Raw genomic sequence first — 113222 nt, 5'->3', positions numbered from 1 at the left:
CACTGGCACTGGTGCTCCGGCGAGCATTGACGGAACTGCGCAGGAAACCCTGCAGGTAGTCCGTGTCGAGCTGCTCGCTGGCCGAGACCGGTTCCGGCCCGTCGTACGCGACGAGTCCGGCGCGGGCGAGGTCCGCGACGCTGGTGGTGGCGCCGTCCAGGGAGCCCGGTCCGCCGCCCGGCGCGAGCTCGGGCAGCAGTGCGGCGAGTCGGCGGATGTGCTCCTCCAACTCTTTGCGCAGGGCGGCGTATTCAGCGGGATAGTCCCGGTTTCGCGTCCGCAGATGGCTGCCGGGCGTCAGGTCGACGGTGTCGTCGAGGAGCTCGATCAGCGGCACGTCGGCGACCTGGTCGGGGCGTGGTTCCAGGCTCCCGTCGGGACTGTTGCCGGTCAGGTCGATCATGCGCACGGTGTGGTTCGTATCCGCGGTTCCCGTGCCCTCGGGGCGCTGAAGACACCACAGGTGAACGGGCAGGGCGTGCGAGGTCGCCGTCCCTGCTGGCAGGGCGACCACTTGGCGCACGATGCCCCGGCGAACGAGTTCCGCCCGGATACGGCGGCCTGCCTTGCGATACGCGACCGAGGCTGGCATGACCATGAGGACCTGGCCGCCGGGCGCGGTGTGCGCAAAGGCGTGCTGGAGCCACGCCAGTTCCCCTTCGGCCTTGGACGGGGTACCGAGTTCCCAGCGGGAGTCGAGCAGCAGTTCCTCCCGCCCCCACTCGGTCACACCGGCCGGCGGGTCGCAGACGACCAGGTTCGCCTTGAGGTCCGGCCATTCGTCCGCGCGGAGGGAATCACCTGCCACGATACGCACACTCGATCGCCCCAGAAGGTCGGCGCGGAGTTGCGCGAAACGAGCGCTGTCAGCATCTGCCTCCTGACCGCAGCAACGCGTTCCCGCATGGGCCGCAACGGACAGGAGTAGCACTCCGATCCCGCATGCGGGATCGAAAACCGTGGCATTGCTCGGTAGTTCAGGAGCGAAGTGACGCACGGCACGCACCACGCGTTCGGAAGTCACCTGGTCCGATCCCGCACGCCGGGCGGAATCCATGAAACGTTCCGTCAGCCCGTTCAGGAGGTCGACAGACCCTTCGGTCCGGGCGAGCCTCCGCACACGGGTGGCGATGCCGTCCGGCAGCCCCAGCTCATGCTCTCCGGCCAGCATCCCGGCCACCCCGGCAAGTCCCGTGACTGTCTGCTCCCCGTACACCGCCCGCATGGCCTGCCACAGTTCGACCTCGGGTGACACCTCCTGGCCTTTGCGCTGCTTGTCCAGCCACGCCTGGACCTCCGCAAGCGCGTAGAGCGGACTGGTCGCGGCGCCCCCCGCCGGCGCCGGGAAGTCGTCATAGCGCCGACGCCAGTTAGAAACAGCGGCCCGGGTGACCCCCGCCAACCGAGCGATCTCGGAACCGGTGATAAGAGGGCCAGCCGATGAAGCGGCATTGTCCGTCATACCCCCAGCGTACACGGACCGAAATTCGCACTCCAGGGAGAAGTTTATTGACATCGTACACAGTTTCACCGGGGCCCTTTGTGTGTACTTAGTCGCTCTGAGCCCAGTGCGGCACTTCTGCCCCCCCCGGCCAGCAGGGTCCCTCCTGATAGAGGACGAACGGCCCTCGTCCTCACCAGCCTCTTCGCTGTGGTCTGCCTCCATCTGTTCCGGCTCTCACCGACTCAGCCCGCTCTGCGGTCCTTGGCCTCTTCCCTTCCGCGAGGAACTCGGGATAACCGGTCTCCTCACCATCGTCCAGCACTTGGCCGACAGCTTTCTCGCACTGGAGCAGATGAGCGGCACTGCCTTCCCTGCAGCGTCACCCCCTGGCCGAACGCGCAGCAGTTGGATCCCCGAATGCCTCAAGGACAAGCGCTTCGGCCTCTCCTTCGCCCTCCGGCAGAAGGAACTGAACATGCTCCGCGGTACGGTCTCAACATCTTTCGGCAGGCACGTACCGTCATCTACCTGCTCCTCAGCGACGCCCCGGTTCCTCTGCTCGGTATCTGTGACTACTCGCGCATCGTGCGTAGCCTGGGCCGACACCGCGACGACCTTCCGCTCTCCCGGTCGCGGTATACCGAAGCCGAGGCCAATGGCGCCGGCACAGTGGACAAGAAGGACACCGGGTCTGGCGAGGTTAAGACCCATGCCGCGGTCGACCTGTCGAGTACCAGGGAACGTCCCAAGCGGGAGCCTATGACCTGTCGAGGCCCCCCGTCTTGGCGGCCACCGGTCAGCAAGCTGGGACGCTCCCGCGCCCGATGCTGACCGTTTGCTGACCTGAGTGGAGTCATCAAGCCTCTGACCTGCAAGACGCCCAAATGCTAGATCTTGGACTTGAACATGCTTCGCAGCATCGGGGCACTCCCACAATTAGGCTCCCTGCCTGCGTTATTGCAGGTCAAGGGCTGTTTCGACACCCTATAACGCGTGGTACGTCCGGGCGGTTTCCCCCCAGAACGACCGCGTTCAGCGTACGCAACGGTCCCCGCCGACGCCCGTGACGATGGCCACAGCGGGTGCCGGCCGCCCGGTACCGAAGTGACGCTCACCGCCTGGTCTCGTACCGGTTCAGGACGACGCCACCGGGAAACGTCCGCGTCTCCACGAGGTTCAGGTTCACCCAGCTGTCCACCGCGGTGAAGAACGGCGTGCCCCTGCCCACCAGGACCGGATGGGCGGCGATGGCGTACTCGTCGATCAGGCCGGCGCGCATGGCCGCTCCGGCGAGCGTCGCGCCACCGATCTGCATCGGGTCGCCGTCCTCGGCCTTGAGCCGGGTGATCTCGGCGATCGCGTCGCCGGTGACCAGGCGGGTGTTCCAGTCGACCCTGTCGACCGTCGAGGAGAACACCACCTTCGGCGCGTCCCGCCAGTTCCGCGCGAACTCGATCTCCTGCGGGGTGGCGTCGGGCTGCTGGTCGCCGGTCGGCCAGTAGGAGCTCATCGTCTGCCACAGCTTGCGTCCGTACAGCGACAGGCCGCAGGCCTTCTCCTGGTCGAGCCACCACCGGAACAGCTCGCGGCTCGGCGGGCCGCTCCAGCCGATGTCGTCGCCGGGCGCGGCGATGTAGCCGTCCAGGGTCACGTTCATGCCGTAGATCAGTTTCCGCACGGCCCTGCCTTCCGTTTCACGGGTCTCTCGCCCTTTGGACCAGCGTGCCGCAGGAAACTCATCGGTGCGCGGTCCGGGCTCGCCGGTGGTCCGGGTCCTCGGACTCGGGCGCGGTCCTCGCGCGTTGCCCTCGTTCTCAAGGGATTTCAGGGTCATGCCAAGATTGCGACGACGGTCCCCGGACCGCCTCCGCCCCCGGCACTGCCGGCCCGGTGCAGGGGTGTCCGGAGCCCCGCCCACTCGTCCTGACCGGCTCGCCGTCTCTGCCCAAGCCGTCTCTGCCCAAGAGGAGCACGCAGCATGGCCGTCCACATCACGCCATACCTCCATGCGTCTGCGCTGCCCGGGAAGGGGCAGCCGGCGGGTTCCCAGGCGCCGATCCACGCCTCGATCCACATCGGGGACGGACCGAAACAGGCGACAAACGTACTCGCCTACGTGGAACGCGAACTGCCGGCCGGCGGCATACCCGCCTACCTGGCCGCGCGGAAGTCCGGAGCCCGTGCCTTCTCGCTGTGGGACACCCCGTTGCGTGACCGGCAAGTGGCCCGCGTGGTCACGCAGTCGGCGCAGGGCGGCCGTGCCACGTACCTGGTGCTCGACCCGCAGGGACAGATCATCGGCACGATCACGCGCCGCAAGGCGTTCAGAGGGGGATTGCGAACCCGCTGGACGGTCTCGCAGCCCGGAGGGCCAGAGGCGGTGGGCTACAAGGGGCGCCTGTTCTGGTGGGCCGTCACCTGGCTGCTGTCCCCCCTGATTCCACCCCTCTTCATCGGCGCACTGCTCCAGAACGGCGACCTGCCCCGGGCCCCGCGACGGGTGAAGTGGCGTGCGGCCGGCCGCATGGTCATGGAACACAAACCCTCCGCCTCGGAGGCCGTACTGCTCCACGAACCCGGGCAGGACCCTCGGGTTGGCGCCGCTCTCGCCGCGCTGCTGGAGTCCTTCAGGGGCTGGTACAACACGTCTTGGGACGAACACCGAGAGTAGGACCGTTCGTTTCCGGGGCAGTCGGAGGGTGTCGAATCCGTCCTCGCCGAGGGGCGGACCGGCCCGATGCCGGGCACGTGCCGACCTGCGCGGTCAGGGGCCGGTGGAGCGGGCGGGTGACGGCAGGCGTCTGCGGAGGCTGTCCTCGAAGTCCTCGGCGCGCGCGAGCTGGACCCGGAGTCTCTCGACCTGTTCGGCCGCGGCCTGCTGGTAGGTGCGGACGCGGTCCAGCAGGGACTCCCGCTCCTCGGCGCCGAGCGTGTCGTCGGCGTCGAGCCGGTCGGTGGCATCCAGCAGGTCGCGCATCTGGTCCAGGGTGAAGCCGAGGGGCTTCATGCGGCGGACGACCATGAGCCGGGCGACGTCGTTCTCGGTGTAGAGGCGGAAGCCGCCCCGGGAGCGGGCGGAGGGGACGACCAGGCCGGTCTCCTCGTAGTACCGGAGGGTGCGCAGGGACAGCTCCGTGCTCGCGGCGACCTCGCCGATCCGCATGTGCCTGTCGTCCATGCCCGTGATCCTCCGGCCCGACTCGTCGGCGGCGTTCTCGGCCGGTGGGCACCGCCCCGTCCCTACCCTAACGTTAGGGTAGGGTTCCTGGTGGTGAGGCTGGCGTGCCGCTGCCTCACCATTGCCGTGTCGGGGCCACTGGTGCCCCCGGCGAAGACCCGATTCTTGCAGGTGAGAAGCGTGCGCGAGCCCATGACGCCCGGCGCCGCCGTCTGTCCGCCATGAGGCTTCGCCTCCGGACGTGAGGCACGGCCGCGCCCGTGGGTCGGCCCGCCCAGGCGGCGTCGAGGCGGTCGCCGTCGTGGTGGGCGACGGCGGTCACCCGTCCGTCTTCGGCTTCCGGTCCCATAGGCACGGGGCCGCTCGCGGGGTGCCGGCCCGGCCCCTCCGCGTCCTCCCGCACGCCTCGGCCCGCCGCAGGGGTGTGCCCGAGCACGACAGGTTCCGTCTCCCTTGTCTTCCGCTGCCACTGCCGTATCCCCGGCCGCGCGTCTGCGCGGTCTGAAGCCCGACTGGATCTCCGACCCGAAGGCCTGGCGCACCGAGGTCCTCGCGGGCCTGGTCGTCGCGCTCGCCCTGATCCCCGAGGCGATCTCGTTCTCGATCATCGCCGGGTCGACCCGGCGATCGGCCTGTTCGCCTCGTTCACCATGGCCGTGGTGATCTCGATCGTCGGCGGCCGCCGGGCGATGATCTCCGCCGCCACGGGCGCCATCGCCCTCGTCGTCGCCCCGCTCAACCGGGAACACGGCTTCGGGTACCTGATCGCCGCCGTCATCCTGGCCGGCGTCTTCCAGGTCGTCCTCGGGGCCCTCGGGGTGGCGAAGCTCATGCGGTTCATCCCCCGCTCGGTCATGGTCGGATTCGTCAACTCCCTGGCCGTTCTGATCTTCATGGCCCAGGTCCCCGAGCTGCGTGGCGTGCCGTGGGCCGTGTATCCGCTGGTGGTCGGCGGCCTGGCCCTGATGGTCCTTTTTCCGAGGATCACCACGGTGATCCCCGCGCCGCTCGTCTCGATCGTCGTCCTCACCGTCGTCACCATCGGCGCGGCCATCGCGGTACCGACCGTCGGGGACAAGGGCGATCTGCCGTCCTCCCTGCCCGTTCCGGGCCTGCCCGACGTGCCATTCACCCTCGACACCCTGACCACCATCGCCCCGTACGCCTTCGCCATGGCGCTGGTCGGCCTGATGGAGTCGCTGATGACCGCCAAGCTCGTCGACGACATCACCGACACCCGCTCCGACAAGACCCGCGAGTCGGTCGGACAGGGCATCGCGAACATCGTCACCGGCTTCTTCGGCGGCATGGGCGGCTGCGCGATGATCGGCCAGACCATGATCAACGTGAAGGTCTCGGGAGCCCGGACCCGCCTGTCCACCTTCCTGGCGGGCGCGTTCCTGATGGTGCTCTGCATCGCCTTCGGCCCGGTCGTGTCCGACATCCCCATGGCCGCCCTCGTCGCGGTCATGATCACGGTGTCCTTCGCGACCTTCGACTGGCACTCCGTCGCCCCGAAGACGCTGAAGCGGATGCCCGCCGGGAAGACCGGCGTCATGCTGATCACCGTCGCCTGCGTGGTCGCCACCCACAACCTCGCCACCGGCGTCGTCGCCGGCTCCGTCACCGCCGTGATCGTCTCCGCCCGGCGGGTCGCCCGCCTCGCGGACGTCACCGCCGTCCTCGACCCCGACGGCACCACCGTCATCTACCGGTCACCGGCGAGATGTTCTTCGCCTCCCCCACAACATCGTCGGCCGGTTCGACTACGCGGGCGACCCCGACACGGTCATCATCGACCTGAGCGAGGCTCACATCTGGGACGCCTCGTCCGTCGCCGCCCTCGACGCCGTGGAGACCAAGTACGCCCGGCGCGGCAAGTCCGTCGCGATCACCGACCTCAACACCCCCAGCGCCCGGTTGCACGACAAGCTCAGCGGCGAACTTGCGGCCGGCCACTGACAACACCGCGCTCACCGCAGAGGACCCCCGCCACAGGCCGGGGGTCCTCTGCCGTGGGACCGGAAACGCGTGCCGCCCGCCCACGGCGCTCTCTCCTCCGACGTGCATCTTGGGCGATCGCACCGGACCCACCTCGGTAACGATTGAACAACTTGCGAAAACTCCATGTTGCTGGGGATTCATTTTCAGCGGTAGACCTTGCTCCTGCTTCGCCGATGGTCCATTAATTTGCGCAACATTACGGGCAGTCGGATCACTGACGACAGATCAGGGAGCTCCACGATGACGAGGAAGACCCGCAGCGCGACCGCTGCCGCGATCGGCGTGTGCATCGCACTCGCCGCTGCCGGCTGCGCCGGTGGTGGCGACGGAGACGGCGGCGCGTCCGGCGGCCGGGGCACGGTGACGCTCTGGACGAACGCGATGGAGGGGCGCGGTGTGGAGTTCTGGAGGGAGGCCGCGAAGGCGTACCACGCCCTGCACCCGGACCTCACGATCAAGGTCCAGTCGGTCCAGAACGAGGACCTCGACGGCAAACTGCAGAACGCGCTCAACTCCAACTCCGCGCCCGACATCTTCCTCCAGCGCGGTGGCGGCAAGATGCAGGCCATGGTCGACGCCGGCCAGATACGGGCGCTGGAGCTGACCGACACCGACAGGGCGAACGTGGGCGAAGCAGCCCTCGAGGGCGTCTCGATCGACGGCAAGGTCTACGCGATGCCGCTCGACACGCAGCCCGAGGGCATCTACTACAGCAAGACCCTGTTCAAGAAGGCCGGCATCACCGCGCCGCCGACGACGACGGAGGAACTCAAGGACGCCGTCGCGAAGCTGAAGGCGATCAAGGTCGCGCCGATCGCGGTCGGTGCCAAGGACGCCTGGCCGGCCGCGCACTGGTACTACAACCTCGCCCTGCGCGAGTGCAGTCAGGAAACGATGCAGGAGGCCGCCAAGTCGCTCACGTTCGACGACCCCTGCTGGACCGAGGCCGGCGAGGACCTCGCCGATCTCCTGGAGACCGACCCCTTCCAGAAGGGCTTCCTGACGGCGTCGTCGCAGCAGGGCGCCGGGTCCTCGGCGGGCATGATGGCCAATCACAAGGCGGCCATGGAACTCATGGGCAACTGGAACCCCGGTGTGATCGCCGACCTGACCCCGGACAAGAAGCCGCTCCCCGACCTGGGCTGGTTCCCCTTCCCCGCGGTGCCCGACGGCAAGGGCGACCCGACCGCCATCATGGGCGGCGCCGGCGGATACTCGCTCTCCAGGAACGCGCCGAAGGAGGCCCTGGACTTCCTCCGGTTCGTCGTGACCAAGGAGCAGCAGGAGGCGTACGCCGAGGCCTTCGACACCATCCCGGTGAACAAGCGGGCCCAGGGGGTCGTCACCGAGCCGTACAACATCTCGGCCCTGGAAGCCTTCAACAAGGCCGCCTACTCGATGCAGTTCCTCGACACCGTGTACGGCCAGAACGTCGGCAACGCCATGAACGTCGCCGTGGTCAACCTGCTCGCCGGAAAGGGCTCCGCCGCCGACATCGTCAAGGACGTCAGGGCCGCGGCCGAGAAGGGCTGAGGCAGCAGACATGAACGACACCCCGCCCCCGGCACCGCCGCGAGCGGCCACGCGCCGCCGCGGCCGTGCCAGGCTGCGACTGGAGATCGCGGTCCTGTCCGCACCGGCGATCATCACGTTCCTGGCGTTCGTGGTCTTCCCGGTCGCGCTCGCCGCCTACTACGGCTTCTACCAGTGGAAGGGCTACGGAGAGCCCACCGACTGGGTCGGCCTGAACAACTACGAGCTGATCCTCACCGACCCCGCGTTCCACGGCGTCCTGTGGCACAACGGCCTGATCCTGGTGCTCTCACTGGTCGTCCAGGGCCCTCTGGCGATCGTCCTCGCGCTCCTGCTCAACCAGAGGATCCGCGGCCGCTCGGCCATCCGCGTCCTGGTCTTCGTGCCGTACATCATCTCCGAGATCATCGTCGGCACCGGCTGGAGCCTGATGCTCCAGAGCGACGGGGCCGTCAACGACCTGCTGCGCCGGATCGGCCTGGGCTCCCTGCAAGCCGACTGGATCGCCGACCCGGACCTGGCCATATGGACGCTGATGGCCATCATCACGTGGAAGTACCTCGGCTTCGCGGTGATCCTGATGCTCGCCGGCCTGCAGTCGATCCCCGAGGAGATCTTCGAGGCCGCGCAGATCGACGGCGCCTCCTACTGGCAGGTCCAGCGCCGCATCACGCTGCCGCTGCTGGGGCCGACGATCCGCATCTGGGCCTTCCTGTCGATCATCGGCTCTCTGCAGTTGTTCGACCTCGTGTACATCATCTGGGGCCAGTACGTCTCGGGCACCGCGGGCACGTCGACCATGGCGATCTACATGCTCGCCCAGGGCCGCAACGCGGGCAATTACGGCTACGGCAGCGCCGTCGCGGTCGTGATGTTCGTGATCTCGCTCGTCGTCGCGCTGATCTACCAGCGCTTCGTCCTGCGCCGCGACCTCCGGGGCGCCGTCACCGAAAGGACCGTGTGATGACGGCGACGACCACCGCCTCCCGGCCGCCGCACGCGCCGGGGCCGAAGGCACGCGCCGGCCGCCGGTACAGGAGGGAAGGGGGCAGCCCTGTCAGCTACTTCGTCGCGCTGCTCTTCGTCGGTGTCTGTGTCGCGCCGGTGCTGTACATCGTGCTGGGCGGATTCCGCACCAACTCACAGATCACCACGGACCCGGCCGGGCTGCCGAGCCCTTGGGTGACCGGCAACTACACCGGCGTCCTGAAGTCGACGGAGTTCTGGGGCGAGTTCGCCAACTCCCTGATCGTCGCGACCGCCAGCACCGTCGGCATCGTCGCCCTCGGTCTGATGGTGAGCTTCGTGATCGCACGCTACGACTTCAGGTTCAAGGGCGCGATGTACTCGCTGTTCGCCGCGGGCCTGATGTTCCCGATGGTCATCGCGATCACGCCGCTGTACCTCGTCGTCAAGGACCTCGGCCTCGTCGACAACCTGCTCGGCGTGATCGTCCCGCAGATCGCCTTCGGTCTGCCGACGACCGTCATCATCCTCGTGCCGTTCCTCAGAGCCATCCCGGACGAGATCGAGGAGGCCGCCGCGATCGACGGCATGAGCCGGCTCGGGTTCTTCTTCCGCATGGTGGTCCCGCTGTCGCTGCCCGGTGTGGTCACCGTCGGCATCCTCGGATTCGTCGGCAGCTGGAACAACTACCTCCTGCCCCTGTACGTTCTCAACTCGCACGCGAACTACACCCTGCCGCTCGGCGTCCAGGCGTTCTCCTCCCAGTACTCCACGGACACGGCGAAGGTGCTCGCGTTCACCTCGCTCGCCATGCTGCCCGCGCTGGTCTTCTTCTCGGTCTTCGAGAAACGCATCGTGGGCGGCCTCACCGGCGCGGTGAAGGGGTGAGCCCCGTCCCCGAGGACGCCCGTGCATCGCCGGACCCGGTCGCCGAGCGCCACGAGGTGACCTGCACCCTGCGGGACGGCACGCGGCTTCGGACCGTCCTGCTGCTTCCGCACGGCACCGGGCCGTGGCCCGCCCTGCTGACCCGCCACCCCTACGACGTGACGCGGGAGGAGCGCGACGGGACGGTCGACGTCGGGCGCCTGGTCGCCGCCGGTTACCTCGTCGCACTCCAGGACGTACGGGGCCGCTTCGGCTCGGAGGGCGTGTTCGACCCCTGCGCGCAGGAGGTGGCCGACGGCGCCGACGCCGTGGCCTGGCTCGCGGCACGCCCCGAATGCAACGGCGCCGTCGGCATGTGGGGCGCGTCCTACGCCTCGGACACCCAGTTCGGCGCCCTGCTGGGAGGCACCCCGGCGCTGCGGGCGATCGCTCCCGCCATGACGCCGGCGATGTCGGCGCTCGACGGCTTCCGGTTCCGCGGTGGGGTGCCGGAGACCGGAAGCACCCTCACGTGGACGCACTACGCGATCGCCCCGGACATGATCACGCGTGTCGCCGACACGCTCGAGCAGGAGGCCGAGCGGGAACGGTGGGAGGCGACCGAGCGCGCGATCACGACCGGCGACGCGTTCCGGGCCGGGGCCCCGCATCCCGGACGGGACGCGGAGGCGATCGTCGAGTGGGGTCTGGAGCGGTTGCGGGAGCCGCTCGGCTCGGAGCTTCACCGCGCGGGAAAGATCGTCGACCGGATCGACGCGGTCGACGTCCCGGTCTTCCTGATCGGCGGGTGGTACGACGTCTTCCTCGGATCGACCCTGGAGATCCACCGGCGGCTGCTGCGCCGCGCGAAGGACGTCGGCGGGCCGGTTCCCCGTCTGCTGGTGGGCCCCTGGACGCATGACGACCTGTCGGGCCGGGCAGCCGGTGTGGATTTCGGGCCGGGCGCGTCCGCCGACGACATCGGCGGACGCGGGGATCTGACGGCGCAGCACGTGCGGTGGTTCGACGCGGTCCTGGGCACGGGCGCGGCGGATCCGCCGCCGGTGTGCGTGTTCTTGATGGGCTCGAACCGCTGGCTCGAACTGGACGAGTTCCCGCCGCGCGACGCGCGGACGCTCGAACTCCACCTCAATGCCGAGGGAACTCTCTCGGCCGACCCGGGCGCGAGCGGTGCACGGCGGCTGACGAGTGACCCGGCGTCCCCGGTGCCGACGTGCGGCGGTGCGGTCCTGCTCTTCGGGCCGTTCGAGGCGGGGCCCGCCGACCAGGCGGTGATCGAGGCGCGGCAGGACGTGGCCTCGTGGCGCACCGACCCGCTCGTCGCGGAACTCACCGTGCTGGGCGCGGTCCGTGCCGTCGTCCACCTCGTGGCCACGGGAACGGACGCGGACGTGGTCGTGCGGCTGTGCGACGAGCATCCGGACGGCAGCAGCCGCGTCGTCACCGACGGCGTGCAGCGGGGGTCGGCGCGGTCCGTCGACCCGGTCACGGGCCTGGGCGCCCGGCGGCCGCTCGAGCCGGGCCGGGATCAGGAGTTCGTCGTGGACCTCTGGTCGACGGCGCACACGTTTCTGCCGGGCCACCGGGTGCGCGTCGACATCGCTCCGAGTTCGTCTCCCCGCTGGGAAGTCGGACGCAACGCCTTCGAGCCGCACGGTGCGACCGCGCGGCCGGCCGTGGCCGAGTACACGATCCTTCAGGGCGCCGCCCGTCCGAGCCGCCTGGTCCTCCAGGTGGTGACGACCGCTCCGCGATGAGACCGGGCGACCCGCCCGCCGGCGTCACCGGCCGCGCGTCGCGGTCGCCGGGGCGGGTCCGGTGGAGGCGCGGAGGACCAGTTCGGTGGCCAGTTCCGTGCGGGCGGGGGGACGGAGGCCGCCGCCCTCGCCCCGGGAGATCTCGATCAGGAGCTTGACCGCCGCGGCACCCAGCTCGGTGCTGGGCTGTCTGACGGTCGTCAGCCCGGGAGTGATGTACTGCGCCTCGGGCAGGTCGTCGAAGCCGATGACACTGATCTCCTCGGGAACTCGCAGGCCCCGTGCGCCGATCGCGTCGTAGACGCCGAGTGCCATGGAGTCCGCGCAGGCGAAGATGCCCGTGATCCCCGGGTCGCCGTCGAGCAGGGTGTGGGTGGCGGTCGCCGCCTTGGCGCGGTTCCATCCGCCGTGGGCCACCGACACCGAGGCGCTGCCGGCGGTCGCCGTGTCGGCCGCCGCCCGGAAGCCGTCGACGCGGGCCCTGCTGAAGAGATGCCGTGCGTGGCCGGCGACCACCCCCATCCGCAGATGGCCGCGGGACAGCAGGTGCTCGGCGGCCATGCGGCCGCCTTCCCAGTTCGCCACGCCGACACTTGCCACGCCCGACGGCGCTGTGCTGATCGGGTCGATCAGCACCACGGGGACGCCCGCGGCGAAAAGCGCGCCGAATTCCGCCGAGGCGGGATCGACCAGCGCGCCGATCACCCCGAGGGTGCGTCGTCTCAGCACCCTCGACACCCAGTCGCTGTGCGGGTCGGCGAGGGTCATGACGACGTCGAGCCCCGCTCCCGCCGCTTCTCGCCCCACCCCCGCCGTCAGCAGGTTCGCCCACGAACCCTCGAAATGGGTCACCACCAGGTCGAGCACGTTCGACCAGCCGTTCTCGTCCCGCGCGCGGTCGCCCTTGGAGCCGGCCCGGCGGGTGTAGCCGACGGCCCGCACGGCTTGCATGACCCGTGCGCGCGTCTCCGCCGAGACATCGGTTCCGCCTCGCAGCACTTTGGACACGGTGGGCACGCTCGTACCGGCGGTCTCGGCCACCAGCGACAGGGTCGGGCGCGATCCGGCTGGTCGGGGTGGCATGGGGGACAGATTAGCCGAGCCGGCGAGGAGGTCTTCCGGGAGCCGGGGAGGCACCGCGACCGGGGTCGGAGCCGGCTGCGGGCGGGTGCCCTCGGGGCGCACCGCCCGCCCGCGCTCCGGGGCGTCATACGGGCGGTGCCGGGACCGGGCCGTACGCGAACCAGTCGAAGGCGACCGTCCCCTCGGTGGCGTACATGCCGATGACCCGGCCGGTGAAGCCGCCGGCGACCTCGGTGGACAGGTAACGCCCGTCCAGTTCGGCGAGCGGCCGGGCGGCCGGGGCGTCGGGGCCACCGGGATCGCCGAGCCAGAAGGCGATGGTGTCCGGGCCCGTGGTCCGGCCGTGGGTGAGTTCGGCCGACGCGGGCACGAGGCCGGACGTCCGGATCGTCACGGCGAGGGTCAGCGGCCCGGCCGGGACCGTCCGGCGGGCCACGGTCTGGCGCAACGGCCCGATCCGGGCGACGACGGCGACCTCCCCGTCGCCCGCCTCCACCTCGTAGTGGTGGGCCTCGTCCAGGCGCACGCAGAGACCACCGCGTCCCGTGCCCGGATCGATCAGGGCGGTGACGCGGCAGTCGTGGTGCTGCTGGCGGCGGCCGACGAAGGTGTACCCCGGGCGGTCGAGTGTGGGGCCGGTGGCGTCGAGGACCAGCCATCCGGGGCGCTCGGTGAGCGACCAGGAGCCGTCCGGCCGGGCGAACGGCGAGATCCAGTGCGGCGCGAGGGCGGGCCCGTCGAAGTCGTCGCGGGCGGGCGGCGGCGCGACGGGGTGCCAGGCACCGTCCGGGGCCGGATGGCTCTCGGGAACGGGCGCGACGACGGGCCAGCCGTCCGCGGCCCACTCCACGGGGGTCAGGAACGTCTCGCGGCCGAGCACGTGCACGTCGGGTGTGAAGCCGCGGGGGCGGACGCCGAGCAGCACCATCCACCAGCTGCCGTCGGGAGCCTCCACCAGGTCGGCGTGACCGGTGTTCTGGATGGGGCGGGCGGTGCCGCTGTGGGACAGCAGCGGGTTGGCGGGTGCGCCCTCCCAGGGGCCGCGCGGTGAGCGGCCGCGGGCCACGGACACGCTGTGGCCGCGTTCCGTGCCGCCTTCGGCGATCAGCAGGTACCACCACTCGCCGATGCGGTAGAGGTGCGGCGCCTCGGGGTACTTGAGGCCGCTGCCCGACCAGGTGGCGAAGGGCCCTTCCAGCACCTCGCCGCCGACCGGGTCGATCCTGGCCGTGTTGATGCCGCCCTCGGGGCCGGAGAAGGCGCACCAGCAGGTGCCGTCCTCCTCCCACGCCAGGTCGGGGTCGATCCCGGGCAGGTCGATCCACACCGGGTCGCTCCACGGCCCCTCGGGCCGCTCGGCCGTGACGACGAAGTTGCCGCCGCCGTCGACATTGGTGTTGACGACCCAGTAACGGCCGTCGTGGTGGCGGATCGTGGGGGCGTAGAGACCTCCTGACGCCTTGGCGCCGGGGAGGGGGAGCGGGAGTTGCCCGGGCCGGTCGAGCACGTTGCCGATCTGCTCCCAGTGCACGAGGTCCTTGCTGTGGAAGAGCGGGAGCCCGGGGAAGTACTCGAAGCTGGAGCACACCAGGTAGTAGTCGTCCCCGACCCGGCACACGCTCGGATCGGGGTGGAACCCGCTGATCACGGGGTTGTCGTAGAGGTGGGCGGACATGTCTTTCCCCTCGGGCGGGGTGGAGCCAGGAAGGTCCTGGCTCCACCCGTGGTGCCGGTGCTCGGGCACCCTTTCGTGTGTGACGGGCCTCGTCAGGCGCGGGCCCAGCGCTGGTTGCTGCCGCCCGAGCAGGAGTAGAGCTGGATCTGCGTGCCGTTGGCCGTGCCGGCTCCGACGGCGTCGAGGCAGAGGCCGGACTGGACGCCGACGATGGAACCGTCGGAGTTGAGGCGCCACTTCTGGTTGTTGCCGCCCCAGCAGCTGTAGATCTGGACCTTGGCGCCGTTGCCGGTGCCGGCCGCGTCCAGGCACTTGTTGCCGTAGACCCTGAGCTCACCGGCGTCGGTGGCCGTCCACTGCTGGTTGGTGCCGCCGGTGCAGTCCCACAGCTGGACCTGGGTGCCGTCCGTGGTACTGGAGTTGGGCACGTCCAGGCAGCGGCCCGAGGCGACGCCCTTGATCGCTTGACCGCCACCCGAGGGCGGCGGTGTGGTGGTGCCACCGTTGAGGGCGTTGAGGACGGCGGTGTAGGCGGCCTTCTTGCTGCCGTCGTTGTTGAACAGCAGCGGCGTGTCCGACGAGCGCCAGGAGTCCATGTCGCGCACGCCCCAGACGGTGATGCCGAGGCAACGCGGCACGGCCAGGCAGTCGTTGGTCACGGCGGCGTAGGTCGAGGCCGAGGCGCCCTGGATGTCGAGTTCGGTGACGGCCACGTCGACGCCGAGGGCGGCGAAGTTCTGGAGCGTGGTGCGGAAGTTGGCGTTGTACGGGCTGCCGCTGTTGAAGTGCGCCTGGAAGCCGACGCAGTCGATCGGCACGCCGCGCTGCTTGAAGTCCTTCACCATGGCGTACATGGCCTGGGTCTTGGCCCAGGTCCAGTTCTCCACGTTGTAGTCGTTGTAGCAGAGCTTGGCGGCCGGGTCCGCGGCGCGCGCGGTGCGGAAGGCGACCTCGATCCAGTCGTTGCCGGTGCGCTGCAGGTTGGAGTCGCGCCGGGCTCCGGTGCTGCCGTCGGCGAAGGCCTCGTTCACGACGTCCCACTGGGCGATCTTGCCCTTGTAGTGGGCCATCACGCCGTTGATGTGGTCGATCATCGCCTGGCGCAGCGCGCTGCCGCTGAGGTTCTGCATCCAGCTGGGCTGCTGGGAGTGCCAGGCCAGGGTGTGGCCGCGCACCTGCTTGCCGTTCTGCACCGCCCAGTTGAAGACGCGGTCGGCGGCCGTGAAGTTGAACTGGCCCCGCTGCGGTTCGGTGGCGTCGATCTTCATCTCGTTCTCGGCCGTGACCGAGTTGAACTCGCGGTTCGCGATCGTCGTGTACGCCGAGTCGCCCAGCTTGCCGGAGGCGATGGCGGTACCGAAGTAGCGGCCGCTCTGCGCCGCCGCCGCGCCGAGCGTGCTCTCGGCGGCGTGTGCGGTGGGCGGCGCGACCAGTGCGCCGGCCGCGCCGAGGGCGACGGCGACCAGCGTCGGCAGCAGGACGCGGATCCTGCGCCGGACATCGGTTCTGAGCAGGGCATGAGAGCCCATGGCTGTTGCCTCCAAGTCGGGGATGGGCCGGGTGGCTGCGCGGCTGCGCGGCTCCGCAGTGCGGCACTGTCCGTCCAGGACCAGTGCGTTCGACATTTCGGCCTGCGGTCGGTTTTCCAGACAGGATGATTGGGCGTTGATGATGACCCGTCAACCCTCTCGACAAGAAAAGTTTCCGACTCCCCTTCGCAACTTTCGAACCCCTGGGCGGAGAGGGAGGACCCGCTGGTCCGGCGCCCCACATCACGGAGCACCTGGGAACTTCTCGCTGGCCGCAAGGACTTGCCCCTCCGGGAGCGAGGAAGGGTTTTACGGAGGAATCGACGACAGACCTTGACCGGCGGGCCGCGCTTCCCTAGCTTGTGCCGTCACGGAACCAGGATCCATTCGAAACATTCGGACCTCGGTCCGCGCGGCCGCGGCGCGGGACGCGCGCTTCCAGTGGGCGGCGCCCACCGCATGGGTGCCGGAGTCGAGCGGCTGCTGCAGGAATCTCCGGGGCGGCCTGAAGGGCCGGCGGGCGCACACGAACGCGCCTTCCCCGCATTTCCCATCGATTTACTAGGGAAGTATTGACGGGCCGACCCGCGGGTGCGCAGGATGGTGCGCATGGCTCACACGCGATGCTCGAACCGGGGCTCGTCCGACTGGAGTTGACGGCTGTCGCCCGGGAGGCCGTCGTCCGGGCAGCCGTCGTCCGGGAGGCCGCCGTGTCGGTGACGGCGGGGCGGGCGTGGGTGGCCGTGTCGCGTGGTTGCGCCGTCTGCCGGGGCACGTGAGTGCCGGCACCGCTCCTTTCCGTCGACCCCGAGGGGACCCCACCATGGGCGTTGCCGCCGCGCCGTCCGGCCCTGCACCGTCCGGCCCCGCGCCGTCCGCTCCCGCGCCGGAATCCGACCTGGCTGCGCCCTGCCGTGCGCACTGGCTGCGCGTCGCCCGCGAGACGGCCGACGACCTGGCCACGGACGCGGTGGCCAGGGAGCAGGCGGGCAAGGTGCCGTTCGGCGAGGTGTCCCGGCTGCGCGAGGCGGGACTGCCGGCGCTCCTCGTGCCGGCCGAGCTCGGGGGAGGCGGCGCGGACTGGCCCACGGCCTACGCCGTCGTCCGGAAGATCGCCGCGGCCGACAGCGCGATCGGTCAACTGCTCGGCTGTCACTACTTCCTGCTGTGGAGCGTCCGGTTCCTGACCGAGCCCGCCCACGCCGCGCGGATCGAGGAGCGGTCCGCGGCGGAGCAGTGGCTGTGGGGCGGCGGGTACGCCCGCCGGCCGCTGACGCTGACCAGGACGGCCGGCGGTCACGCGCTCCACGGTCGGCAGAGCTACGCCACCGGAGTCCTGGTCGCCGACCGGCTCGCCGTGCGGGCCGTACGGGCCGAAACCGGCGAGCCCCACGCGGTCGTCGTCGACCCCGCCCAGGACGACGTGGGGATCGACGGCGACGCCGACGCGTTCGGCCAGCGGCTCGCGGCCGGCGGCAGCGTGGAGTTCGACGGCGTACCGGTGACCGCCGAGGACGTACTCGGCTCCCTGTCCGTGGACGAGGCCGTCCTTGCGCCACTGGCCGCCCTCGCCTCGCCGGTCGGGCGCCTCCTGTCCGTGCAACTCCGCCTCGGCATGGCCGAGGGGGTGCTGGCCGAGGCGCGCGAGTACCGCAGGGCCGACCGGTCCTCCTGGTGCCCGGACCGGCCTGCCGACTCCCGCGACGACCCGCGGACGCTGGCGGCCTACGGAGAACTCACCGTCCTCACCCGGGCCGCCTCGGCGCTCGCCGGTCAAGCGCTGGACGCCGTGCGGGACGGGCTGGCGCGAGGCGACGACCTCACGCACGACGAGTGCGCGGAGATCTCGGTCCTCGTGGCCATGGCCGAAGCCGCCGCTTCCCGGGCCGCGCAGGAGTCGACGGCCCGCGTCCTCGACATCGTCGGCCCCTGCTCCGCGTCCTCGCGGCTCGGATTCGACCGCTTCTGGCGCAACGCCCGGACCCACACGCTGTACGAGCCCGCCGCTCCCCGGCTCCGTGACGTCGGGGACTACTTCCTCAACGGCGCGCACCCGCCGTTCGTCCTGCCCGTCTGACCCTGCGGCGCGCCGTTCGGCGGGCCGGCGCCGCCCTCCCCGGGACCGCCGGGGCCGCACGGCGCTCGCCGCCCACCCGCCCAGGGCACCGGCCGAAGCCGTGCGGGATAATGCCCCCATGCGGATCTCAGCCAGAGCGGACTACGCGGTACGCGCCGCACTGCAGCTTGCCGCGTCACGGGACGACGGGCCGATGAAGGCCGAGGTCATCGCCGACGCCCAGGACATTCCGCACAAGTTCCTCGAAAGCATCCTGAACGACATGCGCCGGGGCGGTCTCGTCCTCAGCCAGCGCGGCAGCAACGGCGGCTACCGGCTGGCCAAGCCCGCCGAGTCCATCAGCATCGCCGACGTCATCCGCACCGTGGACGGGCCTCTGGTCTCGGTACGGGGAGTCCGCCCGCCGGAGCTGTCCTACACCGGCCCCGCCGAGTCGCTGCTCCCCCTGTGGATCGCCTTGCGGTCCAACGTGCGCGAGATCCTCGAAGGCGTGTCGCTCGCCGACGTCGCATCGGCCCAACTGCCCACCGGTGTATCGGCGTTGACCGACACCCCCGACGCCTGGACGAACCCCTGACCGCAGGGGTACCACCCCTGTGATCCCAGGAAGCGAGATCACGCGGTCCGGCATGTGAACAACCCCTTGGGGTGAGCGCCACCTTCTGCCACGATCCCTACCAACCAGGTGGGAAAACTAGGGAACAGGGAGCGGAGGGGTGGCCGTGCGAACGCTCAAGTCCGGCGCCCGGTTGCTGCCCCTGCTCACCTCGCGTCGTCACATCGACCTCGGCCGCACGTCCAGTGCCATCTGTCGTCCCCTCTGACACCACAGCTCTGACACCACAGCGCCCTCGCCGACGCCGGCGCCTGGCCGACACCACGGATCGCGCCGGCGCAACAGAGCCCGACTCCCGGCGACGCAACGCCGTTTCACCGCCCCGACCGCTACGTCCCGCCCCGCCTCCGCCGGCGGCCGGACGCTCTCGGCCGGTCACCTCCCCGGCCGTCCTCCGACCGCCCATGCCCTGAAAGGACACCTCCGTGTCTGCCGCACGACCCCTCAGAGCCCTGCGCGCCCTCGCCCTCACCGCCGCGCTCCCCCTCGTACTCACCGCCTGCGGCTACGGTTCCGAAGCCGCCGACGACGACAAGCGGACGGAGGCCGCGGCGCAGGGCGAGAAGCTCTCCGCCGACGAAGTGAGGATCGGCTACTTCCCCAACCTCACGCACGCCACCGCTCTGGTGGGCGTCCAGGAAGGGCTGTTCCAGAAGGAACTCGGCGGCACCAGGATCAAGGCCTCGACGTTCAACGCCGGCCCCTCCGAGATCGAGGCGCTGAACGCCGGCTCCATCGGCATCGGCTGGATCGGCCCCTCCCCCGCCATCAACGGCTACACCAAGTCCGGCGGCAAGAACCTGCGCATCATCGGCGGTTCCGCCTCCGGCGGCGTGAAGCTCGTCGTCAACCCGAAGAAGATCAAGTCCCTGAACGACGTCAAGGGCAAGAGAATCGCCACACCGCAGCTCGGCAACACCCAGGACGTCGCGTTCCTCAACTGGATCGCGGAGAAGGGCTGGAAGGTCGACGCGCAGAGCGGCAAGGGCGACGTCTCGGTCGTCCGCACGGACAACAAGATCACCCCGGATGCCTACAAGTCCGGTTCCATCGACGGCGCCTGGGTCCCGGAGCCGACCGCGTCCAAGCTGGTCGCCGACGGCGCCGAGGTCCTCCTCGACGAGGCCGACCTGTGGCCCGACAAGAAGTTCGTGATCACGAACATCATCGTGTCGCAGAAGTTCCTCGACGCCCACCCGGACGTGGTCGAGGCCGTGCTGCGCGGTTCGGTGAAGACCAACGAGTGGATCAACGCCAACCCGGAGAAGGCGAAGGCCTCCGCCAACGCGGCACTGGAGGCGGAGTCGGGCAAGGCTCTGCCCGCCGAGATCATCGACCCGGCCTGGAAGTCCATCACCTTCCTCGACGACCCGCTCGCCTCCACCCTCAACACCGAGGCGGAGCACGCGGTGAAGGCCGGTCTGCTGGAGAAGCCGGACCTGAAGGGGATCTACGACCTGGCGCCGCTCAACAAGGTCCTCAAGAGCGCGGGCAAGGAAGGGGTCGACGACGCCGGTCTGGGCGCCGAGTAGCCGAACAGCCGCACCCGCCGCACCCTCCGACTACTCAGCACCGAGCACCCAGGAGGTGACGACCATGGCCACCACGGTCACCAAGGACGCCCCGGCCACCCCGGTGGTGCCGCGCGCCGTCCGCGTCGAGCACGTCTCGAAGTCCTTCCCCGCGCCGGGCACGCCCGGCGGGCAGCAGCTCGTGCTGGACGACATCACGCTCGATGTCGCACCGGGCGAGTTCGTCACCCTCCTGGGTGCCTCCGGCTGCGGCAAGTCCACCCTGCTCAACCTGATCGCGGGACTCGACCGGCCCTCCCTCGGCTCGATCGGCACGGACGGCCGGCCCGCCCTGATGTTCCAGGAACACGCCCTGTTCCCCTGGCTGACCGCGGGCAAGAACGTCGAACTCGCCCTGAGGCTGCGCGGGGTCGCGGGTCCGGAACGCCGCCAGGAGGCCGAGCGGCTGCTGGAACTCGTACGGCTGCGGGGGGCGTACCGCAAGCGGGTGCACGAACTGTCGGGCGGGATGCGGCAGCGCGTCGCACTGGCCCGTGCGCTCGCACAGGACAGCCGGCTGCTGCTGATGGACGAGCCGTTCGCCGCGCTGGACGCCATCACCCGCGACGTGCTGCACGACGAACTGACCCGCGTCTGGCGCGAGACAGGCTTGTCGGTGCTGTTCGTCACGCACAACGTGCGGGAGGCGGTGAAGCTGGCGCAGCGAGTGGTGCTGCTGTCCTCGCGGCCGGGGCGGATCGCCCGGGAATGGACCGTCGGCATCCCGCAGCCGCGCCGCATCGAGGACAGCGCGGTCGCCGAGCTGTCCGTCGAGATCACCGAAGAACTGCGTAGGGAGATCCGCCGCCATGGCCGACACTGACACCGGCGTGGACGCCGAGACGCACGCCCCTGGACCGGCCGGGGAGTCCCGGGATCCGCGGGACCCGCAGGACCCGCGGGACCCGCAGGACCTGGCGGGGCTGGAGGCCGGGCTCGACGCGCTGGACTCGGTGCAGGCCGGCCGTACGCCGCTGCGCGAGACCCTGACGCGCAAGGTCCTGCCGCCGGTCACCGCCGTCGCGCTGGTGCTGGCGGTCTGGCAACTGCTGGTGTGGGCCGAGGTCGCCCCCGCCTACAAGCTGCCCTCACCGTCCGCGGTGTGGGACGAGGTGACCGTCGCCTGGCGGCAGGGCACGCTGCTCGACTACGTCTGGACCTCCGTCTCGCGCGGCCTGCTCGGATTCCTGATGGCACTCGCCATCGGCACGCCGATCGGCCTGCTGGTCGCCCGGGTGCGGTTCGTCCGGGCGGCCGTCGGTCCCGTCCTGTCCGGTCTGCAGTCGCTGCCGTCGGTGGCCTGGGTACCGCCGGCCGTGCTGTGGCTGGGCCTCGACAACTCCATGATGTACGCCGTGATCCTGCTCGGCGCGGTCCCTTCCGTCGCCAACGGCCTCGTCGCGGGCATCGACCAGATATCCCCGCTGTACCTGCGCGCCGGACGCACCCTGGGCGCGACCGGCCCGCGCTTCGCCCGGCACATCGTGATGCCGGCCGCGCTGCCCGGCTATCTCGCCGGGCTGAAGCAGGGCTGGGCGTTCTCCTGGCGGTCGCTGATGGCCGCCGAGATCATCGCGTCGTCGCCCGATCTGGGCGTCGGGCTCGGCCAGTTGCTGGAGAACGGGCGCAACAACGCCAGCATCTCGCAGGTGTTCCTCGCCATCTTCCTGATCCTCCTCGTCGGCATCGCCATCGACCTGCTGATCTTCAGCCCGTTGGAGCGGCGGGTGCTGCGCGGGCGCGGCCTGCTGGTCACCGGCTGACCGCACCGTGCCCGTCACTCCGGGGCGGCTCGGCCCCGGGTGGTTCGGCCCCGGTTGATCCCGGCGGGCCGGGCGTCCGTCGTACGAGGACTGCGACGTCGTCGGAGCCCGGGCCTGCCGAGTGGCGGACCGGGTCGCGAGGGGGCGCGGGGGCGAAGCGGCGGACGGGACGTCCGGCAGTGGCTGCCGTCTGGGAGAATGGTGGGCCGAGCAGCGTCCTCCGGCGTGCTCGGTCCGACAGAGGAGAGCGCAGCGTGTCCCGATCCCCGGCCCCGTCCTCCGCGGCACGGGGCGAGCAAGGCGAGCAAGGCGAGCAAGGCGAGCCGCAGGACGGCCTTCGGGCCGACTGCGGGAACTGCTTCGGGCTGTGCTGCGTCGCGCTGCCCTTCGCCCGGTCCGCCGACTTCGCCGTCAACAAGGCGGCGGGCACGCCGTGCGCCAACCTCCGGGCGGACTTCCGGTGCGGGATCCACGCGGACCTGCGCGAGAAGGGCTTCTCCGGCTGCACCGTCTTCGACTGCTTCGGCGCCGGCCAGAAGGTCTCCCAGGTGACCTTCGGCGGCACCGACTGGCGCCGGGCCCCGGAGAGCGCCGGCGCCATGTTCGAGGTGTTCCCCGTCATGCGGCAGCTGCACGAGCTGCTGTACTACGTCACCGAGGCCCTCGGCCTCCCGGCGGCCCGCCCGGTCCACAAGGACCTGCGGCGGGCCCGGCAGCGCCTCGACGGACTCACCCTGGGCAGCGCCGAGTCGATCGTCGCCCTGGACGTGCCGGCGCTGCGCGGCGAGGTGAACGAACTCCTGCTGCGCGCCAGTGAGCTGGTGCGGGCCCAGGTGCCCGGCCGCCGCAGGAACCACCGGGGCGCCGACCTGATGGGCGCCCGTCTCGCCGGCGCGGACCTGCGGGGCGCGAGCCTGCGCGGCGCGCTGCTGGTCGCCGCCGACCTGAGCGGGGCCGACCTGCGCTCGGCCGACCTGATCGGCGCCGACCTGCGGGACGCGGACCTGCGCGGGGCCGACCTCACGGACAGCATCTTCCTCACCCGGGCCCAGCTCGACGCGGCCTGCGGCGACGCGGCCACCAGGCTGCCGACGGGACTGGACCGCCCCGCACACTGGTGACCGCGCGGCGCGCCGCCTACGCCACCAGTTCCGGCTCCTCGCCCTCCCCGGCCGCGAACTGCGTGCGGTGCAGCTCGGCATAGCGGCCGTCGGCCGCCAACAGCTCGTCGTGCGTGCCCCGTTCGACGATCCGGCCCGCCTCGACCACCAGGATCAGGTCGGCCGCGCGCACGGTCGACAGGCGGTGCGCGATGACGACCGCCGTCCTGCCCTCCAGGGCCTCGGCGAGCGCCTCCTGCACGGCGGCCTCCGAGGTGTTGTCCAGGTGGGCGGTGGCCTCGTCGAGGATGACGACGCGCTGGCGGGCGAGCAGCAGCCGGGCGATGGTCATCCGCTGGCGCTCACCGCCGGACAGCCGGTAGCCGCGTTCGCCGACCACCGTGTCGAGGCCGTCGGGCAGGGACCGCACGAGGTCGTCGAGGCGGGCGCGGCGCAGCGCGTCCCACAGCTCGTCGTCGGTCGCGGCGGGCCGGGCCAGCAGGAGGTTCGCGCGGACCGTGTCGTGGAAGAGGTGACCGTCCTGCGTGACCATGCCGATGGTGTCGCGCAGGGACGCGGTGGTCAGGTCGCGGACGTCGACGCCGGCGACGCGCACGGCGCCCGCGTCGACGTCGTAGAGGCGCGGGAGGAGTTGGGCGATGGTGGACTTGCCCGCGCCGGACGAGCCGACGAGGGCCACGGTCCGGCCGGGTTCGGCGCGGAAGGAGATGCCGCGCAGCACCTCGGTGCCGCCCCTGGTGTCGAGGGAGGCGACCTCCTCCAGGGAGGCCAGGGAGACCTTGTCGGCGGACGGGTAGCCGAAGCGCACGTCCTCGAACTCGACGGCGACCGGGCCCTCGGGCACCGCGCGGGCGTCCGGGCGCTCCTCGATGAGCGGCTTCAGGTCGAGCACCTCGAAGACCCGCTCGAAGCTGACGAGGGCGCTCATCACCTCGACGCGCGCCCCGGCGAGCGCGGTGAGCGGCGCGTACAGGCGGGTGAGCAGCAGCGCGAGTGAGACGACCGCGCCCGGTTCGAGGGCGCCGCGCAGGGCGAAGAAGCCGCCGAGGCCGTAGACGAGCGCGAGGGCGAGGGCGGAGACCAGGGTGAGGGCGGTGATGAACGCGGACTGGGCGGTCGCCGTGCGCACGCCGATGTCACGGACCCGCCGGGCACGCTCCGCGAACTCCGCCGACTCCTCCTCGGGGCGGCCGAACAGCTTCACGAGCGTGGCGCCCGGGGCGGAGAACCGCTCGGTCATCCGGGTGCCCATCGCCGCGTTCAGCGTCGCCGCCTCGCGCTGCATGACGGCCATGCGGCGGCCCATGCGCCGGGCGGGGATCACGAACACCGGCAGCAGCGCCAGCGCGAGCAGGGTGATCTGCCAGGACAGGGTGAGCATCACGGCGAGCGTCAGCACCAGCGTGACCAGGTTGCTGACCACGCCGGACAGGGTGTTGCTGAAGGCGCGCTGCGCGCCGATGACGTCGTTGTTGAGCCGGGACACGAGCGCGCCCGTACGGGTGCGGGTGAAGAACGCGACCGGCATGCGCTGCACGTGGTCGAAGACGGCCGTGCGCAGATCGAGGATGAGTCCCTCGCCCAGCGTCGACGAGAGCCGCCGGGACAGGATCCCGAGCGCCGCCTCGGCGACGGCGATCAGCGCGATCAGCAGGGCCAGGCGTACGACGGTGCTCTCGGCGCCGTCCGAGACGATCGCGTCGACGACCCGGCCGGCGAGGACGGGCGTCGCCACGGCGAGCAGGGCGGTCACCACCCCGAGCAGGACGAACAGGGCGATGCGGCGGCGGTGCGGGCGGGCGAAGGCGCCGATGCGGCGCAGAGTGGCCCGGCCCGGGGGCCGGCGCTCCTGCTGGGCGTTGAGGACGTTGTGCAGCTGGGTCCAGGCTGTGGTCTCCATGCTCATGGGCACGAACCTAGGACCTCAACCTTTCTTGAGGTCAAGGCATCGATCATTTCCGCACGAACGTGCAGGCCGGTACCTGCTCACCCGTAAGACTCCGTCCGTTCGTCCGCCACCCGGTGTTGTCCTGGCGGGGACAGACTGTCCGGACGTGACAGCAGTTGGAGTCCCCGAGCGCCCCACGAAGCGGCGCGCCCGTCGCCTCCCGGTCCGGCGGGTGCTGTGTCTGCTTCCGCTCGCGCTGGTCTCGGTGGTCGCCGTGCGGAACTGGCCCGTGCTCGTCGACGGCTTCGCGCACCTGGGCACGGCCCGCCCGCCGTGGCTGCTGGCCGCGGTCGGCGCGACCTGTCTGACGTGGGTCGCCGCCGCGGTGACCCGGCAGGGCGCCGTGGTCGAACCGCTGCCCAAACGGCGGCTGCTGGCCACGCAGTTCGCGGCGGGCGCCGCCAACCACCTGCTGCCGTCCGGGCTGGGCGCGAGCGCGGTCAATCTGCGGTTCATGACGGTGTGCGGGCTGACGCCGGTGCGGTCGTCGGCCGCCCTCGCGCTGTACCTGCTGGCGGAGAGCGTTGGCCGGCTGGCCCTGCTGGGCGCGCTGCTGCTCGCCTTCCCGGACGCGCTGCGGCTCGGCGGGCTGCTGCCGGACGGCTCCGCCGGTCTCCTGCCGGCCGCCGTCGGTGCCGCGGTGGTCGTGGCGGGGGTGGTGCTGGTGTCCGTTCGGCGGGTGCGGGAGGCCGTGCTGTCCTTCCTGCGGACGGCGCTCGGCGAGGCGCGGTCGGTCCACCTGCGTCCCGCGCGGGCGCTCGCGCTGTGGGGCGGATCGTTCGCGTTCCCCGCGCTGCAGGCCGCCGGTCTGGTGGCGGTGGGCCTGGCGCTGGGCCTGCCGGTGCCGGTGTGGCACGTGGCGCTCGCGTATCTGGCGGCGACGGTCGCCGTGGCGCTGGTGCCGACGCCGGGCGGGCTCGGCTCGGTGGAGGCCGCGCTGGTGGTGGCGCTGGTCGCGGCGGGCGGCCCGGCCGCGGTGACCACGGCGGTCGTCCTGACGTACCGGGTCATCACCCTGTGGCTGCCGCTGGTGCCGGGGGCGTTGACGCTGGGGGCGCTGGTCCGGATGAAGGTGATCTGAGCCCCGGCCGGGGGCTGTTCAGCCGACGGCGACCCGCACCGGTCCTCCGTCCGGGTCCACGCGGGGTGTCCAGCGTGCCGTCAGGCGCAGGGTGCGGTTCGGGAGCGCCGGGCCGATGCGGGTCTCGTGCAGCGGCCGGCCGTCCTGAGTGACCGTCAGCACCAGGCGGGGAAGCGGTACCGACGTCCGCAGGACGTACGGGCGCCGGTCGCCCTGTGTGACGCGGTTCGGGGCGATCCAGCGCAACGGCGGCTCCGCGAGGAGCGGCACGCCGGCCGGCCACGCGGCGCGGGCCAGCCAGGCCCGGACGGCGCGCGCCACGTGCGTTCCCTCGCGTGCGGCGGTGCCCGCCCGCTCGACGGCGTGCAGGACGTTCCCGGCGGCGAACACCCCGGGCGTCCCGGTGCGCAGGGCGCCGTCGACGGCGGGGCCGCGGGTGCCGGGGTCCAGGGCGATCCCGCCGCGCCGGGCCAGTTCGTGGTCGGGCACGAAGTCGCCGGTGAACACGACGGTGTCGCAGCGCAGGACGGCGGTACGGCCGTCCCGGTGGCGGATCCGCACGCCCGACAGGCGTCCGTGGCCGAGGAGTTCGGTGACCGTCGTGCCGGTGAGCAGGGGAACTCCCCGGCGCAGCCGGGCGTCCTGGGCGCGGGCCGGTGCCGTCTGGGCGCGCGGCAGTTCGGTGACCATGGCGACGACGTCGGCCCCGGCGGCCCGTACGGTGCCGACGGCGGCGTACGACACGTCCTCGGCGCCGACGATCACCGCGCGCGTGCCGATCCGCTGCCCGTACAGGTGGACGGCCTGCTGGAGTTCGCCGGTGGTGAGGACGCCGGCGGGCCGGGTGCCGGGGACGAGGCGGGCGGCGCGGGGGCGTTCGCGGGCGCCGGTGGCGAGCACGATCGCGCGGGCCGTGACGGTCTCCGCACCGTCGGGTCCCACGGTGTCGAGCGTCAGCGGGCCCGCCCAGCCGAGGGCGGTCACCCCGGTGCGGACGACGGCGCCGGACCGCAGCGCCGCCTCGGTGAGCCCGCGCGCGTAATCGGGGCCGGTCAGCGGGTGCGGCCAGGGTCCGAAGCCGCCGTGCGCGCAGTGCCGCGGCACTCCCCCGGCCCGCTGTTCCCGGTCGAGCACCTCGATACGCCGCCCGGCGCCGGTCAGCGCGGCGGCGGCCGCGAGCCCGGCGGGTCCGGCACCGACGACGAGTACGTCGACCCGGCGCTCACCTGTCATCACGTCGCCCGCCCTTCCAGCAGCGCCCGTACCGTCGCCCCGCAGTAGAAGCCCTGGCAGCGGCCCCCGCGGGCGCGGGTGCGGCGGCGCAGCCCGTCCGGGGTGACGGGCGGGACCGTACTGGCGAGGGCGTCGCGGATCTCGCCGCGGGAGACCCGCTCGCAGTGGCAGACGAGACGGCCGTACTCCGGGTCGGCGGCGACGAGTTCGGGCCGCTCGTGGGGGCGCGGGAAGGCCTCGCCGAGGTTCGGCATGCGCACCGGTTCCAGGGGCCGCTCGGCGCCGGCGTCCAGGCCCGCTGCGGTGAGCAGGCCCATGACGTGGTCGGCGACGGCGAGGGAGGCCGTCAGTCCGGTGGAGCGGATGCCGCCCACGGTGACGTACGCCTGCCCGGGGTGGGCGCGGATGCGGTAGTCGTCGTGCTCGGTGGCGGCGCGCAGCCCGGCGTACACGGCCGTGACCTCCTCGTCGAGGAGGTCGGGCAGGACGCGGCGGCCCTTGTCGCGCAGCGCGGCCAGGCCCTCGGCGGTGGTGGCGGTGGCGGACTTGTCGTCCAGGTCCTCGGCGGTGGGGCCGAGCAGGACATTGCCGTAGACGGTGGGGGCGACCAGGACGCCCTTGCCGAGGGCGGTGGGCACGGGCAGCAGGATGTGTCCGACGAGGGAGCGGGCGAACTTGTCGAAGACGATGAGCTGGCCGCGGCGCGGCGTGACCGTGAAGTCGTCGTGGCCGAGGGACCGGTCGAGCGTGTCGGCGTGCAGCCCGGCCGCGTTGACCAGCCACCGGGCGCGCAGGGTGCCCCGGCCGGTCTCCAGCAGATGCACGTCGCCGTCCCGACTCACCTGCCGCACCGGCGAGTTGAGGTGCAGGTGGACTCCGTGCCGGACGGCTTGCGTGGCGTACGCGAGGGTCGTCGTCCAGGGGCAGACGATGCTCTCGCCGGGCACGTGGAGGGCGGCGAGGGCACCGGGGCCGAGGTGCGGTTCGCGGGTGTAGAGCTCCTCGGGGCCGATGACACGGGTCGCGTGGTAGTCGTTGGCCTCGGCCTTCTCGGCGAGGCGGGGCAGCGCGGCGAGCTGTTCCTCGTCCCAGGCGACGAGGAGGGCGCCGACGGGTTCGACGGGGATGCCGGTCTCGGCGGCGTACGCGGCGAGCCGGCGGGCGCCCTCGCGGACGAGCCGGGCCTCCAGGGAGCCGGGGACGGCGTCGAACCCGGTGTGCAGGATCGCGGTGTTGGCCTTCGAGGTGCCGTCGCCGACGTCGTCGCGCGCCTCCACGAGCGCGACACGCAGCCCGGGGTGCCGGGCGAGCCGGCGGGCGACGGCGCAGCCGACGACTCCGGCGCCGACCACCGCCACGTCGTACGGTTCGGAGGGCAGTGCGCCCTCCCTGGTGACCTCGCCCGTGAACCCCTCGCTGCCCGTCATGCGGGGGTCCGTTCCAGGAGGGCGGCGACCTCGGCGCGGAAGCGGGCGCGGCGTTCGGCGGCCTCGTCGGCGCTGACGCGCGGCTCGTACACGGCGGACGGTTTTCCGTCGGGCAGGGCCTGTTCGAGCGTCGGGGCGGCGCCCGCGCCGAGCCGGGCCAGGGCTCCGACGCCCAGGGCCGTCGCGTCGGGCAGCGCGGACACCTCCACCGGGCGTTGCAGCAGGTCGGCCTGGGTCTGCATGAGGAGCGCCGAGCGGGTCAGGCCGCCGTCGACGCGCAGGGTGCGCAGTGGGGTGCCGAGGTCGGTGGCGGCGGCGTCGGCGAGTTCGGCGACCTGGGCGGCCAGCCCTTCGCACAGGGCGCGCACCAGGTGTCCGGCGGTCGTGTCGAGGCCGAGTCCGGTGACGGACCCCCGCAGGTCGCCGCGCCACCAGGGGGCGGCGAGCCCGGCGAGGGCCGGCACGAAGACGACGCCGCCGCTGTCGGGCACCGCGCCGCCCACGGCGTCGAGTTCGGACGCGTCGGACAGCACCCCGAGGTCGGTGAGCCAGCGCACCGCGGAGGCGGCCGTGTAGACCTGACCGTCGAGGCAGTAGCTGGTGCGTCCGGCGAGCCGCCAGGCGACGCAGCTCACCAGGCCGGAGGCGCCGCGCCGGGGCGTGCCGCCGGTGTGCGCGAGCAGGAACGCGCCCGTGCCGTAGGTGCACTTGGCGGCGCCGGCCGCGGTGACGCGCTGCGCGAGGAGGGCGGCCTGCTGGTCCACGACGAGGCCGGTGAGCGGCACCTCGGGGCCGAAGACGCCGGTGGTGCCGACCGGTTGGGCGGCGTCGACGACCTCGGGGAGGCGCTCGCCCGACAGGCCGTACAGGTCGAGGGCGCGCGGTGACCAGGCCGTGCTGTCGAGGTCGAGGAGCTGAGTGCGCCCGGCGGTCGCGGCGTCGGTGACGAAGGCGCCGGTGAGACGGTGCACGAGCCAGGAGTCGGTGGTGGTGACGACTCCCCCACGGGTGAGGTGACGCCGGATCCACGCCATCTTGGGCGCGGCGAAGTACGGGTCGAGGGGCAGGCCGGTGAGGTGCCGCAACTCCTCGGCGTGGCCCACGAGTTCGTCGCAGACGCTCTGGGAGCGGCGGTCCTGCCAGACGAGCGCGTCGGTGAGCGGGCGGCCGGTGTCCGGATCCCAGGCGAGGACGGTCTCGCCCTGGTTGGCCAGGCCGAGGGCCGTGACGGGTTCGCCCGCCTCGGCGAGCGCGCGCCGGCCGGCGTCCACGACGGAGCCGTACAGCTCCTCGGGGTCGGCCTCGACGAGGCCGCCGGGCAGGTGGCGGGGCCGTACGGCGGCGAATCCCGTGCCGAGGACGCCACGTTCGGGGCAGATCACCAGCGCCTTGGTGCCGGACGTGCCCTGGTCGACGGCGAGCACCGCACCTGTCATCGTGCCTCTCCTGTCGCGCCGTGGGTCGCGCCCCGTGGTGTGGATCACCGCGCGTCAGCCTGCCGCCGCCGCGCTCACCGCGTCAAGCGCACTCCGCGTCCGCACCGAACGGCCCGAGGCGAGGGAAAGGCGAGGGAGTTCGGCAGGATCAGGACAACGGACCGGTTCCGGAACGTCACGCTCTATATAGTGACCGCCGACCGAACGTGACTCCTCAAACTGCGCCCAGAGGAGGGCTGTTGTTACTCCAGCCTGCCGCCCTGCCCGGTCCGCCCCCGGGGCCGGCCGGGTGATGGCCAGGGACGAGGCCCGCCCCGCCTACGACCCCGCCGGACACGACGGCCCTCTGCGCGCCGCCCTTCAGGAGGTGCGCACGGGGCGCTGGATGTCGATGCGCGAACTGCTGGAGCAGACCACGACGTGGTCGCAGTGGACGCAGCGGACCCAGGTGCTCGCCGCCGCGGCGGCGGGCACCGACGTGGTGCGCGCCTGGCGTTCGGAGGAGCCGGACAACGTGCACGCCGTGGTGATGCACGCCCGGGTCTGCGTGGAGCGCGCGCTGCGCGCGGGCCGCGAGGGCCACCGCCGCACGCACGAGCTGTGGCAGGAGGCCTGGCACGCCTGCGACGCGGCCGCGCACGCCGCCCCGCACGACCCCGTGCCGTGGGTGTGCCTGCTGGCGCTGGCCCGGCTGGACGAGGGGCAGCGCTGGTCGGAGCACCGGGTGCCGCCGCCGGAACCGATGCTGCCGGCCGGGCCGTGGGGCCTGCTCGCGCAGGCCGACAAGCGCGACCCGTACAACCGCGAGGCGCACCACCGCATGCTCCAATGCCTTTACCCGCACGGGGATTCGGCGCGCCTCGCGGAGGCGTCCGGGTACGCGCACTGGGCGGCGGGCTCGGCGCCGCCCGGCTCGGCCCTGCACGTGCTGCCGCTGTACGTGCGGGTCGAGCGGTACCGCCGCACGGGCGGCCGGGACGCCGCCCTGGACCTGCACTGGGTGGCCGAGGACGCCACGCGTGAGGCGCTCCGGGCGTTTCAGGGCTGGTTCGAGCTCACGCGGTCCGACGAGCGTTCCCTGCTCGACCTGAACCACCTCGCGCACGCGCTGTGGGGCGCCCTGCAGTTCCCGGAGGCCTCCCAGGTCTTCGACGCGCTCGGCCCGTACTACACCCCCCTGCCGTGGGCCTACCGCAGCAACGATCCCCGCGACGCCGCCCAGGCCGTGGAGGTCTTCGTGCAGGCCAGGGCCCGCTGCCGGTCGGCCGGCCGCTCGTCCGGCCGGCGCACCTGAGCCGCGGCGAGGCCCGCCACCGCCCGAACGACCACCCCCGTCCCCCTTTGGTCCCCCACCCCCTCGTCCCCCTCCCGTCCCGTACTGTCCCGGAGGTTCCGGCATGTCCCCCACCCCCCGCCCCGCGCACGCGCAGGGGTCTCCCCACCACGACGAGGAGCAACGCCTGCGCGAGCTCGGCTATCGCCCCGTGCTCGCCCGCCGCATGGGCGGCTTCGGCAACTTCGCGATCAGCTTCTCGGTCATCTCCATCCTGTCCGGCTGCATGACCCTCTACGGCTTCGGCATGGGCGCCGGCGGCCCCGCCGTGATGCTGTGGGGCTGGGCGGGCGTCGGCCTGTTCGTGCTGTGCGTGGGCCTCGCGCTGGCCGAGGTCACCAGCGCCTACCCGACGTCCGGGGCGCTGTACTACATGGCCGACCGGCTCGGCGGGCGCCGCTGGGGCTGGTACACCGGCTGGCTGAACCTGCTCGGCCTGCTCGGCGCGATCGCCGGTATCGACTACGGCGCCGCCCTGTTCACGGGCGCCTTCATGAATCTCCAGTGGGGCTTCGAGCCGACGCCGGAGAAGACCTTCGTCATCTTCTGCGTGATCCTGCTGCTGCACGCGGTGCTCAACCTGTTCGGGGTGCGCCTGGTCAGCGTGCTCAACTCGATCAGCGTGTGGTGGCACCTGACGGGCGTGGCGCTCATCGTCGGCGCGCTGGTGATCGTGCCCGACCACCACCAGTCCGCGTCGTTCGTGTTCACCGAGTTCGTCAACGACACGGGCTGGGAGAACCCCCTGTACGTGGCCGCGATCGGCCTGCTGCTCGCCCAGTACACGTTCTCCGGCTACGACGCCTCGGCCCACCTGTCCGAGGAGACCGCCAACGCGTCGGTGTCCGCCTCGCGCGGCATAGTGCGGGCCATCTGGGTGTCGTGGCTCGCCGGTTTCGTGCTGCTGGCCGGGCTGACGTTCGCGATCCAGGACTACGAGGCCACGCAGAACAGCGCGACGGGTGTGCCGCCGGCGCAGATCCTGCTCGACGGGCTCGGCACGGACGGGGCGAGCGCCCTGCTTCTGGTCGTGATCGTCGCCCAGTTGTTCTGCGGCAACGCGGAGGTCGCCGCGGCCAGCCGCATGGTGTTCGCGTTCAGCCGGGACCGGGCGCTGCCCGGCTCCGCCGTGTGGCGCAAGGTGTCCGCGCGCACCCAGACGCCGGTCGCCGCGGTGTGGCTGTCGGTGGGCGTGGCCGGCGTGCTCGCGCTGCCGTCGCTGTACTCGGCGACGGCGTACGGCGCGGTGACGGCCATCAACGTCATCGGCATCACGCCCGCGTACGCCATCCCCGTGTTCCTGCGGCTGCGCGCGGGTGACCGCTTCACGCCGGGGCCGTGGAACCTGGGCAAGTGGAGCAAGCCGATCGGCTGGATCGCGGTGGTGTGGGTGGCGTTCGTCACCGTGCTGTTCTGCCTGCCGCAGTCGTCGCCGGTGACCACCGACACGATGAACTACGCGTCGGTCGCCCTCGCCGTCGTCCTCGTCCTCGCCACCGTGTGGTGGTTCGTCGCCCGCCGTTCGTACGGCGTCCCGACGACGGCCGCGTACGGCAACGACAAGGAACAGGCCGAACTGGCCGAAGGCATCGTCTGACCGTCCGGCCCCGGCGCCGCACCCGGTACGAACACCCGTGCCGGATACGGCAGGATGAGCGATCGCGCCGGCCGCAAGGACTCCGGTCGGCCGGCGCGCTCGCACATCTTGGGAACGAACAGGTGACGACGTGACGACACTTCACATCCGGCCGTCGGCGAGGACTTGCGCCGCCGCCCTGTGCCGCGGGGGTGACCGGTGACACGGTCCCTCACGGTGGACGACCTGGTCCTCGCCGGAATCGCCCTCGGGGCGGGGCTGTTGGCGGCCTTTCTGCTGCGGATGCTGCTGCGCTGGCTGGGCAAGCACGCCGACCGCACCCGCTGGGGCGGCGACGACGTCATCGTGGACGCCCTGCGCACGCTGGTGCCGTGGGCGGCGATCTCGGCCGGCGCGGCGGGAGCGGGGGCGGCACTGCCGCTGACGCGGACCGTCCAGCACAACGTCAACCAGGTCCTGACGGTGCTGCTGATCTTCGTGGCGACGGTGTCGGCGGCGCGGGTGGTGGCCGGCCTGGTCCGGTCGGTCGCGCAGTCCCGCTCCGGAGTCGCCGCCTCGGCCACGATCTTCGTGAACATCACCCGCGTGCTGGTGATGGCGATCGGCTTCCTGGTGGTGCTCCAGACGCTGGGCATCTCCATCGCGCCGCTGCTCACCGCCCTGGGCGTCGGTGGTCTCGCGGTCGCCCTCGCGCTCCAGGACACCCTCGCGAACCTCTTCGCGGGCATCCACATCCTCGCCTCCAAGACCGTCCAGCCCGGCGACTACATCCGGCTGAGCAGCGGCGAGGAGGGCTACGTCGAGGACATCAACTGGCGCCAGACGACGGTCCGCAACCTGTCCAACAACCTGGTCGTGGTCCCCAACGGCGAGCTCGCCAAGACGAACATGACCAACTTCATGCGTCCCGAGCAGCAGTTGACGATCATGGTGCAGGTCGGGGTGGGCTACGACAGCGACCTGGAGCACGTCGAGCGGGTCACGACCGAGGTCGTCTCGGAGGTGATGACGGAGATCACCGGGGCCGTGCCGGACCACGAGCCGGCCGTGCGGTTCCACACCTTCGGCGACTCGCGCATCGGGTTCACCGTGATCCTCGGCGTCGGCGAGTTCAGCGACCAGTACCGGATCAAGCACGAGTTCATCAAGCGGCTGCACCGGCGCTATCGCGCCGAGGGCATCCGCATCCCGGCGCCCACCCGACAGGTGTCGCTCCAGCAGGGCGCCCCGGCGATCCCGCAGCAGCGCACCGCCGGTGAGGCCGCCCCGGACGAGGCGGCCCGGCTGCACGACTGACCGTCCGGTTCCGCCACGCGCGCGGCCACGGGGTGTGGGCCATCTCACACCTCGTGGCCGCGCGCGTCGGCGTATAGGCCCGCGCGTGGCCGCCGACCCCTGTCGAGCCGGGGACGATCACGAGATATCTTGATGTCGAGCAATGTTGCAGACGTGGAGCGGAGCACCCGGTGACTGACTCGACCATCATCTATACGCACACTGACGAGGCCCCGGCCCTGGCGACGTATTCCTTCCTGCCGGTGGTCCAGGCGTACGCCTCGCAGGCGGGTGTTCCCGTCCAGACGCGGGACATCTCGCTGGCCGGGCGCATCATCGCCATCTTCCCGGAGTACCTCACCGAGGACCAGCGCATCCCGGACGCGCTCGCCGAGCTCGGCGAGCTCGCCAAGACGCCCGAGGCCAACATCATCAAGCTGCCGAACATCTCGGCGTCGATCCCGCAGCTGAAGGCGGCCGTCGCCGAGCTGCAGAGCCAGGGCTACGCGCTTCCGGACTACCCGGACGACCCGAAGACCGACGAGGAGCGCGAGATCCGCGCCCGCTACGACAAGGTCAAGGGCAGCGCCGTGAACCCGGTCCTGCGTGAGGGCAACTCCGACCGCCGCGCCCCGGCGTCGGTGAAGAACTACGCCAAGAGCCACCCGCACCGCATGGGCGCCTGGACCTCCGAGTCCAAGACCAACGTGGCGACGATGGGTGAGAACGACTTCCGCTCCACCGAGAAGTCCGTGGTGATCGCCGAGGACGGCGCGCTGCGCATCGAGCTGGTCGGCGACGACGGCACCACGACCGTGCTGCGCGAGTCCGTACCGGTGCGCGCCGGTGAGGTCGTCGACGCCTCCGTGATGCGCGTCGCCGCGCTGCGCGAGTTCCTCACCGCGCAGGTCGCCCGCGCCAAGCAGGAGGGCGTGCTGTTCTCCGTGCACCTGAAGGCCACGATGATGAAGGTCTCCGACCCGATCATCTTCGGTCACGTGGTGCGCGCCTTCTTCCCGAAGACCTTCGCGAAGTACGGCGAGGTCCTCGCCGCGGCCGGCCTCACCCCGAACGACGGCCTCGGCGGCATCTACAAGGGCCTGGAGAACCTGCCCGAGGGCGCCGAGATCAAGGCCTCCTTCGACGCCGAGCTCGCCGAGGGCCCGGAGCTGGCGATGGTCGACTCCGACAAGGGCATCACCAACCTGCACGTGCCGTCCGACGTGATCGTCGACGCCTCCATGCCGGCGATGATCCGCACCTCCGGCCACATGTGGGGCCCCGACGGCCAGGAGCACGACGCCCTCGCCGTCCTGCCGGACTCCAGCTACGCCGGTGTCTACCAGGCCGTCATCGACGACTGCCGCGCCAACGGCGCCTACGACCCGTCGACCATGGGCTCCGTCCCGAACGTCGGCCTCATGGCGCAGAAGGCCGAGGAGTACGGCAGCCACGACAAGACGTTCGAGATCCCGACCACCGGCACCGTCCGCCTGGTCGACGCGGGCGGCACCGCCCTCATCGAGCAGGCCGTCTCCGCCGGTGACATCTTCCGCGCCTGCCAGACCAAGGACGCCCCGATCCGCGACTGGGTGAAGCTCGCCGTCACCCGCGCCCGCGCGACCGGCGCCCCGGCCGTGTTCTGGCTGGACGAGACCCGCGCGCACGACGCCAACCTGATCGCCAAGGTGAAGCAGTACCTGCCGGAGCACGACACCGAGGGCCTGGAGATCAAGATCCTCAACCCGGTGGAGGCGACCAAGTTCTCCGTCGAGCGCATCCGCCGCGGCGAGGACACCATCTCCGTCACGGGCAACGTGCTGCGCGACTACCTGACCGACCTGTTCCCGATCCTGGAGCTGGGCACCAGCGCCAAGATGCTGTCGGTCGTCCCGCTGATGGCGGGCGGCGGCCTGTTCGAGACGGGCGCCGGCGGCTCCGCGCCGAAGCACGTCCAGCAGCTCGTCAAGGAGAACTACCTGCGCTGGGACTCCCTCGGCGAGTTCTTCGCCCTGGTGCCGTCCCTGGAGCAGTTCGCGAAGGTCACGGGCAACGCCCGCGCCCAGGTGCTGGCCGACGCCCTCGACCGCGCCACGGCGACCTTCCTCAACGAGGACAAGTCCCCGACCCGTCGCGTCGGCGGCATCGACAACCGCGGCAGCCACTTCTACCTGTCCCTGTACTGGGCGCAGGAGCTGGCGAAGCAGACCGACGACGCCGACCTGGCGAAGGCCTTCGCGCCGCTCGCCGAGACGCTCGCGGCGAACGAGCAGAAGATCGTCGAGGAGCTGAACGCCGTCCAGGGCAAGCCGGCCGAGATCGGCGGCTACTACCAGCCCGACCCGGCGAAGGCCGCCGAGGTCATGCGCCCGTCGGCCACCTGGAACGCGGCCCTCGCGTCCCTGGGCTGACCCCGCCGGCCCCGGGCCGCAGGCAGTGTCCCCCTCGCCCCGTCCGGCGTCCGCCGGGCGGGGCGTTGTGGCACCTTGATCACGCCGTACCCCGCCGACCACGTCCGGAGCCGCCGCATGACCGACGTCCCGCCGTCCTTCGAGGTGCTTCCCGGGGACCCTCTCTCGCCCGTGATCCTGCACGTGCCGCATGCGGCGCGGGAGATTCCGGCCGATGTGCGGGCGGGGATCGTGCTGGACGACGTCGCGCTGGAGCGGGAGCTGGACCACATCACGGACGCGCACACCGCGGTACTCGCCGAGGCGGCCTGCGCGCGGGCGTGCGTGACGCCGTGGCGGTTCGTGAACCGGCTGTCGCGGCTGGTCGTCGACCCGGAGCGGTTCCCGGACGAGCGGGAGGAGATGCTCGCCGTCGGCATGGGCGCCGTCTACACGCGCACCACGCACCGCGGCGAGCTGCGGCCCGCGGACACCGACCCGGAGCCGCTGCTCGCCCGGTACTTCCGGCCGTACGCGCGGGCGATGACCGAGGCGGTCGCCGGCCGGCTCGCCGCGACGGGGCGGGCCGTGATCATCGACGTGCACTCCTACCCCACCGCCCCGCTGCCGTACGAGCTGCACGGCGCGGGGCCCCGCCCGCCGGTGTGCCTCGGCACCGACGCCTTCCACACGCCGCCCGCCCTGCTGGACGCGGCCCGCGCGGCGTTCGCCCCGTGCGGGGAGTCCGGCCTCGACTCCCCGTTCGCCGGGACGTACGTGCCGCTGGAGTTCTACGGGCGGCGGCCCGAGGTCGCGGCGCTGATGGTGGAGATCCGCCGGGACACGTACATGGCGGAGCCCGGCGGCCCCGCCGGGCCGGGGCTCGGCCGGCTGGCCGGCGCCCTCGCGGAGCTGGTGGAGGCCGTGTCCCACTGAGTGCCGCCCCGGGCCGCCGGGCGGCGACGCGTCACCGGCTGGAGCACTCCCGCGCGACACGCGCCGCGACCGCCACCAGGGTGGAGGGATGACCGAGGAGACCTCCACGCCGACCGCCCGGGACACTCCCCCGGTACGTCACTGGCCCGCCCTCGACCTGGACGGGACGGAGTTCGACCCGGTGCTCGCCGGGCTGATGCGCGAGGGCCCGCTGACCCGGGTCCGGCTGCCGCACGGCGAGGGCTGGGCGTGGCTCGCGACGCGCCACGACGACGTCAGACTGATCACGAACGACCCGCGCTTCGGCCGCGCCGAGGTGACGCGACGCCAGGTCACGCGGCTGGCACCGCACTTCAAGCCGCGGCCCGGTTCGCTGGCGTTCGCCGACCAGCCCGACCACAACCGGCTGCGCAAGGCCGTCGCCGCCGCCTTCACGGTGAGCGCGGTCAAGCGCCTGCGGCCCCGCGCGCAGGCCGTCCTCGACGACCTCGTGGCCGGGGTGGTGCGGGACGGGCCGCCCGCCGATCTGGTCGAGCGGGTCCTGGAGCCCTTCCCGATCACGGTGGTCAGCGACGTCATGGGCGTGCGCCCCGCGGACCGGGAGCGGGTGCACGCCTGGACGCGGCAGATCATCTCCACGTCCGGCGGCGCCGAAGCCTCCGAGCGGGCCAAGGAGGGCCTGTACGCGTGGATCACCACCACCGTCCGGGCACGGTCCGGCAGCACCGGCGACGACGTGTACGCGCTGCTCGGCGCCGCCGTGGCCCGCGGCGAACTCACCGAGGCCGAGGCCGTCGGGCTCGCCGGACCGCTCCAGATCGGCGGTGAGGCCGTCACGCACAACTGCGGCCAGATGCTGTACCTGCTGCTCACCCGGCCCGAGCTGATGGCACGCATGCGGGAGCGGCCAAAGGCGCGCGGCGCCGTCCTGGACGAGCTGCTGCGCTGGATCCCGCACCGCAGCTCGGTCGGGCTCGCCCGCATCGCGCTGGAGGACGTCCGCCTGCACGGCGTGCGCATCGCCGCGGGCGACCCCGTGTACGTGTCGTACCTGGCCGCCAACCGCGACCCGGAGGTGTTCCCGGACCCGGACCGCATCGACCCCGACCGCGCCCCCAATCCGCATCTCGCGTTCGGCAACGGGCCGCACTTCTGCACCGGCGCCGTACTCGCCCGCATGCAGACCGAACTGCTCCTCGGCACGCTGCTGGACCGGCTGCCGGGTCTGCGGCTCGCGGTGCCGCCGGAGCGAGTGCCCTGGCGGCACCGGACGCTGATCCGCGGCCCGCGGAGCCTGCCGTGCGCCTGGTGACGGCGTCCCCCGCGACAGGTCTCAGGTCCGCAGCCACTCCGTGACCACGGTCTCCCCGCCCGCGAGGACCCGTAGCGCGAAGGGTCCGGCGGGCCGTACGTCGCCGGTGAAGCGGCCCATGTCGTCGGCCGTGAGCGGCACCGTCGTGCGGGGGCCGCCGAGCACCTCGATACGGGCCGGCTGCGGCGGCAGCACCTGGCCCATCAGACCCTCGCCGGTCACCTCCACGTCCACGGTCACCCCGCCCGCGGTGAACGTCAGCATCCGCGGCGGGTCCTCGGCGCCCCGCACCGGGACGGCGTCGACCAGGGAGTCGAACGTCAACTCGGCGATCCGGGCGTCCATGTCACGCAACGCGAAGGCCTCCACGGCCAGTTGACGCAGTTCGGCGGGGACCGGGTCGAGGACGACGGCCGCCTGCCGCAGCTCCTCCTCCAGCACGGCAGCACCGAACTCCTCGTCGCCCGTGGCGTCCACGCCGAAGGGCCCGCCGTCGATGTCGTCGTCGCTCATGCCGTCCCCCTCGATTCGAGCCGCGCCCGCAGACGGCGCAGACAGCGCTGGCGCATCGGTCCGATACTGCCGACGGCGATGCCCAGCGCCGCGGACACCTCCTGGTAGCTGGGCGGCGGGGAGGCGATCAGCACCCGCAGCAACTGCCGGCACCGCTCGCCGAGTTCCTCGAACTCCTGCCACAGCCGGCGGACCCGCTCGCTCTCGGCCGCGGCCTCCTCGGAGTCCAGCACCGACTGCTCCGGCGTGAGGTCCTCACTGACCCGGTCCAGCAGTTGCGGATCGTCCGTGGGAGTGGTCCGCCGCAGGGCCTTCAGCACCTTCAGGCACTCGTTCCGCGCGGTGCTCGCGAGCCACGAGCCCGCCTTGTCGGGTTCCCGCAGCCGCCCCAGGTGCTGGGCGAAGCGGAACCACACGGTCTGGTACACCTCGTGCGCGTCGGCGTCGGAGAGCCGGTGCGCGCGCACCACCGACCACACCAGCGGGCTCAGCCCTTCCACGATCGCCTTCCAGGCCGCCGCGTCGCCGTCGGCGGCGGACTGGACGAGCGAGCCGACATCTGCACGGTCCACGGCCCCACCCCTCGTGTACGGCCAGTCATCGTACGCCGTGGAGGGGGCGGTTCCGGTCCTCATGACCCGGCGGCGGGCGGCGTCACCGGCACCGGGCGCCACGTGGGCGGCCTGAGCGCCGCCACGCGCGCCCCCCGCACCTCGGCGAACCCGGTGTTCGCGGCGAGGAGTTGACGCAGGGCGACACGGGGATCGCTCTCCTTGTGCGCCGTCATGTGGGCGGCGACCGCCCCGGCGACCACGGGCGTCGCGAACGAGGTGCCGCTCCAGTACGCCGGTCCCTCGAACATCACCTGGTCCGGCTTGCTGCCCGCGGTGCCCTCCTGCTCCTCGCTCAGCACGCCGGTGTGGCGCGGGTGCCGGCAGGTGCAGGTGTAGGCGAAGCCGTAGCGGCAGTCGTCGTAGGTGGAGTGCTGGTAGACGTACGGGACGGGGCTGTCGAAGCCGGTCAGGGCGCTGGTGAGGCGTTCGCCGGGGGCGTAGACCCCGACCCAGTCGCCGTGGTTGCTGAAGCAGGCGGCCGACTCGCCGTCGCCGCGCAGCGCGCCGACGGACAGCACGGACTCGGCGTAGCCGGGCAGGTCGGCGTAGGCGGCGGGCCAGAAGGGCGTGGCGCTGCCGTTGTTGCCGGCGGCGGCGACCAGCAGGGTGTGCCGGTCGCGCAGGGCCAGCATGAAGTTCTCCACGCCGAGCAGTCCGTCGGTGCGGCCGTTGGAGGTGCCTGCGGACAGGCTGAGGATGTCGGGCCAGCCGTGCCGGTCGACGGCTTCGAAGAGCTTCTCGCCGAACTCCGACTCCAGGACGGCGCCCGCGTCGTTGAGGCCGCCGTCGACGGTGATGCGGGTGTTGGGCGCGACGGCGGCGACGAGCCCGGCGATGAACGTGCCGTGGCCGGCGTACTGCTGGAGGACGCCGTCGTCGTCGGTCTCCCTCACCTGCATGTCGCCGTCGGTGTGGGCGAGCGGCGGCCAGTGGCGGTAGTCGTGCATGAGGCCGGTGTCGACGACGAGGACGCCGACGGCGGTGTCCGGGTCGTGGAAGCCCTCGGCCGGGGCCGGGTTGGGTGGTTGCCCGAGTGGCGCCGGCACGGGTTCGTCACCGGGGCAGGCGTTCACCGCGATCGACACGACGTGGTTGCGGGTGACGAGGGGGCGGCCCGCGCGGGACTCGGTGCCCCGCACGGCGCGCAGCGCCGCGGCGACGGAGCGGTCGCCGCGCCGGTCGCCCTCGCCCGGGTCGCCGACCCGGATGCGGGTGACGCCGGAGCGGTTGGTCTCGGGGCTCGCGCGGCGCACCCGGTCCTCGCCCAGGTCGGCGACGGCGGCGAAGTGCCGGCGCACGGTGTCCTCGACGAGCCGGGCCTCCTCTCCGTCGCGGGCCAGGACGACGCCCTTCTCGTAGAGGAACTCGCCGGAGTCGTCGGGTCCCATCGCCAGCGGGACGTCGGGCATCGAGCGCTGGATCTGGTCGAACTGCTCGTGGAATCGCTGGGGTGCCATGGCGTGTCCTCCCGAGGGTCGGCGGTCGTCAATCAGAGCCGCCCGCACGGGGATTGATACAGGACCGAACCGGTGTGCGGCTTGCCGTTGGCACTACCATCCGAGGGGTGACAGCGGGAAGCGACTCGGTTCACGATCTGCTGCCGATGGTGTTCGCCGCCCCGGGCGAGGCTCTGGCCAGGGCGGAAGAGGTGCTCGCGGCCGATCCCGCACCGCTGCGCGCCTCCGTCGCGCACCAGGTGATCGGCATCTGGCAGCGGGACTTCGGCGATCTGCGGCTCGCGCTGACGCATCTGCGGCGCGCCCGCGATCTCGCCGCCCGCGCCGACTGCGCGGAGCGGGAGGCCGACGTGCTCGCCACGCTCGGGGTGGCGCTCGTGCACGCGGGCCGCACCCGGCAGGGCCTCGCCGCGTTCGAGCGGGGCGTCGCGCGCGGCACCGGGCACACCCGGGCCCGGGTGCTGTACCGGCGGGCGTACGTGTGGTGGGTGCTGGGCCGGCACCGGGAGGCGCTGGAGGACGTACGGCGGGCCGTGCCCGTGCTGCGGCAGGCGGACGACGTGATCTGGACGGCGCGGGCGCTCACCCTGCGCGCCACCGTGCACCTGGCGCTCGGCGCGGTGGACCGGGCCGACGCGGACTTCACGGCGGCCGAGGCGCTGTGGGACACCACCGGCCAGGAGCACGACAAGGCGGACGCGGTGGAGAGCCGGGGCCTGGCCGCGTTCCGCTCCGGTGACGTCCCGGCGGCGCTGCGGCTGCTGGACGAGGCGGAGGAGCGGTACGCGAAGCTGGACACGCCGACGTTCATGCTGAACATCCGGCGCTGCGAGGTGCTGATGTCGGCCGGGCTGGCCCCGGAGGCGCTGGCCGAGGCGGACGCGGCGATCGCGGCGCTCGACGGCATCGGCGGTCAGTCGACCCGCAAGGCGGAACTGCTGCTGGCCGCCGCGCGGGCGGCCCGGCTGGCGGGTGATCCGCAGACGGCGATCGCGCGCGCGGCCGTCGCGGTGCGGCTGTTCGCCGGGCAGCGGCGCACCTGGTGGGAGACGCACGCCCGGCTGGTGCTGATCGAGGCGCGGGTGGCCGCCGGGCGGGGCTCGGGGCGGCTGGTCGCGGACGCGGCGGCGGTGGCGGCGAAGCTCGCGTCGTTCGGGGCGCCCGCCGCGCCGGAGGCGTCGCTGCTGGCGGGCCGTATCGCGCTGGACCTGGGCTGGACGGCGGACGCGGAACGGCACTTGGCGGTGGCCGCCCGCAGCCGGTTCAGCGGTCCGCCGCCGGCCCGGGTGACGGGCTGGGCGGCGCAGGCCCTGCGGGCGCGGGCGGCCGGGTCGGCGCGGGGTGTCCTGGAGGCCTGCCGGCGCGGCCTGGACGTGCTGGACGAGCACCGGATGACGCTGGGCGCCTCCGAGTTGAGGGCGCGGGCGACCGCGCAGGGCGCCGAGCTGGCGGCGCTCGCGCAGCAGGCCAGTCTGGTGTCGGGCGGGCCGCGGCGGCTGCTGGTGTGGAGCGAGCGGTGGCGGGCCACGGTGCTGTCGGCGCCGCCCACCCGGCCGCCCGCCGACCCGGCGCTGCTCAGCGGCCTGACCGCGTTCCGGGAGATCGCGGCGCGTGCGGAGGCCGCCCGCATGGAGGGCCGTCCGGTGCCGGCGCTGGAGCGTGAACAGCGGCGTCTGGAACGGGAGATCAGGTCGCGGACCCTGCACATGCGGGGTGACGCGTCCGGCGACGGGCACCGGTTCGACCCGGGCCGGCTGCTGGAGCGGCTCGGCGACGAGACCCGGCTGGTGGAGCTCGCGGTGCTCGACGCGCGGGTGCACGTACTGCTGTGCGGGCAGGGCAGGGTGCGGCGGTTCGAGGCCGGGCTGCTCGCCGACGCCGAGAAGGAGGCCGAGCACGTGCAGGCCGGGCTGCGGCGCCTCGCCCACCCCGGCGCGGACGCCCGGCTGCCGGTGGTGGAGGCCGCGGGCCGCCGCCTCGAGGAACTGCTGCTCGGTCCCGCCGCGGCTCACTTGGGCGCGGGGCCGGTCGTGGTCGTGCCGCCGGGGCGGCTGCACCGGGTGCCGTGGGCGCTGCTGCCGTCGCTGCGGGACCGGGTGGTCAGTGTGTCGCCGTCGGCGAGCAGTTGGCTGCGCGCCCGGGAGACGGCGCCGCCGCCGGACGGGCGCCAGGTGCTGGTGCGCGGGCCCGGCCTCGCGTCGCGCGGCGCCGAGGTGCCCGAACTCGCCGACCGGTACGCCGCTCCCACGGTGCTGGAGGAGCACGGCGCGCGGGTCGCGCGGGTGCTGGAGGAGCTCGACGGGGCCGCGCTCGCGCACATCGCCGCGCACGGCACGTTCCGTGCCGACAGTCCGTTGTTCTCGGCGCTGCGGATGGCGGACGGGCCGCTCATCGTGCACGACTTCGAACGGCTGGACCGCAGTCCGTACCGGATCATCCTGTCGTGCTGCGACACCGCCCGGTTCGCCACGGTGGGCGCCGACGAACTGCTCGGTCTCGTCACGGCGTTGCTGCCGCTGGGCACGGCGGGCGTGGTGGCGTGCAGCGCTCCCGTCAACGACGCCGCGGTGGTGCCGCTGATGCTCGCGCTGCACAAGGGCATCGGCGCCGGCCTGTCCCTGGCGGAGGCGCTGCGCGACGCGCGGACCGCGATGCCGGGGGACGCCCTGCACCAGGCGACGGGCTGGGCGTTCTCGGCGTTCGGGGCGGCGTGAGGGACGGTGGGTGGGGCGGCTTTCGGGGCGGCGCGCGGGGCGGCGTGCCGGGGAGGGCTCGGGCAGCCGCCCCTGGCATCACGCCGGTTGGGCGTCCGGGAGCCGGACCAGCCAGGGCAGGGCGCTGCGGTCGCCGGAGCCGAGCCGGGCGTAGGCGCTGTAGAGGTGGTTGCCGACCGTGCGGACGGACAGGGTGAGGCGTTCGGCGATCTGACGGTTGCTCAGTCCCGCGGCGGCGAGCGTGACGATCTGCCGCTGGCGGGCGGTGAGTTCGCCGAGGACGAGGCCGGACAGCGCCGGGGTGCGGGCGCCCTGGCAGCGCCGGGCCAGCGCGGCGGCACGGGTGCGCGAGGTGCGGGCGGCGCTGGGGTCGCGGTGTGCCCCGGCGGCCTGCGCGTAGGCCTCGGCGGCGTACAGCAGGAAGCCGCGCTCCTCCAGGGCTCGCGCCGCCCGGTCCAACGCGGCGCCGTCACCGCGCGCGAGGGCGTCGGCGTGCGCGGCGAACACACCGGTGAGCCGACCGACGGCCCGCCCGGGTGCACCGAGGCGGACGGCGTCGTAGGGATCGCCGGGGAAGGGCAGGGCGTCGTACGGTCCCCTGCCGGCGGAGCCGCCGACGACGGCCCCGCCCTCCCCACCGAACGCACCGGCGCCCACCGCCGGACGATCACCCGTGCGCCGCCCGACCACCCCCGACGAACCACCACCACAGACACCCTCAACCGCCACCCCGGAACCCTCCCCACCGAAAGCACCTGCGCGCGCCGCAGGACGGTCACCTGCTCGGCCTTCGGCGGTGCCCGAGGAACCGGCGCCGCGGGGGGCTTCGGCGCCCGCTCCTGGGGCCTCGGCCGTCGCGGTGATCGCGCGCGCCGCCGCGTGGTCGCCCGACTGGGCGGCCGCCAGGGCGAGTTCGGCGCGGCAGGCCGGGTCATCGGCGGTGGTGCGCAGGCCCTCGCGGGCCCAGGCCGCGGCTTCCCTCAGCTCACCGCGCAGCCGCGCGAACCGGGCGCGCACCGCCGCGTAATCGGCGGGCAGGGGGCCGGCGCCCTCCGCCGCGAACCACTCCCCCACGGGCGTGTGCGCCCGCCGTACGTCGGCCCGCTCGATGGACCGCGCGAGCGCCGCCGCCTCGGCCTCCAGGGCGGCGTGGCACCGCTCGGGCGCCCCGGCCAGCCGCCGGGCCCGCAGGCGTCCGGCGGTGGCCCGCAGGACCGGCCCGTACAGCGGGTGCGCGAGCCGGACCGCGCCGTGGTCGTCGGCGTGCACCAGGCCGTCGGCCTCCAGCCGCTCCAGGGTGCGCAGAGCGGGGTCGGCCGCTCCGGGGCCGGAGCCCTGAAGGGGTACCGGGGCCGCCGGGTCGCCCGCCCCGAAGTCCCGCGGCTCCAGCGGCAGGGGTTCCGCGAAGGCCAACAGGTCCAGGATGTCGCGCTCCTCGGGGGCGGTGCGGTCGAGGACGTGCGCCGTGCGCTCGCGGACGGTCGTCGTGACCGGCACCGGGCCGCGCCACGCCCACGCGTCGGTGCCGGGCACGCGCGCGAGGAGCCCTCGCTCACGCACCGCGTCCAGCAGGGACCGCAGCAGCCGCAGGTCGCCCCGGCACAGGGCGTGCAGCCGGTTCACGGTGAGCGGTTCCAGGGTCCGGCCCGCGCCCGCCGTGAGGAGGTCCGCGGTCTCCTCGCGCGGCAGGGGCTCCAGCGCGAGGCGCGGCAGCAGTTCGCCGGTCCACAGGCGGGTGATCGCGCCGGGCGCCGCGGCCCCGTCGGTGACGGCGACGACCAGCCGGGTGCGGCCCTGCACGGCGAGTTGGTGGACGAGGGCGGCGGAGGCGTCGTCGAGGAGGTGCGCGTCGTCGACGAGCAGCAGCCGGACGCCGGACAGCAGGCGCACCGCGCGGTGCAGGGTGACCAACTCGGGCAGCAGGTGGGCGAAGGCGGCGAAGGGAAGGTGACGGGCCTCGGGCGTGCCGGCCACGCGTGCGCAGTCCGTGCCGCGCACCGCCTCCGTGACCAGCCTCGTCCTGCCGCTGCCCGCCGGTCCGGTCACGACGATGCCGTGCCGGCCGGCGGTCAACGACCTGCGTACCAGCTCCAGTTCGTCCTCCCGGCCGGTGAAGGGCCAGGGCAGCTCCAGCGTCTTCGCGTCCTGTTCGAAAGTCGTCACGGAATCAAGAGCGCGCGTACTCACGCCTGATACAGGGTGAGTTGAGTAGCCCTCGACTCAGGCGCCCCGGGCCGCCGGCGGGCAACCTGGGCGCATGGCCACCGCCCGCTACTGCTCGCTCGCCCAGGCGCCGGGCCCGGCGTTCGCGCCGGGGCTGCCCGCCGAGCGGCTCGGCGCGCTGACCGGCGGGCACCGCATGTGGCTCAACGGCACGGTCCTGCACTACTACTTCTACGACGACGACCGCGACGGCTCCGTGATCGCCGTGCCGGGGACGGGCGAGACGCGGCGCGTGCCGTGGTCCGGGGCCAAGGAGCAGCGGGACGTGGTGCGCGAGTGCTTCGAGGAGTGGAGCGGCCTCGGCATCGGCGTGGCGTTCCGTGAGGTCGCGGACCGTACGGAGGCCGAGCTGCGCATCGGGTTCCAGCTCGGCGGCGGTTCCTGGTCGGCGGTGGGCCGGGACGCGCTGCGGGTCGGTCTGACCGAGCGGACGATGAACTTCGGGTGGGACCTGACCGCGCCGGGCGAGCGCGGCACGGCCCTGCACGAGATCGGGCACGCGCTCGGCATGCGGCACGAGCACCAGAGCCCGTTCGCCGGCATCCACTGGGACGACGAGGCCGTGTACGCCGAGCTGGCGGGCCCGCCGAACCACTGGAGCCGGGAGCAGACCGACCGCAACGTGCTGCGCAAGCTGGACCCGGCGGAGGTGAACGGCCACGTCTGGGACCCCCAGTCGATCATGGCGTTCCCATTTCCGTCGGGGCTGGTCCTGGAGCCGGAGCAGTTCCGCGCGGGGCTGTACCCGCCCGGGACGCAGTCCGCCGCCGACAAGGAGTTCGTGCTCCGCTGGTATCCGCCGGCCGACCCGTCGGGGCCGCCCGCGCTGGTGCCGTTCCGCTCGGTGCCGCTCGGTCTCGGGCCGGGCGGTCAGGCGGACTTCGTGCTGGAGCCGCCGCAGACGCGTGCGTACACGGTGGGCACGTTCGGCGACAGCGACACCGTCGTCGTGGTGTTCGAGGAGCGGGACGGGGAGCCGCGCTGCCTCGCCGGTGAGGACGACGGCGGGACGCCGCACAACGCCACGATCCGAGCCCGTCTGGTCAAGGGCCGCCGCTACTTCGTCCGGGTGCGCCTGTACTCCTCCTGGGGTGCGGGCGAGACGGCGGTCATGTGCTGGTGACCGCACGCCGCCGCCCGGACGCACATGCCACTGTCCGGCACCGGGGGAGCGGTCGAGGACGTCACCTTTCAGGGGGAGGGTGACGTCCTCGACCACGCCATCGGTCCACGCGAAGAGGCCTCCGCGGGCTGTCCGCCCGCGAAGGCCTCTTCGCCGTGTGTCGGGACGACAGGATTTGAACCTGCGACCCCTTGACCCCCAGTCAAGTGCGCTACCAAGCTGCGCCACGTCCCGGCGCGTCTCCCCCTGCGGGGGAACACGCACGTCAACCCTACCCCACGGGCGGCCTGCGGCGGTGGCGCCCCCGTCGTCCCGCGGGTCTTCGGCGTCGGGTCCGTCAGCCGCGTACGCCCCGCTCCCCCGGGCCGTGCGCGGCGGCGTTCGGCCGGTGGCCCGGTTCCCGTACGGCCCGCGGCACGGCGTCCGGCTTGCCGGGCCGGACCTGCCTTGACACTGCCTGGTGACCGTGCCCAGGGTGGCGGCAGGCAGGTTGTGGAACGGTCCGAAGAGGGGCTCTCATGGTGGACGCGCTCGGTGTCGCCGTCGTCGGTTTCGGCTGGATGGGCCGGGTGCACACCCAGGCGTACGCGCGCGTGCGGCACCACTATCCGCAACTGCCGCTGCGCCCCGAGCTGGTCGCGGTCGCCGAGGAGGTGCCGGGGCGGGCCGAGGAGGCGGCGGCGCAGTTCGGGTTCGCCGCGACGACCCGCGACTGGCGCGAGGTGGCCGCCGACCCGCGCGTGGCGGCGGTCAGCATCACCGCCCCGAACTTCCTGCACCGTGAGATCGGCGTCGCGATGGCCGAGGCGGGCAAGCACATCTGGATCGAGAAGCCGGTGGGCCTCACGGCGGCGGACGCCCGCGCGGTGGCCGACGCGGTCGCCGCGGCCGGGGTGCAGGGCGCGGTCGGCTTCAACTACCGCAACGCGCCCGCCGTGGAGGCCGCCCGCGAGCTGATCGCCGCCGGGGAGATCGGCGCGGTGACGCATGTCCGCGTCCGGCTGTTCAGCGACTACGCGGCGCATCCGGAGGGCGCCCTGACGTGGCGGTTCGAGCGGGAGCGGGGCGGCGGCGGGGTACTGGGCGACCTTGCCTCGCACGGCGCGGACCTGGCCCGTTTCCTGCTCGGCGACATCGCGTCGCTGACCGCCGACACGGCCGTCTTCGTGCCCGAGCGGGCCCGCCCGACCGGCGCGACGGCCGGTCACTCCCGCGCGGCGGGCGGCGAACTCGGCCGGGTGGAGAACGAGGACTACGTGAGCTGTCTGCTGCGCTTCGCCTCGGGCGCGCGGGGCGTGCTGGAGGCGTGCCGGGTGTCGGTCGGCGAGCAGAACACCTACGGCTTCGAGGTGCACGGCACGAGGGGCGCCGTCTCCTGGGACTTCCGCCGCATGAACGAACTCGGCGTCAGCCGGGGCACCACGTACCAGGACCAGTCCGTGAGCACGGTGTACGTAGGCCCGGGGCACGGCGAGTTCGGCGCGTTCCAGCCGGGCGCGGCGAACGCGATGGGCTACGACGACCTGAAGGTGATCGAGGCCCACCGGTTCCTGCGGTCGGTCGCCGAGGGCACGCCGTACGGCGCGACGCTCACGGACGCCGTGCGCGCGGCGGAGGTGCTGGACGCCATGGCGCGGTCGGCCCAGAGCGGCGCGTGGGTCGACGTCACGGGGCCGTAGGCAGGGTGCAGGACGTCACGGCGTCGTGGACATGGTCGGGACGTCACGGCGTCCTGGACATGGTCGGGACGTCACGGGGTCGTCGGCATGTTGTAGGGCGTGACGACCTGGATCGGGGACGGCAGGGCGGGTCCCGCGGGCGGCAGCGCGCCGTGCGCCCGCATCAGCAGCCGGCAGGCCTCGCGGACGTCCTGGCGCAGGTCGTGGTGGAGGACGGCGGACAGCCGGTGTTCGCGCAGCAGCCGGGTGTTGTCCTGGTCGAGGTCGTGCGCGACGAACACGGCGCACTCGCGTCCGGCGTCGGCGAAGGCGCGCAGCGTGGCGATGTTGCCGCCGCCGATGGAGTACACGGCGCGGATGTCCGGGTCGCGGTCCAGCGCGGCGCGCACCAGGTCGTACTGGGTGGTGTCCAGGCCCTGGCCCTCGGTGATCTCGACCAGGGCGCGGTCGGGGCAGCGGGCCCGCATGACGGCGCGGAAGCCCATCTCGCGTTCCTCCTCGTTGCGGAAGAAGCCGCTGCTGAGGCTGGTGAGGACGTTGCCGGGCCGCTCGCCGAGCCACTGCTGGACGAGGTAGGCGGCCGTGGCGCCCGCCGCGCGGTCGTCGATGCCGACGCGGCCGACACGGGCACTCGCGGGCAGGTCGGTCACGAGGGTCACGACGGGGATGCCGGCGGCGGCGAGCCGGCCGACGGCGGCGGTGACCTCGGGGACGTCGGGCGCCTTGAGGACGACGCCCTGTGAGCCGCGCCGGGCGATCCGGTCCAGGACGCGGACCAGTTCGGCGGCGGGGCCCGTCTCGCGGAAGTGGAAGCGGGAGCGCAGCACCGCCGGGTGCAGGGACGGCAGTTCGGCCTCCAGGGCGGCGCGCACGGCGCTGGAGAACCGCTGCGGGGCCTGCATCACGATGTCCGCCATGAAGGTGCGGCCGACGAGTCGGACCTGGGTGCGCTGCCGGTCGAGGTCGGCGATCGCGCGGTGCACCTCGCGCGCGGTGCTCTCCCGGACGCCGCCCCGGCCGTTGAGGACACGGTCGACGGTCGCCTCGCTCAGCCCTGCCTGACGCGCGATCTCCCGGATCGGGAACGGATGCCCCATGCCACGGCTCCTTGCGCTCCTTGAGGGGTTTTTGATGGCTTCCTGCTGGTTGTTCGACGGGTTTGTCAGGACAAGAATGACAGCGCCGCGGCGACCCTGTCACCGAAAGGACGACGATGTCCACGACTTCCGCGCACCCCCGCGTCCGGCTCTCCGCACGGGACTGCGACCTCGACGCCTTCCGGGCGCTGACCGGACGGGCCACCGATCTCGCCGCGCATCCGCACGCCACGTGCGTCGAGCGGAACGTGCCGGTCTACGACAGCGCCCGCGTCCTCGCCGCCGACCGGACCGCCCTCCAGGACGAACTGGTCCGATCCCTGACCGACGGGCCGGGCGTCGTCGTGCTGCGGGGCGCCTTCCCGGACCCGGCGGTGGTGGACCGGGCGACGGCCGTGTTCGACGCCCTGATCGCCGCGCAGCGCGCCGCGGGCACCGCGGCCGGGGACCACTTCGCGAAGCCCGGTGCCAACGACCGGGTGTGGAACGCGCTGGAGAAGGCCGCGCTGCACGACCCGGAGGCGTTCGCCGACTACTACGCGAACGACGTCCTCGCCCTGGTCTGCGAGGCCTGGCTCGGCCCCGGCTACCAGGTGACCTCGCAGATCAACGTCGTCAACCCGGGCGGCGCCGCCCAGGACCCGCACCGCGACTACCACCTGGGCTTCCTCGGTGACGACGCGGCCGCGGCCTACCCGGCGCACGTGCACCGCCTCTCCCCCGTGCTCACCCTGCAGGGCGCCGTGGCGCACTGCGACATGCCGGTGGAGTCCGGGCCGACGATGTACCTGCCCCACTCGCAGAGGTACGAGCCCGGCTATCTCGCCTGGCGGCGGCCCGAGTTCCGGGCGTACTTCGCGGAGCGCCACGTGCAGCTGCCGCTCGCCAAGGGCGACGCGGTGTTCTTCAACCCGGCGCTGTTCCACGCCGCCGGGACCAACCGCTCGGCGGACGTGCGGCGCATGGCGAACCTGCTCCAGGTGTCGTCCGCGTTCGGCCGCGCGATGGAGACCGTGGACCGTGAGGCGGTGACCGCAGCCGTGTACCCGGTGCTGCTGCGCCGCAAGGCCGAGGGCGTGCCGGCCCGCGCGCTGGACAACGTGATCGCGGCGAGCGCGGAGGGCTACCCCTTCCCGACGAACCTCGACCGCGATCCGCCGGTCGACGGGCTCGCGCCGCCCTCGCAGGCGGACCTGGTGCGGCGGGCGCTGCGCGAGGAATGGACACCTCAGGCGCTCCGCGAGGCGCTGCGGGCGGGCGCCGAGCGGCGCGCGAGCTGAAAGGACCCCTTGGTATGGGACTTCTCGACCGTACGGGACTTCGGGACCGTGTCGGACTTCTCGACGACAAGGTCGTCCTCGTCAACGGCGGCAGTCAGGGCGTCGGCGCGGCGGTCGCCCGCGCGGCGGTCCGCGAGGGCGCCGTCGTGGCCGTCACGGGGCGGCGCCCGGAGCCGGGCGAGGCGCTGGTGGCCGAGCTGACGGAGGCGGGCGGCGAGGCGCTGTTCGTGCGGGCCGACCTCGCCGACGCCGGGCAGGCGAAGGCGTCGGTGGGGCGCGTCGTGGAGGCGTACGGCCGGGTCGACTGCCTGGTGAACTCCGCCGGGCTCACCTCGCGCGGCACGCTGCTGGACACCACGCCCGAGCTGTTCGACCAGCACATCGCCGTCAACCTCAGAGGGCCGTTCTTCGCGATGCAGGCGGCCGTCGCCGACATGGTGGCGCGCGGCGCCCCCGGCACGATCGTCAACGTCATCACGTCGTCGGCGCACGGCGGGCAGCCGTTCCTCGCGCCCTACGTCGCCGCGAAGGCCGGTCTCCTGGGGCTCACGCGCAACGCGGCCCACGCGCACCGCTGGGACCGGATCCGGATCAACGGCCTGAACATCGGCTGGACCGCGACCGAGGGCGAGGACGCGACGCAGCGGGCCTTCCACGGCGCGGGCGACGACTGGCGCGAACGGGCCGCCGCCCGGCTGCCGATGGGCAGGCTCGGACAGCCGGACGAGATCGCCGACTTCGTCGTCCTGCTGCTGTCGGACCGCTCGGGCGTGGTCACCGGCTCGGTGATCGACTGGGACCAGAACGTGCTCGGCGGCCTGGACTGACCCCGGAGCCGACCGCACCTCTCCGCCACCACCCCGCACCCTCAAGGAGCAAGCACGTCATGCGCATCGGAATCCTCGGCCTCGGCCGCATCGGCGCCTTCCACGCCGAGACCCTCTCCGGCCTCGGCGCCGTCACCTCGCTCGTCGTCGCCGACCCGGTCGCGGACGCCGCCAAGTCCGCCGCCGAGCGGTTCGGCGCCGAGGTCGCGGACTCCCCCGAGGCCCTGCTGGCGGCCGGGGTGGACGGCCTCGTGGTCGCCGCGGCGACCGACGCCCACCCCGCCCTGATCCGCGCCGGGGTCGAGGCCGGCGTGCCCGTGTTCTGCGAGAAGCCCGTCGCCCGCACCATGGCGGAGGGCGTCGAGGTGCTCAGGTCCGTCGACGGCGGCGCCGTGCCGGTCCAGATCGGCTTCAACCGGCGCTTCGACGCCGGGTTCGTGGCCGCGCGGGAGGCCGTGCGCGCGGGCGAGCTGGGCACGCTGCACACCGTGCGGTCCACGACCCTGGACCCGGCGCCGCCGCCGGCCGCGTACGTCGCCGCCTCCGGGGGCATCTTCCGGGACTGCTCCGTGCACGACTTCGACATCATCCGCTGGGTGACGGGCCGCGAGGTGACCGAGGTGTACGCCGTCGGCGGCAACCGGGGCGCGGACCACATCCGGGAGGCCGGCGACGCCGACACCACCGGCGCGGTCCTCACGCTGGACGACGGCACGATCGCCGTGGTGTCCAACAGCCGCCACAACGGCCGCGGTCACGACGTCCGCATGGAGCTGCACGGCTTCGCCGACTCGATCGCCGTCGGTCTGGAGGACAGGCTGCCCCTGCGCTCGGTGGAGCCGGGCGTGACGTTCCCGGCGGGCACCCCGCACGACTTCTTCATGGACCGCTTCGCCGCCGCCTACCGTGCCGAACTCGCCGCGTTCACCGAGGTCGTCGCGGGCACCCGGCCCTCCCCGTGCACGGTGGCGGACGCCCTGGAGGCGGGCTGGATCGCGGAGGCGTGCACGCTGTCGATGCGCGAGCACCGGCCGGTGACGATCGCGGAGGTGCGGCAGGACTGACCGGCCGCCGCGCGCACGCGAGAAGAGGGCGGGGTCACGGCGACGACCGTGACCCCGCCCTCCGTCGTCCGTGGCCGTCAGGCCCCGCAGGAGCGCAGGAACCTGCGGGTGCGGGTCGCGATCGGCAGCGGCGTGTCCGGCTCGCACGGGTACATGTCCTGCTCCACGATGGCGAACAGGTCCACGCCGAGCCGCTGGGCCGCCTCCAGCACGGGCCCCAACTCCGGTACGCCGCCGGGCGGTTCGCACATCACGCCGCGCTGCACGGCCGGCCCGAAGGGCACCTCGTTCGCGCGGACGTCCGCCAGGATCTCCGGGTCGACCTGCTTGAGGTGCAGGTAGCCGATGCGTTCGCCGTAGGTCTCGATGAGCTTGACGCTGTCCCCACCGCAGTAGGCGTAGTGCCCGGTGTCCAGGCACAGGCCGACCAGGTCGGAGTCGGTCGAGTCGAGGAACCGCTCGACGTGCTCCTCGGTGTCGATGTGGGTGTCGGCGTGCGGGTGGACGACGATGTCGAGGCCGTAACGCTCGCGCACCTCGTGGCCGAGGCGTTCCATGCCCTTGGTCAGGTGGGCCCACTGCTCGCCGGTCAGCTCCGGCGGCTCCAGGATCTCGGCGGTCTTGTCGTCGCGCCAGAAGGACGGGATGACGACGAGGTGCTTCGCGCCCATCGCCTGGGTCAGCGCGGCCACTTGGGCGACGTGGTCCCAGGTGGCGTCCCAGACGGCGGGGCCGCGGTGCAGCCCGGTGAAGACGGTGCCCGCGGAGACCTTCAGGCCGCGGCTTCGCACCTCGTCGGTGAGGCGGGCCGGGTCGGTGGGCAGATAGCCGTAGGGGCCGAGCTCGATCCAGGAGTAGCCGGCCTCGGCGACCTCGTCCAGGAAGCGTTCCCAGGGCACCTGACGGGGGTCGTCCGGGAACCACACCCCCCAGGAGTCGGGGGCGGAGCCGACGCGGATCCGGTCGAGCACAGGGGCCATGTCTTCAGTTCCCTTCGGACGGTGCGGGTGCGGGCGCCCGGAGGTCTCCCTCCTCGGGGAGTCCTTCGGTGTCGACGCCGCGCACCTGGGCCAGTTCGTGCTTGAGGGCGGCGAGTTCCGCGCCGCCGGCCATGTGGTTGGTGAGCTCGTCGAGGCTCACCTCGGCGCGGGCGGCGCTGAGTTCGAGGGTGCCCAGGCGCAGCACGCTGAAGTGGTCTCCGACCATGTAGGCGTGGTGCGGGTTGTGCGTGATGAAGATGACGCCGAGGCCGCGGTCGCGGGCGGCGGCGATGTACTTGAGGACGACGCCGGACTGCTTGACGCCGAGGGCGGCGGTGGGCTCGTCCAGGATGAGGACGCGGGCGCCGAAGTAGACGGCGCGGGCGATGGCGACGCACTGGCGCTGGCCGCCGGAGAGGGTGCCGATGGGCTGTTCCAGGTCGTCGAGGACGATGCCCATGTTGCGCAGTTCCTCGTCGGCCGTCCGCTTCATGCGGTCGATGTCGAGGCGGCGGACCGGCCAGGGGCCCTTGGTCATCTCGGAGCCGAGGAAGAAGTTGCGCCACACCGGCATGAGCGGCACGGTCGCCAGGTCCTGGTAGACGGTGGCGATGCCGCGGTCGAGGGCCTCGCGCGGGGTGGAGAAGCGGACCGGTTCGCCGTCGACGAGGAACTCGCCCTCGGTGTGCCGGTGCAGCCCGGAGACGATCTTGATGAGGGTGGACTTGCCGGCGCCGTTGTCGCCGAGCACGCAGGTCACCCTGCCGGGGCGGACGGTGAGGTCGACGCCGTGCAGGGCGCGGATGTTGCCGTAGGACTTGCCGGCGCCGCGGAGTTCGACGACGGGGCGGTCCCCCTCGGGCGGGGTGTCCGCGAGGACGGCGCCGTGGGTGCCGGAGGACTTGGACGTCATGGGTTCACCTCCGGGTCGCCGTGCGGCGGACCCACAGATTGACGAGGGTGGCGCCGAGCAGCATCACGCCGAGGAAGGCCTTGAACCAGTCGGGGTTCCAGCCGGCGTAGACGATGCCCTGGTTCACCATGCCGAACATGAAGGCGCCGAAGACGGGGCCGATGGCGGAGCCGTAGCCGCCGGTGAGGAGGCAGCCGCCGATCACCGCGGCGGCGATGTAGATGAGCTCCTGGCCCACGCCCTCGCCGGACTGCACGGTGTTGAAGGAGAACAGGTTGTGCATGCCGACGAACCAGGCGCCGAAGCCGACCGTCATGAACAGCGTGATCTTGGTGAAGTTCACCGGGACGCCGACCGCGCGGGCGCTCTCCTTGTTGCCGCCGACCGCGAAGATCCAGTTGCCGTACTTGGTGCGCCACAGCACCCAGGTCGCGACGGCCGCGAACACCAGCCACCACACGACGGTGATCTTCACCTGGACGCCGCCGACGTCGAAGGAGGACGCGAAGATCGCCCTGGCCTGCTCGAAGCCGTCCATGTCGCTGATGTCGTCGGTGGCGACGTTGCCGGTGACGAGTTTGGTGATGGCCAGGTTGGCGCCCTGGAGGATCAGGAAGGTGCCGAGGGTGACGAGGAAGCTGGGCAGGCCCGTGCGCACCACCATCCAGCCGTTGAACGCGCCGATGGCGAGGGACAGGATCAGCGCGACGACGATGCCCGTCCAGACGTTCACGGTGAGCTGGTAGCTGAGCATGCTCGCGGTGAGCGCCGACGTGATGACGGAGACGCCGGACGACAGGTCGAACTCTCCGCCGATCATCAGCAGGGCGACGGGCAGCGCCATGATGCCGATGGTCGACGACTGGTAGAGCACCGTCGCCATGGAGCTGCCCTGCCGGACGGTCGGGGCGGCGATCAGGAAGAACACCAGCACGGCGAGGGCGCCGAGGAAGACGCCGACCTCCGGCCGTGCCAGCAGCCGCAGGACCAGCGAGCGCCGCGTGGTGCGCCCGTCGGTCTGCTTCGGGCCGGGGGCCGGCGGTGTGGTCACCGCCGGCTCAGCCTGCTGGGCCATACGAATCACCGGGTGCCCTTCGCGGCGAACTCGGCGATCGTGTCGACGTTGGACTTGTCGACGAAGGCGGGGCCGGTCAGCACCGGCTGCTCGCCGCCGCCGCTGTAGTTGCCGTTGTTCTTGTAGAGCCACAGGGAGTCGACGGCGAGGTAGCCCTGGAGGTAGGGCTGCTGGTCGACGGCGAACTCGATGCTGTCGTCCTGGATGGCCTTGGTGAGTTCCTTGTTGAGGTCGAACGTCGCGACCTTCGCCTTGCTGCCGGCGTCGCCGATGGACTGCACGGCGGTCAGGGCGAAGGGGGCGCCGAGGGTGACGACGTGGTCGACGGCCGTGTCCTGCTTGAGCTTGGCGGTGATGGTCGACTTCACGGACGGCATGTCGGTGCCGTTGACGTAGAGGTTCTCGACCGAGCCCTCGAAGGTCTTCTTCACTCCGTCGCAGCGCTGGGTGAGGCCGATGTTGCCCTGTTCCTGGACGACGCAGACGGCCTTCTTGGCGCCGACCTCGTTGAGCTTCTTGCCGAAGGCCTCGCCCGCGACCGTCTCGTCCTGCCCGAAGAACTCCAGCAGGCCGAGCTTCTTCCAGTCGCTCACCCCGGAGTTGAGGCCGACGACGGGGATGCCGGCCTTGGTGGCCTTGGCGACGGCGCCCTTCATGGCGTCGGGCTTGGCGAGGGTGATGGCGATGCCGTCGACCTTCTGGTCGATGGCGTTCTGCACGAGGTTGGCCTGGTTGCCGGCGTTCGGGTCGGCCGAGTAGACGAGCTTGATGTTGTCCTTGGCCGCGGCGGCCTCGGCGCCCTTGCGGACGATGTCCCAGAAGGTGTCGCCGGGCGACTGGTGCGTGATGAGCGCGACCGTCATGCGCGGGGTGGTGGCCTTGCCGGCGGAGGCGTCGGCCGCCCCTTCCTCGGCCTTCTTTCCTCCGGAGCCGCTGGAGCAGCCGGCGAGGGTCAGTGCCGCCGCCGCGGCCAGGGCCAGGGCGGGGGCGAATCTGCGGGAGCGGGCGGGGGAAGAGCGGTCCATCGTTCCTGCACCTCACTGTGCGACGGCTGTTGCGCTGGGACGCGATCCAAGTCCCTGACACGCCCGCTGTCAATACTTTGTTAAGACATCATTTCACAAGCAGGTCCGAATGTAAGTACAAACTATTGACAGCGGGGGCCGCCGGGACCTACACCTGGGAGGCGGCAGGCCACCCGCCCAGCATGAGGAGCGTCGCGCATGGCCGAGTCAAGCCAGTCCTTCGACCTGATCACCATGGGCCGTATCGGGGTCGATCTCTACCCCCTCCAGACGGGTGTACCCCTGGCCCGGGTCGAGACCTTCGGCAAGTTCCTCGGTGGCTCCGCCGCGAACGTCGCGGTGGCCGCCGCGCGCCTCGGCCTGGCCTCGGCCGTGATCACGCGCACGGGCGACGACCCGTTCGGCGTCTACCTGCACGAGGCGCTGCGTGAGTTCGGCGTCGACGACCGCTGGGTCACCCCGGTCGCCGCCTACCCGACGCCGGTCACGTTCTGCGAGATCTTCCCCCCGGACGACTTCCCGCTGTACTTCTACCGCCGCCCCAAGGCCCCGGACCTGGAGATCCACGCGGAGGAGCTGGACCTCGACGCGATCCGCGCCGCCCGGATCTTCTGGATGACCGGCACGGGCCTGAGCGAGGAGCCGAGCCGCTCCGCCACCCTCGCCGCCCTGGAAGCCCGCGCCAAGGCCGGGATCACGGTGTTCGACCTGGACTGGCGGCCGATGTTCTGGTCCGAGCCCGACGCGGCCCGCCCGCACTACGCCGCGGCGCTGCGGCACGCCACGGTCGCGGTCGGCAACCTGGAGGAGTGCGAGATCGCCACCGGCGTCCGCGAACCGCACGCCTGCGCCGAGGCGCTGCTGGCGGCCGGTGTGGAACTGGCGGTCGTCAAGCAGGGCCCGAAGGGGGTACTGGCCGTGCACCGCGACGGCACGGCGGCGCAGGTGCCGCCGGTGCCGGTCGAGGTCGTCAACGGCCTCGGCGCGGGCGACGCGTTCGGCGGCTCGCTGTGCCGAGGGCTGCTGGCGGGCTGGGACCTGGAGCGGACCGTGCGGCACGCCAACGCCGCCGGGGCGCTCGTCGCCTCCCGCCTCGCCTGCTCCTCCGCGATGCCGACCCGGTCCGAGGTGGCCGGCCTGCTGGGGGGTGTCTGAGCCGGCGGGCCCCTCGCCGCCGGCCGGCCGAGCACGCCCCCGAAGCCCCTCACCCCCGGCCGACCGAGCACGCCCCCCGAAGCCCGTCACTCGCGGCCGGCCGAGCCCGCGCCGCACCCGCCCCTCACCCCCGGCCGACCGCGCACCTGCCGAACGGAGCCCGTCTTGTCCCTCAGCATCCCCGATCTGACCGCGGTCAGAGCCCGCCACCCGGAGGCGGTCGCCGAGGCCGCCGCCCGCCGCGCGCGCCGCCCGCTGATCGGCGCCGGCGGCCGGCTGATGATCGTCGCCGCGGACCATCCCGCGCGCGGCGCGCTCGGCGTCGGCGACCGCGGGCTGGCCATGGCCAACCGCGCGGACCTGCTGGAGCGGCTGTGCGTCGCGCTGTCCCGGCCGGGCGTCGACGGGGTGCTCGCCACGGCCGACGTGCTGGAGGACCTGCTGCTGCTCGGGGTGCTGGAGAACAAGGTCGTCATGGGCTCGATGAACCGCGGCGGCCTCGCCGGCGCCGCGTTCGAGATGGACGACCGGTTCACCGGGCACCGCGCCGAGGACATCGCCCGGCTCCGCTTCGACGCGGGCAAGCTGCTGCTGCGCATCGACTACGACGACCCCGGCTCGCTCACCACGATGGAGTCCACCGCGCGCGCCGTGGACGCCATGGCGGCGCTGCGGCTGCCGGTGTTCGTGGAGCCGTTCATATCCCGCCGGGTCGACGGCCGGGTCCGCAACGACCTGTCGGCCGAGGCCGTCACCCGTTCCGTGGCCATCGCCTCGGGCCTGGGCGGCACCTCCGCCTACACATGGCTGAAGCTGCCGGTGACGGACGACCCGGACGACATGGCCCAGGTGCTTCAGACGTCGACCCTGCCCGCGGTACTGCTGGGCGGTGACGTCGGCGACGACCAGGAGCGGGCGTACGAGAAGTGGCGCAAGGCGCTGCGGCTGCCCAGCGTGCAGGGCCTGGTCGTGGGCCGTTCCCTGCTGTACCCGGCCGAGGGCAGTGTCGAGACGGCGGTCGACACGGCCGTGAGCCTGCTGTGACACGCCGTCCGACGAGCCCTGAGGCACACGAGGAGACACCGATGACGAGCCCGTACCACCTGCCGGCCGGCAAGGCGCTCGGCGGCCCCTACGTCGTGGACGTCACCCCGGAGACCGCGGGCTGGGGGTATTCCGCCCTGCGCGTCCTGGAGTTGCCGCCCGGCGGCTCGCACACCTTCGACACCGGCGAGAGCGAGTGGATCGTGCTGCCCCTGAGCGGCGGCTGCACGGTGGCGGCGTCCGACGACTTCGGCCACGAGACCTTCGAACTGCACGGCCGCCCGGACGTGTTCGGCGCCGTCACCGACTTCGCCTACGTCCCGCGCGACGCGCGTGCGACGGTGACGACGACGGGCGGCGGCAGGTTCGCGCTCACGGGTGCGCGCTGCGAGCGGCGGCTGCCCGCCCGCTACGGACCGGCGTCGTCGGTGCCGGTGGAACTGCGCGGCACCGGCGGCTGCTCCCGCCAGGTGAACAACTTCGGCGCGGCCGGGGTGTTCGACTGCGACCGGCTGATCGCGGTGGAGGTGCTCACGCCGGGCGGCAACTGGTCGTCGTTCCCGCCGCACAAGCACGACGAGCACCGCCCGGGCGAGGAGTCGGTCTTGGAGGAGATCTACTACTTCGAGTTCGCGGCCCACGACGGTGTCCCCGGCCTCGGCTACCACCGCGTCTCGCCGTCCGGGGCCGGCCGGGAGACGGACGTGCTCGCCGAGGTCCGCGACGGCGACGTCGTCCTCGTCCCGGACGGCTGGCACGGCCCGTCCATGGCGGTGCCGGGCCACCACATGTACTACCTCAACGTCATGGCGGGACCGGAGGCCGAGCGTGCCTGGCTGATCCGCGACCACCCCGACCACGCCTGGATCCGCGACACCTGGCCCGAGCAGCCCGTCGACCCCCGTCTGCCCCTCTACGACGCGCCCGAGAGGTCCCGATGAGCGCCCCCACCCGCCGACTGACCACCGCCCAGGCCCTCGTCCGCTTCCTCGCCGCCCAGTACACCGAGCGCGACGGCGTGCGCCGCCGTCTGATCACCGGCACCTGGGGCATCTTCGGGCACGGCAACGTCGCCGGGCTCGGCCAGGCGCTCGTCGAGTACGGCGACGTCATGCCCTACCACCAGGGCCGCAACGAACAGGCCATGGTGCACGCGGCCGTCGGACACGCCCGCCAGCTCAACCGGCTGTCCACGCAGGCGGTGACGACGTCCATCGGGCCGGGTGCCACGAACCTGGTGACGGGCGCCGCGCTCGCCACCATCAACCGCCTGCCGGTCCTGCTGCTGCCCGGCGACTACTTCGCCTCGCACGCCGCCGACCCGCTGCTCCAGCAGCTCGAACACCCGGTGTCGGCGGACGTGTCGGTGAACGACACCCTCCGCCCGGTCTCCCGCTACTTCGACCGCGTCACGCGCCCCGAGGCCCTGATCGCCTCCGCGCCGAACGCGATGCGCGTCCTCACCGACCCGGCCGAGACCGGCGCCGTCACGCTCGCCCTGCCGCAGGACGTGCAGGCGGAGGCCTTCGACTGGCCGGAGGAGTTCTTCGCCGACCGCGTCTGGCGGGTACGCCGCCCCGCGCCGGACCCGGTGGAACTGGCCGAGGCGGTCCGCGCGATCCGGGCCGCCGAACGCCCCCTGATCGTCGCGGGCGGCGGGGTCCACCACAGCGAGGCCGAGGACGCGCTGAAGGACCTGGTGGACGCCACCGGCATCCCGGTCGCCTCCACCCAGGCCGGCAAGGGCTCCCTGCGCCACGACCACCGAGCCGACGTCGGCGGCATCGGCCACACCGGCACGGCCGTCGCCGACGAACTCGCCCGCACCGCCGACCTGGTGATCGGCGTCGGCACCCGCTACAGCGACTTCACCACCGCCTCCGGCACCCTCTTCCGCCGGCCGGACGTGCGCTTCCTGAACGTCAACATCACCGCCTTCGACGCCCACAAGCTGGCCGCCGGCACCCTGGTCTGCGACGCGCGCGCCGGCCTCACCGCCCTCACCGAGGCCCTGCGCGGGCACCGCGTCACGGACGCCTACGCCGCCGAGTACCGCGCGGGCAAGGAGCGTTGGGAACGGATCGTGGCCGGCGCCTACGAGGGCGACGACGACGCCGTCCCCACCCAGACGCAGGTGCTGGGCGCCCTGGACGCGGTCGTCGGCGACGACGACGTGGTGATCAACGCCGCCGGTTCGCTCCCCGGCGACCTGCACAAGCTGTGGCGCTCCAGGTCCCCGCGCCAGTACCACCTGGAGTACGGCTACTCCTGCATGGGCTACGAGATCCCCGCCGCGATCGGCGTGCAGCAGGCCGCGCCGGACACCGTCGTGTGGGCGCTGGTCGGCGACGGCACGTATCTGATGATGCCGACGGAGATCGTCACGGCCGTACAGGAGAACCTGCCCGTCAACCTCGTCGTCCTCCAGAACCACGGCTACGCCTCCATCGGCGGGCTGTCGGAGTCGGTGGGCGCCGAGCGGTTCGGCACCGCCTACCGGTACCGGGCCGCCGACGGCACCTTCACCGGCGCCCCGCTGCCCGTCGACCTCGCGGCGAACGCGGCGAGCCTCGGCATGGACGTCCTGCGCGCCAAGACGGTCCGCGAGCTGCGCGAGGCACTGGCCGCGGCGCGCGCCTCGGACCGGCCGACCTGCGTGTACGTGGAGACCGACCCGGCGGGGACCGCTCCCCCGGCCGAGGCCTGGTGGGACGTCCCGGTCGCCGAGACCTCCGGCCGCGAGGCCGCGCGCACCGCCCGCGAGGACTACGAGCGGCAGGTCGCCGCCCGCCGCCGCCACCTCGGAGGGGGGTACCGCGATGGCGAGGACCGGTGACCCGGCACACGCCGCGAGCGTGTCCGCGGTCGACCGCCTCGACTTCACCCTGGACCGCTCCAGCCCGGTGCCGCTGTACTACCAGCTCGCGCGCCAACTGGAGGCGGCCATAGAGCACAAGGCGCTCGCACCCGGCGACCTCCTGGGCAACGAGATCGACCTCTCCGTGCGCCTCGGCCTGTCCCGGCCCACGGTCCGCCAGGCCATCCAGTCGCTGGTCGACAAGGGCCTGCTGGTCCGGCGGCGCGGCGTCGGCACGCAGGTCGTGCACAGCCAGGTCAAGCGCCCCCTGGAACTCAGCAGCCTGTACGACGACCTGGAGGCGGCCGGGCAGGGGCCGTACACGCGGGTCGTGCGCAACGAGACCGTCCCCGCCTCCGCCGAGGTGGCCGCCGCGCTCGGCCTGCCGGAGGGTGCGCAGGTCACGGCCCTGGAGCGGCTGCGCGGCACCCACGGCCAGCCGGTGGCCGTCCTGTGCAACTACCTCCCGGAAGGCCTGCTCGACCTCGCCACCGACCGGCTGGAGCAGACCGGCCTGTACCGCATGATGCGCACCGCCGGCATCGTCCTGCACAGCGCCCGCCAGAGCGTCGGCGCCCGCACGGCCACGGCCGAGGAGGCCGCCCGCCTGGACGAACGGGAGGGCGCGGCGCTGCTCACCATGCAGCGCACGGCGTACGACGACACCGGCCGGCCCGTCGAGTTCGGCACCCACATCTACCGTGCGTCGCGGTACGCGTTCGACTTCCAGTTGCTGGTGCGGCCTTGACCGGCCCGCCTCCGGGGCGCACGATGGAACACATGCCGAAATTTACGACATAAACGTACGGTGTTGGGAGACGTCCCCGCAGGAGGGTCCGGCCCATGGCCCGCAACGCGTCGGTACCGTCGACCGTCCTCGTCACCGGCGGGGCCGGTTTCCTCGGCAGCCATGCCTGCGTGGACCTCCTCGACCACGGCTACGAGGTGATCGTGGTCGACGACGGCTCCGGCGGAACGGCGCAGGTGTTCTCCCGCGTGGAGCGGCTGGCGGGCCGTTTCGTCGGCGCCGTCTACGAGCTGGACGTCCGGGACAGGCGCGCCCTGTCGGCGGTGTTCGCCCGGCACGCGGTGGACGCCGTGGTGCACTTCGCGGCGCGGGGCTCGGTGAGCCGCTCGGCGCGGACGCCCGTGGAGCACTACGACACGAACGTCGGCGCCACCACCGCCCTGCTCGGCACCATGCACGAACACGGCGTCCACCGGCTGGTGTTCTCGTCGTCCTGCGCGGTGTACGGCGAGGCGGGCCCCGGCCCGCTGGACGAGTCGACACCCGCCGTCCCGGTGAGCCCGTACGGCCTGTCCAAGTCGCTGTGCGAGCGGATCCTGGCCGACGTGTGCGACCGCCGCCCCGAGTACACCGTGCTGTGCCTGCGCAACGCCAACCCCGCCGGCGCCCACCCCAGCGGCCTGCTCGGCGAGGACCCGCCCGGCGGCCCGCCCGACGCCCTGCTGCCGGCGGTGGCGCGGGCGGCGGGACGCGGGGAGCCGCTGCGGGTGTTCGGCGCCGACCGTCCCACCCGCGACGGCACGGCGGTCCGCGACTACGTGCACGTCATGGACACCGTCGCGGCGCACCGCGTCGCCCTGGACCACCTCGCCGACGCGCCGGGCCTGCGGACCTACAACATCGGGACGGGCAGGGGCAGTTCGGTGCTGGAGGTCGTCGCGGCCTTCTCCGACGTGTGCGGCGGGCCGGTGCCCTACGAGGTCGCCGCGCGGCGGCCGGGAGAGGTGACCGAGGCGGTCGCCGACCCGTCCGCCGTCGCCCGCGCCTGGGGCTGGCGGCCGACCCGGGACCTGCGGGACGTGTGCCGCGACGCGTGGCACTTCGAGCGGCTCAACCCGCGGGGCCACGCGGGCTCGGCGCGGCGCCCGGACCTGTGAGCCCGCGGTGCGCGCCGGCCGCCCCGGGACGGTCGGCGGAGGACAGGGTGAACGCGGTGTCGACGAGGGCGAGGTGGCTCAACGCGTGCGGGGCGTTGCCCAGTTGGCGGCCGGCGTCCGGGTCCCACTGCTCGGCGAGCAGGCCGACGTCGTTGCGGACGGCGAGGACACGCTCGAAGGGCGCGACGGCCTGCCGCGGCCGGCCGGTGGCGGCGAGGGCGTCGGCGTACCAGAGGGAACAGGCGACGAAGGCGCCTTCGGGACGGGGCTCGTGACGAGGACGACAGCCGGGCGGGTACTGCTGCTCGGCGCGGCCGGACGCGTGGTGGGGGTCGTCGCCGTACGCCTGCTCGGCGTCGCCGGACGGGTGGTGGGAGTCGTCGTACGCGCGGTCGGCGCCGCCGTCACCGGGGGGCAGGTCCTCGGCACCGTCCGCCGGCGCGTAGCGGCGTACGAACCCGCCGTACCCGAGCCGTCGGCCCAGGGCGTGGACGGTGCCGCGCACCCGCTCGTCGCCCGGCGGCAGGAAGCCGAGCCGGGGCAGGAGCAGGGCGGCGGCGTCGAGGGCCGGGGAGCCGTAGGCCTGCGCGAAGGCGCCCTGGGCGGGGTCCCAACCGCGCCGGCACACCTCGCGGTGCACCTGCTCGCGCATGGCCCGCCACTCCCCCGAGGAACCGTTGCGGCCGAGCAGCCGGCCCATGCGCAGGGCGCGGTCGGCGGCGACCCAGGCCATCACCTTGGAGTGCACGAACTGCCGCCGGGGCCCGCGCGTCTGCCACAGACCCTGGTCGGGTTCGCGCCAGTGCCGCTGGAGGAAGCCCATCAGGGTCTCGACGAGGTCCCACACGTGGGCGGGCATCGGGATGCCGGCGCGCAGCGACAGGCACAGCGTGTCCAGCACCTCGCCGTAGACGTCGAGTTGGAACTGTCCCGCGGCGGAGTTGCCGAACCGCACCGGCCGGGAGCCCTCGTAGCCGGACAGCCAGGGCGCCTCGGTCTCGGGCAGCAGGCGCTGGCCGGCGACGCCGTAGACGGTCTGCAGGCCGGCGGGGTCGCCGGCGATGGCGCGCACCAGCCAGTCGAGCCAGGCGGCGGCCTCCTCGCGGTAGCCGCTGCGCAGCAGGCAGGACAGGGTGAGGGTCGAGTCGCGCAGCCAGCAGTAGCGGTGGTCCCAGTTGCGTCCGCCGCCGATGGAGCCGGGCAGTGAGGTGGTCGGCGCGGCGACGATGCCGCCGGTGGGCGCGTAGGTGAGGGCCTTCAGGGTGATGAGGGACCGCACGACGGCGTCCCGCCAGGGTCCTTGGTAGCGGCACCGCGCCGCCCAGCGCCGCCAGAAGTCGACGGTCTCCTTGAGCCCGGTCTCGGCGGGCACGGCCAGCGGCGCGGGCGGCCCGGGCCGGTGCGAGGGCGCCCACACGAGCGTCAGCGCGAGGCGGCGACCGGCGGTCACGGTGAAGTCCCGGCGGGAGTCGGCCACTTCCCCGGAGACCGGCACGGTGCCGTCGACGCCGAGCCACACGGCGTCGGGCCCGGCGACGGACACGGCGCAGTGCCCGGCGGCCCGGATCCACGGCACGACCCGCCCCTGATGGAACCGCAACCGCAGCTCACTGCGCACGTTCACGGCGCCCGTCAGCCCTTCGACGACGCGCACGAGGCACGGCAGCCGGGTCCGCGGCGGCATGAAGTCGGTGACCCGCACGGCCCCGGTGGGCGTCTCCCACACGGTGTCCAGTACGAGCGTGTCCCGCCGGTACCCCCGCCGGGCACACTCCCCGCCCCCGACGGGAGCGACCCGCCAGAACCCGTTGTCACCGGTCCCGACGAGGGCGGCGAGACAGGCGGGCGAGTCGAACCGCGGCAGACACAGCCAGTCGACGGCCCCGTCCCGCCCGACCATGGCGGCGGTCTCCAGGTCGCTGAGGAGGGCGTAGGACTCTATGGGGGCGTTCATGGCGGACCACCGACCCGTTCTGCCGCTCAGGCCCTTCCCTTTTCGTACGTGACGAGGCCCTTGGAGAGGCCGAGGGGAACCAGGACCAGTTCCACGACGAGGGCCTTCCAGGCGTAGTAGGTGTTGACCACCTTGTTGACGTAGACGTACGGGAAGTTCCGCGCCACGCGCCGGTACGGGATCCCGCGCCGGTGCGCGGCGTAGATCAGCGGCGGGGTCAGCAGGAGCACTTCCGCCCCCATCCACCAGGCCAGGCTGGCCGTCACGCTGTTGTCGAACACGAAGATCAGCAGGAACGGCATCGCGTACCACAGGGGCGCCGTGACGATGTCCCACACCGCGATGAGGATCCACAGGAAGAGGAGCGGCTTGTGCCGCACGAGTCCCCCGGTGTGGATCCTGACGTTCTGGAAGAAGCCGGCCATCCAGCGCCACACCTGCTTGCGCAGGTACTCCATGGTCGAGGGGTCGGCGGCCCAGGCGACCGCGTCGCCCACGTACACCGCCTTGCGCCCCTCGGTCTGCTTGGACCACGTGTAGTCCATGTCCTCGACGATGGTGCGTTCGGGGAAACCGCCGAACGCCCGCAGCTCCGCGGTGCGGAAGGCCGAGCAGCATCCCGAGCACACGACGGGGCTGTTGGCCGCGTTCTGGATGGGCCGCTGGAAGTGGAACCCGAAGAGGTACTCGATCGACCGCCCCCGCTCCGGAGCGGTGTCCTCGAACCGGGTCATGACACAACCGGCCGCGATCGCCACGTCGGGATTGTCGAAGGGGACCAGGATCCGCTCCAGGTAGTCGCTCGCGAGGATGGTGTCGGCGTCGACCGGGAGGACGAGATCGGTCCAGATGTACCGCAGGCCGTAGTTCTGAGCCCGCGCCTTGCTCCCCTGGTTGGTCTCGGCCGTGAAGACGGTGACTCCGTAGGACAGGGCCACCTCGCGGGTGAGGTCGGTGGAGCAGTCGTCCACGACGACGATTTCGTCGAAGGGGCGGGTCTGGGCAAGCAAGGACTGCAATGTGTCCCCCAGTCCTTGCTCTTCGTTGTGCGCGGGGACGATCGCGGTGACCGTGGTCATCTAGTGCCCGCGGCCTTTCTGGAAGAGCCGCATCAGAGCCCCGCCCGACGCCACGAGCAGGCCGATCAGAGCGTAGATGGGCCAGGACACACCCGTCTGGGCCAGTGATCCGTGCTGAGTCATCAGTGCCTCCACTGCTCCCTACGACATATGCTTACGCCGTATACGTACACATTCGACCGATTTGGGAATGATGTCAAGGGGGCGAAATGTGGGAGGTTTACCAAGTTCCGCCAAGTGCCGCAGGGCGGCGGGCGAGGAGGAGAGATGTCCGAGGACGAGCGACCGGCCAGGCGCGCCGTCGACCGCGGCCGCTACGGCCGCCTGAGCCGCGAGCGTGTGCTGGCCAGCGCCCTTGAACTGGTGGACCGGGAAGGGCTGTCCGCGTTGAGTATGCGGCGGCTCGGGGCCGAGCTGGGCGTGGAGGCCATGGCGCTGTACCGGTACGCCGAGGGCAAGGACGCCCTGCTGGACGGGCTGGTCGAGGCGCTGTACCTGGAGCTGGAGCAGCGGCTCGCCGCCGGGGCGGGAGCCGGGGCGGATACCGCGGCAGGAGCGGGGGCGGACACTGCGGCGGGAGCCGGGGAGGGCACCGCGGCGGAGGGCGGGGAGGTCACCGGGAAGGGCGCCAGGGACGGGGTGGGTGCCGGGGACGGGGAGGGGGTGGGTGCCGGGTGGCGGAGCGGGCTGCATCTGATCGCGCGGGCGACCTACGACGTGTGTCTCGCCCACCCGCACGCCGTGCCGCTGCTCGCCACCAGGATGCTCGCCGTCCCCCTGGCGCGCCGGCCGCTCGCGGTGCTGCGGGAACACGAGCGGGTGTTCGCGCTGCTCCGCGGGGCAGGTTTCGACGACGCGCGGGCCGCCGAGGTGTTCCGCGCCTTCACGGCGTGGCTGCTCGGCTACGTCTCCGTCGAGCTGCGGCCGATGGTGGACAACCCGGACGAGTCCGATCCCGCCTTCCGTCTCGGCCTGCACCGCATGCCGCCGCAGGAGCTGCCCCTGCTCCGGTCGGCCGCTCCCGCGCTCGCCGAGCGGGGCGGGCCGGAAGGGCTGGCGGCCGGGCTGGACGCGCTGCTCGACGGATTTCCGGGGCCGGACGGGCGCGGGGGTGGCTCCGGCCGGGTCACGTCCCGACCTTGAACGGGCCCTCCAGCGCCGCCCATTGGAGCGGCGTGATGGTCTTCGCGTCGCCCGCGAGGCGCCCGCGAGGGCCTCGCCCTGGGCGTGTGGACGAGGGAGTCGTCGGTGCCGTGGAGGATCAGAAAGGTCGGCGCGTCCGGCGTCACACGCGCCACGGAGCTTGCCGCGCGGGCGAGTTCACCGGTGGCGTCGGCGCCGAGGAGCAGGGCCTCGGGGCCGCCCGGGGCCGCGGCGGTGAGGTCGGCCGGCCGAGCCAGACCACCTCGGGCCTGCTGGACCAGATCCCGGGCCCGGCCTCGGCCCGCAGCCGCCTCATCCGCATGACCGCGGAGGGTGGAGGGCGGAGAGCGGAGGGCAGAGGGCGCCGGGTGCACCGCCGCGCCCAGGCGACGCCGGCCGTCCTGGAGGGCGTACTCGGCGCCGCGCGGGGAGACGCCGAAAGCACAGAGGGCCTTCGCGGGTTGTCGTCTGCGAAGGCCCTCTGCGTCCGTGCACCGTCGGGACGACAGGATTTGAACCTGCGACCCCTTGACCCCCAGTCAAGTGCGCTACCAAGCTGCGCCACGTCCCGGTGCGCGCCGTCCCGCGGGTGAACCGCGTGATCGCGCGAACAGCACTTTACCCCACCCGGCGGGCTGCGCCGAAAAGGACCGGTGCGCGGCACAATCGGCGTATGGGCAGCAGGCGTATGGACAGCACGGGGCCGGACCGGACGGACGACGCGCGCGACCGCGACAGCGAGGGCCGGGCGCGCAACGCGCGGCCCCGCGACGGGCTGGGCCGGCCCCTTCCGTACGGCGCGGACGGCGTGCCCCGGCAGCCGGAGGGCGTGGTGCGGAGCCCGCGCGAGACCGTCGCGGAGGCGCAGCGGCTGCTGGACGAGGGCAAGCCGTTCCACGCGCACGAGGTCTTCGAGGACGCCTGGAAGTCGGGCCCGGAGGAGGAGCGGGGCCTGTGGCGAGGACTCGCGCAGCTCGCCGTCGGGCTCACGCACTCCGCCCGTGGCAACGTCACCGGCGGCGCCCGGCTGCTGCGCCGCGGGGCGGGCGCGGCCGAGGAGTGGGCGTCGGCCCAGGGGCAGCCGACGCCGTACGGGATGGATCTCGCCGGGGTCGTGGCCTGGGCACGGGAGCTGGCCGACGCCGTGGAGCGGGGCGAGGACCCGGTCGACGCGGCACGCAGCGCGCCCCGGCTGCGCTGAGCAGAACCGGCCTTCCTCGGGGCCCCTTCCACCGGAACGGCCCCGCCCGACCCGACCTCCCGCCAGACCGGCCTCCCCCCGGACCGGCCCCCTCCCCCGCCACCGGCACCCCGCCCACCGCACCCCGCACCCCACACAGCCGGTGTCGGCCCGTCCAACCCCGTGCGGCACACTCGGGGCGTGCGAAAGATTCATGTCATCGGTATCGGCGCGGGCAACCCCGACCAGCTCACGCTCCAGGCGGTCCGGGCGCTGCGGAGCACGGACGTGTTCTTCGTCCTCGACAAGGGCGAGGTGAAGGCGGACCTCACGCGGCTGCGCCGGGACATGCTCGACGCGCACGTGCCGGAGGGGACGTACCGCGTGGTCGAGGCGCGCGACCCGGAGCGGGACCGCCGTGCGGGCGGCGCCGCGTACTCCCCCGCCGTCGGTGACTGGCGCAGCGCCCGCGCCGACATCTACGAGCGGATGATCGCCGATGAGCTGGGCGAGGACGAGAGCGGCGCGTTCCTGGTGTGGGGCGATCCGTCGCTGTACGACAGCACGATCGGGATTCTGGAGGAGGTCCTCGCGCGGGGCGCGGTGTCCTTCTCGTACGACGTCGTGCCGGGCATCAGCAGCGTGTCCGCGCTGGTCGCCCGGCACCGGACGGGGCTGAACCGGGTGGCGCGGCCGGTGCAGATCACCACGGGCCGTCGGCTCGCGGAGGGCTTCCCCGAGGGCGTGGACGACGTGGTCGTGATGCTCGACGCGCACCAGACGTTCCGGCAGTACGCCGACGAGGACATGGACATCTACTGGGGCGCCTACATCGGCACCCCGGACGAGATCCTCGTCTCCGGTCCGATCGCCGAGGCCGCGCCCCGAATCGAACGGGTGCGTGCCGAGGCGCGGGAGCGCAAGGGCTGGATCATGGACACGTATCTGCTGCGCCGGAACCCGAAGGACGCGTAGCGGGACTCACCGGAAGGGCGGGCCCGCGCGTCACAGGCCCAGGAAGTCCAGCACCCCCGCCACGTCCGGTACCGCTCGCGTCGCCTCCGGCAGGGGCGGGCGGCGTACGACGACGACCGGCAGGCGCAGGTCCCGGGCGGCCGTGAGTTTGGGTGCCGTCGCCTCTCCCCCGCTGTCCTTCGTGACCAGTACGTCGACGGCGTGCTCGCGCAGCAGGGCGTGTTCGTCGGCGAGGGTGAACGGGCCGCGGGCCAGCACGGTGTGCGTGTGCGGCGGTATCGGCGGGTCGGGGGGTTCCACGGAGCGTACGACGAAGTGGAGTTCCGTCAGGTGCGCGAAGGCCGCGAGGCCCAGTCGGCCGGTCGTGAGGAACACCCGGCGGCCGAGGCTCGGCAGCAGGTCGGCCGCCTCCGGGAGCGACCCGACCGGGTGCCAGCGGTCGTCGGGGCCGGGCCGCCAGCCGGGGCGGCGCAGGACCACCGCGGGCACTCCGGTCGCGGCGGCGGCCCGGGCGGCGTTCGCCGTGATGCCCGCCGCGAAGGGGTGGGTGGCGTCGACCAGGGCGTCCACGCGCTCGGCGCGCAGCCAGCCGGCGAGCCCGTCGGCGCCGCCGAAACCGCCGATCCGTACGTCCCCGTCGAGGCTGCCGGGCCGAGCGACGCGCCCGGCGAGGGACGTCGTGACGCGGACGCCCCGGGCGGTGAGCGCGGCGGCCAGTTCGCGGGCCTCGGTGGTGCCGCCGAGGATCAGCACGTGCGGGGACGACATGGCCCCGAGCCTACGAGGGGCGGGCGCGGGGCCGGCGCGCGGCTCAGCGCAGCAGCAGTTGCAGGGCGCCCAGCACGGTCGCCGCGATCACCAGGTGCTCGAACAGCCGCTGGTTGATGCGTTTCACGGCCCACTTGCCGAGCAGCGCCCCCGGCACGACGAACACGACGAGCGCGGCGTCGAGCAGCAGCGAGCGGCCGTCGATCAGGCCGAGCCCGGCGCTGAAGGGCACCTTCGAGACGTTGACGATCAGGAAGAAGAACGCCGACGTGCCCAGGAAGCCGAGCTTGCGGAAGCCGGCGGAGAGCAGATACATCGACATGACCGGGCCGCCCGCGTTGGCGACCATCGTGGTGAACCCGCCCAGCACGCCGTACGAGCGGGCCTTGAGGCGGCCGGCTCGGCTCGTGACGGCCTCCGGTTCCGCCGCGCCGGCGTCCGCCGCGCGACGCCGCCACACCGTCACGGCCGCCATCACCAGCAGGATCGCGCCGATGGACGTACGGACGATCCCGTCGTCCGCCCACAGCAGGAACACCGTGCCGACGACCACGCCCGCGGCGACCGCCGGGAACAGCCGCCACAGCGTCGGCCAGTGGGCGTGCCTGCGGTAGGTGAGGACGGCGAGGACGTCCCCGGCGATCAGGATCGGCAGGAGTACGCCGGTGGAGGCTCGGGCGGGCAGCACCGCGGCGAAGACGGCGAGGCTGACCGTGTTGGCCCCGCTCACGGCCGTCTTGGAGAAGCCGACGAGCAGGGCCGCGAAGGCGAGCGCCCCGAACTGCCAGCCGTTGATGTGCCAGAGAGTCATCGTGTCCATGCGGGGACCGATGCTATGCCCACCCATCCGGTGCCGGTGACGGCGTCTCGCCGGGTGACCCCGTCACCGGGCGGGCCCGGAGGCGTCATCCGCCGTAGCGGGTCCGAAGTTCGCGCTTGAGGACCTTCATGCTCGGGCCGAGCGGCAGGGCGTCCGTGAACTCGACGCGCCGGGGGTACTTGTGCCGGCCGAGGTGCTCCTTGGACCACTCGGTGATGGCGTCGCCGAGCCCGTCGGCGGACGGGTCCGTGCCCGGGGCCGGCACGATCACGGCGCAGATCTCCTCGCCGTGCAGTTCGTCGGGCAGGCCGACGACGGCGACCTGCGCGACGGCCGGGTGGCGGGCCAGGACCTCCTCGACCTCCCGCGGGTAGACGTTGAAGCCGCCGCGGATGATGACGTCCTTCTTGCGGTCGACGATCCTGAGGAAGCCCTCGGCGTCCTTGGTGCCGAGGTCGCCGGTGCGGAACCAGCCGTCCACCATCGCCTCGGCCGTGGCCTCGGGGCGGCCCAGGTATCCGGAGAAGACGTTGTGGCCGCGGATGACGACCTCGCCGAGTTCGCCCGTCGGCAGCAGGTCGATGCGGCCCTCGACGTCGGCGCGGGCGATCTCGACGTCCACGCCCCACAGGGGGTGGCCGATGGTGCCGGGGCGGGTGCCGAACCACGGCTGGTTCACGGTCGCCGTCGGGGACGTCTCGGACAGCCCGTAGCCCTCGTGGATCCGTGCGCCGAACGCCGCCTCGAACCGCTCCAGTACGGCGACCGGCAGCGAGGCGCCGCCGGATATGCACACGCGCAGTTCGGGCAGCGCGTCGGCGTCCGCCGCGGCGGCGGCCAGCGCGACGTACATCGTCGGCACGCCGTGGAAGGTGTTGACCTTCTCCTTCACCATCAGCTCGATCGCGCGGGCGGCGTCGAAGCGGGGCAGCAGGACGAGTGTGGCGCCCGCCCGCCAGGTCGAGTTCATCGACACGGTCTGCCCGAAGGCGTGGAACAGCGGCAGCGCGCCGAGCGCGATGTCGTCGGGGCGGATGTCGTTGGAGTCGAACGCGTTGACGGTCGCGTTCATCACCAGGTTGAAGTGGCTGAGCACGGCGCCCTTGGGGACTCCGGTGGTGCCGCTCGTGTAGAAGACGACCGCCGGGTCGTCGGCGTCCCGCGTGACGTACGACCGCGGCGGCTCGGCCTCCGCGGCGAGCTCGTCGAACTCGTCGCCGAGCGTGACCACCCGTACTCCGGCGGCCTGTGCGGCGGCCGTACCGGTCTCGGCCTGCGCCGGGTGACACAGCAGAAGGGTGGCACCGCTGTCGTTGAGGACGTGCTCGACCTCCGGCGCGGACAGCAGCAGATGGACGGGGACGACGACCCCGCCCGCCGCGGCGACGGCGTAGTACGCCACCGGGAACTCGGCCGTGTTGGGCGCCATCAGCGCGACGCGGTCCCCGGGCCGGACACCCAGCGCGGTCAGGGCACCGGCCCCGGCACGGGCCCGGCGCCACACCTCGGCGAAGGTCAGACGCAGGTCGCCCTCGACGAGCGCGGTCTTGTCGGGGCGGCGCCGGGCGTTCTCGGCGAGGATCGCGGCGACGGAGAGGGTGGCCATACGGTGCGGCTCCGTTTCTTGGTTCCTGATGCCGGGCCGGGCGCGGGGGGCTCTGGGACCCTGGGTTCTGTGAATGCCGGGGTTCACTGGGCCCGGGGGTCCACTGGGCCCGGGGGTCCACTGGGCCCGGGGGTTCACTGGGTGGGCCCTGTGGCCCCGGCCCCGGCCGTGATCCTCAGCTCCGTTCGACGAGCACCGCGCTGCCCTGGCCCACGCCGACGCACATCGTGGCGAGGCCGCGCGCCGCTCCCGTGCGGCGCATGCGGTGCAGCAGGGTGGTGAGGATGCGGGCGCCCGAGCAGCCGAGGGGGTGGCCGAGGGCGATCGCGCCGCCGGTCGGGTTGACCAGGCCGGGGTCGATGCCGAGCTGGTCGACGCAGGCGAGAGCCTGGGCGGCGAAGGCCTCGTTGAACTCGGCCTCCTCGACGTCCCCGACGCTCCAGTCGGCGCGGGCGAGGACCTTGCGGGTGGCGGGGACCGGGCCGATGCCCATCACGTCGGGGTGGACACCGGCCGACGCGCCGGCGACGTACCGGCCGAGGGACTCCAGGCCCAGTTCCTCCAGCGCCTCCTCGCTGACCAGGAGGAGAGCCGCGGCGCCGTCGTTCATCGGCGAGGCGTTGCCCGCGGTGACGGTGCCGCCCGCGCGGAAGACGGGCTTGAGGCGGCCCAGCTTCTCCAGGGAGGTGTCCTCGCGGACGCACTCGTCGGCGTCGACGACCACGCCGTCCGGGCGGGTGACCGGCAGGATCTCGGCGTCGAAGTGGCCGTTCTTGCGGGCCTCGGCGGCCAGCCGGTGGCTGCGCAGCGCGAACTCGTCCTGCCGCTCGCGGGTGACGCCGTACCGCTCGGCGACCTCCTCGGCGGTCTCCCCCATGGACAGCAGGCCGTGCAGGTCCTTCATCGCCGGGTTGACCAGCCGCCAGCCGAGCCGGGTGTCGGCGGTCTCGATGCGGTGCGGCAGGGCCTCGTCGGGGCGGGGCAGCACGAACGGCGCGCGGCTCATCGACTCGGAGCCGCCGGCCAGCACGACGTCGGCCTCGCCGGCGGCGATGGTGCGGGCGGCGGTGGTGACGGCCTCCAGGCCGGAGGCGCACAGCCGGTTGACGGTGGCGCCGGGTACCGTCTCGGGCAGGCCCGCGAGCAGCGCGGCCATGCGGGCGACGTTGCGGTTGTCCTCGCCGGCCTGGTTGGCGGCGCCCCAGTAGACGTCGTCCACGCGGGCCGGGTCGAGGGCGGGGACGTCGGCGACGAGGCCGCGGATGACGGCGGCCGCGAGGTCGTCGGGCCGCACGGAGGACAGGGCTCCGCGGAGCTTGCCGATGGGGGTGCGGCGGGCGGCCGCGAAGTGGACGGGACGCACGGATGGACTCCTGACCGACGGCGCTGCGCCCGGCCGGCGACACTGCCGGCCGAGCACTCCTACTTGATTGCTTGATTGACACTGCCACTTAATTAGCACTGCTAGTTTTAGACTATAGACCGTCGACCGGCCCCCTGGGAAGATCCTCCGGGACCTTCACCGACGAAGCCGGAGGAAACATGGCCGACACCCGCGAGCACACCCTGACCGGCACCCGGGGCGGCATCACCGTCCACGAGTGGCCGCACCCGGAGCCCCGCTTCGTCGCCCTCCTGGCGCACGGCTACGGCGAGCACCTCGGCCGGTACGAGGAGGTGGTCGGCGTCCTCACCGGGCTCGGCGCGGCCGTGTTCGGGCCCGACCACATGGGGCACGGCAGGTCCGAGGGCGAGCGCGTGCTGATCGAGGACTTCGAGGACGTCGTCACCGACCTGCACTCCGTGGCGGACCTGGCGCGCGCCGCACACCCGGGCCTCCCGGTGGTGCTGGTCGGACATTCCATGGGCGGCCTGATCGCCGCCCGCTACGCCCAGCGCTACGGCGCCGGGCTCACCGCGCTGGTGCTGTCCGGGCCGGTCCTCGGCACGTGGGACCTGATCGGGCAGTTGCTGGCGCTGGACGAGATCCCGGACACGCCGGTCAGCCCGGCCTCGCTGTCCCGCGACCCGGCGGTGGGCGAGGCGTACGCGGCGGATCCGCTGGTGTGGCACGGGCCGATGAAGCGGCCCACGGTGGAGGCGTTCGACCGCGCCCTGCGCACCGTGCGCGAGAACGGCGACGTCGGGCCGCTGCCGCTGCTGTGGCTGCACGGCGACGACGACCGGCTGGTGCCGCTCCCCGGGAGCCGGGCCGGCATCGAGCGGCTGGGCGGCGCCGCGACGACCGTACGGATCTATCCCGGCGCCCGGCACGAGGTGTTCAACGAGACCAACCGGGCGGAGGTCTTCGCGGATCTGGCGGCGTTCCTGGACGACGTCCTCACGCGCGCCTGAGAGAGCGCGGGGCTTGCTCGCGGGCTTGCTCGCCGGCTTACTCGCCGACTTGCTCGCGGGCTTGCTCGCCGGCTTGCCCGAGGCCCCGCCGAAGCCGCCGCCCGCGTGCCGTTCCGGGGCGCCGTCGCGCCGCGTTTGCCCCTGAACGGCATGGGCACCCGCGCCCGCATGGAATGGTTGCGGAGAGCGGCCTGCGTGGGCGAGGACCCCGAACTGTTCTTCCCCGTGGGCACATCAGGACCGGCGCTGCGGGACGTCGACGCCGCCAAGCGCGTGTGCGCCCGCTGCCCGGTGACCGCCGAGTGTCTGACGTTCGCGCTCAACAGCGGTCAGACCTCCGGCGTGTGGGGCGGGACCTGCGAGGAAGAACGAGCCGATCTGCTCCGCGCCTCCAGAGAGACGGACCAGGACGACGCGAGGAGGAGAAGCACCCTATGACGACGGCCGTGAAGAGCACCCTGCCCGAGGACGCGCGCCGGGTCGCCTGCGAGGCGCTCCAGGACACCCTGATCGACCTGCTCGGACTGTCGCTGACCGGGAAGCAGGCGCACTGGAACGTCGTCGGGCCGCGGTTCCGCTCCATCCACCTCCAGCTCGACGAGGTGGTCACCGCCGCCCGGGGCTTCGCCGACACCGTGGCGGAACGCGCCGCCGCGCTCGGCGTCCCGCCGGACGGCCGCCCGGAGACCGTCGCGGCCGAGTTCGGGCTGCCCTCCCCCAAGGAGGGGTGGCTGCGCGACTCGGACGTCGTCCAGCTGATGGTGGAGTCGCTGCAGAAGGCGATCGGGCGGCTGCGCGAGCGGATCGACGCGACCGAGAAGGCCGATCCCGTCACCCAGGACCTGCTGATCGGCATCACCGCCGAGCTGGAGAAGCAGCGGTGGATGTTCGACGCCGAGAACTTCCCCCGCGACACCTGACCGGCCCGGGCCCGCGCGCAGCACGGAACCCGGCCGGTCGGCCGTACGGAAGGGGCACATGATGACCGACGCCCTCGAACTCGACGCGCTGTGGGAGGACTTCCACCGCGTGGTGAACATGACCTCGCAGGAACTCGCGGCCTGGCTGCGCGTCCGCTACGCGGGCGAGGAGACCGAGCCGCTGCCGGAGGACCCGGGCTCGCCCACCGGGCAGCACGTGCTGGCGATCCTGCAGAAACGGCGCACGGACCTCACCGAGGACGACATCCGCGTGATGCGGAAGGTCGTGGACACGGTCACGTCGCAGGCCGACCTGGAGAACGAGCCCGCGGCCGAGGACACCCGCCTGCGGCACCGGCTGATGACGCTCGGGCACGACCCGCTCAAGGCCTAGAGCCCGACGCGAACCGCCGGGGCCGCCGCGGGAGTTCCCCGGCCCGGCCCGGACGGCCACGGGCCCGGACTTCACGGACCCCGGACGCATGGACCGGACGGCGGCGTGGCGGCCGCCGCCACGCCCCGGTCCGGATCCCCGGGACAACGCGATCAGCGGACGGCACAATGGGCCGGGACGGCCGCATCTGTGCGAGGAGCTGAGACGTGAGCGAGAGCCACACACCGACGAGCGGTGCCGCGCGGCTGAACACCGGTGTGGCGCACAACGCGCGCGTGTGGAACTACTGGATCGGCGGCAAGGACAACTACCCGGTCGACCAGCAGGTCGGCGAGCACGTCGCCTCCATGTTCCCGGTGATCCGGGAGGTCGCCCTCGCCGACCGCGGCTTCCTGGCCCGCGCGGTGCGGTACCTCACCGAGGAGCGCGGGATGCGGCAGTTCCTCGACATCGGCACCGGCCTGCCGACCGCCGAGAACACGCACCAGATCGCCCAGCGGATCGCCCCCGAGAGCCGCATCGTCTACGTCGACAACGACCCGATCGTCCTGATGCACGCCCGCACCATGCTGACCGGCACGCCCGAGGGCGCCACGGCCTACCTGGACGCCGACGTGCACGACCCGGACGTCATCCTCGAACGCGCGGCCCGGACACTGGACTTCACGCGCCCCGTGGCGGTGATGATGCTGGGCATCCTCAACTTCGTCCTGGACACCGACCAGGCGCGCGACATCGTGCGCCGGGTCATGGCCGCGGTGCCGTCCGGCAGCTGCCTGGCCCTGACGCACCCCACGTTCGACTCCGACCTCGACGGCGAGGGTCAGATCCCGGCGATGAAGTTCTGGAACGAGAACGCCACACCGCCGATCACGGCCCGCGGCCGGGCCCACATCGCCTCGTTCCTCGACGGGCTGGACCTGGTCGAGCCGGGCCTGGTGTCCTGCTCGCTGTGGCGCCCCGACACCGAATCCCCCGCCGCCGTACCCCAGTTCGGCGCGGTCGCAGTGAAGCCCTGACTCCCGCTGAAAGTATGATCAAGCAATGTCTGACTTGACCGATACCACGCCCGGTTGGCTGTCCTCCGACGAGCTGGAACTGACGCGTGCCCGCATGCCGATCCTTTACGTCGAGGCCGTTCCGGTGCGGGTCGACGACAGCGGCGAAGTCACCAGTGTCGGGCTGCTGCTGCGCATCGGGCCCGACGGCACGGTCAGCCGGACGCTGGTCTCCGGCCGGGTGCTGCACCACGAGCGGGTCCGCGACGCGCTGCTGCGGCACCTGGAGAAGGACCTCGGCCCGGTGGCGCTGCCCCGCGTCCCGGCCTCGCTCCAGCCGTTCACCGTCGCCGAGTACTTCCCGACGCAGGGCGTCACGCCGTACCACGACCCGCGTCAGCACGCCGTGTCGCTCGCCTACGTGGTGCCGGTGACCGGTGACTGCCGGCCCCGGCAGGACGCGCTGGACCTGGTGTGGTTCAGCCCGCAGGAGGCGGTGTCGCCGGCGGTGCAGAGCGAGATGCCGGGCGGGCACGGCGTACTGCTGAAGCAGGCGCTGGCGCATGTGGGCTGTGTGATCTGACGGCGGCGCGCAGGAAGGCACGCACGAAAAGGGTCTTCGCGGAACTCGTCCGCGAAGACCCTTCGCCGTGTCGGGACGACAGGATTTGAACCTGCGACCCCTTGACCCCCAGTCAAGTGCGCTACCAAGCTGCGCCACGTCCCGTTGCCGTCTGACCTGGGGTTTCCCCCGGCCGAACGCGCAGGAAAACCATACCGCACTCGGGTCGGTGGTCGCGCACCCATTTGCCCTTGACCTCAACTTTGCTTGAGGTTGCAACATCGTCGGCATGACGATCACCGAACGAGAGCGCACCTACACGTACTCCGACCTGTCCGGGCTGATGGGCCTGATGACGGGCGACGAGAAGCACGGACCGGCCGCCACGTCCACGCTGGACGTGCTGTGGGTGCTCTACGACCGGGTGCTGCGGGTCGGCCCGGACCGCGTGGCCGACCCGGCGCGGGACCGGTTCCTGCTGTCGAAGGGGCACGGCCCGATGGCGTACTACGCGGTGCTGGCCGCCAAGGGCTTCTTCCCCGTCGACTGGCTGCCCGGCTTCGGCTCCTACGACTCGCCGCTCGGCCACCACCCGGACCGCACCCTGGTGCCGGGCGCCGAGATCGGCAGCGGATCGCTCGGCCACGGGCTGCCCATCGCCGTCGGCACGGCACTCGGGCTGCGCGCCCAGGGGCTGGACGAGCCGGCGGTGTGGACGCTGATCGGGGACGCCGAACTGGACGAGGGCAGCAACCACGAGGCGATCGCCTTCGCCGGGCCCACCGGGCTGGACCGGCTGCACGCCGTCGTGGTCGACAACTCCTCCGCCGGCCACGCCCGCCCCGGTGGCATCGCCGCCCGCTTCGAGGCGGCCGGCTGGTCGGTCGTCACCGCCGACGGGCGCGACCACGAGGCGCTGTACGCCGCGTTCACCGCGCCGCACCCGGGCCGCCCGCACGTGGTCGTGGCCCGCGTCGAGCCCAAGGACGGCTGAACCGCCCGCGCCCCGGCATCCCTTCGCCCTTCCTGAGAGGAACCCGCCCCATGGACACCATGCGTGACCGTTTCGCCCCTGTCATGACCCGGCTGCTCGACGAGGACCCGCGGGTCGCCGTGGTCCTCGCCGAGATCGGGCGGGACGCCTTCGCCCCGGCCCGGCGCAGGCATCCCGACCGCGTGATCAACGCCGGCATCCGCGAGCAGCTCCTCGTCGGGGCCGGCGCGGGCCTGGCCCTGACCGGGCTGCGCCCCGTCCTGCACACCTTCGCCTCCTTCCTCGTCGAGCGGCCCTTCGAGCAGGTCAAGCTGGACCTCGGGCACCAGGACGCGGGTGCGGTGCTGGTCAGCGCCGCGGCGTCGTTCGACTGGCCGGCCGGTGGCTACACGCACATGGCGCCCGGCGACGTGGCGCTGCTCGACACCCTGGACGGCTGGACCGTGCACGTGCCGGGGCATCCCGACGAGGCGGAGACGCTGCTGCGGCACGCGGTGGCCGCCGGTGACGACAAGGTCTACGTGCGGCTGTCCGTGCAGGCGAACACCGAGGGGCGTCCGGTGGACGGCGCGCGCTTCCTGACCGTCCGGGAGGGCCGCTCGGGCGTGGTGGTCGCCGTCGGCCCGACGCTCGACGCCGTCCTCGACGCCACGGAGGGGCACGACGTCACCGTGCTGTACGCGACGACCGTGCGGCCCTTCGACGCGGCGGCGCTGCGCCGGGCCACGGAGTCGGCCGGGACGGACGTCGTCCTGGTCGAGCCGTATCTGGCGGGCACGTCGACGGCCGCCGCGAACGACGCGCTGTCCGACCTGCCGCACCGCGTGCTGGGCCTCGGCGTGGGGCGGCGCGAGCTGCGGCGCTACGGCCGCATCGAGGAGCACGTCGCCGCGCACGGCCTGGACCCGCGCTCGCTCAGGGAGCGCGTCGGCGGGTTCCTCGCACGCGTGGGCGGCGGCGCCCCGGCGCCGGCGTGACCGGCCCGGCCGGGGCCGCCGTCGGACCCGGCGAGCGGTCGCCGCGCACGGCGTGCCGGTGGCAGCCGGAGCCCCCTCCACCCCGGCTGCCACTCATGCCCCCGGATCATGCCACGGGCCACTGACAACGCGCTCGGGGTACGGTCAGTCCGACCCCGCCAGGCCCAACCCCGGGTGGGCGTCGAGGAGTCGGGTGGGCGCGGCCTGCCGCCAGGAGTCGGCGAGGATGTCGCGCAGCTCGGCCTCGTCCTCGACCGCCGCGAGACGGACCCGGACCCACGCGAACTGTGCCTCGTGGTCCGCGATCCAGAACTTGTCCGGCTCGGCCAGGACCAGTTCGTCGCGCTCCTCCTTGGGGCAGCGCACGGCCATGGAGGTCTCGTCCTCGGGGAGCGTGGCGAACATCTTCTGCGCGACCCGGAACGTGGGCATGCTCCAGGCGATCTTCTCCGTCGTGTCCGGCAGGGACAGGGCGATTCGGCGTACGTCTTCGGCATCCTGCATGGCAGGAACCGTAGCGGCCGGCACTGACAATCACCTGGTGGGAGCGGTCCGGTCGGCCGCCGGGGCCGCCGGGGGCAGGCGCTTGAAGCAGATCGTCGTGGGCCGCAGTTCGCCGCCGGGGTTCGCCGCGTAGTCGGGGATGGCGCCGAGCCGGGTCCAGCCGGCGCCGGCGTAGAGGCGTTCGGCGGGGCTGTCGGTCTCGGTGTCGAGGTGGAGCAGGGTGATGCCGGCGTCGGCGGCGGCGCGCTCGGCGGTGGCCAGCAGGGTGCGGCCGAGGCCCCGGCCGCGCGCCTCCCGGCGCACCATCAGCTTGACGAGTTCGGCGCGGTGCCGGCTGTTGGGCTTGTCGGGCAGGGCGAGGCTCACCGTCCCGGTGACGTGGTCCCCGTCGAGCGCCGCCCACACGACGAGCCGGCCGGCGGCCACGGCGTCGGCGCGCTCCCGCCACCAGGCGGCGGCCTCGGCGTGGTCCAGGGGCGCGAGGAATCCGACGGAGGCGCCGCCGGCCACGACGTCGGTGAGCAGGTCGGCCAACTGCGGTACGAGGGCGAGCAGTTCGGTGTCGCTCAGGCGGGTGGCGGTCACGGCAGCACCACCGCCAGCGCGTACCGCACGTCCCCGGGGCCGGGGCAGCGGAAGCGGGTCGCGCCCCACACCCTCAGCCGCAGGCAGTCCCCGGCGGCGAGGCGGTGCTCGACGTCCCCCGCGGTCACCCCCAGGGCGCCGTCCAGGACCCAGATGTGCTGTTCGAGTCCGGGCACGGGCGGCCGGTCGTAGGCGATGTCGGCGCCCGCGGCGAGCCGCCCTTCGACGAGTTCGCCGCGCAGCCCGGGGTGCGGCGGGGACACCGAGCGCCGGACGAAGCCGGAGGCGCGGTCCTGCCAGACCTGCTGGTCGGCGGCGCGCACCAGCTGCGCGGGCTCGGCCTCGACCTCGCTGAGCAGGCGGGACATGGTGCGGCCGTAGACGGCGCACAGGCGGTTGAGGAGGGCGGCCGTGGGGCTGATCTCGGCGCGTTCGGCGCGCGACAGGGTGGACCGGCTCACGCCGCTGCGCTCGGCCACCTCGCCCAGGGACCAGCCGCGCTCGGCCCGCAGCTCGGCGAGCCGGGCGGCGAGCCGCACGTCGACGGCGTCGGAGGCGGCGTCGGAGGCGGCGTCGGTGGCGGAGGCGAGGGCGCCGGCCTCGGGATCGCTTCTCATATGCGGGACGGTATCCCGGATATGAGACGCCCGTGTTACGGAAGGCTCACGCCTCCGCCGCCTCCCCCAGCGCGTCCAGCACCGGCCTGATCAGGGGGTGCTGCTCCGCGCCCCGGCGTACGGCGGCGAAGACGCGGCGAGTGGGCGCGACCCCGTCGACCGGGCGCACGACGACGCCGGTGAGGTCCATGCCGCGCAGCGCGGAGCGGGGCACGAGGGCCACCCCGGCGTCGGCCGAGGCCAGGGCCACGACCGCGCGGAAGTCGTCCGAGGAGTGTTCCAGGCGCGGCTGGAACCCGGCGTTCTCGCAGGCGAGGACGACCACGTCGTGGCAGGGGTTGCCGGGGTACGGCCCGATCCACGCGTCCTTGGCCAGCTCGGCGAGCGGCACCTCGGCGGCGTCGGCGAGCCGGTGCGCCACCGGCACGACGGCGTCGAACGGCTCGGCGTACAGCGGGACGTGCGTGAGGCGCGGGTCGTCGGCCGGGGGCGCGCCCCGGTATTCGACGGCCACAGCGATGTCGACCTGCCGGTCCAGCACCATCGGCAGGCTGGCGTCGCCCTCGGCGTCCTGGACGCGGAGCCGGATGCCGGGCGCGTCGGCGGCGAGGCGGGCCACGGCGGGCGCGACGACCTGCGCGATGCCGGTCGCGAACGCGGCGACGGTGACCGTGCCCGCCGAGCCGGAACTGTACGCGGCGAGCTCGGCCTCCGCGCGCTCCAGCTGGGCGAGGACCGCGTTGGTGTGGCTGAGCAGGATCTCACCGGCGGCGGTCAGGCGTACGCCCTTGGCGCCGCGCTCGACCAGGCGGTGGCCGGTCTCCTGTTCCAGCGCGGTGAGCTGCTGGGAGACCGCCGAGGGGGTCAGGTAGAGCGCGGCGGCAGCCGCCGTCACGGTGCGGTGGTCGGCCACCGCACGGAGGATGTGGAGCCGCCGCGCCTCGATCATGGATCCGATTATCGCAATATGTCCGGGCTGCTCAGTCCCCCAGCTCGGCGCGGGCCGCGACGAAGGCGTCCACGGCGCGGTTCACGTCGTCCGTGGAGTGCGCGGCGGACAGCTGGACGCGGATGCGGGCCTGGCCCTGCGGCACGACCGGGTAGGAGAAGCCGATCACGTACACGCCGCGCTCCAGCAGCAGCTCCGCCATGCGGCCGGCCCGCGCCGCGTCGCCGATCATGACGGGCGCGATGGCGTGGTCGCCGGGCAGGACGTCGAAGCCCTCCTCGGTCATCCGGCGACGGAACAGGGCGGTGTTCTCGGTGAGCCGGACGCGCAGGTCGTCGGCGGACTCCAGCAGGTCGAGGACCTTCAGGGAGGCGGCGGCGATCACCGGGGCGAGGGTGTTGGAGAACAGGTACGGCCGGGAGCGCTGGCGCAGCAGGGCGACGATCTCGGCGCGGGCCGCGACGTAGCCGCCGGACGCGCCGCCGAGGGCCTTGCCGAGGGTGCCGGTGATGATGTCGACGCGGTCCATCACGCCGTGCAGCTCGGGGGTGCCGCGGCCGCCGGGGCCGACGAAGCCGACGGCGTGCGAGTCGTCGACCATGACCATCGCGTCGTAGCGGTCGGCGAGGTCGCAGATCTCGGCCAGCGGCGCCACGTAGCCGTCCATGGAGAACACGCCGTCGGTGACGATGAGCCGGCGGCGCGCGTCGGAGGCGTCCTTCAACTGCCGTTCCAGGTCGGCGAGATCGCGGTTGGCGTAGCGGAAGCGGCGGGCCTTGGACAGGCGGATGCCGTCGATGATCGAGGCGTGGTTGAGGGCGTCGGAGATCACCGCGTCCTCGGGGCCGAGGAGGGTTTCGAAGACGCCGCCGTTGGCGTCGAAGCAGGAGGAGTAGAGGATCGTGTCCTCCTGGCCGAGGAACGCGGAGAGGCGGGCCTCCAGTTCCTTGTGGACCTCCTGCGTGCCGCAGATGAAGCGGACGGAGGCCATGCCGTAGCCCCAGCGGTCCAGGGCCTCGTGCGCGGCGGCGATCACCTCGGGGTGGTCGGCGAGGCCGAGGTAGTTGTTGGCGCAGAAGTTGAGGACCTCGCCGGGCCGGCCGCCCGCCGTGACGTTGACGGTCGCGGACTGCGGGGTGCCGATGACGCGCTCGGGCTTGTGCAGTCCGGCGGCGCGGATCTCGTCGAGGGTGGCGCGGAGGTCGTCGCGAACGGAGTCGAACATCGTAAGGCTCCTGGAGAAGAAGGTGAGTTCCTGGAAAGGCGGGCGAAAGTGCCCACAGGGCAGGTGGGTTACGCGCTCCAGTCGAGGATGACCTTGCCGCCCGTGCCGCTCGCCGCGTCCGCGAAGGCCGCCTCGAAGTCGCGGTAGCCGTAGCGGCCGGTGATGACGGGGGCGAGGTCGAGGCCGCCCTCCAGCAGGACGGTCATCGCGTACCAGGTCTCGAACATCTCGCGGCCGTAGATGCCCTTGATCGTGATCATGGAGGTGACGATCCGGGACCAGTCGACCGGGAACTCCTCGGCGGGCAGACCGAGCATGGCGATACGGCCGCCATGGGTCATGTTGGCGATCATGTCGCACAGTGCCTCGGGGCGGCCGGACATCTCCAGGCCGATGTCGAAGCCCTCGCGCAGGCCCAGCTCGCGCTGTCCGTCGGCGATGGTCGCCCCGGAGACGTTGAGCGCGAGGCTCGCGCCGACCTTGCGGGCCAGGTCCAGGCGGTCCTCGCTGACGTCGGTGACGACGACGTTGCGGGCGCCGGCGTGCCGGGCGACCGCGGCGGCCATCAGGCCGATCGGCCCGGCGCCGGTGATCAGCACGTCCTCGCCGACCAGCGGGAACGACAGGGCGGTGTGCACGGCGTTGCCGAACGGGTCGAAGATCGCGGCGACGTCGAGGTCGACGGGGACGCGGTGCACCCACACGTTGGCGGCGGGCAGCGCGACGTACTCGGCGAACGCGCCGTCGCGGCCCACTCCGAGCCCGACGGTGGCCCGGCACAGGTGGCGGCGCCCGGCGAGGCAGTTGCGGCACTTGCCGCACACCAGGTGGCCCTCGCCGCTGACCAGGTCGCCCGCGGCGATGTCGGTGACGTCGCGCCCGGTGTCGACGACCTCGCCGACGAACTCGTGGCCGAGCACGAGCGGGGTGCGGATGGCCTGCTGGGCCCAGCCGTCCCAGGTCCGGATGTGCAGGTCGGTGCCGCAGATGCCGGTGCGCAGCACCTTGATGAGCACGTCACCGGGTCCGACGGCGGGCTCGGGGACGTCCGTCAGCCAGAGCCCGGGCTCCGCCTTCTCCTTGACCAGTGCCTTCAACGCTACGGCTCCTGAGGGTGAGATCCCGGCCCGCGGGCATGCCGAGGCGGCCCGTGGCCGGGGAGAGGAGTGGAATCGCGTAGCAATCTGCCGTATGACGCCGGTCCGGGTCCATCGAGGATTTCTTAACCGCCGCCTCAGCTTTCCTTCACGCCGGGCGCTCCGGGCGCCTCCGGAGAGCCTCCCGGGTGCCGCTCAGAGAGGCAGGCCGCCGTCCGTGCCCCGCTCCAGCCGTTCCACGAGTTCCCCGGCGGCCTGCTTGATGGTGTCCAGGCCGGACAGGCCCCAGGTGCGGGGCGTGACGTCGGCGACGGAGACCGTGCCGAGCGCCGTGCCCGTGGAGTCGATGAGGGGGGCGCCGAGGTAGGAGTGGATGCCGTACTCGTCGACGATCGCGTTGCCGGCGAACCGCGGGAAGTCGCGGACGTCCTCCAGCGCGAGCGCCTTGCGCCGGGCCAGGACGTGCGGGCAGAAGCCGTGCTCGCGGGGCAGCCGGCGGCCCACCTCGGCCCGGGTGCCGTCGGCGCGGGCCGGCGGTCCGCCGGGCGGCACGTGCAGGCCGGCGTAGAACTGCCCTTTTCCGTCGGGCAGGTTGACCATGGCGTACGGCGTGGCGGTGTGGGCGGCGAGGCGGCCGGCGAAGGCGTCGAGGGCGGGCTCGGGCCGCTGTCCGAGGCCCAGTCGCCGCAGCCGCTCGGTGCGGGCGGGTGCTTCCTTGTCCTCGGGGGTGAGCAGCAGACGACCTGCCGGGCGTGGCGGGTCGTAGCTCATGGCCGGGCTCCGTCGCGGGGGTCGTGCGTCATGGTCGGTCTCCGTGGCGGGTGCGGGGTGGGTCACCGGTGGGCGCCGCCGGTGGCGGGCTCCGGGGCGTGGGCGATGAGGTGGCGGACGAGGGTCAGCAGGGTCTGGACCCCGGAGCTGGAGATCCGGGCGTCGCAGCACACGACGGGGATCTCCGGCGGGAGGTCGATGGCGGCGCGCACCTCCTCGGGGTCGTAGCGGAAGCCGCCGTCGAACTCGTTGACGGCGACGACGAAGGCGAGGCCGCGCTGTTCGAAGAAGTCGACGGCGGCGAAGCAGTCCTCGAGGCGGCGGGTGTCGGCGAGGACGACCGCGCCGAGCGCGCCCTCGCACAGTTCGTCCCACATGAACCAGAAGCGTTCCTGGCCGGGCGTGCCGAACAGGTACAGCACGTGCTGCCGGTCGAGGGTGATGCGGCCGAAGTCCATGGCCACGGTCGTCTCGACCTTGTTCTCGATGCCCTCCAGGTCGTCGGTGGCGGCGCCGGCGGTGGTGAGGAGTTCCTCCGTGCTGAGGGGCGCGATCTCGCTGACCGCGCCCACGAAGGTCGTCTTGCCCACGCCGAACCCGCCCGCCACCAGGATTTTCAGCGCGGTCGGGAACGGGTCGGTGCCGTCGTCGTGGCTCACGTGGCTCTCGTGGTCAGAGCTGGCGTCGTAGTCCATCGAGCACTGCCTCTAGAAGGGCCCGGTCCGTGGGGTGGTGGGGGAACACGGGGGGTTTGGTGGTGAGCGCGCCGCAGTCCAGCAGGTCCGCCAGCAGCACTTTGGTGACGGCCGCGGGCAGCCGCAGGTGGGCGGCGATCTCGGCGACCGGGACGGGTGCGCGGCACAGGGTGAGCGCCTGTGCGTGCTCCGGGCCGAGGAGGCCGAGGGGGGTGACCCCGGTGGCCATCACCTGCGACAGCAGGTCGAGTGCGACGCTGGGCCGGGTCCGGCCGTTGCTGACGGTGAAGGGGCGCACCAGCCGTCCGGCCGCGTCGTCGAGCCACGGCCCGTCGCCGGCCGCCGCCACGCTCAAGGCCTCAGCGCCGGGGATTCGACGGCGTGCTGCCGGGGAGCGGTCATGAGGTAGGGGCGCACGCTCTTGACGAGCATCGCCATCTCGTAGCCGAGGACGGCGGCGTCGGCCTCGCGGCCCGCGAGCACGGCGAGGCAGGTGCCGGATCCGGCGGTGGTGACGAACAGCAGCGTGGAGTCGAGTTCGACGACGACCTGCCGTACGTCGCCGCCGTCGCCGAAGCGGATTCCGGCGCTGCGGCCGAGCGAGTACAGGCCGGACGCCAGGGCGGCCATGTGGTCGGCGCTGTCGGGGTCGAGGCCGTGCACGGACTTCACGAGCCCGTCGCAGGACAGCAGGACCGCGCTGGTGGTGTGCGGGACGCGCTGCACGAGGCCGCTCATCAGCCAGTCGAGGTCGGATACCTGGCCGGTCGGCGCATCGCTCGCCATGGTGGATCGACTCCTTGGGGTACGAAGGTCCGCGGGCGCGCCGGCAGCCGCGGGTGTGGGGGCGTGGGGACGGAACGTGATCGCTTCGGTGGGGGTGGTCATCCGGCTGGTGGTCATCCGGCTGGTGCGCTCCCGTCGTGCCGGGCGGTGTGGTCGGGGTGGGGTGCGGCACGGCCGCCGGCGTGCGTACCGTGCGCGTCGCCGTCGCCGTAGCCGGCCGGGCGGGCGCCTCCGGAGGCCCGGACCGCGAGGGTCGCACTGCCGGTCGGCGCGGCGGGCGGAGCGGGGTGGGCGTGACCGGGATCCGGGTGGCGGGGCTCCGGGTGGCGGGGCGCCGGGTGGCCGGGATCCAGGTGGTCGGGATCCCCGTGGCTGGGAGCCGTAAGGCCCGGATCCCGGTGGCCGGCAACCGTGGGACCGGGGTCCAGGTGGCCGGCAACCGTGAGACCGGGAGCCAGGTGGACGGGATCCACGTGGCTGGGATCCCTGAGGCCCGGATCCAGGTGGCCGGGATCCAGGTGGCCGGATTCCGGGTGGGCCAGTGCCGGGTGGGCCGGTGCCGTACCGGCGGGGCCCGCGGCGTCGAACTCGCCGGGCGCCAGGTGCTGTTGGGCCTCGGCGAGGCCGATGCCGCGCTGGAAGGCGGCCATCAGTCCCGGGTCGTGGCCGGGCACGTCGTCGGTGTCCCGGCGGGGCACCGGGCCGTCGCGCAGCTGGGGCACGAGGTGCTCCTGGGCACGGCGCCGGGGCAGCCCGGGCTTGGCCATGGTGCCGCGCACGGTCGCGGCGCGCGGCAGGGGCGGCACGCCCTCGTGCTCGGCCAGGACCCGACGCTTCTCGGGACGGATGCCGGAGACGGCGTCGGCCGGGGTGGGGCGTTCGTGGTGGGCCCCGCGCACGGGAAGCGGCGGCGGCCCGTCGCCGTCCCGCGCGGCGGCGTGCCGCGCGCCGCGCCGCTGGGGCGGCAGCGGGGCACCGGACTGCGGCGCGCCGCCGGGGACGACGGGAGTGCCGGAGCTGCTGAGGGCATCGGGGACGACGGGGGTGCCGGAGCTACCGGCGGCGCCGGGGATGACGGAGGTGCTGGGGGTGTCAGGAGCGCCGGGGACGTCGGCGCCTGCGGCGTGCGGTACGACGGGCTGGTGCGGGAGGTGGTCGGCGGCGGCCGGGAGGCCGGGAGCGCCGTGCTGCGGGGCCGCGTCCGGGACGCCGAGGACGCCCGTTGCGTCACCTGCCGCTCCTGGTACGCCCGTTGCCGACTCCCGTACACCTGCTGCCATGTCTCGTGCACCGGCTGCCGGGCCCCCTACGCCGGCCGCCGCGTCCCGTACGCCTCCTGCCACGTCCCGTACCCCGGCCGCCGCGTCCCGTACGCCCGCCGTCGCGGCCCGTACGCCCGCCGTCGTGGCCGGCGGTACCGCTGCGGGCGCCCCGGCCCCGGTGCCGTACTGCTGCTGCCCGTTCGCCGTCGAGGGCCGGTGCGGCCTCGGTACGGCTCCGGAGGCGGCCGGCGCCGGGCCCAGCAGGTCCTGCGGTACGACGAGCACCGCCTGGACGCCGCCGTAGATGTTGGACTGGAGGCGCACCGAGATGCCGTGCCGCCGGGCGAGTTGGGAGACGACGTACAGGCCGATGCGGCCGTCGGCGAGGAGGCCGGCGACGTTGACCTGGTCCGGGTCCGAGAGCACGGCGTTCATCCGGCTCTGTTCCTCGGCGGGCATGCCGAGGCCGCGGTCCTCGACCTCGACGGCGAGTCCGGAGGTGACGAGGCCGGTGCGGAGCAGGACCTGGGTGTGCGGGGCGGAGAACACCGTGGCGTTCTCGACGAGTTCGGCCAGCAGGTGGATGACGTCGGCGACGACGTGGCCGCGCAGTTCGCCGTCGACCGGCGGGACGAGTTTCACGCGGGAGTACTGCTCGACCTCGGCGATGGCCGAGCGCAGCACCTCGGTCATGGGGACCGGGTTGCTCCACTGCCGGCGGGAGACGGCACCGCCGAGCACGGCGAGGTTCTCGGAGTGGCGGCGGATGCGGGTGGCGAGGTGGTCGACGTGGAAGAGGCCCTTGAGGAGGTCGGGGTCCTCGATCTCGTTCTCCAGCTCGTCCAGCGTGGAGATCTCGCGGTGGACGAGGGACTGAAGCCGCCTGGCGAGGTTGACGAAGACCTCGAGCTTCTGTTCGCTGCCGGCCTGACTGGAGAGCTGGGAAGCCTGGACGACGGCGGTGACGGCGCCGTCGTGGGCGCGGCCGAGGTCGGCGGCGAGGAGTTCGAACTCGTCGGCGTCCGCGGCCGGCCGACTGCGGGGCCTGCGCCGGGGCGGCCCCTCGCCGCGCCGCAACTGCTCGACGAGCGTACGCAGTTCGGCTTCGCCGCGGGCGGTGCTGCGGCGCAGGCCGGCGATGCGGTCGTGCACGGTGCGGGCGGCGCGGTTGGCGGCGACGGCGGCTATGACGACACCGGCGACGGTCACGGAGAACGCCCCGGCGAGCACGGCCCACAGGGCGGGTGAGGGCGCGGCGCCGGTGGAGCGGACGGTGAACAGGACGGCCGCGCAGCCGCTGAGGGCGACGGCGACGGGCGGGAGCACGGCCATGCGCAGCAGTTGGGGCCGCAGGCGGGCGTCGGTCAGCGCGGGGGCGGTGCGGGCGACCGGCCGCCCGTGCCGCCCGCCCTCACGGCGGTCGGCGCGTCCGGCCGGTGCGCGGAGGTGAGACATCGGTGTCCTCGTACTGTCCGTCGGTCGGGGCCCGGCAGTACGGGCCGCACGCGGTCCGCGCGAGCCGGCGTGGGTCGTCGCGGTGTCGGTGGGCAGGCCCGGGTGATGCGGCCCTGCGTCGCCCGACGGACACTCACAGTAGTTGCCAACGGTTCATGTGCGGTGGGCAGTTGACAAACTTGTACGGCGAGCGTCCCGCTCTGGTATGAGAGTTCGCACGCCTGACCGACGATCCTGCCGACCACTCGCTCACGAACGGTCGGAGCCCCGTATGACCTGGTCAACACCGATCAGAGGTGGGCGGCGGGGTTCCGGGCACCGCAGCCCTTCCAGGGCGCCGCCGCCCGTCGCCCCCGCTTCCGAACGGCTCGGAGCGACGTCTCCGGGCCGTCGAAGGAACACGACCGGCCGCACCCGGACCGCCCGGCGGGATCACGGGCAGTACACGGCGAACGAGGCGTTCAGCCATCTCGGCACCGACGGTGACGGCACGCTGTCGCCGGCCGGGGCCGGCCGGGCCCCGGGTACTCCGGACGGCCGGCCGGGCCGAACGAGCGACGTCAGCCGCGCACGTGCAGCCCGAAGCCCGTGCGGCCCGCCGGCTCCAGGCCCTCCTTCAGGCTCAGGGAGGGGATCTCGTAGTCACCGAAGTTCTGCCGCCGGAAGGGGATCGGCTCGGTCGACTCCAGGGTGAGCAGGCGTCGCTCCCATGCCTTCGCGACGTCCGGGTAGTCCTCGTCGGTCACCCGGTCGGTGCCGTACAGCACGAAGGGCGGCAGCACCTCGATGCCCGGGTAGTAGAGGATGCCGTGGTGGATCGGGAACAACAGGTCGTCGATGGGGCCGTTGATCCCGCGGGCGGCGTAGTGCGACTCCGGTCCGCCGACCGTCACCGACAGCAGGGCCCTCCTGCCGGCGAGGGTGCCTTCGCCGAAGCGGTCGCCGTACTTGGTGTCGCTGTGCTCGCCGACGCCGTACGCGAAGTGGTAGGTGAACACCCGGTCCACCCAGCCCTTGAGGATCGCGGGCATCGTGTACCACCACAGCGGGAACTGGAGGATGACCGTGTCGGCCCACAGCAGCTTCTCCTGCTCGGCGCGTACGTCCGGGGTGAGCGTCCCGGCGTCGAAGGCCCGGCCCGAGTCCGCCGCGACCTTCAGAGGACTTGAGGCGTTCGGGCCGTAGTCCGCGGCGTCCACGACCGCCTTCCAGTTCATCGCGTACAGATCGCTCACCCGTACCTCGTGCCCGGCGTTCTCCAACGTGGACACGGCGAGATCCTTCAGCGAGCCGTTGAGGGACTTCGGCTCCGGATGGGCGTGAACGATGAGCGTCTTCATGGAACTCCTTCGGACCGGCCGCCGTCGGTTCGGCGTCTTCGATGCGGTGCCTTCGATCCTGGGCTGCGGCGGCGCCCGCGTTCAGGGGCTCCTCGTCCGTCGGACGGGACTTCCTGGTTACGGCAGGGCCACCGTCACGGGCGCCACCGCGGGCACCGCCGCGCCCATACTGGGGGCATGGACGATCTCGCCGGCTTCCTGCGGACGCGGCGTTCCCGGGTCGACCCGGCGGCCTTCGGCATTCCCGCCGACAGCCGCCGCCGGGTCGAAGGGCTGCGCCGAGAAGAGGTCGCGCATCTGTCCGGAGTCAGCGTCGACTACTACGTACGTCTGGAGCAGGGCCGTGCGAGACAGCCCTCCGGGCAGGTCCTCGACGCGCTCGCCCGGGTCCTCGGCCTCGACGAGACCGAACGCGGCCACCTCCACCGGCTCGCCCGGCAGCGCCCCCGTCGCGCGAAGGCGCCGGGCGGGCGGGTCAGGCCCGAACTGCTGCGCGTCCTCGACCTGGTGGCCGACGGACCCGCGCTGATCATGGATCACCGCCTGGACGTACTCGCCGGGAACCGCCTCGCCGGGCTCCTCTACGGGCGGCCGGTGCCGGGTCTGAACACGGCCCGGCACCTCTTCCTGGAGGAGGCCGAGCGCGGCCTCTACGCGGACTGGGAGAACTGCACGCTCGACGTCGTCGGGCACCTGCGCCTGGCCGCCGGGAAATTCCCCGACGATCCCCGTCTCGCGTCGCTCATCGGCGAGTTGGCGATGGGCAGCGAGCGATTCCGCCGCCTCTGGGCCCGTGCGGACGTGCGCGCCCGCACCCATGGACGCAAGGCGTACCACCACCCGCTCGTCGGACCTCTGGAACTGCACCAGGAGAACTTCGCACTGCCGGACGAATCAGGCATGGAGCTCCTGGTGCTGTCCGCGGCGCCCGGCAGCCCCGCCGAGGACGGACTGCGCCTGCTCGCGGGCCTGGGCGCGGACAGCAGTGACGCTCGCCCCCCGGTGAACACTCGGCCCGCGGACGGCGTCCTGCCGGGCGCATACGACGGGCGCCCGTGACCGGTGGTGCGGCGACAATCAGGACCGGCGCGAGCGCCGGCGTGCTGATCACACCGGTCAACGCGCTCATCAGGCGGATGAGGGAGTACGTGGTGGAGAAGCTGACGTTGTCGGCGTGGCCCACGCCGATGGAGCCGGCACGCCGACTGGCCCGGGCGATCGGCCTGGAACCCGACGATCTGTGGATCAAACGGGACGACCTGACCGGACTCGGCGGCGGCGGAAACAAGGTCCGCAAGCTGGAGTGGCTGATCGCTGACGCCCTGCGGCACGGGGCGGACACCCTGGTCACCACCGGAGGCCCGCAGAGCAACCACGCCCGGCTCACCGCCGCAGCAGGAGCCCGGGCGGGCCTGGACGTGGTGCTGGTCATGCCGGGCCACGGCCGCCCGGACCAGCCGGGCGGGAACCTGCTCCTGGACGCCGCCCTCGCCGCACGCATCGTGTGGGCCGGCGACGCGGCCCTCACCGAGCTGGCCGGACAGGCCGAGAGGACCTGCGCCGAGCTCCGTGAACGGGGAGCGGCACCGTATCTGGTGCCGTTCGGCGGATCCGGCCCCCTGGGAGCCCGGGGCTACCGCGAGGCGGGCGAGGAGATCCTCGCCCAGCAGCCCGCCGTCCGGCACGTCGTCACCGCTCTCGGCTCCGGCGGCACGATGGCCGGCCTGGTCGCCGCCCTCGGACCCGAACGGGTCCTCGGCGTCGACGTAGGCGCGCTGCCCGACCCGGCCTCCGCAGCCGCCGCGTTCGCCTCGGAGCTCACCGGCAGCCCGGTGGCGCCCGGGCACCTGCGCGTACGAAGCGACCAGGTGGGCGAGGCGTACGGGGTCCTGCACGAACCCGTGCTGGACGCCGTCACCACGACGGCACGCACCCAAGGCGTCGTCCTGGACCCGGTCTACACCGGACGCGCCGCCGCGGGTCTGATGGCGGCGGTGCGCGACGGCGGCATCCGGCCCGGAGAGCGCACGGTCCTGCTGCACACCGGCGGCCTGCCGGGGCTGTTCGGCCACGCCGCGGCGGCAGCCCGCATCGGGCAGACCCTGCGCACCTGGCCCTGACAACCGGCCGCCGTCCACCCCGCTCCGGACCACCCCGGCCTGGACGCGCCGCCGACCGCGTGCGTTGGGCGGTGCCGCTGCCGGTCGACGGCGCGCGACCGGTTCTCCCCTCGCGCTGATCCAGCGAAAGGCCCATGTGGGGTGACTCACCGATCGGTGCCGGTACGTTGGCCCGATGGACGAGGCGTGGAACGAGTTCCGTGACCGGCTGCGGGCGGAAGTGGCCGGTATGCGTGCGGGGGACACCCTGGTGGTCTCCGAGCCCGATCCCGAGCCGGCGCCGGTGCCCGCCGCCCCGGGGCGGCGCTGGTGGCAGCGGCGCCCCAAGGCCCGGCAGGAGACCGGGCGTTACGTGCAGTTCATGAGGTGGGACGACGGGTTCGGCGCCGAATGCGTCTCGTCGGCGTACCGGAAGACGACCGAGGCGCAGAAGCAGCGGCTGCTGTCGCTCGGCTGGTCCGACCCGGACACCCACCCGCCGCGCAGCGGGCGCTCGGAGAATCACGAGATGTGGTTCGGCCTCGACGAGGTCGACCGGCTTGCCCGGATCTCCACGGACTCGCTCCGCGTTCTGGGCGAGGAGCCGCCCGACGCGCAGTGGACCTGGCGGAAGGACCCGCCGGCCTGAGCGGCCGGAGCGGCCGGAGGGCTTCTTCCGGATCGCCTCGCCGACCACACGGCATGGGCCACCGCGGACGATCACGGTGACGCAAGTCCGCGGTGTTCATGCTGTCCGACTGCCTGCGCGCCGAACTGGCCGCCGAGAAGATCGGCGTCAGCACCGTCTGCCCCGGCATCGTGCAGACCGACATCACTCGGACGACGACCTTCTCGGGGCCCGGCGCAGGACCAGGCCGCCCGCCAGGAGAAGGTCACCGGCCTGTACGCACGCCGCGGCTACCCACCGGAGAAGGCGGCCGCCCAGGTCCTGCGCGCGGTGCGCCGCCGCCGGGCGGCGGTCCCGGTGACCGTGGAAGCCGAACTGGCCCGGATCACCCGCAGGCTGGCGCCGGCCGCGGTGCGCTGGGGAGCGCCGATCGGCCTCCAGGAAATCCCCGGGTGCGGCTCCCCACCCGCTCTCACCGATCGCCCGCCAGGTCGAGATCGCGCCCGGGAGACCCGCCGGGATCCTCCACCTGCTCCGGCCTGCGCCACGGACGATCGATCGGATGGGACACCCCACGCCACCAGGGATCCGAGGGCAGCGTCCCTCCGGGCTCGAACGGCTCACCGGGACGGGGAAGCGCCACCGCCTGGCCGGCCTCCTCGGCCGCGTCCCTCGTCCACTCCCCCGGCTCCGCCCACGGATGCGGGGCGAGGTTGAACGTGCCCCAGTGGATGGGCAGCAGCACCCCGGCCGGGCTGCCGCCCTGGAGGTCCAGGTGGGAGCGGACGCCCTCGTCCGGGGTCATGTGGATGTCCGGCCAGAACGCGCTGTAGGCCCCGATCTGGATCATCGTCGCGTCGAACGGCCCGTGCGCGGCGCCGATGTCCTTGAAGCCCTCGAAGTAGCCGGTGTCGCCGCTGTGGAAGACGCGGTGCCGCTCACCGGCGACGACCCACGACGCCCACAGCGTGTGCTGGGTGTTGCTGATGCCACGCCCGCAGAAGTGGCGTGCCGGGGTGGCCGTCAGGGTCAGTCCGCCGACCCGCGTCGACTCGTGCCAGTCCAGCTCGCGCAGCCGGTCCGCGGACACGCCCCAGCGCTCCAGGTGGGCGCCGACGCCCAGTGGCACGGCGAACACCGTGTCCGTGCCGGCCAGCGCCTTGATCGTGGGCATGTCCAGGTGGTCGTAGTGGTCGTGGGAGATCACGACGACGTCGACGGGGCCGAGCGCGGCCAGGGGCAGGGGCACGGGGTGCAGCCGCCGGGGACCGGCGAACGGGAACGGGGAGCAGCGCTCGCCCCACACCGGGTCGAACAGCACGCGCTGTCCGTCGATCTCCGCGAGCACGCTGGAATGACCGATCCACGTCAGCCGGAGGCCGGTCGCGGGGGCCTGGGCGAGGTCGGCGGCCGTCGTGGTGTGCAGGGGAATGGCGCCGCGGGGTGACCGGCGGGGGCGGGCCTCCTTGTCGAAGTAGACCTTGGCGAAGGAGCGTGCCGAGCCGGACGGGCGGGTCCGGGCGACGCCTCCTGGGTTCTGGAAGACACCGTCCTTGAAGTGCGGCGATCTGCGGATGCGCGCCATGCGCTCGCCGCTCGGGTCCGCGCCGAACGCCGCGGGCCGCAGCGCGCGGAGCCCGGAGCCCGGGAAACGGAAACCGGCCACGGTACCTCCAGGTGGAGTCGTCAGACATCCATTATGGGCGGCCCCACCGACACCGCCGGTCCCGCTCCGTCACATTCCGGCCCACGGTGCGCGCCGCGTCTGCGTACGTTGACAGGGGGGCCGCTCCCGGCGATGCTGACCCGCGGTTCAGTAGACCACCCCCTTACGGACCAGCCCTTTTCCCGTGTCAGGAGACCCCGTGGCCAGCCCTTTGTTGTCCCTCACCTGGACCGACCACATCACCGGTCGCCGGGGCTTCCTGGTCGTGGACCGGCTGGTGCGCGGGGTGGCCAGCGGGGGCCTGCGGATGCGCGAGGGCTGCACGGCCGAGGAGGTCGCCGGACTTGCGCATGGCATGTCCATGAAGGAGGCGCTGCACTACGACCCGCGGGCGCGGTACGTCCCGCTGGGCGGCGCCAAGGGCGGCATCGACTGCGACCCCCGGGACCCCGAGGCGTACGGGCTGCTGGTGCGCTACCTGCGGGCGGTGCGGCCGTACGTGGAGTGCTGCTGGACCACGGGTGAGGACCTCGGGCTCAGCCAGGACACGGTGGACCGGGCGGCCGTCGAGGCCGGGCTCGTCTCGTCGGTGCAGGCGGTGTACCCGCTGCTGGACGACGAGTCGGCCGCCCGGCGCCGGCTCGCGGACGCCTTCGCCGTGGAGGTGGACGGCATCGGGCTCGGCGAGCTGGTCGGCGGCTGCGGGGTCGCCGAGGCCACGCTCACCGCGCTGGACCGGGCGGGAGTGCCGTACGCCGGTACCCGTGTCGCGTTGCAGGGGCTCGGCACGATGGGCGGGGCCACCGCCCGGTTCCTGGCGCGGGCGGGACTGACGGTGGTCGCGGTGGCCGACGTCAAGGGCACCATCGTCAACCCCGAAGGCCTCGACGTGGAGGCGCTGCTCGCCGCGCGGGACTCGCACGGCACGGTGGACCGCGGCGCGCTGCGGGCCCGCGACCGCGAACTGCCCCCGGACGCCTGGCTGTCCGCCGACGCGGAGGTACTGGTGCCGGCGGCGGTGTCGTACGCCGTGGACGTCTCCAACGAGGCGCGGATCACCGCCCGCCTCGTCGTCGAGGCGGCCAACATGCCCGTGCTGCCGGACGCGGAGGAACTGCTGGCCGCGCGCGGTGTGACCGTACTGCCGGACGTGGTGGTGAACTCCGGCACCAACGCCTGGTGGTGGTGGACGCTGTTCGGGGACATCGGCGCGGACCCGGACGAGGCGTTCGCGCGCGTGCGCCGCTCGATGCGGGACCTGGTGGACGGGGTGCTGGGCCGTGCGGCGGCAGACGCGACGAGTCCGCGGGCCGCCGCCCACGCCGTCGCCGAGGAGCGGCTGGAAGCGATCGCCGAGCGGTTCGGCTGGTACCGCTAGTGATGTGGCCGGGAAGGTCCGCCGGGTGGCCCGCGGCGTCCTGTGGTCCACGCGGGCCGCGCGCGAGCGGTGCGCCGCAGGGCGGAGCGTCTCCGGCACCCTGGGTGTACGCGGGCGGCGCGACGACGCGGCACGGTGCCGTGCCGGGCGGCGCGAGCCGGCGAACCCTCCCGGTCACAGCGCTAGGGTGACGTCGTGGCGAGAGTGCGGTTGGGCGTCGCGGAGCGGCGCGCCGAGATCATGCGGGCCGCCGTCGAGCAGATCGAGGCGCGCGGCGTGGTCGCCGTCCGGATCGCCGACGTGGCCGCCGCGCTCGGGGTGAGCAACGCCCTCGTGCTGTACCACTTCTCCTCGAAGGAGAAGCTGGTCGCCGCCGCCTTCGAGCACGCCGCCGAGGACGACCTCGCCCGGCTGCGCGCCCTGCTCGGCCGCCGCACGACGGCGCTGCGCCGACTGCGGGCCGTCGTGCGGTGGTACGCCCCGACCGGGCAGGCCAAGGGCTGGCGGCTGTGGATCGAGGGCTGGGCGGCGGCCCTGCGCGAGCCGGTGCTGCGCGAGGTGACGGGCGACCTGGACCGGCGTTGGAAGGCGGCGATCGCCGAGGTCATCGCGGAGGGCGTGACCGCGGGCGAGTTCCGCTGCGCCGACCCCGCGGGCGCGGCGCTGCGCCTCACCGCGCTGCTCGACGGGCTCGCCGTCCAGCTCACGTCCTACCCGGGCACGCTCTCCCCGGCCCGCGCCCAACAGTGGGCCGACGCGGCCCTCGCCCGCGAACTGGACCTCGCACCGGAGGAGTTGACGGCAGCGGAGCGCTGAGACGCCCACGGCGGTGACGGAGCGGTGTGACGCCAGCCGGGGTGACAGGGCGGCAGGACGTCCGCCGGGTCGACGCCCTCAGGGGGCAGCGCGGCCAGACACCCGCCGCGGTGACGGAGCGACGGGACACCCCGCCAGGGTGACGGGACGGTGGGACGCCCGCCGGACCGGCGGAGCGGCGAGACGCCCGTCCGAGTGGCCGCTCGTGCCGCCCCGCCACCGCCCTTTCCACGCGCACTGCCCCGCCGTCGCCCCCCTCAGGCCACCGGGGCGATCCGCATCCTGATGTCGTCCGGCGACAGCATGCCCTTGGCCGTCACATGGTCCCCGGAGGACTCGCCGCGCAGCCGGCGCCCGATCCACGGCACCAGGTACTCCCGCGCCCAGTGCACGTCGTCGCGCCGGATCTCCAGCGTGCCGCGCGGCGGCAGCGGCGGCCAGGGCTGCTCCGGGTCGGCCGGGATCTCCAGGCCGAGGACCTGGCCCGCGCGCAGCGCCACGCGGGTGTGCCCCTCCGGGGAGAGGTGCAGCCGGTCCGCGTCCCACGCCCTGCGGTCCTGGATGCTCTTCAGGGACCACAGGTCGAGCACGGGGCAGCCGTACCGGTCCGCGACGGCACGGACGTGACCGTTGTAGGTGGCGATCTTGCCGCGCAGGTGCCTGAGGACGGGCATGGTCCGGGTGTCGAAGCCGGTCGTCACCATCACGGTGCCCGCGACGGCGGTGAGCGCGGCGACCGCCCGCTCGAACCGCTCGGCCACCTCGTCGGGGTCGGTGCCGGGCCGCAGGATGTCGTTGCCCCCGGCGCAGAAGGAGACCAGGTCCGGGGCGAGTTCCACCGCCCTGGGGAGCTGGTCCGCGACGATCTGGTCGAGCAGTTTTCCGCGCACGGCGAGGTTGGTGTACTGGAAGTCGCCCTCGGGCCGCCGGTCGGCGAGCAGTACCGCGAAGCGGTCGGCCCAGCCGACGAACGCCCCGTCGGGGCCGGGGTCGCCCACGCCCTCGGTGAAGCTGTCCCCCACCGCCACGTACGACCCGATCACTGATCTGCTGTCATTCTTCGAATCGTCTGCCACATCGATCCATTTTTCACCGTCGAATGTGACCTACGCGACCGTAGGCAGGGGTTGACGGACGGTGAGATAAGCCACGCCTGAAGTCTTGGTCAACTCGGGAATAGACGGGGCGGGTTATGGGGCGGGTTCACGCGCCGGGAACGGGAACGGGAACGGGAACGCCGAAGGCCGGACCCGGGGATCGGGGTCCGGCCTTCGGCCGCGTGTCAGGCGGGTGGCCGCGCCGAGGGGCGGCCGGTGCGTCAGGCGCCGGGGGCGCCGTGCGAGCGCAGGTACGCCATCGGGTCCACGTCCGAGCCGTAGTCCGGCGTGGTCCGGATCTCGAAGTGCAGGTGCGGACCGGTCGAGTTGCCGGTCGAGCCGGAGAGGCCGACCTGCTGGCCCGCGGTCACGCTCTGACCGGCCGAGACCGACAGGGAGGACAGGTGGGCGTACTGGGCGTAGTGGCCGTCGCTGAGCTTGATGACGACCTGGTTGCCGTACGCGCCCGCCCAGCCGGCGGAGACGACGGTGCCGGCGCCGACGGCCTTCAGGGACGTGCCGGTCGGGACGACGAAGTCGACGCCGGTGTGGTAGCCGCTGGACCACATGCTGCCGGCGACCTTGTAGGCGGTGCCGACGCCGGAGCCGGAGACGGGGAGCGTGAAGCCGGAGGACTGCGCGGCCGGCGCCGCGGCGTTGGCCGACGGCGAGGCGGAGGAGTCGGAGGACGACGACTTCGACGCGGACGACTCGGAGGCGGACGACTTCGTCGACGAACCGGAAGAAGCAGACGAAGGCGACTCGGCCGACGGCTTGGCGGTGGTCGTCGCGGCCTTCTTGCCCAGGGCCAGCTTCTGGCCCGGGAGGATCAGCGAGGGGTCGCTTCCGACGGTCTCGCGGTTGTCCTCGTACAGCTTCTTCCAGCCGCCGCTGACATTCTGCTCGTCGGCGATCTTCGAAAGGTAGTCGCCGCCCTTGACAGTGTAGGTCCGCGGGGCGGAGTTCTTCGCGGCGCTCTTCTCGGGGGCCTTGTTCTGCGCCACCGGAAGGGACTGAACGGCCTTTTCGGAAACCGGCTGCGCGGGGGCGGCGTTGGCGCCGGTGGCCCCGAGAAGCGGAAGCGCGAGTGCGGCGCCGCCGGTTCCGGCGACGGCGATGGATCGGGTGAAACGCTGTGACTTCGTACGGCGGTGCTTACCCTTCGCGGGCATGGCGAATTCCTCTCCGGCGCCTACGAGGTGAGCTGTCGGGTTCGGGCTGGAGATGCCCGGCCGCGTCTGCTGCGCGACTTCACCCCAAGCCAGTTCCGGAGACCGGAACAGGCGGTTGTACCTGTGGGTCCCCCGCTCCTGCCGTACACGGGTCAGTGTGTGCGGGCTTCCGGGCGGCGGCAGGATTAGGCGTCCGTCCGGATCGGTGGCGAACGTAAGCGACCGGATGGCACGGGGACAAGCCCGGGAATGCCTGCGGACGCTTTACCGGCGGCCGTTCGGGACTTTTCCGGTCACCGAGCGTGGATTAAGGATCTTTCGCTCTTCTTCAATCCCCAGGAAATGCACCTGAATTACGTGAACATGGCGACAGCGGATCGTCACGATTATGACGCTGCTCACGCACCACACCCCATCTCCCTTGCTATCGGGGCGCGTTATACCCAAACACTCGATTCGGACTAATGACCCACTGGGCGACATAGAGGCTCACCGGCAAAAGGGTGCCCGATTTCATCCTGTTTGCAGCTGACGGGGGTGATGCGTCCCTCTCTTATGGCCCGGTGGGCGTGTCGTATCGTCGACACGTGCCCGTCGGTGAGCCGCGCCGTCGGGGCCGAGTGGGAGGAGCCCTCGTGACGCAGCAGGTCCCGTCGACCGAGCCCGAGCTGGCCGGAGTGCGCAACTTCCGTGACGTCGGCGGACTGCCGACCGTGGACGGCCGCCGGGTGCGGCACGGCGTGCTGTTCCGCAGCGGCCACCTCGCGCACGCGACGCAGGAGGACGCCGCCTTCCTCGCCTCCCTCGGCCTGCACACGATCTTCGACTTCCGCAACGCGGCCGACCAGAAGCTCGAGGGCCCGGACGTCGAGCTGCCGGGCGTGCGCAATGTGAACCTGCCGCTGAGCGACCCGGCCGACGGTGCCGAGTTCTGGAAGATGGTGCGCGACGGCGACCTCGACCAGCTGCGCGCGATCCTGTCGGACGGCAAGGGCGCGGACCGCATGATCGCCTCGTACCGGATGATCATCAAGGAGCGCACCGCGGAGCACTCCCGGGTGCTGCGGGCGCTCGCCGAGGACAGCGTCCCGGCTCTGATGCACTGCGCGGCGGGCAAGGACCGCGCGGGCCTGTCCGTCGCGGTGACCCTGCTGGCCGTGGGCGTCGAGCGGGACGCGATCGTCGAGGACTACCTGAAGTCCAACGCCAAGCACCGCCGCTACAAGGTGCGCCGCAGCGGCACGTCGGCCTCGGCCTACTCCCCCGAGGTCATGGAGCTGCTCAACCCCCTCTTCGACGCGCGCGCCGAGTACCTCACGGCGGCCTTCGAGACGATCGAGGAGACCTGGGGCGGCGTGGAGGCCTATCTGGAGCAGGGCCTCGGGGTCACACCCGAGACCCGGGAGCGGCTGCGCGAACGCCTCCTCGACTGACGTCCCGGCCGGGGCGGCGGCGGAGCTACTTGGCGCCGACCTCGAAGAGCAGCCAGACGAACGCGGCGAAGACGTGCCCCACGGCGATGTAGATGAACAGCCGCACCCACAGGGCGCGCGGGAACTTCTCCTCGATGTCGCTCATGGCGTCGCTCCGGTGATCGGGCCCAGGCACAGCGTGGCCGTGGGGCTCTGCAGCAGGGTGTGGACGAAGAGGAGCTCGACCCCGTCCGGGCCGTCCGCGGCGATGCGGTGCGGGGTCAGCGAGTCGAAGTGCGCGCTGTCCCCCGGGTCGAGCCGGTGCAGGGTGTCGCCGAGGCGCAGCCGCAGCCGGCCCTTGAGCACGTGCAGCCACTCCTCGCCGGGATGGACGCGCACGATGTCGCCCTGCGCCCCGTACGGCACGCGGACCCGCAGGGCCTGCATGCCGCGTCCGGGCGCCCCTGCCTGCCAGTACGTCCAGCCGCCCGCCGCCGTCGGCTCCATGTCGGCGGCCCGGACGACGGCGTCCCGTTCGGCGGCCCGCTCGCCGAGCAGCTCGGAGACCGTCGTACCGTAGATGCGGGCGAGGGCCAGCAGCATCGGCAGGGACGGCTGGCGCTGCCCCGTCTCCAGCCGGGACAGATGGGCGGGCGACAGGGCGGCGGCGCGGGCCGCGGCCTCCAGGGTGAGGCCCGCGCGGCGGCGCAGGGCGCGAAGCCGGGGCGCGACGAGCGGCCCCGCCTCGGGCGGCCCGTCCGGCGGGTCGGACTCGGGGTGGCTCATGCGTCCATTCAGCCCGAGCCTTGCCTCTCGGGCAAATTTCTTGCCTCAGAGGCAAAAGCCCCGGCGCGAGACCCTTGCGGTCGCCCGGCCGGGGCGGCGGCCGTCAGCGGTTGGCGATCGCCTGCTTCACCAGGGTCCTGCCGAAGTCCCAGATCAGCCCGCCGTCGTGCGCGTCGTCCATGACCGCGGTGAAGGCGTCGACGAACCGGTCGACCTCCCGCTCGCCGATGATCAGCGGCGGGATGAGCTTGATGACCTCCATGTGGTCGCCGGAGACCTGGGTGAGGATACGGTGCTTCTGGAGCAGCGGCACGACCACCATCTGCGCGAACAGTCCCTTGCGGGCGGCCTGGAGCATGGCCCACCGGCTGCGCAGCTTCAGCGAGCGCGGCCGGCCGAACTCGATGCCGATCATCAGGCCCCGGCCGCGGACGTCGGCGAGCATTTCATACCGGTCCACCAGTGCCGCCAGCCGGGACCTCAGCAGCTCGCCGGTGGTGCGGACGCCCGCCACGATCTGCTCGTTCTCCAGCACGGACAGTACGGCGAGGCCCGCCGCCATGGCCTGGGCGTTGGCCCCGAAGCTCGCCGAGTGGACCAGCACGCGGTCCATCGAGGAGTAGACCTTCTTGAAGATCCAGTCCTTGCCCAGCGTGGCACCGACCGGCACGTAGCCGCCGGACAGGGCCTTCGCCACGCACACCAGGTCCGGCTCGACGCCCTCCTCGTGCTGGTACGCGTAGAAGTCGCCGGTGCGGCCGAGGCCGGTCTGCACCTCGTCGGCGATGAGGAGTGCCTTGTGCCGGTGCAGCAGTTCCTGGGCGGCGCGCAGATGGCCGGGCGGCGCCTCGTGCACGCCCTTGCCCTGGATCGGCTCGACAACCAGCGCGGCGACGTCTCCCTTGCGCAACTCCCTTTCCAGCGCGTCGAGATCGCCGAGGGGCACGGCCGTGTCGGGCAGCAGCGGGGCGAAGCCGTCCCGGAAGCCGGCCTCGCCGTTCACCGACAGGGAGCCGGTGGTCAGGCCGTGGAAGGCGTGCTCGCAGTACAGCACGCGCGGCCTGCCGGTTGCGCAGCGGGCGAACTTCAGGGCGCCTTCGACGGCTTCGGTGCCGCTGTTGCCGAAGAAGACACGGTCCAGGTGCGGGCTGTGCGCCAGCAGCCGCTCGGCCAGGAGTCCGGGCAGGGGCTGGCAGTCGAACCGGGTGAGGTCGGCGAGGTCGAGGTCGAGGACGTCGTGCAGCGCCTTGCGGACCACGGGGTGGTGCCGGCCCAGGCCCATCACGCCGAACCCGGCGAGCATGTCCAGGTAGTCGTTGCCGTCGGCGTCCCAGAAGTAGGCGCCCTCGGCGCGCTCGTAGACCTTGTCGAAGCCGATGGTGTGCAGCATGCGCGGGAGCTGGTGGTTGAGGTGCCGGGTGTGCAGCTCGTAGCGCTCGGCTCCGCGTTCGGCCAGCAGCGCGCCGAGGTCGAACTCCCCGGCCTGCGGCGACGACGGCGACGCGGATTCCGCGGTGGTCATTGCGGTTGCTCCTTGGACAGCTCTTCCTTGACGGCCAGGCTCGCGCTGATCCGGCCCGCGATCTCGACGGGCGTGAGGCCGATGTCGGCGAGCACCTCGGCCCGTTTGGCGTGCGCGAGGAACTGCTCCGGGACGCCGAACCGCCGTACGGGCACGTCCACTTCGGCGTCGCCCAGGGCCAGCGCGACGGCCGACCCCACCCCGGCCGCGCGGCTGTTGTCCTCCACGACGGCCACCAGGCGGTGTTCGGCGGCGAGCGGGGGCAGCGCGGGGTCGACGGGCTTGACCCAGCGCGGGTCCACGACGGTGCAGCCGATGCCGCGGGCCTCCAGCAGCTCGGCGGCCCGCAGGCAGACGGGCGCCATCACGCCGACGGCGACCAGCAGGACCTCCGGCCGGCCCGGCGCCCGGTGCAGGACGTCGAGGCCGCCCACCCGGTCCACGGCCGGGATCTCGGGGCCCACGGACTCCTTGGGGAAGCGGACCAGGGTCGGCGCGTCGTGCACGGCGACCGCCTCCCGCAACTGGGCCCGCAGTTGGGCCGCGTCGCGGGGCGCGGCGATCCTGAGGCCGGGGACGACCTGGAGGACGGACAGGTCCCACATGCCGTTGTGGGAGGCCCCGTCGACGCCGGTGACGCCGGCCCGGTCCAGGACGAAGGTGACGCCGCACTTGTGCAGGGCGACGTCCATCAGCAGCTGGTCGAAGGCGCGGTTGAGGAAGGTGGCGTAGACGGCGACGACGGGGTGGAGTCCGCCGGTCGCCAGGCCCGCCGCCGAGACGGCCGCGTGCTGTTCGGCGATGCCGACGTCCCACACCCGGTCCGGGAACCGCTCGGCGAACGCGCCGAGGCCCACCGGGTGCAGCATGGCCGCCGTGATCGCCACGACGTCGTCGCGTTCCTCGCCGATGCGGACGATCTCCTCGCCGAACACCGAGGTCCAGGACGGTCCGGCCGACGGAGTGAGCGGCGCGCAGGTCAGCGGGTCCATCACGCCGACGGTGTGGAAGTGGTCCTCCTCGTTCGCGAGGGCGGGTTCGTAGCCGCGGCCCTTCTCCGTGAGGACGTGCACCAGGACCGGCCCGTGGAAGCGTTTCGCGCGGCGCAGCGCCGACTCGACGGCCCGGGTGTCGTGTCCGTCGATCGGGCCGACGTACTTCAGGCCCAGGTCCTCGAACAGGCACTGCGGGGCGAACGCGTCCTTGAAGCCCTTCTTCGCGCCGTGCAGCGCCTCGTAGACGGTGCCGCCGACCACGGGGGTGCGCTGGAGGACGTCCTTGCCCCAGGCCAGCACCTTCTCGTAGCCGTCGGTGGTGCGCAGCGCGGCGAGGTGGTGGGCGAGGCCGCCGATGGTCGGGGCGTAGGACCGTTCGTTGTCGTTGACGACGACGATCAGCGGCCGGTCCTTGGCGGCCGCGATGTTGTTCAGCGCCTCCCACGCCATGCCGCCGGTCAGGGCGCCGTCGCCGATCACCGCGACGACGTGCCCCAGTTCGCCCCGCACCTCGCGCGCCTTGGCGAGTCCGTCGGCCCAGCCGAGCGCGGTCGAGGCGTGGCTGTTCTCGATGACGTCGTGCTCGGACTCCTCGCGCGAGGGGTAGCCGGACAGGCCGCCCTTGCCGCGCAGCTTGGAGAAGTCCTGACGCCCCGTCAGCAGCTTGTGGACGTAGCTCTGGTGTCCGGTGTCCCACAGGATGCGGTCGGTGGGTGACTCGAAGACCCGGTGCAGGGCGACGGTGAGTTCCACCACGCCCAGGTTGGGCCCGAGGTGACCGCCGGTCCTGGACACCGCGTGCACCAGGAACTCCCGGATCTCGTCGGACAGTTGGCCGAGTTCCGGCTCGGACAGCGACATGAGGTCGTGTGGTCCCCGGATGTTCTCCAGAATCGTCACGCTCGGGCCCCCTTCGGTCCGTGCTGTTCAGCTCACGGTGACGGCCGGCTCCCCCGCCGCGACGCCGTCCTGCTCCATCTGTTCGGCGATCCTCATCGCTTCCTCGATGAGCGTCTCCACGATCTTCGACTCGGGGACGGTCCTGACGACCTCGCCCCTGACGAAGATCTGTCCCTTGCCGTTGCCGGAGGCCACGCCGAGGTCGGCCTCGCGCGCCTCGCCCGGACCGTTCACGACGCAGCCCATCACCGCGACCCGCAGGGGCACGTCCATGCCGTCCAGGCCGGCGGTGACCTCGTCGGCCAGCTTGTAGACGTCGACCTGGGCGCGCCCGCAGGACGGGCACGACACGATCTCCAGGTGCCGCTGTCTGAGTCCGAGCGACTGGAGGATCTGGAGGCCGGCCGTGACCTCCTCGGCGGGCGGCGCGCTCAGCGACACCCTGATGGTGTCGCCGATGCCCTGGGAGAGCAGCGCGCCGAAGGCGACGGCCGACTTGATGGTGCCCTGGAAGGCCGGGCCGGCCTCGGTGACGCCGAGGTGGAGGGGGTAGTCGCACTGGGCGGCGAGCCGGCGGTAGGCCTCGATCATCACGACCGGGTCGTTGTGCTTCACCGAGATCTTGATGTCGCGGAAGTCGTGCTCCTCGAAGAGGGACGCCTCCCACAGCGCGGACTCGACGAGGGCCTCGGGGGTGGCCTTGCCGTACTTCTGGAGCAGCCGGCGGTCCAGGGAGCCCGCGTTGACGCCGATGCGGATCGGCGTGCCGTGGTCCTTGGCCGCCTTGGCGATCTCGCGCACCTTGTCGTCGAACTGCTTGATGTTGCCCGGGTTCACGCGGACCGCGGCGCAGCCGGCCTCGATGGCCGCGAAGACGTACTTCGGCTGGAAGTGGATGTCGGCGATGACCGGGATCTGCGACTTGCGGGCGATCGTCGCGAGGGCGTCGGCATCGTCCTGCGTGGGGCAGGCCACGCGCACGATCTCGCAGCCCGTGGCGGTGAGTTCGGCGATCTGCTGGAGGGTGGCGCCGATGTCCGACGTACGGGTCGTCGTCATCGACTGCACCGACACCGGGGCGCCGCCCCCGACCGCCACCGGGCCGACCTGGATCCGCCGCGAGGCGCGCCGCTCGGCGACCGGCCGGGCCGGCGGTGCGGGCATGCCCAGGGGCACAGCGGTCATCGTCGTCACCCGCCGCTCGGCGCGACGGTCTCGCGCATGGCGCGCAGCGATTCCTTCAGGGAGCCCATGGTGGCGAGGACGGCGGTCGGCTCGTAGCCGCAGTGCGCCATGCAGTTGGCGCAGCGCGGGTCCTTGCCCCGGCCGTACTTGTCCCAGTCGGTGTCCTCGATCAGCTCCCGGTACGTCGGCACGTACCCGTCGCTCATCAGGTAGCAGGGCCGCTGCCAGCCGAACAGCGAGTAGTTCGGGATCGCCCACGCCGTGCACGGGAAGTCGACCTTGCCCTCCAGGAAGTCGAGGAACAGCGGGGAGTGGTTGAGCCGCCAGCGGCGCCGGTTGCCGCCCGCGAAGGCCTTCTTGAACAGCTCGCGGGTCTGCTCCACGCCCAGGAAGTGCTCCTGGTCGGGCGCCTTCTCGTAGGCGTAGGCGGGCGAGATCATCATCTCGTCCACCTTGAGGTCGTCGTTGAGGTAGTCGAGGACCTCGATGATCGTCTGCGGGGTGTCGGTGTTGAAGAACGTCGAGTTGGTGGTGACTCGGAAGCCGCGCCGCTTGGCCTCCTTGATGGCCGCCACCGCCTCGTCGAACACGCCCTCCTTCGCCACCGACTCGTCGTGCCGCTCGCGCAGCCCGTCGATGTGCACGGCGAACGCGAAGTACGGCGAGGGCGTGAACTTGTCCATCTTCCTGCGCAGCAGCATGGCGTTGGTGCACAGGAAGACGTATTTCCTCTTCGCGACCAACTGCCTGACGATCTCGTCGATCTGAGGGTGCATCAGGGGCTCTCCGCCGGCGATGGACACCATCGGCGCGCCGGACTCCAGCACCGCGCCCACCGCCTGGGCGACCGGCATGCGCTGCTTGAGCACCCCCGCCGGGTGCTGGATCTTGCCGCAGCCCTCGCACTTCAGGTTGCAGGCGAAGAGCGGCTCCAGCTCGACGATGAGGGGGAACTTGTCCCGCCTGCGGAGCTTCTGTTCGGCCAGGTAAGTAGCGACCTTGATGGACTGGCGCAGCGGCATGGCCATCTGGCTCACCTCCGGGGGAGCAGCAGGGAACGGTGCCATTCGAAGAATGCGGGAAGTACGGAGCGAAGAACACGGAAAGCCGATATTCCACCGCGCACTGTGCCGATCCGGACGAGTTCGTGCTCCGGGGCGTCCACGACCACTCGGACGGCGGCAACCGGGCGGGCACCGGCGCGCACCGCGCTCAGCAGCGTGGCCGCGGACTCCATGTCCACCGCGATCGCTCCGGTGGTGAGCAGTGCGGCACGCGCGGCGCCGCGGACGACGTGGTCGGAGCCGGTGAGCGGCCCGGTGTGGACGGTCCGGCCGGGCACGGCCCGCGCCAGCTCCTTGACCAGCAGGTCGGTGCCGGCGCACGGCGTGGTGCCGCGCGGGTCCCGGGTCTCCTCGGCGACCACCAGGTCACCGGGGTGCATGCCGGGCGCGAGGCCCGCGCAGAAGCCCGTGGCGAGCACGGCGGCGTCGGCGAACGCCGGGTCGGCGAGGGCCCGGCCGACGGCCCGCTCGGCCGCCGCCGGGCCCATGCCCGTGCGCAGCACGGTGACCGGCCCGCCGGCCCCGCCGCGGTCGCCCGTGCGCAGCGCGAGGTGCTCGATGCCGAGCGCGCAGGCGATCAGCAGCGGGGCCGGGTCGGGCCGCGGGCTCATCAGCTGCCCTCGGCCTCGACGCGCGCCGTCCCGGCCGCGGTCGCGCGGTCCCTGCCGGCGAACGGCTCGCCGTGCACGTACCGGCCGAGCGCGGTGAGCGGGAAGACCTGCCGGTACAGGTGGTAGTTGATGGAGAAGTCCCAGGGGAAGCCGGTGCCGGTGAAGTACGGCTCGTCCCAGGAGCCGTCCTCCCGCTGGGTCGCGACGAGCCAGGCGACGCCGCGTTCGACGGCGGGCGACTCCCGCTCCCCCGCCGCCAGCAGCGCCATCAGCGCCCAAGCGGTCTGCGAGGCGGTGGAGGCGCCGCGTCCGCTCCACTCCTCGGCGTACTTGTAGGAGCGCAGGTCCTCGCCCCAGCCGCCGTCGTCGTTCTGCACGGACTCCAGCCACGTCACGGCCCGCCGGATCGCCGGGTGCGAGGTGGGCAGGCCGGCGGCCGTCAGGGCGGGCACGACGGAGCCGGTGCCGTAGACGTAGTTGACGCCCCAGCGCCCGAACCACGAGCCGTCCGGCTCCTGTTCGGCGAGCAGCCACTCGATGCCGCGCCGGGTGCGCGGATCGTGGGTGAGCCCCTCCACGGCGAGCATCTCGACGACGTGCGCGGTGACGTCGGCGGACGGCGGGTCGATGACCTCGCCGAAGTCGCAGAACGGCAGCCGGTTCGGCAAGGGGCTGGTGTTGTCGACGTCGAACGCGCCCCACGCGCCGTTCCTCGACTGCATGCCGAGGTTCCAGCGCACCCCGCGCGCGATGGCCCGCTCCACCCGCTCCGGGTCGTGGTGGGCGACGCGGCGCAGCGCGAGGACCACCTCGGCGGTGTCGTCGATGTCGGGGTAGTTGTCGTTGTGGAACTCGAACGCCCAGCCGCCGGGCGGCAGTCCGGGACGCCGTACGGACCAGTCGCCGGGCCGCACGATCTGTTCGCCGAGCATCCAGTCGGCGGCCTTGACCAGTTGCGGGTGGTCCGCGGGGACGCCCGCGTCGGCGAGCGCGATGGTCGCGAGGCAGGTGTCCCACACCGGGGACTGGCAGGCCTCGATCATCCGGGCGCCGTCCTCGCGCCACACGGCGAAGCGGTCCAGGGACTCCAGTCCCGCGCGCATCACGGGGTGCCCGAGGTCGTAGCCCAGCAGGTGCAGGGCGATGATCGAGTACACGGCGGGCGGCTGGATGCCGCCCCAGCAGCCGTCGTTCTCCTGCCGCTCGATGATCCAGCGGGCCGCGGTGTTCATGGCGGCCCGGCGCAGCCGGCGCGGCGCGATCCTGCGCAGTACGTGCAGGCCCTTGTCGAGCCGCTGGAAGACGCCGTCCCAACTCGCCGCGGGCGCGAGCGGTTTGGCGGGGTTGGGGTCGGCGGGGTCGGTGTGCAGTTCGTCCAGCGGGAAGGGCGCGGGACGCACCGGGCGCTTCGCGGAGACGATCGTGAGCGGCACGATGGTCTGCCGGGCCCAGCAGCCGAAGTCGTAGATGTTGAGCGGGACCCACGGGGGGAAGTAGATGAGTTCCGGCGGGAGTTCGGGCAGGTCCTCCCACTTCCACCAGCCGAACAGGGCGAGCCAGATCCGGGTGAAGACGCGGGAGGCGGCGATGCCGCCCCGCTCGCGGACCCAGGCGGACGCCTTCGCCATGTGCGGCGCGTCGGGCGGGTCGCCGGCCAGCCGCAGCGCGACGTACGCCTCGATGGTGGTGGAGAGTTCACCGGGCCCGCCGTGGAACGTGGCCCAGGTGCCGTCGTCGCGCTGTTCGCCGCGGATGAAGAGGGCGGCGGCGCGGGTGGTGTCCGCGTCGCGGATGCCGAGGAACTGACGCAGGAGCAGGTCCTCGGCGTCCATCGTGACGTTCGTCTCGAGGTCGCCCTTCCACCAGCCCTGCGCGTCCTGCCGGGAGAGCAGGAAGTCGGTGGCGCGTCGCACGGCGCGCGTGGCGGCTTCTGGTCCCCCGGCCGCCTCGGGGATCGGGATGTCGATGTCGATGTCGGTTTCGCTGGCCGCGGCAGCGCGGGCCGGCAGGGCGGCCCCGGTGCTTCCGTCGGTCGTCGCTGTCATGGCTTCCCCTTCGTGCAGTGCTGCAATCGGTGCGTCTGCTGTGGGTCCGCCGTCGGCCGGTGTTCCTGTCTCTCCCCGCAACACCGGCCGGCGACTACGCGAGGGCTATTCGACCGATAGTGATCATCTCTTTCGTACGACGACGAAGTCGGCGAGCGCCGTGAACCGGTCCCGGACCTGCTCGGGCATGGCGACGGCGTCCAAAGCTTCGATGGCGATGGTGTGCTGACGACGTGCTTCCTCGGCGGTCCAGTCGCGGCCGCCGGCCCGCTCGATGAGCTCGGCGCGGGCCGCGAACTCCTCCTCGGAGAAGCTCGCGAAGTCGCTGCTCTTGGCGTCGGCGGTGAGCAGTTCCCCGAGCCGCTCGGAGGCGGCGCCGCCCGCCGCGAGCGCGGCCACCACCGGCAGGGACTTCTTGCGCTGGCGCAGGTCGCTCCAGGTCTGCTTGCCGGTGGCGTCCGGGTCGCCCCAGATGCCGAGGAGGTCGTCCACGGCCTGGAAGGCGAGCCCCAGGTGGTAGCCGTACCTCTCCAGCGCGTCGGCGGTGCGGTCGTCCGCGCCGCCGAGCACGGCGCCCACGGAGCTGGCACAGGCCAGCAGGGCGCCCGTCTTGTTGCCCTCCATCTCCAGGCACTCCTCGACGCTGACCCGGTCGCGGTGCTCGTAGGAGATGTCCTGCGCCTGGCCGTCGATCAGGGCGCGGCTGGCGGTGGCCAGGCGTCGGGCGGCGCGGCCGGCGTCGACGGTGCCGACCTCCAGCAGGACCTCGTTGGCCAGGGCGAAGAGGGCGTCGCCGACCAGGATGGCCTGGGCGGGGCCGTGCACCTTCCAGACGGTGTCGCGGTGCCTGCGCTGTTCGTCGCCGTCCATCAGGTCGTCGTGCAGCAGCGAGAAGTTGTGGACGAGTTCCACGGCGACGGCGCCGGGCACGCCCGTCTCGGGCGCGGCGCCGGTGACCTCGGCGGAGAGCACGGCCAGGGCGGGGCGTACGGCCTTGCCGCCGTCGCCGTCCGCGGGCCTGCCGTCGGCGTCGATCCAGCCGAAGTGGTAGGCCGCGACCGTGTCCATCGGAGGCGCCAGCCGGTCGACGGCGGCCCGCAGCACCGGTGTGGCCAGG

Annotated in this window: 98 protein-coding genes, 3 tRNA genes, 1 pseudogene and 1 riboswitch (2 of these 103 only partly in view); of the genes and pseudogenes, 49 read left to right on the top strand and 53 right to left on the bottom strand. The window is 72.9% G+C overall.

Annotated elements, in window-relative coordinates; genetic code table 11:
* Together ACZ7D7_RS16980 and ACZ7D7_RS16975 are read right to left on the bottom strand one after the other, a co-directional pair.
* A protein-coding gene (locus ACZ7D7_RS16980; protein WP_470825120.1) for an N-6 DNA methylase crosses the window boundary here: on the bottom strand, nt 1–1462 show its 5' portion. 194 nt of this gene lie to the left of the window's left edge; the window shows 1462 of its 1656 coding nt (coding positions 1–1462); its start codon is at nt 1460–1462; its stop codon lies off the left edge, out of view.
* Nucleotides 1463–2555: 1093 nt separating this feature from the next.
* Nucleotides 2556–3122, bottom strand: coding sequence for a dihydrofolate reductase family protein (locus ACZ7D7_RS16975; protein ID WP_470825118.1), 567 nt, complete (start codon nt 3120–3122; stop codon nt 2556–2558).
* A 300-nt stretch (nt 3123–3422) separates the two neighbouring features.
* On the opposite strand from ACZ7D7_RS16975, the gene ACZ7D7_RS16970 reads away from it, so the two are divergent.
* Nucleotides 3423–4115 (top strand): hypothetical protein, encoded by a 693-nt coding sequence (locus ACZ7D7_RS16970; RefSeq protein ID WP_470825117.1) that lies wholly within the window; start codon nt 3423–3425, stop codon nt 4113–4115.
* A gap of 93 nt (nt 4116–4208) precedes the next feature.
* On the opposite strand, the gene ACZ7D7_RS16965 is transcribed toward ACZ7D7_RS16970, so the two are convergent.
* Nucleotides 4209–4622: a MerR family transcriptional regulator gene (locus ACZ7D7_RS16965; RefSeq protein ID WP_470825115.1), complete on the bottom strand. Its 414-nt coding sequence runs from the start codon at nt 4620–4622 to the stop codon at nt 4209–4211.
* Nucleotides 4623–5075: 453 nt separating this feature from the next.
* Between ACZ7D7_RS16965 and ACZ7D7_RS16960 the strand changes: the two are divergent.
* The 5 genes and pseudogenes from ACZ7D7_RS16960 (at nt 5076) to ACZ7D7_RS16940 (ending at nt 11770) form a co-directional block, all read left to right on the top strand.
* Nucleotides 5076–6584, top strand: a pseudogene (locus ACZ7D7_RS16960) (SulP family inorganic anion transporter).
* A 282-nt stretch (nt 6585–6866) separates the two neighbouring features.
* Nucleotides 6867–8159, top strand: coding sequence for an ABC transporter substrate-binding protein (locus tag ACZ7D7_RS16955; RefSeq protein ID WP_470825113.1), 1293 nt, complete (start codon nt 6867–6869; stop codon nt 8157–8159).
* A 10-nt stretch (nt 8160–8169) separates the two neighbouring features.
* Nucleotides 8170–9123 carry a carbohydrate ABC transporter permease gene (locus tag ACZ7D7_RS16950; protein WP_470825111.1) on the top strand — a complete coding sequence of 318 codons (954 nt, stop codon included), beginning with the start codon at nt 8170–8172 and terminating at the stop codon, nt 9121–9123.
* Nucleotides 9123–10013, top strand: coding sequence for a carbohydrate ABC transporter permease (locus tag ACZ7D7_RS16945; RefSeq protein ID WP_470825109.1), 891 nt, complete (start codon nt 9123–9125; stop codon nt 10011–10013). The genes ACZ7D7_RS16950 and ACZ7D7_RS16945 overlap by 1 nt, the downstream gene beginning before the upstream one ends.
* The gene (locus ACZ7D7_RS16940) at nt 10010–11770 is read left to right on the top strand and encodes a CocE/NonD family hydrolase (protein ID WP_470825107.1); all 1761 of its coding nucleotides are present in this window, start codon (nt 10010–10012) and stop codon (nt 11768–11770) included. Before ACZ7D7_RS16945 ends, ACZ7D7_RS16940 begins: the two co-directional genes overlap by 4 nt.
* A gap of 24 nt (nt 11771–11794) precedes the next feature.
* On the opposite strand, the gene ACZ7D7_RS16935 is transcribed toward ACZ7D7_RS16940, so the two are convergent.
* From ACZ7D7_RS16935 to ACZ7D7_RS16925, 3 genes are all read right to left on the bottom strand, one after another.
* Entirely contained in the window at nt 11795–12853 is a 1059-nt protein-coding gene (locus ACZ7D7_RS16935) for a LacI family DNA-binding transcriptional regulator (protein ID WP_470825106.1), read from the bottom strand.
* Between the two features lie 124 nt (nt 12854–12977).
* On the bottom strand, nt 12978–14528 hold the full coding sequence (locus ACZ7D7_RS16930; RefSeq protein WP_470825104.1) for a glycoside hydrolase family 43 protein: 1551 nt from the start codon (nt 14526–14528) through the stop codon (nt 12978–12980).
* A gap of 92 nt (nt 14529–14620) precedes the next feature.
* Nucleotides 14621–16057: an endo-1,4-beta-xylanase gene (locus ACZ7D7_RS16925; protein ID WP_470825103.1), complete on the bottom strand. Its 1437-nt coding sequence runs from the start codon at nt 16055–16057 to the stop codon at nt 14621–14623.
* A gap of 823 nt (nt 16058–16880) precedes the next feature.
* On the opposite strand from ACZ7D7_RS16925, the gene ACZ7D7_RS16920 reads away from it, so the two are divergent.
* The 7 genes from ACZ7D7_RS16920 (at nt 16881) to ACZ7D7_RS16890 (ending at nt 23205) form a co-directional block, all read left to right on the top strand.
* On the top strand, nt 16881–18134 hold the full coding sequence (locus tag ACZ7D7_RS16920; protein ID WP_470825101.1) for an acyl-CoA dehydrogenase family protein: 1254 nt from the start codon (nt 16881–16883) through the stop codon (nt 18132–18134).
* A gap of 118 nt (nt 18135–18252) precedes the next feature.
* Nucleotides 18253–18711, top strand: a complete 459-nt coding sequence (locus ACZ7D7_RS16915; RefSeq protein ID WP_470825099.1) for an RrF2 family transcriptional regulator — start codon at nt 18253–18255, stop codon at nt 18709–18711.
* Between the two features lie 139 nt (nt 18712–18850).
* Nucleotides 18851–18958, top strand: a complete 108-nt coding sequence (locus ACZ7D7_RS16910; RefSeq protein WP_470825097.1) for a putative leader peptide — start codon at nt 18851–18853, stop codon at nt 18956–18958.
* A 217-nt stretch (nt 18959–19175) separates the two neighbouring features.
* The gene (locus ACZ7D7_RS16905; protein WP_470825095.1) at nt 19176–20282 is read left to right on the top strand and encodes an aliphatic sulfonate ABC transporter substrate-binding protein; all 1107 of its coding nucleotides are present in this window, start codon (nt 19176–19178) and stop codon (nt 20280–20282) included.
* Between the two features lie 64 nt (nt 20283–20346).
* Nucleotides 20347–21144: an ABC transporter ATP-binding protein gene (locus tag ACZ7D7_RS16900; protein WP_470825094.1), complete on the top strand. Its 798-nt coding sequence runs from the start codon at nt 20347–20349 to the stop codon at nt 21142–21144.
* Nucleotides 21131–22084 (top strand): ABC transporter permease, encoded by a 954-nt coding sequence (locus ACZ7D7_RS16895; RefSeq protein WP_470825092.1) that lies wholly within the window; start codon nt 21131–21133, stop codon nt 22082–22084. The genes ACZ7D7_RS16900 and ACZ7D7_RS16895 overlap by 14 nt, the downstream gene beginning before the upstream one ends.
* A gap of 254 nt (nt 22085–22338) precedes the next feature.
* Nucleotides 22339–23205 (top strand): pentapeptide repeat-containing protein, encoded by an 867-nt coding sequence (locus ACZ7D7_RS16890; protein ID WP_470825091.1) that lies wholly within the window; start codon nt 22339–22341, stop codon nt 23203–23205.
* 16 nt (nt 23206–23221) lie between these two features.
* Here the strand turns inward: ACZ7D7_RS16890 and ACZ7D7_RS16885 are convergent, their stop codons facing one another.
* Nucleotides 23222–25105 carry an ABC transporter ATP-binding protein gene (locus tag ACZ7D7_RS16885; protein ID WP_470825350.1) on the bottom strand — a complete coding sequence of 628 codons (1884 nt, stop codon included), beginning with the start codon at nt 25103–25105 and terminating at the stop codon, nt 23222–23224.
* A 154-nt stretch (nt 25106–25259) separates the two neighbouring features.
* On the opposite strand from ACZ7D7_RS16885, the gene ACZ7D7_RS16880 reads away from it, so the two are divergent.
* Complete coding sequence (locus ACZ7D7_RS16880) at nt 25260–26234, top strand: lysylphosphatidylglycerol synthase transmembrane domain-containing protein (RefSeq protein WP_470825089.1); 975 nt, start codon at nt 25260–25262, stop codon at nt 26232–26234.
* 18 nt (nt 26235–26252) lie between these two features.
* Here the strand turns inward: ACZ7D7_RS16880 and ACZ7D7_RS16875 are convergent, their stop codons facing one another.
* Genes ACZ7D7_RS16875 through ACZ7D7_RS16865 form a run of 3 tightly spaced genes read right to left on the bottom strand, consistent with a single transcriptional unit; the run spans nt 26253 to nt 30330 of the window.
* Nucleotides 26253–27467, bottom strand: a complete 1215-nt coding sequence (locus ACZ7D7_RS16875) for an NAD(P)/FAD-dependent oxidoreductase (RefSeq protein ID WP_470825088.1) — start codon at nt 27465–27467, stop codon at nt 26253–26255.
* Entirely contained in the window at nt 27467–28894 is a 1428-nt protein-coding gene (locus tag ACZ7D7_RS16870) for an FAD-dependent oxidoreductase (protein WP_470825087.1), read from the bottom strand. The genes ACZ7D7_RS16875 and ACZ7D7_RS16870 overlap by 1 nt, the downstream gene beginning before the upstream one ends.
* The gene (locus ACZ7D7_RS16865; protein WP_470825086.1) at nt 28891–30330 is read right to left on the bottom strand and encodes an FGGY family carbohydrate kinase; all 1440 of its coding nucleotides are present in this window, start codon (nt 30328–30330) and stop codon (nt 28891–28893) included. The genes ACZ7D7_RS16870 and ACZ7D7_RS16865 overlap by 4 nt, the downstream gene beginning before the upstream one ends.
* 292 nt (nt 30331–30622) lie before the next feature.
* Between ACZ7D7_RS16865 and ACZ7D7_RS16860 the strand changes: the two genes are divergently transcribed.
* The 6 genes from ACZ7D7_RS16860 (at nt 30623) to ACZ7D7_RS16835 (ending at nt 39173) form a co-directional block, all read left to right on the top strand.
* Nucleotides 30623–31624 carry a hypothetical protein gene (locus ACZ7D7_RS16860; RefSeq protein WP_470825084.1) on the top strand — a complete coding sequence of 334 codons (1002 nt, stop codon included), beginning with the start codon at nt 30623–30625 and terminating at the stop codon, nt 31622–31624.
* 103 nt (nt 31625–31727) lie between these two features.
* Nucleotides 31728–33260, top strand: coding sequence for an amino acid permease (locus ACZ7D7_RS16855; protein WP_470825083.1), 1533 nt, complete (start codon nt 31728–31730; stop codon nt 33258–33260).
* Nucleotides 33261–33458: 198 nt separating this feature from the next.
* A complete protein-coding gene (locus ACZ7D7_RS16850) occupies nt 33459–34556 on the top strand; it encodes a mechanosensitive ion channel family protein (RefSeq protein WP_470825082.1) in 1098 nt (365 codons plus the stop codon).
* A gap of 170 nt (nt 34557–34726) precedes the next feature.
* On the top strand, nt 34727–36946 hold the full coding sequence (locus ACZ7D7_RS16845) for an NADP-dependent isocitrate dehydrogenase (RefSeq protein ID WP_470825081.1): 2220 nt from the start codon (nt 34727–34729) through the stop codon (nt 36944–36946).
* A 117-nt stretch (nt 36947–37063) separates the two neighbouring features.
* Nucleotides 37064–37861, top strand: a complete 798-nt coding sequence (locus ACZ7D7_RS16840; RefSeq protein WP_470825080.1) for an N-formylglutamate amidohydrolase — start codon at nt 37064–37066, stop codon at nt 37859–37861.
* An 88-nt stretch (nt 37862–37949) separates the two neighbouring features.
* Entirely contained in the window at nt 37950–39173 is a 1224-nt protein-coding gene (locus ACZ7D7_RS16835; RefSeq protein ID WP_470825079.1) for a cytochrome P450, read from the top strand.
* A 21-nt stretch (nt 39174–39194) separates the two neighbouring features.
* Here ACZ7D7_RS16835 and ACZ7D7_RS16830 read toward each other — a convergent pair whose 3' ends face one another.
* The 3 genes from ACZ7D7_RS16830 to ACZ7D7_RS16820 are packed head-to-tail and all read right to left on the bottom strand — an operon-like array spanning nt 39195 to nt 41757.
* On the bottom strand, nt 39195–39686 hold the full coding sequence (locus ACZ7D7_RS16830) for a hypothetical protein (protein ID WP_470825078.1): 492 nt from the start codon (nt 39684–39686) through the stop codon (nt 39195–39197).
* Complete coding sequence (locus ACZ7D7_RS16825) at nt 39683–40321, bottom strand: RNA polymerase sigma factor (RefSeq protein WP_470825077.1); 639 nt, start codon at nt 40319–40321, stop codon at nt 39683–39685. The genes ACZ7D7_RS16830 and ACZ7D7_RS16825 overlap by 4 nt, the downstream gene beginning before the upstream one ends.
* The gene (locus tag ACZ7D7_RS16820; protein ID WP_470825075.1) at nt 40318–41757 is read right to left on the bottom strand and encodes a S8/S53 family peptidase; all 1440 of its coding nucleotides are present in this window, start codon (nt 41755–41757) and stop codon (nt 40318–40320) included. The genes ACZ7D7_RS16825 and ACZ7D7_RS16820 overlap by 4 nt, the downstream gene beginning before the upstream one ends.
* A gap of 146 nt (nt 41758–41903) precedes the next feature.
* Here ACZ7D7_RS16820 and ACZ7D7_RS16815 point away from each other — a divergent pair, with 146 nt between their 5' ends.
* Nucleotides 41904–44471 carry a CHAT domain-containing protein gene (locus tag ACZ7D7_RS16815; protein ID WP_470825349.1) on the top strand — a complete coding sequence of 856 codons (2568 nt, stop codon included), beginning with the start codon at nt 41904–41906 and terminating at the stop codon, nt 44469–44471.
* Between the two features lie 78 nt (nt 44472–44549).
* Here ACZ7D7_RS16815 and ACZ7D7_RS16810 read toward each other — a convergent pair whose 3' ends face one another.
* Nucleotides 44550–46634 (bottom strand): LuxR C-terminal-related transcriptional regulator, encoded by a 2085-nt coding sequence (locus tag ACZ7D7_RS16810; protein WP_470825074.1) that lies wholly within the window; start codon nt 46632–46634, stop codon nt 44550–44552.
* A gap of 94 nt (nt 46635–46728) precedes the next feature.
* Between ACZ7D7_RS16810 and absR1 the strand changes: the two genes are divergently transcribed.
* Nucleotides 46729–47817, top strand: a complete 1089-nt coding sequence (gene absR1, locus ACZ7D7_RS16805; protein ID WP_470825072.1) for a beta-glucuronidase AbsR1 — start codon at nt 46729–46731, stop codon at nt 47815–47817.
* Between the two features lie 160 nt (nt 47818–47977).
* On the opposite strand, the gene ACZ7D7_RS16800 is transcribed toward absR1, so the two are convergent.
* Nucleotides 47978–48051: transfer RNA gene (locus ACZ7D7_RS16800), tRNA-Pro, on the bottom strand.
* 284 nt (nt 48052–48335) lie between these two features.
* Here ACZ7D7_RS16800 and ACZ7D7_RS16795 point away from each other — a divergent pair.
* Nucleotides 48336–49496 (top strand): Gfo/Idh/MocA family protein, encoded by a 1161-nt coding sequence (locus ACZ7D7_RS16795; protein ID WP_470825071.1) that lies wholly within the window; start codon nt 48336–48338, stop codon nt 49494–49496.
* 71 nt (nt 49497–49567) lie between these two features.
* On the opposite strand, the gene ACZ7D7_RS16790 is transcribed toward ACZ7D7_RS16795, so the two are convergent.
* The gene (locus tag ACZ7D7_RS16790) at nt 49568–50593 is read right to left on the bottom strand and encodes a LacI family DNA-binding transcriptional regulator (RefSeq protein WP_470825069.1); all 1026 of its coding nucleotides are present in this window, start codon (nt 50591–50593) and stop codon (nt 49568–49570) included.
* 116 nt (nt 50594–50709) lie between these two features.
* Between ACZ7D7_RS16790 and ACZ7D7_RS16785 the strand changes: the two genes are divergently transcribed.
* Genes ACZ7D7_RS16785 through ACZ7D7_RS16775 form a run of 3 tightly spaced genes read left to right on the top strand, consistent with a single transcriptional unit; the run spans nt 50710 to nt 53764 of the window.
* Entirely contained in the window at nt 50710–51873 is a 1164-nt protein-coding gene (locus tag ACZ7D7_RS16785) for a phytanoyl-CoA dioxygenase family protein (RefSeq protein ID WP_470825068.1), read from the top strand.
* Nucleotides 51874–51887: 14 nt separating this feature from the next.
* Nucleotides 51888–52700, top strand: coding sequence for an SDR family oxidoreductase (locus ACZ7D7_RS16780; RefSeq protein ID WP_470825067.1), 813 nt, complete (start codon nt 51888–51890; stop codon nt 52698–52700).
* Nucleotides 52701–52759: 59 nt separating this feature from the next.
* A complete protein-coding gene (locus ACZ7D7_RS16775) occupies nt 52760–53764 on the top strand; it encodes a Gfo/Idh/MocA family protein (protein ID WP_470825065.1) in 1005 nt (334 codons plus the stop codon).
* A gap of 77 nt (nt 53765–53841) precedes the next feature.
* On the opposite strand, the gene ACZ7D7_RS16770 is transcribed toward ACZ7D7_RS16775, so the two are convergent.
* Genes ACZ7D7_RS16770 through ACZ7D7_RS16755 form a run of 4 tightly spaced genes read right to left on the bottom strand, consistent with a single transcriptional unit; the run spans nt 53842 to nt 57757 of the window.
* Nucleotides 53842–54744, bottom strand: coding sequence for a sugar phosphate isomerase/epimerase family protein (locus tag ACZ7D7_RS16770; RefSeq protein ID WP_470825064.1), 903 nt, complete (start codon nt 54742–54744; stop codon nt 53842–53844).
* Between the two features lie 4 nt (nt 54745–54748).
* On the bottom strand, nt 54749–55657 hold the full coding sequence (locus tag ACZ7D7_RS16765; RefSeq protein ID WP_470825063.1) for an ATP-binding cassette domain-containing protein: 909 nt from the start codon (nt 55655–55657) through the stop codon (nt 54749–54751).
* A gap of 4 nt (nt 55658–55661) precedes the next feature.
* Complete coding sequence (locus tag ACZ7D7_RS16760) at nt 55662–56738, bottom strand: ABC transporter permease (protein ID WP_470825348.1); 1077 nt, start codon at nt 56736–56738, stop codon at nt 55662–55664.
* Complete coding sequence (locus ACZ7D7_RS16755) at nt 56738–57757, bottom strand: sugar ABC transporter substrate-binding protein (RefSeq protein ID WP_470825061.1); 1020 nt, start codon at nt 57755–57757, stop codon at nt 56738–56740. The genes ACZ7D7_RS16760 and ACZ7D7_RS16755 overlap by 1 nt, the downstream gene beginning before the upstream one ends.
* A 198-nt stretch (nt 57758–57955) precedes the next feature.
* Between ACZ7D7_RS16755 and iolC the strand changes: the two genes are divergently transcribed.
* The 6 genes from iolC (at nt 57956) to galE (ending at nt 64718) form a co-directional block, all read left to right on the top strand.
* On the top strand, nt 57956–58912 hold the full coding sequence (gene iolC, locus ACZ7D7_RS16750; protein WP_470825060.1) for a 5-dehydro-2-deoxygluconokinase: 957 nt from the start codon (nt 57956–57958) through the stop codon (nt 58910–58912).
* Between the two features lie 165 nt (nt 58913–59077).
* The gene (locus ACZ7D7_RS16745) at nt 59078–59956 is read left to right on the top strand and encodes a Cgl0159 family (beta/alpha)8-fold protein (protein WP_470825059.1); all 879 of its coding nucleotides are present in this window, start codon (nt 59078–59080) and stop codon (nt 59954–59956) included.
* A 41-nt stretch (nt 59957–59997) separates the two neighbouring features.
* Entirely contained in the window at nt 59998–60897 is a 900-nt protein-coding gene (gene iolB / locus ACZ7D7_RS16740; protein WP_470825058.1) for a 5-deoxy-glucuronate isomerase, read from the top strand.
* Entirely contained in the window at nt 60894–62792 is a 1899-nt protein-coding gene (gene iolD, locus ACZ7D7_RS16735; RefSeq protein ID WP_470825057.1) for a 3D-(3,5/4)-trihydroxycyclohexane-1,2-dione acylhydrolase (decyclizing), read from the top strand. Before iolB ends, iolD begins: the two co-directional genes overlap by 4 nt.
* Nucleotides 62776–63561, top strand: coding sequence for a GntR family transcriptional regulator (locus tag ACZ7D7_RS16730; protein ID WP_470825056.1), 786 nt, complete (start codon nt 62776–62778; stop codon nt 63559–63561). Before iolD ends, ACZ7D7_RS16730 begins: the two co-directional genes overlap by 17 nt.
* A 95-nt stretch (nt 63562–63656) precedes the next feature.
* Complete coding sequence (gene galE, locus ACZ7D7_RS16725; protein ID WP_470825055.1) at nt 63657–64718, top strand: UDP-glucose 4-epimerase GalE; 1062 nt, start codon at nt 63657–63659, stop codon at nt 64716–64718.
* On the opposite strand, the gene ACZ7D7_RS16720 is transcribed toward galE, so the two are convergent.
* The 3 genes from ACZ7D7_RS16720 to ACZ7D7_RS16710 are packed head-to-tail and all read right to left on the bottom strand — an operon-like array spanning nt 64672 to nt 67874.
* Nucleotides 64672–66672, bottom strand: a complete 2001-nt coding sequence (locus tag ACZ7D7_RS16720; RefSeq protein WP_470825054.1) for a glycoside hydrolase family 15 protein — start codon at nt 66670–66672, stop codon at nt 64672–64674. The genes galE and ACZ7D7_RS16720 overlap by 47 nt on opposite strands.
* A gap of 26 nt (nt 66673–66698) precedes the next feature.
* A complete protein-coding gene (locus ACZ7D7_RS16715; RefSeq protein WP_470825053.1) occupies nt 66699–67751 on the bottom strand; it encodes a glycosyltransferase family 2 protein in 1053 nt (350 codons plus the stop codon).
* Nucleotides 67752–67874, bottom strand: coding sequence for an LPXTG cell wall anchor domain-containing protein (locus tag ACZ7D7_RS16710; RefSeq protein WP_470825052.1), 123 nt, complete (start codon nt 67872–67874; stop codon nt 67752–67754). It abuts the gene before it with no gap.
* A 144-nt stretch (nt 67875–68018) separates the two neighbouring features.
* Between ACZ7D7_RS16710 and ACZ7D7_RS16705 the strand changes: the two genes are divergently transcribed.
* Complete coding sequence (locus tag ACZ7D7_RS16705) at nt 68019–68894, top strand: TetR family transcriptional regulator (RefSeq protein WP_470825051.1); 876 nt, start codon at nt 68019–68021, stop codon at nt 68892–68894.
* A 497-nt stretch (nt 68895–69391) separates the two neighbouring features.
* Here ACZ7D7_RS16705 and ACZ7D7_RS16700 read toward each other — a convergent pair.
* Nucleotides 69392–69465: transfer RNA gene (locus tag ACZ7D7_RS16700), tRNA-Pro, on the bottom strand.
* Between the two features lie 102 nt (nt 69466–69567).
* Here ACZ7D7_RS16700 and ACZ7D7_RS16695 point away from each other — a divergent pair.
* Both ACZ7D7_RS16695 and cobF read left to right on the top strand, forming a co-directional pair.
* On the top strand, nt 69568–70095 hold the full coding sequence (locus ACZ7D7_RS16695) for a DUF309 domain-containing protein (RefSeq protein ID WP_470825050.1): 528 nt from the start codon (nt 69568–69570) through the stop codon (nt 70093–70095).
* Between the two features lie 180 nt (nt 70096–70275).
* On the top strand, nt 70276–71049 hold the full coding sequence (gene cobF / locus ACZ7D7_RS16690) for a precorrin-6A synthase (deacetylating) (protein WP_470825048.1): 774 nt from the start codon (nt 70276–70278) through the stop codon (nt 71047–71049).
* 30 nt (nt 71050–71079) lie between these two features.
* Here the strand turns inward: cobF and ACZ7D7_RS16685 are convergent, their stop codons facing one another.
* The 4 genes from ACZ7D7_RS16685 to ACZ7D7_RS16670 all read right to left on the bottom strand — a co-directional run bounded on the left by ACZ7D7_RS16685 (nt 71080) and on the right by ACZ7D7_RS16670 (nt 75606).
* On the bottom strand, nt 71080–71817 hold the full coding sequence (locus ACZ7D7_RS16685) for a cobalt-precorrin-6A reductase (protein ID WP_470825047.1): 738 nt from the start codon (nt 71815–71817) through the stop codon (nt 71080–71082).
* 43 nt (nt 71818–71860) lie between these two features.
* Nucleotides 71861–72637 carry a sulfite exporter TauE/SafE family protein gene (locus ACZ7D7_RS16680; protein ID WP_470825045.1) on the bottom strand — a complete coding sequence of 259 codons (777 nt, stop codon included), beginning with the start codon at nt 72635–72637 and terminating at the stop codon, nt 71861–71863.
* An 85-nt stretch (nt 72638–72722) separates the two neighbouring features.
* Nucleotides 72723–74243: a long-chain-fatty-acid--CoA ligase gene (locus ACZ7D7_RS16675; RefSeq protein WP_470825043.1), complete on the bottom strand. Its 1521-nt coding sequence runs from the start codon at nt 74241–74243 to the stop codon at nt 72723–72725.
* 175 nt (nt 74244–74418) lie between these two features.
* Complete coding sequence (locus ACZ7D7_RS16670; protein WP_470825042.1) at nt 74419–75606, bottom strand: thiolase family protein; 1188 nt, start codon at nt 75604–75606, stop codon at nt 74419–74421.
* Between the two features lie 179 nt (nt 75607–75785).
* Between ACZ7D7_RS16670 and ACZ7D7_RS16665 the strand changes: the two genes are divergently transcribed.
* From ACZ7D7_RS16665 to ACZ7D7_RS16640, 6 genes are all read left to right on the top strand, one after another.
* Nucleotides 75786–76598: an alpha/beta hydrolase gene (locus ACZ7D7_RS16665; protein ID WP_470825041.1), complete on the top strand. Its 813-nt coding sequence runs from the start codon at nt 75786–75788 to the stop codon at nt 76596–76598.
* Nucleotides 76599–76766: 168 nt separating this feature from the next.
* Entirely contained in the window at nt 76767–77036 is a 270-nt protein-coding gene (locus ACZ7D7_RS16660; RefSeq protein ID WP_470825040.1) for a WhiB family transcriptional regulator, read from the top strand.
* Nucleotides 77033–77518, top strand: a complete 486-nt coding sequence (locus ACZ7D7_RS16655; RefSeq protein ID WP_470825038.1) for a Dps family protein — start codon at nt 77033–77035, stop codon at nt 77516–77518. Before ACZ7D7_RS16660 ends, ACZ7D7_RS16655 begins: the two co-directional genes overlap by 4 nt.
* 61 nt (nt 77519–77579) lie before the next feature.
* Complete coding sequence (locus tag ACZ7D7_RS16650; RefSeq protein WP_470825347.1) at nt 77580–77912, top strand: DUF3140 domain-containing protein; 333 nt, start codon at nt 77580–77582, stop codon at nt 77910–77912.
* A gap of 206 nt (nt 77913–78118) precedes the next feature.
* The gene (locus ACZ7D7_RS16645) at nt 78119–78931 is read left to right on the top strand and encodes an SAM-dependent methyltransferase (RefSeq protein ID WP_470825037.1); all 813 of its coding nucleotides are present in this window, start codon (nt 78119–78121) and stop codon (nt 78929–78931) included.
* 25 nt (nt 78932–78956) lie between these two features.
* Nucleotides 78957–79493, top strand: a complete 537-nt coding sequence (locus tag ACZ7D7_RS16640; protein ID WP_470825035.1) for an NUDIX hydrolase family protein — start codon at nt 78957–78959, stop codon at nt 79491–79493.
* 70 nt (nt 79494–79563) lie between these two features.
* Here the strand turns inward: ACZ7D7_RS16640 and ACZ7D7_RS16635 are convergent.
* A tRNA-Pro gene (locus ACZ7D7_RS16635) sits at nt 79564–79637 on the bottom strand.
* Nucleotides 79638–79761: 124 nt separating this feature from the next.
* Here ACZ7D7_RS16635 and ACZ7D7_RS16630 point away from each other — a divergent pair.
* Together ACZ7D7_RS16630 and ACZ7D7_RS16625 are read left to right on the top strand one after the other, a co-directional pair.
* Nucleotides 79762–80466: a transketolase gene (locus ACZ7D7_RS16630; RefSeq protein ID WP_470825034.1), complete on the top strand. Its 705-nt coding sequence runs from the start codon at nt 79762–79764 to the stop codon at nt 80464–80466.
* 50 nt (nt 80467–80516) lie between these two features.
* Entirely contained in the window at nt 80517–81443 is a 927-nt protein-coding gene (locus ACZ7D7_RS16625) for a transketolase family protein (RefSeq protein WP_470825033.1), read from the top strand.
* Between the two features lie 144 nt (nt 81444–81587).
* Here the strand turns inward: ACZ7D7_RS16625 and ACZ7D7_RS16620 are convergent, their stop codons facing one another.
* From ACZ7D7_RS16620 to ACZ7D7_RS16565, 12 genes are all read right to left on the bottom strand, one after another.
* Nucleotides 81588–81947, bottom strand: a complete 360-nt coding sequence (locus ACZ7D7_RS16620) for an MmcQ/YjbR family DNA-binding protein (protein WP_470825032.1) — start codon at nt 81945–81947, stop codon at nt 81588–81590.
* A gap of 30 nt (nt 81948–81977) precedes the next feature.
* Nucleotides 81978–82532 carry a GNAT family N-acetyltransferase gene (locus ACZ7D7_RS16615; RefSeq protein WP_470825031.1) on the bottom strand — a complete coding sequence of 185 codons (555 nt, stop codon included), beginning with the start codon at nt 82530–82532 and terminating at the stop codon, nt 81978–81980.
* Complete coding sequence (locus tag ACZ7D7_RS16610) at nt 82529–83149, bottom strand: helix-turn-helix domain-containing protein (RefSeq protein WP_470825029.1); 621 nt, start codon at nt 83147–83149, stop codon at nt 82529–82531. Before ACZ7D7_RS16610 ends, ACZ7D7_RS16615 begins: the two co-directional genes overlap by 4 nt.
* 46 nt (nt 83150–83195) lie before the next feature.
* Entirely contained in the window at nt 83196–84098 is a 903-nt protein-coding gene (locus ACZ7D7_RS16605) for a LysR substrate-binding domain-containing protein (RefSeq protein ID WP_470825028.1), read from the bottom strand.
* A gap of 31 nt (nt 84099–84129) precedes the next feature.
* Nucleotides 84130–85323, bottom strand: coding sequence for a glycine C-acetyltransferase (locus tag ACZ7D7_RS16600; RefSeq protein ID WP_470825027.1), 1194 nt, complete (start codon nt 85321–85323; stop codon nt 84130–84132).
* Nucleotides 85324–85391: 68 nt separating this feature from the next.
* Nucleotides 85392–86420, bottom strand: coding sequence for an L-threonine 3-dehydrogenase (gene tdh / locus ACZ7D7_RS16595; RefSeq protein WP_470825026.1), 1029 nt, complete (start codon nt 86418–86420; stop codon nt 85392–85394).
* A 195-nt stretch (nt 86421–86615) separates the two neighbouring features.
* Nucleotides 86616–87191 (bottom strand): GAF domain-containing protein, encoded by a 576-nt coding sequence (locus ACZ7D7_RS16590; RefSeq protein ID WP_470825025.1) that lies wholly within the window; start codon nt 87189–87191, stop codon nt 86616–86618.
* A gap of 62 nt (nt 87192–87253) precedes the next feature.
* On the bottom strand, nt 87254–87886 hold the full coding sequence (locus tag ACZ7D7_RS16585; RefSeq protein ID WP_470825023.1) for a GTP-binding protein: 633 nt from the start codon (nt 87884–87886) through the stop codon (nt 87254–87256).
* Nucleotides 87864–88235 (bottom strand): DUF742 domain-containing protein, encoded by a 372-nt coding sequence (locus ACZ7D7_RS16580; RefSeq protein ID WP_470825346.1) that lies wholly within the window; start codon nt 88233–88235, stop codon nt 87864–87866. The genes ACZ7D7_RS16585 and ACZ7D7_RS16580 overlap by 23 nt, the downstream gene beginning before the upstream one ends.
* Nucleotides 88236–88237: 2 nt before the next feature.
* Nucleotides 88238–88672, bottom strand: a complete 435-nt coding sequence (locus tag ACZ7D7_RS16575) for a roadblock/LC7 domain-containing protein (protein WP_470825022.1) — start codon at nt 88670–88672, stop codon at nt 88238–88240.
* Nucleotides 88673–88785: 113 nt separating this feature from the next.
* Nucleotides 88786–91389: a sensor histidine kinase gene (locus tag ACZ7D7_RS16570; protein WP_470825021.1), complete on the bottom strand. Its 2604-nt coding sequence runs from the start codon at nt 91387–91389 to the stop codon at nt 88786–88788.
* A 560-nt stretch (nt 91390–91949) separates the two neighbouring features.
* Nucleotides 91950–92729: an NAD(P)H-dependent oxidoreductase gene (locus tag ACZ7D7_RS16565; protein WP_470825019.1), complete on the bottom strand. Its 780-nt coding sequence runs from the start codon at nt 92727–92729 to the stop codon at nt 91950–91952.
* Between the two features lie 177 nt (nt 92730–92906).
* On the opposite strand from ACZ7D7_RS16565, the gene ACZ7D7_RS16560 reads away from it, so the two are divergent.
* The 3 genes from ACZ7D7_RS16560 (at nt 92907) to ACZ7D7_RS16550 (ending at nt 95477) form a co-directional block, all read left to right on the top strand.
* Entirely contained in the window at nt 92907–93788 is an 882-nt protein-coding gene (locus ACZ7D7_RS16560; RefSeq protein WP_470825018.1) for a helix-turn-helix transcriptional regulator, read from the top strand.
* A 41-nt stretch (nt 93789–93829) separates the two neighbouring features.
* Nucleotides 93830–94849, top strand: a complete 1020-nt coding sequence (locus tag ACZ7D7_RS16555; protein WP_470825017.1) for a pyridoxal-phosphate dependent enzyme — start codon at nt 93830–93832, stop codon at nt 94847–94849.
* Nucleotides 94850–95024: 175 nt separating this feature from the next.
* Nucleotides 95025–95477: a TY-Chap domain-containing protein gene (locus tag ACZ7D7_RS16550; RefSeq protein ID WP_470825015.1), complete on the top strand. Its 453-nt coding sequence runs from the start codon at nt 95025–95027 to the stop codon at nt 95475–95477.
* 451 nt (nt 95478–95928) lie between these two features.
* Here ACZ7D7_RS16550 and ACZ7D7_RS16545 read toward each other — a convergent pair whose 3' ends face one another.
* Complete coding sequence (locus ACZ7D7_RS16545) at nt 95929–97122, bottom strand: MBL fold metallo-hydrolase (protein ID WP_470825014.1); 1194 nt, start codon at nt 97120–97122, stop codon at nt 95929–95931.
* A 199-nt stretch (nt 97123–97321) separates the two neighbouring features.
* Between ACZ7D7_RS16545 and ACZ7D7_RS16540 the strand changes: the two genes are divergently transcribed.
* Together ACZ7D7_RS16540 and ACZ7D7_RS16535 are read left to right on the top strand one after the other, a co-directional pair.
* Nucleotides 97322–98500, top strand: a complete 1179-nt coding sequence (locus ACZ7D7_RS16540) for a glutamate dehydrogenase (protein WP_470825013.1) — start codon at nt 97322–97324, stop codon at nt 98498–98500.
* A 195-nt stretch (nt 98501–98695) separates the two neighbouring features.
* Nucleotides 98696–99316 (top strand): TetR/AcrR family transcriptional regulator, encoded by a 621-nt coding sequence (locus ACZ7D7_RS16535; protein WP_470825012.1) that lies wholly within the window; start codon nt 98696–98698, stop codon nt 99314–99316.
* A 257-nt stretch (nt 99317–99573) separates the two neighbouring features.
* Here the strand turns inward: ACZ7D7_RS16535 and ACZ7D7_RS16530 are convergent, their stop codons facing one another.
* The gene (locus ACZ7D7_RS16530) at nt 99574–100359 is read right to left on the bottom strand and encodes an SGNH/GDSL hydrolase family protein (RefSeq protein WP_470825344.1); all 786 of its coding nucleotides are present in this window, start codon (nt 100357–100359) and stop codon (nt 99574–99576) included.
* A gap of 275 nt (nt 100360–100634) precedes the next feature.
* Nucleotides 100635–101585 (bottom strand): M23 family metallopeptidase, encoded by a 951-nt coding sequence (locus tag ACZ7D7_RS16525; protein ID WP_470825010.1) that lies wholly within the window; start codon nt 101583–101585, stop codon nt 100635–100637.
* Between the two features lie 2 nt (nt 101586–101587).
* Nucleotides 101588–101753: riboswitch (cyclic di-AMP (ydaO/yuaA leader) on the bottom strand.
* A gap of 467 nt (nt 101754–102220) precedes the next feature.
* On the opposite strand from ACZ7D7_RS16525, the gene ACZ7D7_RS16520 reads away from it, so the two are divergent.
* The gene (locus ACZ7D7_RS16520; RefSeq protein WP_470825009.1) at nt 102221–103018 is read left to right on the top strand and encodes a tyrosine-protein phosphatase; all 798 of its coding nucleotides are present in this window, start codon (nt 102221–102223) and stop codon (nt 103016–103018) included.
* 25 nt (nt 103019–103043) lie between these two features.
* Here the strand turns inward: ACZ7D7_RS16520 and ACZ7D7_RS16515 are convergent, their stop codons facing one another.
* The 9 genes from ACZ7D7_RS16515 to ACZ7D7_RS16475 form a co-directional block, all read right to left on the bottom strand.
* A complete protein-coding gene (locus ACZ7D7_RS16515; protein ID WP_470825007.1) occupies nt 103044–103163 on the bottom strand; it encodes a DUF6126 family protein in 120 nt (39 codons plus the stop codon).
* Nucleotides 103160–103783, bottom strand: coding sequence for a helix-turn-helix domain-containing protein (locus ACZ7D7_RS16510; protein ID WP_470825006.1), 624 nt, complete (start codon nt 103781–103783; stop codon nt 103160–103162). Before ACZ7D7_RS16510 ends, ACZ7D7_RS16515 begins: the two co-directional genes overlap by 4 nt.
* A gap of 103 nt (nt 103784–103886) precedes the next feature.
* Nucleotides 103887–105305 carry an aspartate aminotransferase family protein gene (locus ACZ7D7_RS16505; RefSeq protein ID WP_470825005.1) on the bottom strand — a complete coding sequence of 473 codons (1419 nt, stop codon included), beginning with the start codon at nt 105303–105305 and terminating at the stop codon, nt 103887–103889.
* Nucleotides 105302–107200, bottom strand: a complete 1899-nt coding sequence (gene dxs / locus ACZ7D7_RS16500; RefSeq protein WP_470825004.1) for a 1-deoxy-D-xylulose-5-phosphate synthase — start codon at nt 107198–107200, stop codon at nt 105302–105304. The genes ACZ7D7_RS16505 and dxs overlap by 4 nt, the downstream gene beginning before the upstream one ends.
* 27 nt (nt 107201–107227) lie before the next feature.
* Nucleotides 107228–108385: a flavodoxin-dependent (E)-4-hydroxy-3-methylbut-2-enyl-diphosphate synthase gene (ispG, locus tag ACZ7D7_RS16495; RefSeq protein ID WP_470825002.1), complete on the bottom strand. Its 1158-nt coding sequence runs from the start codon at nt 108383–108385 to the stop codon at nt 107228–107230.
* 5 nt (nt 108386–108390) lie between these two features.
* Complete coding sequence (gene hpnH / locus ACZ7D7_RS16490; RefSeq protein ID WP_470825000.1) at nt 108391–109413, bottom strand: adenosyl-hopene transferase HpnH; 1023 nt, start codon at nt 109411–109413, stop codon at nt 108391–108393.
* A gap of 5 nt (nt 109414–109418) precedes the next feature.
* The gene (locus ACZ7D7_RS16485) at nt 109419–110060 is read right to left on the bottom strand and encodes a phosphorylase family protein (protein ID WP_470824998.1); all 642 of its coding nucleotides are present in this window, start codon (nt 110058–110060) and stop codon (nt 109419–109421) included.
* Nucleotides 110060–112105 carry a squalene--hopene cyclase gene (gene shc / locus ACZ7D7_RS16480; RefSeq protein WP_470824997.1) on the bottom strand — a complete coding sequence of 682 codons (2046 nt, stop codon included), beginning with the start codon at nt 112103–112105 and terminating at the stop codon, nt 110060–110062. The genes ACZ7D7_RS16485 and shc overlap by 1 nt, the downstream gene beginning before the upstream one ends.
* 123 nt (nt 112106–112228) lie before the next feature.
* Nucleotides 112229–113222, bottom strand: the 3' portion of a protein-coding gene (locus ACZ7D7_RS16475) for a polyprenyl synthetase family protein (protein WP_470825343.1). 140 nt of this gene lie beyond the right edge of the window; 994 of the gene's 1134 nt are visible here — the last part of the coding sequence; the start codon falls outside the window, past its right edge; its stop codon occupies nt 112229–112231.

The sequence above is a fragment of the Streptomyces sp. NPDC037054 genome, assembly GCF_055606745.1.
This window is presented reverse-complemented; position numbering and strand designations above follow the sequence as displayed.

Coding starts and splice junctions, on each gene's coding strand:
- ACZ7D7_RS16970 (WP_470825117.1), top strand. CDS start 3,423: ATGGCCGTCCACATCACGCCATACCTCCATGCGTCTGCGCTGCCCGGG.
- ACZ7D7_RS16965 (WP_470825115.1), bottom strand. CDS start 4,622: ATGGACGACAGGCACATGCGGATCGGCGAGGTCGCCGCGAGCACGGAG.
- ACZ7D7_RS16955 (WP_470825113.1), top strand. CDS start 6,867: ATGACGAGGAAGACCCGCAGCGCGACCGCTGCCGCGATCGGCGTGTGC.
- ACZ7D7_RS16950 (WP_470825111.1), top strand. CDS start 8,170: ATGAACGACACCCCGCCCCCGGCACCGCCGCGAGCGGCCACGCGCCGC.
- ACZ7D7_RS16945 (WP_470825109.1), top strand. CDS start 9,123: ATGACGGCGACGACCACCGCCTCCCGGCCGCCGCACGCGCCGGGGCCG.
- ACZ7D7_RS16935 (WP_470825106.1), bottom strand. CDS start 12,853: ATGCCACCCCGACCAGCCGGATCGCGCCCGACCCTGTCGCTGGTGGCC.
- ACZ7D7_RS16930 (WP_470825104.1), bottom strand. CDS start 14,528: ATGTCCGCCCACCTCTACGACAACCCCGTGATCAGCGGGTTCCACCCC.
- ACZ7D7_RS16925 (WP_470825103.1), bottom strand. CDS start 16,057: ATGGGCTCTCATGCCCTGCTCAGAACCGATGTCCGGCGCAGGATCCGC.
- ACZ7D7_RS16920 (WP_470825101.1), top strand. CDS start 16,881: ATGGGCGTTGCCGCCGCGCCGTCCGGCCCTGCACCGTCCGGCCCCGCG.
- ACZ7D7_RS16915 (WP_470825099.1), top strand. CDS start 18,253: ATGCGGATCTCAGCCAGAGCGGACTACGCGGTACGCGCCGCACTGCAG.
- ACZ7D7_RS16900 (WP_470825094.1), top strand. CDS start 20,347: ATGGCCACCACGGTCACCAAGGACGCCCCGGCCACCCCGGTGGTGCCG.
- ACZ7D7_RS16895 (WP_470825092.1), top strand. CDS start 21,131: ATGGCCGACACTGACACCGGCGTGGACGCCGAGACGCACGCCCCTGGA.
- ACZ7D7_RS16885 (WP_470825350.1), bottom strand. CDS start 25,105: ATGGAGACCACAGCCTGGACCCAGCTGCACAACGTCCTCAACGCCCAG.
- ACZ7D7_RS16875 (WP_470825088.1), bottom strand. CDS start 27,467: ATGACAGGTGAGCGCCGGGTCGACGTACTCGTCGTCGGTGCCGGACCC.
- ACZ7D7_RS16870 (WP_470825087.1), bottom strand. CDS start 28,894: ATGACGGGCAGCGAGGGGTTCACGGGCGAGGTCACCAGGGAGGGCGCA.
- ACZ7D7_RS16865 (WP_470825086.1), bottom strand. CDS start 30,330: ATGACAGGTGCGGTGCTCGCCGTCGACCAGGGCACGTCCGGCACCAAG.
- ACZ7D7_RS16860 (WP_470825084.1), top strand. CDS start 30,623: ATGGCCAGGGACGAGGCCCGCCCCGCCTACGACCCCGCCGGACACGAC.
- ACZ7D7_RS16855 (WP_470825083.1), top strand. CDS start 31,728: ATGTCCCCCACCCCCCGCCCCGCGCACGCGCAGGGGTCTCCCCACCAC.
- ACZ7D7_RS16840 (WP_470825080.1), top strand. CDS start 37,064: ATGACCGACGTCCCGCCGTCCTTCGAGGTGCTTCCCGGGGACCCTCTC.
- ACZ7D7_RS16835 (WP_470825079.1), top strand. CDS start 37,950: ATGACCGAGGAGACCTCCACGCCGACCGCCCGGGACACTCCCCCGGTA.
- ACZ7D7_RS16830 (WP_470825078.1), bottom strand. CDS start 39,686: ATGAGCGACGACGACATCGACGGCGGGCCCTTCGGCGTGGACGCCACG.
- ACZ7D7_RS16825 (WP_470825077.1), bottom strand. CDS start 40,321: ATGAGGACCGGAACCGCCCCCTCCACGGCGTACGATGACTGGCCGTAC.
- ACZ7D7_RS16820 (WP_470825075.1), bottom strand. CDS start 41,757: ATGGCACCCCAGCGATTCCACGAGCAGTTCGACCAGATCCAGCGCTCG.
- ACZ7D7_RS16815 (WP_470825349.1), top strand. CDS start 41,904: ATGGTGTTCGCCGCCCCGGGCGAGGCTCTGGCCAGGGCGGAAGAGGTG.
- absR1 (WP_470825072.1), top strand. CDS start 46,729: ATGGCCACCGCCCGCTACTGCTCGCTCGCCCAGGCGCCGGGCCCGGCG.
- ACZ7D7_RS16795 (WP_470825071.1), top strand. CDS start 48,336: ATGGTGGACGCGCTCGGTGTCGCCGTCGTCGGTTTCGGCTGGATGGGC.
- ACZ7D7_RS16790 (WP_470825069.1), bottom strand. CDS start 50,593: ATGGGGCATCCGTTCCCGATCCGGGAGATCGCGCGTCAGGCAGGGCTG.
- ACZ7D7_RS16785 (WP_470825068.1), top strand. CDS start 50,710: ATGTCCACGACTTCCGCGCACCCCCGCGTCCGGCTCTCCGCACGGGAC.
- ACZ7D7_RS16780 (WP_470825067.1), top strand. CDS start 51,888: ATGGGACTTCTCGACCGTACGGGACTTCGGGACCGTGTCGGACTTCTC.
- ACZ7D7_RS16775 (WP_470825065.1), top strand. CDS start 52,760: ATGCGCATCGGAATCCTCGGCCTCGGCCGCATCGGCGCCTTCCACGCC.
- ACZ7D7_RS16770 (WP_470825064.1), bottom strand. CDS start 54,744: ATGGCCCCTGTGCTCGACCGGATCCGCGTCGGCTCCGCCCCCGACTCC.
- ACZ7D7_RS16765 (WP_470825063.1), bottom strand. CDS start 55,657: ATGACGTCCAAGTCCTCCGGCACCCACGGCGCCGTCCTCGCGGACACC.
- ACZ7D7_RS16755 (WP_470825061.1), bottom strand. CDS start 57,757: ATGGACCGCTCTTCCCCCGCCCGCTCCCGCAGATTCGCCCCCGCCCTG.
- iolC (WP_470825060.1), top strand. CDS start 57,956: ATGGCCGAGTCAAGCCAGTCCTTCGACCTGATCACCATGGGCCGTATC.
- iolB (WP_470825058.1), top strand. CDS start 59,998: ATGACGAGCCCGTACCACCTGCCGGCCGGCAAGGCGCTCGGCGGCCCC.
- iolD (WP_470825057.1), top strand. CDS start 60,894: ATGAGCGCCCCCACCCGCCGACTGACCACCGCCCAGGCCCTCGTCCGC.
- ACZ7D7_RS16730 (WP_470825056.1), top strand. CDS start 62,776: ATGGCGAGGACCGGTGACCCGGCACACGCCGCGAGCGTGTCCGCGGTC.
- galE (WP_470825055.1), top strand. CDS start 63,657: ATGGCCCGCAACGCGTCGGTACCGTCGACCGTCCTCGTCACCGGCGGG.
- ACZ7D7_RS16720 (WP_470825054.1), bottom strand. CDS start 66,672: ATGAACGCCCCCATAGAGTCCTACGCCCTCCTCAGCGACCTGGAGACC.
- ACZ7D7_RS16715 (WP_470825053.1), bottom strand. CDS start 67,751: ATGACCACGGTCACCGCGATCGTCCCCGCGCACAACGAAGAGCAAGGA.
- ACZ7D7_RS16710 (WP_470825052.1), bottom strand. CDS start 67,874: ATGACTCAGCACGGATCACTGGCCCAGACGGGTGTGTCCTGGCCCATC.
- ACZ7D7_RS16705 (WP_470825051.1), top strand. CDS start 68,019: ATGTCCGAGGACGAGCGACCGGCCAGGCGCGCCGTCGACCGCGGCCGC.
- ACZ7D7_RS16695 (WP_470825050.1), top strand. CDS start 69,568: ATGGGCAGCAGGCGTATGGACAGCACGGGGCCGGACCGGACGGACGAC.
- ACZ7D7_RS16685 (WP_470825047.1), bottom strand. CDS start 71,817: ATGTCGTCCCCGCACGTGCTGATCCTCGGCGGCACCACCGAGGCCCGC.
- ACZ7D7_RS16680 (WP_470825045.1), bottom strand. CDS start 72,637: ATGGACACGATGACTCTCTGGCACATCAACGGCTGGCAGTTCGGGGCG.
- ACZ7D7_RS16675 (WP_470825043.1), bottom strand. CDS start 74,243: ATGGCCACCCTCTCCGTCGCCGCGATCCTCGCCGAGAACGCCCGGCGC.
- ACZ7D7_RS16665 (WP_470825041.1), top strand. CDS start 75,786: ATGGCCGACACCCGCGAGCACACCCTGACCGGCACCCGGGGCGGCATC.
- ACZ7D7_RS16660 (WP_470825040.1), top strand. CDS start 76,767: ATGGAATGGTTGCGGAGAGCGGCCTGCGTGGGCGAGGACCCCGAACTG.
- ACZ7D7_RS16655 (WP_470825038.1), top strand. CDS start 77,033: ATGACGACGGCCGTGAAGAGCACCCTGCCCGAGGACGCGCGCCGGGTC.
- ACZ7D7_RS16650 (WP_470825347.1), top strand. CDS start 77,580: ATGACCGACGCCCTCGAACTCGACGCGCTGTGGGAGGACTTCCACCGC.
- ACZ7D7_RS16640 (WP_470825035.1), top strand. CDS start 78,957: ATGTCTGACTTGACCGATACCACGCCCGGTTGGCTGTCCTCCGACGAG.
- ACZ7D7_RS16630 (WP_470825034.1), top strand. CDS start 79,762: ATGACGATCACCGAACGAGAGCGCACCTACACGTACTCCGACCTGTCC.
- ACZ7D7_RS16625 (WP_470825033.1), top strand. CDS start 80,517: ATGGACACCATGCGTGACCGTTTCGCCCCTGTCATGACCCGGCTGCTC.
- ACZ7D7_RS16620 (WP_470825032.1), bottom strand. CDS start 81,947: ATGCAGGATGCCGAAGACGTACGCCGAATCGCCCTGTCCCTGCCGGAC.
- ACZ7D7_RS16610 (WP_470825029.1), bottom strand. CDS start 83,149: ATGAGAAGCGATCCCGAGGCCGGCGCCCTCGCCTCCGCCACCGACGCC.
- ACZ7D7_RS16605 (WP_470825028.1), bottom strand. CDS start 84,098: ATGATCGAGGCGCGGCGGCTCCACATCCTCCGTGCGGTGGCCGACCAC.
- ACZ7D7_RS16600 (WP_470825027.1), bottom strand. CDS start 85,323: ATGTTCGACTCCGTTCGCGACGACCTCCGCGCCACCCTCGACGAGATC.
- ACZ7D7_RS16590 (WP_470825025.1), bottom strand. CDS start 87,191: ATGAGCTACGACCCGCCACGCCCGGCAGGTCGTCTGCTGCTCACCCCC.
- ACZ7D7_RS16585 (WP_470825023.1), bottom strand. CDS start 87,886: ATGGACTACGACGCCAGCTCTGACCACGAGAGCCACGTGAGCCACGAC.
- ACZ7D7_RS16575 (WP_470825022.1), bottom strand. CDS start 88,672: ATGGCGAGCGATGCGCCGACCGGCCAGGTATCCGACCTCGACTGGCTG.
- ACZ7D7_RS16570 (WP_470825021.1), bottom strand. CDS start 91,389: ATGTCTCACCTCCGCGCACCGGCCGGACGCGCCGACCGCCGTGAGGGC.
- ACZ7D7_RS16565 (WP_470825019.1), bottom strand. CDS start 92,729: ATGAAGACGCTCATCGTTCACGCCCATCCGGAGCCGAAGTCCCTCAAC.
- ACZ7D7_RS16560 (WP_470825018.1), top strand. CDS start 92,907: ATGGACGATCTCGCCGGCTTCCTGCGGACGCGGCGTTCCCGGGTCGAC.
- ACZ7D7_RS16550 (WP_470825015.1), top strand. CDS start 95,025: ATGGACGAGGCGTGGAACGAGTTCCGTGACCGGCTGCGGGCGGAAGTG.
- ACZ7D7_RS16525 (WP_470825010.1), bottom strand. CDS start 101,585: ATGCCCGCGAAGGGTAAGCACCGCCGTACGAAGTCACAGCGTTTCACC.
- ACZ7D7_RS16515 (WP_470825007.1), bottom strand. CDS start 103,163: ATGAGCGACATCGAGGAGAAGTTCCCGCGCGCCCTGTGGGTGCGGCTG.
- ACZ7D7_RS16510 (WP_470825006.1), bottom strand. CDS start 103,783: ATGAGCCACCCCGAGTCCGACCCGCCGGACGGGCCGCCCGAGGCGGGG.
- ACZ7D7_RS16505 (WP_470825005.1), bottom strand. CDS start 105,305: ATGACCACCGCGGAATCCGCGTCGCCGTCGTCGCCGCAGGCCGGGGAG.
- ispG (WP_470825002.1), bottom strand. CDS start 108,385: ATGACCGCTGTGCCCCTGGGCATGCCCGCACCGCCGGCCCGGCCGGTC.
- hpnH (WP_470825000.1), bottom strand. CDS start 109,413: ATGGCCATGCCGCTGCGCCAGTCCATCAAGGTCGCTACTTACCTGGCC.
- ACZ7D7_RS16485 (WP_470824998.1), bottom strand. CDS start 110,060: ATGAGCCCGCGGCCCGACCCGGCCCCGCTGCTGATCGCCTGCGCGCTC.
- shc (WP_470824997.1), bottom strand. CDS start 112,105: ATGACAGCGACGACCGACGGAAGCACCGGGGCCGCCCTGCCGGCCCGC.